This is a genomic window from Arenicella chitinivorans (genome assembly GCF_014651515.1).
GTDB classification, from domain to species: domain Bacteria; phylum Pseudomonadota; class Gammaproteobacteria; order Arenicellales; family Arenicellaceae; genus Arenicella; species Arenicella chitinivorans.
The window spans coordinates 173015-288357 of record NZ_BMXA01000002.1 but is presented as its reverse complement, the minus strand read 5'-3'; the positions used below and the strand labels follow the sequence as shown (position 1 = coordinate 288357).

The window sequence follows — 115343 nt, the reverse complement described above, 5'->3', positions numbered from 1 at the left end:
GTGGCGTCGGCAAATCCACGATCACCTGCAATCTGGCTGCTATCGCTGCGAGTCAGGGTAAGCATGTTTTGGTTGTTGATCTGGATCCGCAGGCGAATACCACGACCTACTTAGGCCACGACGGGAAAGACAATGTGGTCGGCATCGCCGAGTTCATGGAATCGACGATCTCGCGCAATTACCGTGATTTCACGTCCGATGACTATATCCGTAAGACTCAGTTTGAAAACTTATCGCTGATTTCCGCTAGCTATTCACTGGTCGACCTTGAAGCCAAGCTAGAAGCAAAACACAAGATTTACAAACTGCGTGATTTTCTCAACACACTGGATGACGAGTTCGACGAAATTTACATAGATACACCACCCGCCCTTAATTTCTTCACATTGTCCGCCCTGATTAGCGCTGATCGCTGCCTGTTGCCTTACGACTGCGATGTGTTCGCGCGCGATGCAATGCTGGATCTCATGGAGGAATTAGACGAAATTATCGAAGATCACAACCCGGAGCTGGAAATTGAAGGCGTAGTTGTCAATCAGTTTCAAGCCCGCGCCAAACTACCACAACAGGCGGTCGATGAGCTCAGCCAATCCAAGTTTAAGCTACTGGAGCCGTTTATCTCCTCATCCGTCAAGGTCAAAGAATCCCACGCCGCGCACACACCGTTGATCTACCTGGACCCGAAACATAAGGTCACACAAGAGTTTGTGGACCTGTACAATGCAATTAATCGCAAACGGCGCAACAAAACGATGCGCTAGTCGACGGTGTTACCCATGTCAGTAGCGTCTGGCAAGGTAGCGCCTTGGGTTAACTCCGCACAGCACTCCCATGCACGGTGACGGAGCTGTAGTTTATAACATCGCCTGCCGTAATTACTTTTCCCTGTACGTAGAGGAAAAGGCAAAGGGCGAGGACAATGCATAGGGGTACACATTATGTCTAGAGCGCTAGAGCGTAAAATGGCCGAGGCCGAAACCTACGAAGAGTGGAAAGAAGCCGCCATCGCTTACGATGAGCGTACCGGCTTGGAACGCTGGAAACAAAGCGAAAAAAGTCGCCGATATGATTACGCGGCTATCCGGCGGCGTCTGGACATCTTGCAGGTTATGCGGCGTGCTAACGACAACCACGGCCTACTCTTTACCCTGAACGAAGGTATTCACGGCAACCTAGGGGGCATGGGACGGTCCTCTCTATATCGCAAAGCTAAATTTGGCACCAAGCAACTCGTTGTTGACTACACAGAGGAAGTTGCCTCCGCACTCAAGCATCTGGCTAAACCGAATATCAAAGGCGTGACACTCAGAGAGAAAATCGACTTTTTCCATCGAGCACACTTATGTTTTGGCCAGTCTGCTCTGATGTTTTCCGGCTCAGGTACCTTTTTGTTTTTCCATGTCGGCGTACTGAAAGCCCTTTGGGAAGAGCACTTAATTCCAGATGTGATTTCGGGCTCCAGCGGTGGCGCCTTGATTGCCGCGGTAGCCGGCACACGAAAACCCGAGCAACTCGGAGAGATTTTTGAACCGGCTTTTCTCGAATTCGAAGAAGACATCAAAGCCATTCTGCGTAACCTTTCACCGGGTAAAAAGCGCAATCTGCGTAAAAATGATTTAATCAAAATCATCGAAAAAATCATTCCTGATGTGACCTTTGAAGAGGCATATCAAATCTCGGGGTTAAAAATTAACATCTCGGTGGCACCGCACGAGCGGCATCAAAAGTCGCGCCTGCTGAACGCGATTGCGTCACCCAATGTGATGCTCCGTGAAGCAGTACTCGCATCCTGCTGTATTCCCGGCGTGTTTCCACCCGTGTCACTAGCGGCGCGCGATGTGAAAGGCAATCGCGTGCCGTATTTGCCGTCGCGTAAATGGGTCGATGGTTCCCTGTCCGACGATTTACCGATGAAACGATTGGCGCGCCTTTACGGCGTAAACCACTTTATTGTGAGCCAAACCAATCCACTGGCGCTGCCATTTTTGAGCGCCGAGAAAGGTGACAAAGGCGTCGTTTCCACCATCAGCGAAACCGCGTTAAAAACCATGAAAGACTGGGGGCTTGCGGCATCGCACCTGATTCAGCGACCACTGAGCAGCGAATCGTATTTGAGCAAGCTGATTAATGGTTATATCTCCGTGGTGTCGCAAACGTATACCGGCGACATCAACTTATTGCCGTCCAAACGATTCTTGAGTCCCACTGAAATTCTGACCGCCCACACGGCGGAAGAAGTATTGGAACTCATCAACGATGGCCAACGCGCCACCTGGCCAAAAATTGAGCGAATCCGTATCCAAACCCACATCAGCCGCACGCTTAATCACTTGATCGAAGAACTCGACGAGCGCGTCATCAATGGTGGTCGACGTGCTGCACATCCTCGTCGGCAAGTCACCAATAAGAAATTTGAGTTAGTCGCGAGCAAAAAATCGGCCAACTAACGGCTAATCTGGGTTCCCCTTCAAGCTAGTTTTAAAACAGCTTGAAGGGAGAATGTAGGGTCGTTTACGCGTGTTTACAAAAGGGCACGTTTGCTAGCGAGAGGGGTTATCTAGACCGAAAAACGGTGCGCATAAACTGCTTCCGTTTGACAAACTAACTCTGCGGGCGCTTGGTGAATCAGTGCATCGTTCTCCAAGGCCGCGGCCATAAACAGGATAAAGCCAATACGCCGAGTCAAAATGCTCTGCAGGATTGGATCACCAACGTGCACACGCCACGGACATCACACCCACCTGCAAGTGTCGGCTCGATCATGTATTGCGCTAACCATGCTGGAGGCACCATCAATGCACACTTTCTTCATTCTGATTTCTCGGGGTCGAGCGGCAATAGCGGTGCGCAACCTGCGGCTAATTGATCCTGAGGACGTGGGCGACAATAGAGCGTGATCGGTGTTTGGTGACTGACAAATTGGCGATACGCCTTGGTTAGGTCTATCTTGCTAACGTGATTTGCGGCGGTTCCAAAGTAAACCTGATGTTCAAGGATAATGTCATTCAAAATCTCGGCTGTACAACCTTCCAGCGGCGGATCTATATGGGGATTTGATTCGGGTTCGATTCGCAAGGGAATAAACAAGTGACCATGATCCGTCAAGACACGATTTTCCTGTTCTCTCGACAGCTGAGCAATGCCCTTGCCCAGACCATATTGATCGCTGCCCCGATATTTGAACGACGGGCATCGAATATTAATCGGGATCGTGTTGATACCATAATCAGCGCAAGCGGCCACGCCATCAAGGCGATTACCATAGTCGACTTTGATGTCAGCCAACTTGATCGGATCCAACAACGTGTAATCGAAAAAAATCGGCACCACCTCATCATCTTCGTACAGTGAAAAATGGTCTTGTGAAAGCACGCCAAGCGTTATCGGCTTGCCCGGTTTGAAAGTCTTAGGCACGGGCGGTGACGCGACGTAATATTTACTGATAAAAAACTCGTCCTTACCGTCCGTCTGCCAACCATATGGAACTGACTTTAAAGTTCTTTGGTTCCATGCCATCTCCGTATTAATTTGGGTATTGTTGCACGCTAATAACTGCACAGATTGAGGCAGTGATTGGTAATCGGCTGGTGCCGAGCCGGTAAAAACTAGAATTGCAGAATCATGCTTGGCTGCACAGCCAGCCAAGAAGAGTCCAAAAACCACACTCATAAAACGCATCATACTCCCTCCATTGTCCATGTATCCAAGCATAATTGAGTAGCTCGAAGACAAATCGAATCCTTACTTGTAGCGAAAGCCGAAGCGAACTACTCGGGTTCTACATAGTCTACCTTGAATTCAAAACCGGTCCCACTGTTCTCACGGGTGCTTACAAACCAAAGTAATGCAGGATGCCCGCCTTTCACCAACAGCGGCGGCGGAAGTTCACGTCCGCTCAATTTCAACAGTAAGTTGCGCTGTTCCGTGGTCTGACCGGCAAATAGGTGAATGATGTCATGATGCAGTTCCGTGTCGAGCTTGGTGAATGTGATCTGCGCGTTTTCACCTTCAGGCGGAACCACCAGCCACTGACAATCACTCAAATGCGCATAGTCACTGCCTACGCTGCCATCAGTGTACACGCCTTCAGCTTCGATGCGCTGAAGCCCCTGGCAATAGCGTTTAGAGAGTTGAACCAACTTGAACGCATAGCGCATACCAAAGCGAAAATCTTTGCGACCTTTGGCTTGTAACTTGATCTGAATAGCGTGACTGGAAAACTCCAACTCATGCGGCAGCGCATCGGCTTTGCCTTGCCATAAGTGTTCACCGTCTAACGAGGAGATCGTCACGTGCACAGACTTATTCTTGCCTTCGAAGAAGGGCTTGAGCACAACACCAGAATATGCGCCTTCAGGCTGTATTCGCCAATTCAGCTCAGCTTTGCGTGCCTTACCTTTGGTAAATAGCAGCACGCCTTCTGGGTTGCTAAACGTGTGGTTGAGCGGCAACCCTGCTTTAACACAATTTATTGCCGCCGAAATATTCAACGCACCAGCACCAAACTGGCCAGGAAAAAGTGGATTCAGCTTGTCGACAGCATACGACGTCATACTCAGGCATGATTCTATCTCGAGCTTACTGACTGCTGGGCGTGCCAGTTTCATCAATGCCACCGCAGCCGAGACACGTGCGGTGGCTATCGAGGTGCCTCGGTCTCGGCGAACGCCGTTATTACTGGCCACGTCCGCCGACTCCGTCTCTGCGCCCATGGCTGTTAGGTCCGCCTCCTCACCTAGGTTTCCGTCAATCGAAATACCCCTTTCATCAACACCAGTCACCGCGAATACCTGACTGTGTGCAGCTGGGTAAATCTGTCCGTCCTGATAGTAATTGCCCATCGCAGCCACCACGAATGCGTGACTATCAGCAATACCTGCTAACGCGCTTTTGGCTTGATCGTCGACAAGACCACCACTCCAACTCAAGTTCACCACGTTTGCGCCGCTTTTGAGCGCATAGTCCAACGCTCGGTAGCCATCTTCGACGGTGTCGCGGATAGACGCATCAGACACGGCTTTAACAAACATCAGTTTAATGGGGTAATCATCTCGCTCACCCAGTTGATCTCGAATTATCTCGGCGATTACCCCGGCAATAAAGGTACCGTGATGCAATTCCGACTGCCGATCGACAGCGGGCAATACGGTCCCATCCATATCGGAGACGTCCCAGCCGACGAGATCATCCACCACACCGTTTGCGTCATCATCGAGCCTGTTATTGGGGACTTCCCCCGGGTTTCGCCACACCATGCCTTGGAGCAGACGGTGGTTATGATTAAAGCCGTCGTCGACGATGGCAATGACAATAGGCAAATCTGAAAACGTCGATGCGCTCGTCACACCATGAGGAATCACGGCGGCAACTATGCTTGTCACCGCCACCCAAAAAGCAGATTTCATTTTGCGTTTGAAGAGACCTTGCCGTCGCGTGCTACTGAACCGGAAGCGCCAAGTTTATTGTTTCAGCTCCGCCTTTTTGCCCTGCGGAAATAGTGGTTAAACCTGGTCCCGACCCTGCACCGATTGGCGATCTACCTCGCAAATCAGGCAGTGCAAATGTAGTTCGTCCATCGCCCCCATATGTCGTCCCGATTAGGGAAAACAATGCGGTATTCTGGGCTACTGGCAACAATTGCCCATGGCAAAACGCCCAACCTCTCGGTGCAAAGTTACCCCCAAACATCACGATTTCGGCTATGTAAGCGTCAGCACCACTTCTGGAAGGGAAAACACCTAGCGTGGCGATAATGTAGTTCACGCCAAGCCAAGGGTCACGAATATTCACTGCCGAGGAAGTTCTTGCAGTCAAACCCGATGGATTAAATGCAATCACCTTTTGGGCAGGCAGATTGGCGTCCGGGGTTGTAATTTGAATTCTGGATCCAGCTGAGTAGACGATACCACTCAAGGTCTTCTCATTCGGATTGGCTGCATCAGGAATCGTTTCAAAGATTGTCGTTTCGTCTACGCTAATAATCGTACCGTCTGCACCATCGGCCCCTGCCGGCCCTTGAATACCTTGCGGTCCAATTGCACCCGGATCCCCTTTGTCACCCTTATCACCTTTGAGGCCAGTGTCACCGGTATCGCCTTTGTCACCCTTGTCGCCTTTGAGGCCAGTGTCACCGGTATCGCCTTTGTCACCCTTATCGCCTTTGAGGCCGGTGTCGCCGGTATCGCCTTTGTCACCCTTGTCGCCTTTGGGGCCGGTGTCACCGGTATCGCCTTTATCACCCTTATCGCCTTTGAGGCCGGTGTCACCGGTATCGCCTTTGTCACCCTTATCGCCTTTGAGGCCGGTGTCACCGATATCGCCTTTATCACCCTTGTCGCCTTTGAGGCCTTGAATGCCTTGCGCGCCGGTCGCGCCGGAAGCCGCAACGAGATTCCAATACTCAGTGTCGGGGGGCATATTCGCAAGGCTGGACGTGTGAGACTTGACCGCGATATAACTGCTGCCACCTTCTTCGATCACTTCCGCTTTGGAATAATTAGTATCGACCTGCCAACTCCCGCGCCAAGTAGATTCCTCTCCCATCAAGGGCACTACTACTACTTTGTTTCCATATTGAGACTGTGCGTTCACTGACGCACTGACCAACCCAATCAGCACTATTAGACAAAAACGTAATTTATTCATTGACCCATTCCTTTTTCTATATATTCATCAGTCAATGAAATGTTAACATAAATTAATGGCCTGCCTGCTTTTAACCCCCCAAAAAAACATCAACGAGCCGAAACACAATGAATAATTCAAAAAGACGTTCACTCGCAACCGCGCTGATCAGCGGTGCAGCGCTGCCTTTGTGGCACAAACCGTTGGTCAACGCCATTGTTGTACCCGCTCACGCACAGACTTCAACGACCGCGGTCAGCAACATCATTGCGGCCTCACTGGATGGAGACAACCCCTTTTCTCGCTTTGTTTTGATTGTTGATGACAACGACAATGTGTTGGCAAATTGCGGAGAGAGTGGTGGCACCGCATCAGCGGAGAATCTACCCGCAGGAACTTATCGTGTGTTTGCCGACAGTGACGGCGCGCAATCCCATGTCGTCGATGTCACGGCGGGCGACACATCGCTACGCGTGACTGTGCCGACCTCCACCGGTGACTGTGATTTTCTGGTCGCTACGGTCGAGTTACCGAGCGGCACGATCATGCCAGCCAACGGCGAACAAATTACCAGCAGTTGGCGTTGTAGCACGAATCAAGGCACCAACTGCCAGTAACACTCCGCCGCCCAGCGGTAACTCTTTCAAGCCAACCTATATTGTGCTTGAAAGAGCACACTCATCGTCGCGTCGCTGATTCAGTTCGCTTCGGCTTCCTGCTTCGCTTTTTCGACCCGATACTCGCCGACCAGGCGCTCAAAGTGCGAGCCACAAACGTTGTTTGCTGCTTTCACCTTCTTTCTTGAGCACATGGTTGGCAAATCTTCGGAACACCATTTTCGACTGGAATCAGTGCGTTCGATAGAACGCTCTTCAGAAATCCCAGCGCATTTCACATGCACGGTCCAGATCGTTTCGCCATCTAGTTCGCTTTTGACTTCCCTAGAAATTGATCGGACTTCGGCAGCATGTACCCCTGGCACCAGTAAGAAAATAACAAACGACAAAATAATTCGATGTATACGCATCACATTTCCCCCGCATAGGTTAAGTCTGCGCCCGAGGCCCATGCCACGGGCATTCGATCGACACTGACTAGAAGTCAACCGATAGCTCTAAACCGTACGTCCGTGGCAAGCCATAGGTGCGTACATAGGAGCCCGTCAGGTCACGAATATCGGACACGTTGGTCTGATAACGTTGGTCCGTGAGATTATTCACGAATAACGCCACTGACCAGGTCTCAGCGGGACTGATATAAGCGATTCGACCGCTCACGAGTGTGTAAGCCTCCTGTGCCACGAATGGATTGTTGTCTGTTGAGAAGAACAAATCATCCTTGTAAGCAAACCCGGCTTGCGCGGTCACGTAACCGCCAAAACTCAGAGGGTACTCATAGTTTACGTAACCGCTCACCGAGGTGTCCGGCGTTTGAGTCAGCTTGTTACCCGAATAGTCTTGCCCTGTGGTCTCATCAATGAAGTTTTCTAATTCACTGCTGATGAATGCGGCATTCAGATTCGCCGTTAAGCCTTGAGCCAATACAGCGGAAAAATCCAGTTCCACGCCGGTGGAATTCGCGTTACTCGCATTATCCAGAACTAAGATCGGTGTGCTTCCGCTATTTACCAAAGTGAAAACCTGAAGGTCTTTAAAGTCGTTGTAGAACAAAGACGCATTCAGACGCATTTTAGAATTAAAAAAGTCTGCTTTCATACCAACTTCATACGCCGTCACAAACTCTGGATCGAATGGTTGGATCTGGCGATCAGCAATTGCGGGGTCAATATTCAAAAAGCCGCCATTGAAGCCACCGCTCTTGAACCCGGATGCCACTGACGCGTAATAAAGTGTGCCGCCGTCAGGTCGGTATTCCGCGCCCAAGCGATATGAGAACTCAGTCGCACTGGTCTCCAGGTCATCGAATCGGTATACATCGATCGCGTTTGGTCCGAACGTTTCGGGTTCCTCAAGCTGCCCCAGCGCGTCGAATTGACGTTGCTCATCGGTGATGCGACCGCCAACAGTAACTGACCACTCGTCATTGACGATGTAATTTGCCTGCCCGTACACCGCGGTGGTTTGTAGGTCCTGCACGTTGTAAGAACGGGCGAATAAAACCGGAATCCCGTTAACCTCGCCGTTCGGATCGGCCAGACCGCCGGTCGTCGAACGTAACGATCGGAAGAGATCCAAAGTTTGATCTTGAACGATTTCTTCATCGAGATAAAACACGCCGGCAAGCCAATCAAACGCATCAGTGGCACCAGTTACACGAAATTCCTGACTGAAGGTCTTTGACGCAACGCCGTAATCAATATGCAACATGCTTGCTGGCGCACCATCCGACTCTTCCGGCAAGGTGCGTTCCAAATCATCGTAGGATGTGACTGACGTAAAGGTGATGTCATCACTCAGGTCATAATCGACCTCGATGTAGCCACCTATCGAATCCAAGTTGATGCGTCCGATACCATTGTAATTGCCGTCCAGCTCATTTTCTGGTGCGCGATATCCCAACACATCAACACATTCATTGTTGGCGATCCTTTGGTCACTGCAGGTTGCGCCCGTCACCGGGTCCAATGTACCCAACGGACTAAAACTACTGTTTGGCGAATCGACTTTAGCGCCATGCACATTAACCAGAATGCGTGTGTCTTCGTTTGGCTCAATGGAGAACAAAGCGCGGTACGCCGTATTGTCGCTGCCATTGACGGTTGAACCGTCAATTAGATTTTTGCCATAACCATCGGAGTCTGTTTTCGCCACCGCGACGCGGGCGCTGACATTCTTTGATAATGCCCCAGAAGCCGCGGCTTCGATCACGGAACGACCGCGATTACTAAAGCGCCACTTACCTGAAACCTGAGTTTCTTTAGTTGGCTTTTTGGTAATAAACTTTACAGCGCCACCCGTGGTGTTGCGTCCATAAATGGTGCCCTGTGGACCCTTCAGAACCTCAACGCGCTCAGCATCGAATAGTTGAAAAGGACTGAGTGCCGGAGAGCTCACGTACACTTCATCTGAATACAAGCCGACCGGCCCTGCATTGTTGGTGTTTAAATCATTAAGACCGGCACCGCGCAGAAATAAAAGCAGTTGACTCCCTTCTCCGCTGGAGTTACCAATCTCCAACCCTGGAACAAATTGACCAAGCTCACCCGACTGCGTTACTCCCAGAGCGTTCATTTCCTCATCGGAAAAGGCGGCAATCGCAATCGGAATATCCTGAATACTTTCAGATTTCTTTTGGGCGGTTACAATTAACTCTTCAAGAAAGAGTTCTTCTGACTCAACGTAGATCTCTTCTGATTCTACGGAATTTTCCTGAGCGAAAGAGTATGCCCCTGAAAACGCAGCGGTTGATACCGCCACAGCTAGCGCACTGCGCCTATAAAACGTCGTGTTTCCCATTTTTACCCCACACACTGTCTATTAAAAGCGCGCGGAGTCTATCAAATAAATATGCGGGATTCCTTGCTGAGGACACCAAAACAGCGGATTTTGTGCTATGTCAGAAATAAAAATAGGGAATATCACCCGATATCCCAAACAACTGTAAATTATGATGAGACACGCCCGACCATACGCTCAAATATGCATGCTGCCTTGGTCTCGCGCGTGAGTACATTTTACGGTGTAACAAGCACTGGCGAGACAGATTTACGCGACTCAGCGGATGAGGGGTTGAGCGCGACGGTACATATCAAGCAGTACTAGCACACCGGATTGAGCGAGGACAAGCTGATAGGTGAAGCGCTATACCTGGTGAGCTAGCAAAGCCTGCATTAGGAAGAACGGTTGAGCCAATTTAAATATACAAAATACAACTCCACGCATACGGCTAACCCGATCACTATGGTGGCCGCCCAATACAAGTAGACCAGCGCGCCTACTCGTGCGTTGTAGCCAGCCCACAGTAGCGCGCTAAGAATAAGCAAGAAGAACCCCATCACCACAAGAAACTCTACGGGTGTGTGTTTTCGGGACGGCAGTATCCGTGATGAGAACTTGTTTAACTCACACCCAACGAGTACGAGCGATTAGACCTTCTCCTTTTAATCCGCATCAACGACTTGCTCCACAAGATTTACAGCGTGACTTTTAAACGGATATCGATGCGCATCAAGCACCTGCTTAACAATGAATTCTGCAATCAACTTAGTTCCGGTGGAATTGAAGTGACAACATGCATCAGCATAGACCATGCCCGGCTCGCTATCCATAATCCCCAATCCGCTAGCAAAGTGCACACCGTGCTGCTCGAAGTCATCGATTCGCGCAGCCAGCCGCGGATAGCCTTCAATGGCATTGGCGCTGTAGTTATGTGAATGATCAATCGCCACGTTTGATTCCTCTGGTCCAAAGACGCGGTTACCAAAGTATTGATTAGGTTGCAAAATATGAACGTACTTGATGTTATTGGCCGTCGCAACCTTATGCATCAAAATCGACGCGTCCCGCCAATAGTCCGCTGCCTTCTCCAAGGCCTGATCTCGGGTCAGCGGCTCAAGGCTTGGATTAAGGTACACCACGGAGTCTTCCGACGGTCGAGAGGGTATCGATTGGTACGCAACAATGCTCTCGTTCAGTGTACGATATGCCCGTTTTCGCAGTGTGGTAGCCCAGAGCCAACTGCACGCAAGTTTACTCTGATTAGCAGACTCAGCCATCCGATTGATCTTGCGTTTTAAGCGACTTATGTCGGCCAATGCTTCGATTTTTTCGGAGCTTAATTCTGACTGATTCAGAATATCCATCATTTCGAGCATATGCCCGGCACTTGGCATCGTGATTGACAGGCCTTGTCGACTATTCTTCTCCGACAGCACGATTTCGTTAAACCCATCCAAATTAATCACCGTGTCAAACTGCTGCCCGATGGATAAAAAATAGGTCAACAGTTGCAACTGCTGTGGTTGTTTGTATCCGCCTTGTGCAAACGTTAAAACAACAATTTCCTTGTCTTTGAATCTTTCATCGGCCTTCAGGCCGCGAATGATGTCAGCTCGGCTTTTAACAAAGATTTGTTGTGCCACAGAACCGCCGAATATACCAATAACGTACTCGTTGGGAGCGGACTTTACATAGGGGTAATCGACACCGGCCGAATGGAAGCCAAAATTATTGTACTTACGATTCCCAAAACGTGCACCCGGAGGGTAATTCAGATAACCAAAGTACGGGTGCAAATACTTTTTTAACGCGACCCTGCCTTGCACTACCTCCGGCAAAAGCTCTACTTGTGGTGGATGCTGGTAGAAGTTGGCACCGTACTGGATTCGGTAAATAGAAAAGGCTGTGAGTTCGAGCAACACGAACAGCACCGCCACATTAATCAAGGCGACTTTGAGCCAATAGATGACGTTATGCAAAATTCAACACACTCAAACTAGACAGCAACCTACTGCTTTTCGCGGATACAAAGATAATAGGCCCATCCGATGAGTACGAGCTGAAGCGGGCCGCGAATCAACAGATAGGCTGGCCCAGACTGATGCCCTCCTAGCCCGACGCCATTCATCGCGGCATAGATGTTGGCCGGAAAAAACAGCACAAAGACAGCAAGCGCAAGCATGGCGGCTGTTGTCTGAAAGCGGGGAATAAATAAGCCAATACCGATGATTAGCTCAAGCATGCCGGTCAGGTAAATCAGGAGCTCACGTGCGGGAACCCAGGCAGGCAACATATCGACCATACCTTGGGTTTTCACGAAATGTCCTAGGGCAAAAAACAAAAACGCGATGCCCAACCCCCAGCAAGCAGAACGCCGCACTGATGTTGGTCGACCCGTCGCTTTCGAATACATAAATTCGATCGCCATTGGGCTAATCAACAGAGCAAGGATAATAATCACATTCGTCATGTCGTCGCTCCTTAAAAATTAATGGTCTGCCACGGTATTTGGCCTGACTTACTCGCCGTTCATAAGTCAGCATACCAGAATAAGCCCAGCCTTTATTTTACGATCTCTTGTGTCGCGCTGTGAATACACTTCGCTTGCTCTCCCAAGCGCAAATTGGCACCGAGGTAGGCCGCGAAAACCTTGACCTATTTGACCGCTACTCATATCGGACAGACCGTAACGTGTAACGCCCCTAACATTGTTGAAGGCCAAATCTCAGTTGAGTGACTTGGATTCCAGCAACCGTCGTAACGGTTCCGGCAGTATGCTGTGTGCTGCCCGAGTAATCGCCTCTTCATTCTTCTGCCACACCACCCCTAAATAAATAACACCTAAGCCAATCACGCTTAAGGCCACCGGAAACAACCAACTGTCTTTAAACACGTCGGATGCGAGGTATCCCAGGTAAAAACAACATCCAAGCGCACCACACACCACGAACACTTTGCGCACGAGCACCACCCCGACGCCAATTAGACCGAGATTGATACAAAAGTATCCGAATTTAGCCAGCTCACTATCCGAGTGTTGTAGGGATAAGCCGCCCCAGAATGCCAATACACCAACGATATAGAGCCAAAAAGCATAGTCAGCCTTTCGATGTGCACGGATGTCTACCCAGATTGCAAGCGCGATGAGGAGTACGCCTGACACCATCGACACCAATTTGCGGATTTCCCAGGTCTGATATTCACCAGTAATAATGACCGACAGATCCATACTCATATACCAAAGCGTGATTGCTATCGGCATCACCATAAACGGATATTGGTACTTCCTCGCGAGAATAAGCCCCACTGCCAAAGTGCCTAGTTCCATATACAACCAATGCCATTTCACATAGCGATGGTAGTCACGATATACCGTCTCGTCTGGCCATACGCCCAACCATTGCTGTAGGCCATAAATCGCTAGCGGCGTCAGACTCACAACAAAGGTCGCGCAAATACCCGCAGGAATAATCAAGCTCTTACGACTGAACGAGTTAACCAACTGGATGCCTACCGCCCCGTAGAGCAACGAAATCGACACAATACCGGCACCACCAAACGCTTCCCAACCCAAATTCATGAACAACGTCATGGCACCGATCGCAATCAAACCGCCCAAGTAATAAAGAACATGGGTAAAGGTGAACGCCGGCTTATGCTCTGATCGAGAACGTAAAAATGCATACAAGGCATCCGCTTGCTCCGAAGAGAGGATTCTCTCAGCCACCGCTGCAGTTAAGGTTTGTTTTGAAATGTCCATGCATACCCTGCCTTGAGTATTGAAATTATAGTGCGCCTAATCGCCGCAATGAAAAGCAAGTAGACTCAGCGCCATATTTATCCTTCAAGGCCGACTCATTGAATTGGCATCGGACTCCATGGTCTCAAGCGTCCTAATATATTCATCGTAGATGGCCTTCATAGTATCGTAAGTCTTGTCACCGTTACCATAAAAGTGAGGACCACGATATCGAATAGGCTGTACTGGGCAGGTTACCGGCTTAAACGAGATCGGGTTGCGATACTCTAAATGCATCGTTAACACTGCCTCATCCGGATAGTATCCCAGCACATCGACGTCAGCCACGCTGCCATCCGCTAAAATGGTCTGCTCGGATACTAAGAAGCCAGCCAATCTACCTGACGCGAGCGCTGCTTCTATGCGTTTTGGAAAATGAACAACTTGCCGGCTTTTTGTCGGTTTCCAATAGCGTGCGACATCGGCTGTGTTGACGTAGATGAGAGGCAACGGCTCGGCCACAGCACACGTATTCTTGACTTGACTCGCAGCGCACGAGACGAGCATCAGTGTGAGTAAACTGATGGTGAGTAATCGCATCCAACACATAAGGCCCTCGCTGAATTGGCTTATCGAACGTTGTTGTGTGGGATCAATTGATGCCGCATGACTCACGGAGGTCACCATAAAGAGAGAGACCACGAGCTTGTATTTGGTAGTAGGTTTGCTGCTGGAGTACGATTATTTTAGGCAGCATAGCACTCTCTGATGTCGCAGCGATGTCAAAACTATGGTCTGGCGTGCCGCAACTCGCCGACACACTGGCTCTCTTAGACTACCGTAATCCGGTCTCAAAATAGGACGCCAAATGGCACGCTGACCAAAGAATCGTTAAACAACGCTGATCACTGTTTACGCCACCTTGTCGAACAAGGGTGTCAAAAGCGCCAGCTCATTAGAATCAACGCCGCTCAACATCGCCTTGGCCGCTTCTGTATAGGTGAGCTTGGCATTGTCATACGTTTCCAGACCGACCTCGGTCAAATGCACCAGACTCACACGGGCATCGCGCGCGTTCTTCTGCTTCTCCACCAAGTGCAGTTTTTCCAGTGGATTCAGCAAACGCGTCACGCCCGACGCACTCAGGTTCACAGCATGCGCTAGGCCCACTCGGTTTAACGTATTGCCTGGCGCCTCGGCAAGCTCATGCAGTACATAAAACTCGCTTAGACTGACGCCATGAATCGAGAGCGACAGACCAAGACGCTTACTAACGCGCCCGTACAGTGAATTGAGCGACATCATAAAATTTAACGCGGATTGAGACATTTAATTTTCTCGCAATATATAGTTGATTACTCAACTATATATCAAGCACTAGTCACGCGCAATAAAAAAAGTGGTGCACCCTGAAAGCACACCACTTCTATTTTCGCCTCAGCAGTACTGACTATTTTTTCTTGCCACGCAGGCGCTGACTAATTTCTTCTACCTTCTCAGCAGCTTCACGAAGTCGTTCTGGGATGTCTACGAAGGAAGACAAACCACCACCGAAACGCTCTTTGAACTCTTCAACACGATCCTCAAGTGACTCCCGACCCTTGCTAACGCTGGTTTCCAACTCGCCCTGCATGGACTGCCCACGTTGCACCAAGTCGGCAAACACCTTTTGACCTTCAGCATTGATCTCTTCGTACTTGTCTTGCACATCTTCATAGCGCTCTGACAATTCCTCATAAGCACGTGAATAGGCACCTAGACCTGCCAACCAGATATTCTTTGCCATCGCTTCAGCTTTGTCGCCACTCAAGCCAGAGAGGTTATCTTTCAACATGGCTTGCAGTTGCTCGATGCGGTTCTCGACTTTTTTAGCTTCAGCCTTGGTGGCTTTGTTCGCAGTTTTCTTGGCCGCAGTGGCTTTTTTAGTTGCCGCCTTTTTCACTGACTCAGCTTTCTTGCTTACTTTCTTAGTCGCTTTCTTGCTTGCAGTCGTGGCTTTCTTAGTGACCTTTTTGGTCGCTTTCTTAGCCGCGGTTTTTGCACTTGCAGCCTTCTTGCTCACCTTTTTAGTTACTTTCTTAGTCACCTTTTTGGCGGCCTTTTTGGCTACTTTTTTGGTTTCAGCTGCTTTCTCAGCAACTTGCTCTACAGCGTTTTTGTCGTCTGCCATATTTGTTCACCTGAATGTGTGCCGATCATGTCAACCATGCACGGTTCGTGTTTTAGATGGCAAGAAGTTTAACGTTGCAAGTTAGAAACTGCGCCCTAATTAGAATCCAAATTCTAATCGTGTAAAGCGCTGTCAGGCGGGCAAATGCTCATCCAAAACCTTGTTCATTTCACGCTCGAGCTGTGGCGCTAATGCGCGTGTCATAAAGCCGAGTTTTACGTTCACGGTCAACTCACCAGCACGTGGTTCAACCGTGGCATCCACGCCGGCTGTATGGCGATAGCGATAGTTTTCCCCATCGGGTTTATAGCTGCCGCCGAACTTAGCCGTCAGCTTATCCAGCAGTTTCTCTGCCAGGGCAGAACATTGTTCTGCATTTAGGTCGAGTTCGCGTTTTACGTGAATATTACTCATGGGGTCTCAGTCTTCAAGGAAAGGTAAAAAATGTAAGTACAGGTGCTCTTCAATGCTGGTTTGCGTTTTCTTGGTGGTAATCAAATCATCGTAACTACCATAACTGATCAAGGTATATAGCAGGTTGTCAGCCAACATCTCGGAAGCGCTGGACGAATCGGCCACCTGGGCCTTGTCCATAATCAGCTTCACTAAACTGCTTAGAGTCTGATACAGCAGACTCAAGAGTTTGGCGATGGCATCGCGCAGTGAAACATAGCGTTTATGTATCCCACGCAAATCCTGACTGATGAAACGAAATTGTTGGAGTATGTCAGATACCACCGTCAGCCCGGCCAGCGTTTCTTTAGGGTTGCCACGTGCCTGTGCAGTAATCTGCTGCAAAGCCACCAATACTCGAGCGTGAAACTGGGCGTACAACTCCTCGACAACTTGTTCCTTGCCCTTAAAGTGATAGTAGAGGTTGCCGGGACTGATATTCATTTCATGCGCCAGATCCACACTGGTCACAACACTTTCGCCGCGCTCATTGAGTAGCACCAGCGCGACATCCAGAATCAGGTCTCGTGTTCGCATTTTCGCCATGCGAAGAGTGTATGTCGAAACCGTTGTGTTTCACAATACAATTACATAATGCAACGTGGGATATAACGACCGCAACAGCGCAAAAAAAAAGGTCCGTCGGAATCGACGAACCTTCTTAAAAAGCCGGTCTTGAGACCCGCCTAGGAGGAATGAATCCGAGATTATGCGGATTTCTTAAGGTCTTTACTCAGCGAATCCAGCTTGGCTGATAAGTCCTGTAAACGTGCAGGAATATCTACCTTTGCACTCAAACCGACCAACTTGCCCTTCGCTTCTTCAATTTTGTCTTCAACCGTTGAACGGCCTTCTTTCAAACGCGCTTCCGCCTGATCTTGAACTTTCTCACCACGCGCAACGAGGTCTTCAACCAAGTCTTGTCCGTCGTTGTTCAACTTGGTGTAGCGTGATTGCAGCTCATCGCCCAGGGCGTTATACCGACCAACAACTTCTTCATACGTTTTTCCGGCTGCGCCCAAACCCGCGAACCAAACCTGCTTGGCCACATGCTGTGCTTTCTGTACGTTGGCGTTCACTTTAGCCAAAACGCCTTCCGCAGCCGTTTCAACAGCGTCTTCTACCGCATCCACGACATCTTCAACTGCGTCAACAGCTTCTTTCATTTCAACTTTCGCTTTTGCAGATGCTTTTTTTACTTTAGCGGTGCTGGTTTTCGCAGCACTGGTCTTCTTAGTTGCCATAACTGGCCTCCAAAATTCAAATCGGGTTTATGTCAATGCCATGCATAATACGATCGGATTTTAGAATCCGCGCCCTAATTAGAATTCCTTTTCTAAATAGTCACCGTCTAAAACGGAAACCTCAACCGAGGAGCACGTCTTTGGCGCGATTGATTTGTTTAGCCAAGGCGGGCGAGCCACCACGGTCTGGGTGCATTTTCTGCATTAATGATTTGTGTGCTGCTTTGACTTCCGCCACAGGCGCATTTTCGTCAACACCGAGTATTTCCGCGGCTTGCGAGCGTGTCATACTTGTGCTTACTGAGTTGGGCCCGTCTGAGTCAGTTGCATCCGCTCCGACCATAAACCGTTTGAAGATCGGCACGTACGGAGCAAACTGTATGGCACGCGCAGCAATCGCCAGCAGACCCGCCATTATTCCGAGAACCCAATGTGCACGACCCGCTACGACCAGTGCCAAGACCACACCCAGACTACCGTAGACAGCCCATTTTTTATACAGCGGGCGACGTGCGTCAGTCGGCACAGATTGCCACCGTTTATAAGCGTAAATGAGCGCTGCTACCAGCGCAATGACAAGTAAAGATCTCAGCACGGACCGAATGTGGTTATTGAGCGATACAGGTTATAATAGAGATATTCGACCAACTTTAACACCGATGTCTATGCCGAACCCCATAATCGCAGGTCTGTGCGACTTTATTGCCGCATCACCGACGCCGTTTCACGCCACCCAAAACCTCAAGATCATGTTTGCCGACGCTGGCTTTGACGTGCTCAATGAAGGGGATAACTGGGATATAAAGCCAAACAGCGCCTACGTGGTGACGCGCAACGATTCCTCGATAATTGCTTTTCGCACCGGCAAAGACTGGATGCAAGGCATGCAAATGGTTGGCGCGCACACAGACAGCCCTTGCCTGCGTATCAAACCCAACCCTGACGTCAAAACACACGGTTATGCACAGCTCGGTGTCGAAGTGTATGGCGGTGTGTTGCTGCACCCGTGGCTAGACCGCGACCTCTCGATAGCAGGTCGAGTCAGCGGCACAGATAAACACGGCAATGTGGTTAGCAAATTGATCGATTTCAAGCGTCCCGTGGCTGTTATCCCAAATCTCGCAATTCACCTTGATCGTGAAGCCAACAGCTCACGTGTCATCAACCCCCAGACGCATCTGCCACTGATTTTGTCGCAGCAGCCAGAGCAAAGTTTTGATGACCTACTGCTGGCTGAGTGCGGCGAGTCTATGGCGAATGTACTCGAGTACGAGCTTTCATGCTACGACACCCAAGCGCCTTCCGTGGTTGGTTTGAATAACGAATTTATTTGCGCGGCACGCCTAGACAACCTACTCAGCACCTACATCGGGGCACGCGCGCTTCTGGACAGCCAATCAGATCAAGCCGCCCTATTTATCTCCAATGACCACGAAGAAGTCGGCTCGTCATCTGCCAGCGGTGCGCATGGCCCGTTTTTGAAATCAGTATTGGAACGCTTAACTCATAGCGCAGTGCAATTGACACAACTTATTAGTCGCTCGTCACTACTATCGTGTGACAATGCACACGGTATTCACCCTAACTACGCGGACAAACACGACAAAAACCATGGCCCGATTCTGAACGCCGGTCCAGTGATCAAGATAAATAACAACCAACGCTATGCTACCACCAGCGTCAGCTCTGCCAAGTTTCAGAAACGCTGTCAGGCAGCCGGGGTTCCGCTACAGAAATTCGTGGTGCGCAGCGATATGGCCTGCGGCAGCACCATCGGCCCCATTACCGCGACCGAGCTTGGTATCGAAACCTTAGACGTTGGTGCACCACAATGGGCGATGCATTCAATTCGCGAAACCGCGGGCACCAAAGATTGTGAGTATTTGTATCAAGCTGCCTGCGCATTTATCAGCTAACGCAGCCAAAACAACGTGCGCATCGATTTACGGTAGAATGGTGCGCACACCCGATTAAAAACCTGCTGGGAGGCGATAACGCGTCATGCAAGAAACCCTGATCGACCAAGGATTGAACCTTATGCTTTACGGCATGGGCACGGTGTTTGTTTTTTTGACTATTCTAGTTTTTGCTACTGTCTTGATGTCGCGCATTGTGACGCGCTTTAGTGACGATGACGTAGACTTGCCAACACCGCAATCGGCCGCCATCAGCCTCGACACCACGATTCCTGAAAATCATCGCCGCGCCATCGAAAAAGCGATCGCGCTGTACCGCCAACGCTAATTACCCGTCCGCGTCACCACATTATGCAAACTAAATCTGGTTCACAAAAACTCGGCATTACCGAAGTCGTCTTCCGAGACGCACATCAAAGCCTGCTCGCAACCCGTATGCGAATCGACGACATGCTGCCAGTCGCCGCAGAACTCGATAAAATCGGGTTTTGGTCGATGGAGTCTTGGGGCGGCGCGACCTTTGATGCTTGCATACGCTATCTTGGGGAAGACCCTTGGGACCGTATTCGTGAAATCAAAAAAGCCATGCCCAACACGCCACAGCAAATGCTGTTTCGCGGGCAAAATATACTTGGGTACCGTCATTACGCTGACGACGTGGTCACCAAATTCGTCGAACGATGTGCGGTCAATGGCATTGACGTATTCCGCGTGTTTGACGCCATGAACGATATGCGCAACATGACCACAGCGCTGAAAGCTGTGAATCAAGTTGGTAAACACGCACAAGGCACGCTCAGTTATACCGTCAGCCCGGTACACAATACACAACTTTGGTTGGACCTGGCTAAGCAACTGGAAGACGCCGGTGCGGATTCGATATGCATCAAAGATATGGCGGGTCTACTCAAGCCGTATGTTGGCTTTGAGCTGGTCACCGAACTCAAGAAGTGCGTGGATATTCCGATTCAGTTGCACGCGCATGCTACAACGGGACTCAGTACCACCACCATCACCAAATGCGTCGAAGCTGGAATTGACACCGTCGACACGTCGATTTCATCGATGTCGATGACCTATGGGCACTCCGCCACCGAGTCAGTGGTCTCGATTTTTGAAGGCAGCGAACGTGATACCGGCCTAGATATCGCGAAGCTGGAGAACATTGCCAGCTATTTTCGCACCGTGCGTAGAAAGTACGCTCAGTTTGAGGGGTCACTGCGCGGCGTCGACTCGCGCATTCTGGTCGCCCAAGTACCGGGCGGCATGCTAACTAATATGGAAAGCCAACTTAAACAACAAGGCGCTGAAGATCAGCTTGATGCTGTGTTGGCAGAGATTCCTCGCGTGCGCGAAGACCTCGGTTTCATTCCCTTGGTCACACCAACGTCGCAAATTGTTGGTACACAAGCGGTCATTAATGTGCTGATGGGTGAACGCTACAAAAACATTGCGAAGGAAACCGCTGGCGTCCTGCGTGGCGAGTATGGTGCCACACCGGCGCCGGTCAATGCTGAACTACAACAACGTGTGCTCGATGATGGCGAGCAAGCGATCACTTGCCGCCCTGCGGACTTACTGTCAGACGAGTTGGATAAGCTCACACAAGAATTCGACGGCCTGGTTAAACAACATGCATTACGCACCAAACCCCAATCAGATTATGTGGACGATGTATTGACCTACGCGTTGTTTCCACAAGTGGGACTGAAATTCCTGCAAAACCGCGATAACCCATCGGCCTTCGAACCTGCTCCTGGCAGTGAAATCACAAAATCAAAAGCCATCGTCACCAGCGAAGACGGGCAAGAAATTTACACCGTGGACGTGGACGGGACTGCATACACCGTCACGGTTAGCGCCGGCGGTGATCTATCTGGCATCGCGCCTGTAGGTCAAGCGCAAACCACACCGAACAAAAGCGAATCAGTCACGGCGACACCGGCAACAAAGTCAGAACCGGTGACTGCGCCACTGGCAGGCAACGTGATCACCATCCCGGTCAAACCGGGCGACACAGTCACAGCAGGCCAAACCATCATCGTGCTGGAAGCGATGAAAATGGAAACCAATATTTCAGCACCGCGTGATGGACAGATCGCTGAAGTCGCCGTCAAATCCGGTGACACCGTGGCGGTTGGTGACACGCTACTCACACTCGCGTAGGGCTGCCGCATGGAACAGTTAAATAATCTCTGGCTCAGCTCCGGCGTAGCGCAGGTACAAGGCGGCCAACTGGTGATGTTATTGGTTGGTCTCGGGCTGCTTTTTCTAGCCATTCGCAAAGGCTTTGAACCGCTACTGCTGGTCCCCATCGGGTTCGGCACGCTGCTCGCAAACATTCCCGGCGCGGGCTTTGAGTTGGCCCCAGTCTTTGACGCCGCTGGTAATCTGGAAAGCCCCGGCGGCTTACTGTATTACATTTACCACGCAGGCATTGAAACCGGCCTGTTTCCGTTGCTCATTTTCATGGGGGTTGGCGCGATGACCGATTTCGGTCCGCTCCTGGCCAATCCACGCACCTTATTGCTTGGTGCGGCGGCGCAAGTTGGTATTTTTACCACCGTGCTCGGTGCAGTGACGTTGGGGCATTTCGGCATCATGGATTTTTCGATTCGAGACGCCGCCTCAATTGGCATTATCGGTGGCGCAGACGGGCCGACCGCAATCTTCGTAACCAGCAAACTGTCACCGGAATTACTCGGTGCCGTCGCGGTCGCGGCCTACTCGTATATGGCGCTGGTGCCGATCATTCAACCACCGATCATGCGCGCACTGACCACCTCCGCAGAACGCGAAATCAAGATGGAGCAACTGCGGCCAGTTGGTAAGCTTGAGAAAATCGTGTTTCCGCTAACCTTGTTGGTACTGGTCGCATTTTTGCTGCCCGACGCCGCTCCGCTGCTCGGCATGTTCTGTTTTGGAAACTTGATGCGCGAGTGTGGTGTGGTAAACCGGCTCAGTGACACCACTCAAAACGCACTCATCAATGTGGTCACGATCTTCCTCGGCTTAGGTGTCGGCTCAAAGATGAGCGCCGAAAAATTCCTCAATCTTGAAACACTCGGGATACTGGGACTAGGCGCCGTGGCATTCTGCATTGGCACAGCCGCCGGCGTATTAATGGCCAAACTCATGAATCGCTTTTCGCAACAGAAAATCAACCCGTTGATTGGCGCTGCTGGCGTATCCGCGGTGCCAATGGCAGCGCGTGTTGCCAATAAGGTTGGACTGGAAGCGAATCCACAAAACTTTTTGCTCATGCACGCCATGGGGCCCAATGTAGCTGGTGTCATTGGCTCCGCAGTTGCTGCGGGCGTAATGATCAGCCTGGTATCGGGAATGTAACGATGATTTTTAAACTTGATGACACCCAACCCGAAATTGCCGACACCTGCTTTGTTGCGCCTTCGGCATCGTTAATTGGGGCGGTTAAAATGGCAGCCAACGCCAGCGTTTGGTTCAACTGCGTGCTTCGCGCTGATAATGAACCCATTGTGATCGGTGAAAACAGTAATGTGCAGGACGGCTCAGTACTGCATGTTGACCCTGGCTACCCCATTGAGATTGCCGCCAATGTCACCATTGGTCACAAAGTTATGTTGCACGGATGTGTTATTGGCGAAGGCACCTTGATCGGCATGAACGCCGTGGTCCTGAATGGGGCACGCATTGGACGAAATTGCCTGATTGGTGCGAATGCGCTGGTGACTGAAAACATGGAAATACCAGACGGCTCGATGGTGCTGGGTTCTCCTGCTAAGGTGGTTAAAACCTTAGATGAAAAACTGCAGGTACGGCTAGCTGAAGGTGCCAAACACTATGTTGATAACGGCGCACGTTATCGAACAGGTTTAGTGCGGATTGACGACTAGACCTGCGTTAGACTCAAAAAAAGCTGTGTGCCAACCGAGCAATACTCGCCTGAACACACAGCCTTGTGCTGTTTGGATAAACCGGCCTTAACTGACCAGCTTCCAAGTCCCGTCGGCTTGGCGACACGCCTTGCCTTGCATAATTTCCGTTTGACCGTCGATTTCGACCGTCTGACGAAAATCACGGCACGGCATATTACCTTCATAGTACGTGCGTGTTGGAGTCACCGAATGCGCCTTACCATCGGGATCATTCCAATACGTGGTCTGACCAACTTTATTACTCTCAAGAGCCTGATTGTGTTTCTTCACAAATGCCGTTGAAGCAAAGTAACCTGCGGCACCACAAGCGGCAGTCCAACCATCACGACTACCGTGACCTTTGAACAGCTTGTTACAAACCACCGCACCTAGAATCCCGCCACCAAGCGGAATCACATTTTCTTTATTGAACACATTGGGATCAGGTCCGACTGTGCCATTCTGGTTCACGGCACAGGCAGATAAACCCGCCACCATCAGTGCTATCGTTGCCGATGCTAAAGTACGTTTCATAAGTAACCCTACATTAGTTTTAGAGTGAGTCGATACGCGCAGGATTTCACACTTGGTGTTCACAGAGTGTAAAGTAACAACGATTTAATCCAGCGACTGTGCGTTAACTCTACGCACTCAAACGCATCGCATTAATATTTTCAGCACGCGCTAACGCGTTCAAAATCGCAATGAATGTGGCACCAAGAATGTCTCGGCTTCGACCGACGCCACAAACACGCTGCGCATTGACACTGACTTGCACATAAGCAATGGCTTCCGATGCATCATCGTGCCCAAGCGTATGCTCATCGTACTCAATAATCACAATGTCGTGTTGAGTATGTCGATTCAAACCACTCACGAATGCCTCCAACACTCCACGCCCCTCGCCTTGGATTGGGTGCTCCGCGTGATTTGCGACCAGAACCGCCTGCATTGCATCGAGGCCTGACTCCCGATTCACTTGGTAACTCTTTAACGCAATGGCGTTGTCTGGCTCGATATACGTTTTTTCGAATAGCGACACGATCTGATCGGCAGTAACTTCGGACTCGCAGTCTTCGGCAAAGACCTGCACCACTGGACTGAAATCCACCTGCAACCAGCGCGGCATCTTGATGGCGTGCTCTTGCTCCAGAACATAAGCCACACCGCCCTTGCCAGACTGTGAATTAATTCGAATGACTTGTTGGTAGTTACGCCCTAGATCGCGTGGATCAATCGGCAAGTAGGCGACTTCCCAGGTTTCGCCTTCCTGATATTGCGCCAGGCATTTGTTAATTGCGTCCTGATGACTGCCGGAAAATGCCGCGAACACCAGTTCGCCCGCGTAAGGATGACGTGGATGCACCTTCAACTGCGTGCATTTTTCAACCACATTAATAATGCGATCCATATGTGAAAAATCCAACTCTGGATCAACGCCTGCGCTATACATATTCATACCCATAGTCACAATATCCATATTACCGGTTCGCTCGCCATTACCCAGCAAGGTGCCTTCAACACGATCCGCCCCAGCCAGCACGCCCAACTCAGAGGCCGCAACGCCACAACCTCGATCATTATGCGTGTGCAGACTGACAATCACCGAATCACGTCGCGATACTTGCTCGCAAAACCACTCAATCTGATCGGCATACACATTCGGCGTGGCGACCTCCACCGTGGCGGGCAAATTGATGATGCATTTTTTATCTGACGTCGGCTGCCAAACATCAATCACCGCATTACAAACTTCGACCGCATAATCCACTTCGGTACCGGTAAAACTCTCCGGTGAATATTGAAACTGCCAGTCGGTTTCAGGCTGCCGCGCCGCCCCTTCTCCCACCCAGGTCGCGCCGTCGACGGCAATTTGTTTGATTTGTTCACGCGACATTTTAAATACCTGCTCACGCTGCACAGTGGAGGTGGAGTTATAAACATGCACAATCGCACGCGACGCACCTTTAAGCGATTCATAGGTTCGTTCGATCAAGGGTTTTCGCGCCTGGGTCAGTACCTGAATCGTGACGTCGTCTGGAATGCGTTGTTCGGTAATCAATTTACGCACGAAATCAAAATCAGTTTGAGACGCAGCAGGAAAACCAATCTCGATTTGCTTGAACCCGACATCCACCAGCATCTCAAACATCTCTAACTTCTGCTCGGGCGACATCGGCTCAATCAAGGCTTGATTCCCATCGCGCAGATCCACACTGCACCATTGTGGCGCGGCTTCGATCACACGATTCGGCCAGCGGCGGTCGGGCTTGTGAATCGGTTGAATGGGTGTGTATTTGCGGTGGTCGAAACGGCTCATGTCTATACTTTGAAATCGGTGTTTGCAGTCAAGACTGAATTATACGAAAGTCGTGTTAGCGCTTTTGACTATTCTAGAAATTAAAGCGACAATAATTAGACATAAACACTACGTTTTTATGATTTGATAGATTTTATGGCTAAAATTGACAACATAGATAGACACATTCTTCGAGAATTGCAACAGAACGCGCGCATGAGCAACCTGGAACTTGCGGAACGCGTCAACCTGTCGGCAACCCCCTGTGCGCGGCGCGTCAAGCAGCTAGAAGACGCTGGCATTATCAAACAGCATATCACCGTGCTGGATGCCGAAAAACTGGGATTAAATCTAACCGCGATGATCAGCGTGACCATGGATCGACACACGGCAGATCGTTTCGAAAAATTTGAACACGCTGCTGCGGCCTTACCTGAGGTCATGGAATGCTATGTGGTCACGGGGCAAGATTCGGATTTTTTAATCAAAGTTCTGGTACGAGATATGCGACACTATGAAGAGTTTCTGCTACGTCGACTTACCAAGCTCGATGGTGTCAGCGGTGTTCACACTAGCTTCGTGTTACGCCAGCCCATCAATAAATGTGTATTGCCGCTGCAGACATCTGCTTAAAACAACACTAATAATACGTACGGGTCGACCACGTAGCCGCCCGACATAACCACGAAATTCCCCTATGAAACTACTCTCTCGAAGTCTGCTGCTAATTGCTGCGCTGATCCTGCTTCTGCTGGTCGGACTGTATGCAACCGGGCATGGCTACATCATCACCAGCCTTCAGCGTACTTATATGGCAGGGCATGTAACTGCCAACATCAATGACCATCCTGAGTTTGCCACGCGGGTCATTACCACCGCCAACCCATCCGAATTGAGCCAACACCCAGATTACAATAAAGCACCACTGCCACCGGAGTTCGTCGAACAGTTAATCGCGTACGACTCTGCCGCATTTCTGGTGCTCAAAGATGGCCAAGTCTTGCACGAAACCTATTTCGATGGGTATTCAAATCGCAGCAAGACTAACTCGTTTTCAATGGCGAAAACGGTGACCACTCTGATGCTGGGTATCGCTATCGAGGAAGGTCATGTCAAAGGGCTGGATCAACCCATCACGGACTTTCTGCCAGAATTCAAATCCGACCCCTTAGGCAGCAGAGCCACCATCGGTCAGCTCTCCGCCATGGATTCGGGCTATGAATGGGATGAGCACTACTATTCGCCCTTCAGTCCAACGGTCGAATTGTTGTATGGCGACGATATTCGGAGTTTTCTACTCAATGGGAAATTCACCTCCGAACCCGGCAGTTACTGGTACTACTCCAGCGCATCCACCGAGCTGATGGGTATCTTCCTGCTACGCGCATTACAGCAGGCTGGTGCGGCTGAGACCTTAAGTCAGTACCTCAGCGAGAAACTGTGGCAGCCGATGCAGATGAACGATGACGCCTTGTGGCATCTGGATGACAACGGTATGGAGTTGGTGTTCTGCTGTCTCAATACCAATGCGCGCAACTACTCACGATTAGGCCAATTGATGTTGAACCAAGGACGATGGAATGCACAACAACTGGTGCCCGCCGATTTCATTCAACAAATGATTCAACCTGGACTGGTTGAGCACTACGGGCTATCGACCTGGCTGGGTATGCACAAGAACCCCGGCTACTACTGGTTTAGCGGTCACCTGGGGCAACACATTGTGGTGATCCCGGAGCACAATATGGTTGTCGTACGGCTCGGCGAGCGAACCGACCCTGCCCGCGACCACGTAAAGGACACGGTTCCGGAATATGTGTCGGTCGGATTGAGCCTGATTGACTAGCCAGTGGCAACGCCCCCCCCTGGGTGCCGATTAAGCGGCACCCGGTGGCGTCACTAGCCCCAGAAACACCACCACACCAATAAAAGTCAGCATTACACCAATAATTTTGCGTCGGTTTAGTTCTTCCTTGAGGAACAACCAGGCCATCACAATTATAAACATGTTGGCGGTCTCATTGAGGACTGAAGCCACGGAGGCATCGGTATACTTAAAACCGCCGAGCCAGAACAACATCGCGAAGTACGTACCAAGCACAGCAGCCACGACAATCCATAACCACGGATGTTGTTCTTGGGTCACAACCCGCCAAGTGGATTGAATCTGTCCGCGTAGTACGATGTACAACACCATCCCCACGATCCCAGCCAGTAAGCGCAAACTGACCATCCAAAAGAAACCGCTGTTATCCAGAATCGGCTTCATCGCGACCACGCCGGCCGCCGTCAGAAACACCGAACTGGAAGCCAACGCTACGCCCACCACCAGTTGCTCCCGATCCACTGCCTGATATCGTCGCTGGTATACCGCGATCAGAATACCCAACAGCACCAACAAAAAGCCCAGCCACTGCCATAAGGCCAAGGATTCACCAAGAAACAAAATCGATAAGATCACCACGAAAGGGCTGTACAAACTAGCAACAATCGCGGTTCGCCCAGCCCCTAAATGTCGCAGAGCCTGCAAATAAAAGGTATCGGCGATCGCGATCCCCCCGTACCCACTGGCCACCAGAATCAACCATTGCTCGCCACTTAAACTGGGCAGAGTCAAACCTTCCACCACCAATGCCGTGGGGATCAATAAGCCCAGACCGATCAGGTTCTTAACCAGATTCAGCGTGTTGGCACTCATGCTGTCGCCAACGTATTTATACAACACCACCGCGCTCGCCCACATGAGCGCACAGGCAATTGCAAACACTTCACCAATACCCATTAGCTTCTCACTTTCGCATCAGAATAACGCCACACTTTTGGCTTGAATAAAGACCGACTTTCCCGGTTGCAAAGCAAGTCTACTGGCCGACAAACTGGTAATCCGCGCGACCACGGGTACTGCGGTCGCCGGATTTTCGCCCGCCAGCACACGCACCAGTGTGAGCGCTGGCGACAAAGCCACCATAGAGTCCACTACCGCCGGAAACACGTTCAAAATACTTGAGCCAGTTTGTTGTTCGAGCGTAATACTGACATCGCGTGCTGCAATTCTAAGTCGCACTTCAGCGCCAACCGGCAACGCTCTCTGCAACAGGCTGACTCGCCCAATCGGCGAATCCAAATAACTCAAACCGAACGCGTTATCGTGCGCAATGACGCAGGCTTGCACGACCGATTCGGCCGACTCGGCCTGCGCTAATGGCGTATCCAAACGTGTCAGCATGGCCGCTGTGTCACCGTGATACGCGATTGCACCGCGTGCCATGACAACCAGATAATCTGCTAATTGCGCAATCTCATCCAGCGAATGCGTCACATAGACAATGGGCACATCAAAGTGCCGAGACAGCTGCTCCAAGTACGGTAATAGCGTTTGCTTCGCCGCTTGATCCAATGCTGCGAGTGGTTCGTCCATCAAGAGAATATCTGGCACACCACACAAAGCGCGCGCGATCGCGACTCGTTGCCGCTCACCGCCGGACAAATTGGTGATTGGCCGATCTAACAGCGACTCCAGACCCAAGTGTGCGACCACGTCGTTTAGCGCGAAACGCGCCGACGGCCGCGACGCTCGTGACGCGGCAAACTTCAAATTACCCCGCACATTCAGGTGCGGAAACAAGTCACTGTGCTGTGACACCAACAAGGCACCTCTGCGATGCGCAGGCACAAAGGTGTCTGCGCCCTGCCAGATAGTGGACTGAAAACGAACGCGATTAGCGGACGCCCGGTCCAAGCCAGCAATCGTCCTTAACACGCTGGTTTTACCACAACCCGAAGGTCCATAGAATGCGTTGACGCCGCTAGCCGCCAAGCTAAGCTCTAATTGCAAGGCAAAGTCACCGCGATGCATATCCAACTTCAGCTCTAAACTCACCAGCGTAGCACCGAATAGCGTTTGTGTGTCGCGTACACACCAACAAGCAACACAAATGACAAACACAATAACGTCCCTGCGAGTGCATGCGCGTTTTCGAACTGTAATGTATCAACGTGCTCATACATGGCAACCGATGCGACTTGCGTTTCGCCGGGCAAATTACCCCCGATCATCAACACCACGCCGAATTCACCCAGGGTATGCGCGAAACCTAATACCATTGCCGCGACCAAACCGGGCCGTGCCAACGGCAACACCAAGTTAAAAAAACGGTCAATCGGACTGGCTCGCAAGGTCGCTGCTGCATCGATTAGATCGGACTTGATCGCACTGAATGCAGTTTGCAAAGGCTGCACCACAAATGGCAGCGAATACAACACCGAACCGATCACCAGCCCGCTAAACGAAAACGCCAGTTGTGACCCGGTAATGTGCTGATACCAGCGACCCAACCATGCATTCGGGCTGAACGCAATCAGCAGATAAAAGCCAAGTACCGTCGGCGGCAGCACGAGCGGTAAAGCCACCAGTGCTTCGACAAGGAATCGACCGCGCCACTGCGTACGCGCCAACCACCAGGCCAATGGCAACCCCAACATCATTAATATCAACGTGCTGAGCGCGGCCAGCTTGAGTGTGAGTATCAGTGCGGTTATGTCGGAATCAGAGAGCATCACGGCGTATCGTATCCATGTTCACGGATCAGCTCCAGCGCTTTCTCGCTCTGCAAATAACGCCAAAACGCACGGCCGACGTGCGTCTCTTTTAACAAGACTGCCTGTTGCTCAATCGGCGCGTGCAAAGATCCCGGAACCAGCCAGTAAGACGTTGGAGGCTGTGATAACACCTGCGCGTAGGCTACCAACCCGAGTTGCGCATTACCGGAATAGACAAACTGATAAGCCTGGGCCACATTCTCGCCGTACACGCGTTTCACGCTTACCGCTGGATCCAAGCGTATCAAAGCCCGTTGAGCTGCCAGTCCATACGGTGCCAGTTTGGGATTCGCCAGCGCCACCGTAGCACCGTCACTGTGAGATATGGTTTCAGGACCGGGCGATACTGCCTGTGGTTGCCATAAGGCCAACCGCCCCAAAGCGTAGGTAAATCGCGTCCCGGGTATGGTCAGACCCTGCTGCTCCAACAAGGCAGGGCGTTCAACGTCGGCAGCCAACACAAGATCAACCGAGAGACCGTGTTGGATTTGCAGCGCATGCTTTCCAGTCGAACCACTAATTAATGTCACAGGGTATCCGAATTCAGCCTCGAAGTTGGCAGCCAGCTGCGTTGCCACACCCATGAAGTTACTGGCTACCGCCACGCGAAGTGGGTCTGCCTGCGCAACGCCCCCCCCCGAGACAAGCAACACCGACCCGAGCAATAAGCAACGCGTTAGCGTGCCCGACATCGGCACAAGTCTAGCCCAAAAACTCATCAAGACTCCCAGTCATCCACCTCATCCTCAGTGTCCTGACCTTGACGCTGTTGATGACGCCCTTTGAATTTGAGTTTTCCAGCGCGCTTACCTCTAGCAAACTTACCGTAGTAGACCATCTCGTCGTCTTTATAAATGGAGCCAACGCCGTGCGGCTGGTCGTTCTCGAACTCGCCAACATAACGCAGTCCATCTGCAGTCTGAATTAGCTCGCCATTGCCGTCTCGCAATCCACGTTTGAATTCGCCTATAAAGATACTGCCATCGGGGTATGTTTGCTTGCCGTCACCGTGCGGCAACCCTTCAATAAGTTGACCGACATAGACTTCGCCAGTGGCCAGCGTGCGTGTGCCTTCGCCCGTGATATCCCCAAGCAAGAACTGCCCAGCGTACTGCGTTCCGTCTCGTAATATCAATACGCCATCGCCATGCATTTTTCCGTCTTTGACTTGACCTTTGTAACGATTTCCATTGACCCACTCGAGCTCGCCTCGGCCGGTAATCGCGTGTTGTTCGAAGGTGCCGGCATACACATCTCCGCTAAGCCAAGTGTATCGCCCTTGGCCATGCGGCACACCGTCGTCGAACGCACCAACATAGCGATCACCATTAGGAAATTTCACTTCACCTTGCCCTTGAAGTTTGCCATCCACAAAATAGCCCTTAGCCAGCTTCCCATCGGGCCACGTCATAGTCCCCTCTCCCGTCTGACGCCCGGAATCAAACACACCTTCATAGGTTACGCCAGTGGAGAGTCGAATCAATCCCTGCCCATGAAATCGTCCAGCAACGATCTCGCCAATGTATTCAGTGCCGTCGTGAAATTTAAAGCGACCTCGGCCGTGCGGTTGATTATCACGAAAGTCCCCTTGGTAGCGATCGCCGTTTTCAAAGACCAAAAGCCCTTCTTGCTGAAGCACGCCATCCACAAACTCGCCCTCGAGATAGTAGCCCGCCGGGCTGTGTAACGTGCCACGCCCGGTTAACTGCCAGCCCGAAAATTGCCCCTCAAACCACTCACCGGATGGCCGGTAAAATATGCCTTTGCCCTTCGGCACGCCATCCTCAACCTGACCAACATAGCGCCCGGAAGCGCGTAAATCAATCGTGCCTTCGCCTTGGCGAAGGCCATCAACAAAGGAACCGGAATACACAAATTCATCGCATTCGAGTTCACCTTCGCCGGTTGGCACACCGGCCACTAAATCGCCGCGATACCATCCGCAATCCCACTCCAACTCCGCAGCCTTGCCGGACTCAGCCACACCACCTAACGCCATACTGATCAGCAACAAGGTTTGTGTGACAATGCGCATGGGGTTTAACCTCGGATCAAAGTACCAACGCCTTTGTCGGTGAGCACTTCAAGCAACAAGGCGTGATCGACGCGGCCATCAATAATGTGAGAGGTTTTTACCCCACAAAGCACCGCATCCAATGCACAATCTACTTTGGGTAACATGCCGCCCTGAATTGTGCCATCGGCCTTTAGACCAGCAATTTGTGTCGCTGACAAACCCGTCAGCAATTTACCCTCTTTGTCCAGCACACCAACTGTGTTCGTCATCAACACCAGTTTTTCCGCCTGTAATTTACTCGCCAGCGCACCGGCAACGGAATCCGCATTGATGTTATATGTTGCGCCATCACTGCCAGCGCCGATTGGCGCAATGACCGGAATAAAGCGCTCCGCCTCCAGCGTCTCAACTAGAGAGGTACTAATGCTATCCACCTCGCCGACGTGACCATAATCCACATCGGGCTTCCCCGAGCTAATTTTACGCGCGCGGATCATATCGCCATCTTTGCCGCTCAGACCGACGGCTTTACCGCCCTGCGCGTTGATCAAACGCACGATATCTTTATTGACCAAACCACCGAGCACCATTTCAACCACATCCATTGTTTCGGCATCCGTGACGCGCAGCCCGTCCACGAACTCAGTGGTCTTCCCAACACGCTCCAGCGTGCCGCTAATCTGTGGCCCACCACCATGCACCACAACCGGATTCATGCCAACGGCTTTCATCATGACGACATCGCGTGCAAAACTCTCTTTTAGAGCTTCATCGATCATGGCGTTGCCGCCGTACTTAATCACGATGGTCTTGCCATGGAAGCGCTGGATATAAGGCAAGGCCTCAATTAATATTTTGGCGGTCTGCTGTGTAGTCTCGGACATACTGGTCAATCGGGTTACTCACCGGGTGAGTCATATTGAGTGTGGCTTTGAGTATACCACCGGCCTGCCGCAGCCGGTCTCATTGAATGCGTTTTGGCGACGGCGTAAAACCTGGAGTTTTTTTACGACTTCAGCAGGATTTGCACGTCATCGACGTATATAGTATTAAGGTCATGACATTTAGGCGACACAGAGTGTCGGAAAATAGCTATCATACTCGCCGATGACATTGCACCCGTCACCGGCAAAGCGCATCACTGATCAGAAATAGATACTTGAAATTCGACATTTTTCCCAAACTTAAAGTACATATTCACCGCGATGCGAAATAGCGTGAGATTTTTGTTCAATTTTTGAATCCAATTCGTAACTATTACCATCTTATCTAGACGACAAACACACATGAGGCCGGATTAAGCCAGGCCAGAAAACTGATGAGAAATAGAACCAACCTCACCTCACCCGTGTCCAACCTGCCTCAGCCATCCACGCTTACCCCATTACGCGTTGCGGGCATTGCCGCCATGTTGTTACTCGGTGGTTGCGCGACCAACTTGGATAAGCTGCCCAGTGAACCGAAGGTCGAGGTTCCACAAGCTTGGCAGACCACACAGGCACAAAAGCAGACGCCCGCCGCAACCGCGGAGGAATCACAAGCGCTTGAACCAACCATCACTGAAGAATCCGTGCAAAGTGGTTGGCTCAGCCAGTTCGACGACCCCGAGCTAGAAACCTATGTGCAGACTGCATTACAAAACAACCCAGACCTGTGGAGCTCCGCAGCGCAATTAAAGTCTGCGATTGAACAAGTCACGGTGACCGGTGCCAGTCTGTGGCCAAACGTACAAGCCGGCGTCCAAAGCACACGCCGAGATACTGAAACGGACGGGATCACCACCGAAGTGCGCACCGTCAGTGGCACACTCGACATCGCTTGGGAAGCCGACGTATGGGGCAAACTCACGCAACGCAAGAAAGCCACGGCACTGTCAGCGCAGGCCCAGGCTGAGCTGTACAACGCCGCCGAGTTGTCGCTGGTCGCCAATGTGACCCGCGCTTGGTTCAATTTGATGACCAACAAACTCCAATTGGATCTGGCTGAACAACGCCTTGAAAGTTTTCAAAACACCGCCAAACTAATTGAAGAGAATTACGAGCGCGGATTACGTTCAGCACTGGACGTCTATTTGAGTCGCACCGACGTACAACGTCAAATCGCAGATTTGTCTGACTCAAAATTTAACTACATCAGCTCTCTACGCGCATTCAAGACGCTACTTGGAGAGTATCCGACTTTGTCGATGAGCTTCGATGCCAAGTTACCAGCCCTGACCGACCCGATTCCAGCCGGTCTACCCGCGGAGCTTTTAACACGCCGCCCAGACATCAAAGCCAGCCAGTTTCAATACGAATCACAGGTTGCCAACGCCAAAGCGGCCAACCGTGATCGCTACCCAAGCATTAATTTCACCGGTTCTATTGGAGACAGCCGCGATAGTTTCAATCAGTTGTTTGAGAACAATAATCTAGTTACGACTCTGGTCGCCGGCATCGCGCAGCCGGTCTTCCAAGCCGGCGCCCTAAAATCGCGTGAAGAACAGGCTTACTATCAAGCTGAACAGGCCTACGCTAATTTGGTGAAAACCACCTTGAATGCGTTTGAAGAAGTCGAGAACTCTCTGTCACGCGAGTCCATCTTGCGCCGTCAACACACCGCGATTAAAGAAGCCGTGCGACTGGCGCAAGGCGGTCTTGACCTGGCGCTGGATCGATACCAAACGGGAATCGAAAACTACACCACCGTATTGCAGTCACAACGTAGTTTGTTTGACTCGATGCGCACCGAAATCAATATTCGCAACGCCTTACTGCAAAACCGTATCGGTATTCATCTCGCGCTGGGTGGTGACTTTGCGACTGAAGAAAGTCGCAGTGAAAATCAATTGCTTCCAGGCCCGATTGCCGCGCAGACGACAAGCGACCTGGTAGAGGAACCTGAATCCGCCTCCAAAACCGAGTAACTCTACAATGTCGACAAACTTGAAGGGTTTGCTCAAGGCGACGGTGGCAAGCACATGATAATGACTAATGAGCAGTGATCTAGAGCACCCTTCGAGCAACTCGTTCGACACCCAATACGACAGCAATAACCGAAAATCAGCCTTCAAATCCGCCCTCTCAGTGATACCGCGCAAAGCGCGGATTGTGCTTTCTATTGTCGGTGTCACCATCGCGGTCATCACGTTACTGGTTCTGTCACAGCCAGAGGCCAAGAAGCGGCCAATCCCTGAGACAACGGTAAAAGTGGATGTCATCCAAGTTGCCCCATCGGATTACCCGATCGTGGTCAATACCAGTGGCACGATTCAAGCCGACACGCGCGGCAATCTGGTATCACAGATACGCGGAGAAATTGTCTCCGTTTCCGATAATTTTAAAACCGGCGGTACCTTTAGCAAGGGTGATGTCCTGATTGAGGTCGATCAACGCGATTACCAGGCTGCACTCAGTCAAGCCGCCGCCGCGGTATCACAAGCACAGGCGACTTTTCGACAAGAGCAAGCGAATGCCAAACAAGCAATTCGCGACTGGGAACGACTCGGAAACACCGGCACACCGCCAGAATTGGTCGCACGTAAGCCGCAACTCAGCGCCGCGCGTGCGCAGTTAGCGTCAGCCGAAGCCAATCTGGAAACCGCCAAACTCAATTTGGAACGGACTCGCATCAAAGCGCCATACACGGGACGCGTCATTCGCCGCGATGCCGTACTCGGGCAATACTTGAGTGTTGGTACCGTGGTCGCAGAAATCTTTGCAACTGATCGAGTTGAAGCACGTTTACCACTGAGTCAGGATGAATTCGCGCAGCTGGGACTGGATAATTTATCCAACCCCAATGCGGACCCGTTCAACGTCACTTTGTCTTCTGAGGTCGGCGGCACTCGTTACACCTGGGACGCGCTCGTGACACGCACCGACAGTACCTTTGATCTAAACACGCGGCAAATCGATATTATCGCCAGCGTGATTGACCCGTTTAACACCACCGGTAACAAACCGCCATTGCGGATCGGTCAATTTGTGAATGCGCGCATTCAAGGGCGCACCGTCGAAAACGCGTTTGTGATTCCCAATAAAGCGCTGCGCGAGGGGTCGTACGTATTCGCTGCGGATAACCTCAAGTTGGTTCGTGTTCCGGTAAAAGTTTTATGGCAAGACGACCAAAACGCGTTAATTGAGTCTGGCTTAGAAGCAGGTCGCCTAGTAGTGACAACGTCATTGAACAGCACCTTGGCCGGCGCCAAAGTCAAGCTGTCAGACCCCGGTCTGGCGCAGCCCAATAGTGCGCCGGAGCAACCGGAGAGCCAACCGGCAGAAACCGCGCCGGTAACGACTGAATCTGCAGATGAGAACGTCGCACCGCTCGAACCGACCGCAGACGCCGGTGAAAGCAATGGCGACAGCGCGACCGAGGCCGTTTCCACGGCAGAGAGCACGAGCGCAGACAATTAAGCCATGTGCTCCGAAACAGCGTGATTAATCGCGAGGTGTGACAAATGATTGAATGGTTCGCACGAAACCCAGTGGCAGCCAACTTATTAATGATTGGCATTATCATTGCGGGCTGTGCATCCGCCATACGATCGATACCGATGGAGGTCTTTCCATCCTTTGAATCCGACCGTATCACGGTACGGACCGCCTTCCGTGGTGCCACACCCAAATCAGTCGAAGACGGTATCACCACACGCGTCGAGCAGGCAATTTATGACCTTGAAGGCGTCGGTAAAATCTATGGCCAGTCTTCCGAGGGAAGTTCGCAGGTTATCGCTGAGGTCAATGCCGGGTTTGATAAGCGCAAGGTCTTGAACGATATTAAGCTTCGAGTAGATGCTCTCAACACATTGCCGACCGCCGCTGAAAAACCCGTGGTTTCGATTAATCAGCGCAATTCTGGCGTGATCTTCGTAGCGGTCATTGGCGACCCAGCATACGAGATCGACGCCAAACAACTGCGTGGTGCAGCAGACCAAGTACGCAACGATCTGCTCACCAACCCCGTCATTACCACGGTGGAGTTCGATGGCACTGCGAACTACGAAATCAGCGTGGAAGTTCCGCCTGAAGTGCTGGACAAATATGGCTTAACCCTGGCGCAGGTCGGACAGAAAATTCGCGAAGGCTCGGCCGATATCTCGGCCGGAAATATTCAGTCTCGTAGTGGCGACGTACTGGTACGCGCTGCCGGACAAGCGTACGATGCCGACGCCTTTGCACAAATTCCGATTTTGACTGACGGCGAAGGTCGACCGATTCGACTCGGCGATATCGCTCAGATTGATGACGGCTTTGAAGAAACGCCGCTGATCACAGAGTTCAACGGGCGCCCAGTTGTCATGCTTGAGGTTATCCGCATTGGGGACCAAAGCGCAATTGAAGTTGCAGACGCGGTACACAGCTACCTTGCCAGCGCCGACGAAAAACTACCGGCAGGTATCAGTCTGGAATTTTGGGATGACGACGCCGTACTCATCAAAGCACGCCTTTCTACCTTGGTAAGCAGTGGCATCCAAGGTGGGATTCTGGTGCTGATTTTATTGTCCCTGTTTCTACGCCCTGCCGTGGCTTTTTGGGTGTTTCTCGGCGTACCAGTAAGCTTTATGGGGGCTTTAATTTTTATGCCCTTCGTCGGCGGCACCTTTAACCTGGTTAGCCTGTTCGCCTTTATCACCGTGCTCGGGATCGTGGTCGATGATGCCATCGTGACGGGAGAAAACATTTATCGGCGAATGCGTGATGGCGAAGACTCACTAACCGCAGCCATTACGGGCACCAAGCAGATTGCATTACCCGTGACCTTTGGCATTCTGACCACCGTAGTGGCTTTTTCGCCGCTGGCGGATTTGGGCAATAACCGACAGGGGTTTCTTGCCGCGCAGATACCCATGGTGGTTATTCCAGTTCTGTTAATGTCATTGATCGAGTCCAAGTTAGTGTTGCCCGCGCACTTGAGCCATATCAAACCACGAGATGAGTCACAAGCATCAGGTTGGCTGGCACGTACTCAGATGCGCATTTCGCGCGGACTGGAAAACGCCATTGACCGGTACTACCAACCGTTCTTACAACGTTGCGTGAGCAACAAAGCCATCACCGTTGCCCTATTGCTCGCAGTGTCCACCGTGGTGATTGCTTACGCGCAACTCGGCCATATTCGGTTTACGCTATGGCCACGAGTGCAGTCCGAGGAAATTCGCTTTTCGCTGGAGATGCCCGACACCACTGCGTTTGCCACCACGCATCGACACATTCAGAATATCACTCGGGAGGTACAAGCTCTGCAGGAGAAATACCGCGACCCAGAAAGTGGCGTCTCCATTATTCGACACGTTTTTTCCACCAGCGGCAGTGCTGGGCGCGTGAATAAACCGTCAGTCGGTCGAGTTAGCGTAGAGATTATACCGCCGCCAGAGCGCCATATCGATATCACGGCCTCGGAGCTGGGTCGTGAAGTGCGGGCTGCCATCGGTGAAATCCCTGGCATGCAAAAATTCAGTGTGCGCGCTGAAACTGGCGGTGGCGTTAGTCCGATCGATATTGAATTGTCGAGCCCAGATTTCAATCGCGCAGGCGCGGTAATCGAATTACTGCGTGAGAAGCTTCGCGAGTTTCCTCCAATCTACGATATTCAGGACAATTATTTTGGCGGTAAAGAAGAGCTTAATATTGAACTCAAGCCAGCAGCCTATGCGCTGGGCCTAAGCCTAGCTGACGTGGCCGAACAGGTGCGCAACGGTGTTTTTGGCTTTCAGGCACAACGTATTCAGAAAGGCCGAAATGATATTCGTGTGATGGTTCGCTATCCACTGGCGTATCGCTCAGCGATCGAAGATTTAAAGCAATTGCCGATCCGCGTAGCCAACAGCGCAACGAAAATTCCATTGGCAGATATTGCAGACTTGAGCACTGGGTCGAGCCCAACCACTTTGTATCGTCTAAATCGCAAAGGTATTTTGAACGTACGCGCAGACGTAGATAAAGACATCGCCGACATGGGCGCAATCATGCGCGAGCTCGAATCCTTTATGCAGGAGGTCCAGCAGAGTTATCCGGACGTATCCTACCAGTTCAAAGGCGAAGCGGAAGAACAAGCAGAGTCCAATGCCGGATTGGCCTCTGGCACTGTTATTGTGCTCATTGCGATCTACGCATTATTGGCGATTCCGTTTAAATCGTACGGTCAGCCGTTTATTGTGATGTCGGTCATTCCTTTTGGCATTGTTGGCGCAATTTTAGGCCACATGCTGCTGCAACGTGACCTGAGCTTTCTGAGCATTGTTGGCATGCTGGCGCTGGCAGGTGTGGTAGTGAATGACAGTCTGGTTTTGGTCGATACCATTAATCAGCGGCGTAAAGAGGGCATGTCTGTGTTGGACGCGGTATTGAGTGCCGGTGCAATTCGCTTCCGCCCGGTGCTCCTGACGTCGCTCACAACCTTCGCGGGCCTCACGCCTTTATTGCTGGACTTCAGCACGCAAGCAGAGTTTTTAAAGCAGATGGCGATCTCACTCGGGTTTGGCATTCTATTCGCCACTTTCGTCACACTGATTATTGTGCCAATCAATTACATTTTGGCCTACCAGTTCAAACACAGCATGCTGAACTTTTGGCATGGCGATAACACGCATCGCGAGCTAATGCTGCGCGAGACTTACGGGAGTAACTCATGATTCAATGGTTTGCTAGAAACCACGTTGCAGCCAATCTGTTGATGATTGGCATCGTGATTATGGGCATCATGGCGTTGTCACGCGATATCGCGCTGGAATTGTTGCCTGATTTTCAGCTCGACACGATCACCATTACCACCGTGCTACCCGGGGGAAACCCAAAGTCCATTGAAGAAACCATCACCACCCGCATTGAAGAAGCCATTTCTGACATCGAAGGTATCGAGAAAATCACCTCTCGCTCGGCCGAAGCAATGTCCATGGTGTTCGCTCAGATCGAAGGAGGTTACGACGACCAGGAAATTCTGAGCGACGTTAAAATCCGCGTGGACGCGCTGTCCACCTTACCGCAGGATGCGGAACGCCCGATCATTCAGATCGCAGATGTCCCGATTCAGGTCATCGGGCTGGCAGTCTATGGCTCAGAGCTGACCTACGATGAGCTTTATCAAACAGCGTCCGACGCACGTGAAGCACTGTTGCGGGTCGACGGCGTGACCCAAGTCGGCCAATTGCAGGCCCCACCGCGCGAGATCCACATTGAGGTGGCACCGCACACTCTGGAGCAGTACAACCTGACCTTAGCTGACATCGGTCAAGCGATTCAGCGAAACTCCGTGGATATCTCAGCAGGCAACCTGAAAACGCGAGACGGTGACATCTTGGTTCGAAGTAATGGCCAGGCCTATCAAGCGGCAGAATTCCGACGAATTCCGGTGACCAACTCTGGTGATCGCGTAGTGTACCTAGAAGACATCGCCCGCGTGGTTGATGGCTATCAACTGGTGCAAGTGGAGACCCAGTACAATGGCGAAGATGCGATTACCTTCGAGGCCTATCGCGTCGGCAAGCAGAGCACCATCGACATTTCGGAACGCGTCAAACAATTCATCACCGAGTATCAACCAAACCTGCCCACTGGTGCCAAACTCGGCACCTATGGCGAGACTGCCAAAGTCGTTGAAAGTCGATTATCAACGCTGATCAAAAGTGCCTGGCAAGGTGGCGTGCTGGTGATGATTCTATTGGCCCTGTTTTTACGCCCTGCTGTGGCGCTTTGGGTTGGCATCGGGATCCCGGTATGTTTTCTCGGCGCCTTTGCAATGATGCCCATATTGGGACTGTCGCTCAATATGCTGACCATGTTTGCGTTTCTGATTGTACTGGGAATCGTGGTAGACGACGCGATTGTCACTGGCGAGAACATATACCGGCACATGCGCGCTGGAATGCCGCCTGACCAGGCTGCCGTGTTTGGTACTAAGGAGGTCGCAGTGCCTGTGACGTTCGGTGTGGTGACAACCATGATTGCCTTTGCTCCACTGTTGGCAGTGGAAGGCGCTTTGTCGACTTTCGCAAAGCAAATCCCCTTGGTTGTGATCCCCGTATTGGCCTTTTCGCTGATTGAATCCAAGCTTATCCTCCCTGCCCATATGAGCACGATTAAGGCGCGTGATGAGAATCAGATTAATTGGCTCGGACGGACGCAACAGAATTTTTCACGCGGTTTTGAAAACGCCATTATTCGCATCTACCGGCCGTTTTTGAATAGCTGCGTGTTCAATAAGACGATTACCGTGGTCAGTGCGGTTTGTATCTTTTTCGTAGTCATCGTGTTAATTAGCACCGGCTGGGTTCGCTTTGCTTTTGCCCCGGAATTTGTCGACGACGCCATCTATGTCCGCTTGACAATGCCGAGTACCACCGGCTATGACACGACCAAAGAGCATATACACCACATTGTGAAGCAGGCGAATGAGCTATCAGAGGAATACGTCAATCCCGAGACCGGTGAATCCTTGTTCAAATACGTTATCTCGGTTTCTGGGCTGACTTTAGATGGTGGCACTGGCGCGCCTTCTTTCGGCACCAACAAAGGCATCGTGATCATTGAAGTCGAAACGAGTGAGAATCGCCCTGAGGACTTTTCAATCACCGAAGTACAAGAAAGACTTCGACAACGCGTTGGCGACATTCCCGGTGCCGAGCAATTCAGCTTATCCTCCACCTTTGGTGATTTTGGTCGACCCATTTCCGTGGCGATTTATGGCAATGATGATGAACGCCTTGCGCTGCGAGTCGATGAGATTCGCGAATACCTGAAACAATATCCCGGTGTGTATGACCTTCAGGACAACTTTTCTTCTGGTAAGGAAGAAGTCCAAATTGAGCTCACGCCGTTAGCCGATTCCTTGGGCTTGTCGCTGTCTGCAATCTCGTCACAAGTGCGGCAAGCGGTGTTTGGTTTTGAAGCACAACGCATTCAACGTGGCCAGGATGAGCTTAAGGTCATGGTTCGCTATCCTCTGGAATATCGTTCATCGATGAATGATGTGGAAAACATGCCGATCAGCGTCGGCAACAGCGACCGTACGATTCCATTGTCACAACTGGCCGAGCTGCACCCGAGCACTAGCCCCTCAGCAGTTTATCGTGACCGCCAGCGACGTACAGTCACGGTCAGCGCCAATCTAGATAAGTCGAATTATGATGTGGAAATCATCCGTCGTGACTTGACCGAATTTCTAGACCAAATGTTCGCCCAAGAGCCAAGCTTGAGTTACAGCATGGATGGCGAGGCTGAGAATCAACGTGAAACCAATGCGAGCTTCGCGCTGGGCTTCATGTTGGTCATTATCATGATTTACGCATTACTGGCGATTCCATTTAAATCGTTTTCACAGCCGTTTATCGTGATGTCGATCATCCCGCTGGCCATCGTCGGTGCGATTATCGGTCACATCATAATGGGGCTGCCCTTCTCAATGCTCAGTATCATGGGCGTGTTGGCACTCACCGGGATCGTGGTCAACGACAGCCTAGTCCTAGTTGATTACATTAATCAGCAGCGTGCCAAAGGGGTTCACATAATGGAGGCAGTTCTAACCGCAGGTGAGGTTCGGTTTCGACCGGTAATGCTGACGTCGCTCACTACCTTCGTTGGGTTATTACCCCTCATGGTCACCAGCGACACCCAATCTCAAGCGCTGGTGCCGATGGCGGTGTCGTTAGGCTTTGGCATTTTATTTGCCACCTTGATCACATTGGTCGTGATTCCAGTTAACTACCTGATTTTCCACCGCATCGGACTGTGGTGGAATGACCAACCTAGTGATATTTCGCGTCATGCGGTCGCCGGGCTTCCGTCCAGCTGATCAGGACGGACTCTTAGGTCAAAGACGGCCGCCGCCTAGAGAGGCTGGGCGTTGCCTATACGTGTTTTAGCAAGTCCAGCAAGCTCACTGTTGGCACGAAGATCTTGCTGATGGTCTGCTGTTTGACAGACTCAAAATGGCCACTTAAGGTGGCCACAATCGGCACACCGTCCGCCACACAATTCAGCGAACCTTGCGTTTTTCCGACCACAATAGCTTCGACATCGAGGTCGTTTACGGCAGTATCGACCGAACCGGAGAACACCAGTTTACCGGTGCAGCGCGTATCATCATCCTGTAAGGAGAAGTGCGGTCCAGTGGTCGCTTCAAAGTTCTGATCCGAACGCAATCTACCTGTGGCCACGAACTGACCATCGGTGACAGTGACACTGTTGCCGTGGATAATGACATTACTGTCGAGCACTTTTTTAGATACCGCGTCAGATTCGAACTGCGACGCGGCTTGCCAATTCCCAACATAGATACCGTCCAAGTCGGGCAATGAATGCGCTCCACCGGTGCGACCATCCAGACAGGCTGACAGCAGCATCAAAGGCATCAGCGCGGGCAGCACTTTATTTTTGAAAGCCATAATATTTATACAAAAATTAGGTTGGTGCTTTGTCCTAAAGCACCGCACGCCTTGTTTAGCAAACCGTGCACATTGAGTCAGTTGACGATAACCGGATTACATGCAATAGCAGCCACTCGGCCTCGTCTTTGGAATGGCGCAAGTATACTGACTATGGCGTTTCGATCCAGTGACTACGAACAATATTTAATCCGATTCAATCTCAGCGCCGACCTTACGCTTTAACAAACCATAGAATGCCTGCTCTGCGGTTCGACGCCCGGCAATCACCTCGTGCACATCGTGCGCAATAGGCATCTCGACACCGTAGCGTGCGGCCAGTTTAACCACCGTCGGTGCACTTTTGACGCCTTCAGCCACCATCACCATGTCGTTAATAATGTCCTCAATATGCCGTCCTTTACCCAGCTCCACACCAACATGGTGGTTCCGGCTTTGCGCACTGATGCATGTGGCCAACATATCGCCCATGCCGGTCAGGCCAGAAAATGTTTCTGCGCGCCCGCCCATCGCCACGCCTAAACGCGTGATCTCAGCAAGCCCACGTGTGATGAGCGCAGAACGGGTATTGTCGCCAGCACCCAAGCCGATTCCCATACCAACCGCGATGGCGATGATATTTTTCAGCACGCCACCTAACTCACAGCCAATAACATCATCATTGGTATAGACCCGGAACAAACCACTGTTGAAGATCTTCTGCAGCTCTTGCACGATGATATCATCCACCATCGCAATGACGCTGGCTGCTGCCTGCCCCGCCATGATCTCACGCGCTAGATTTGGTCCGGTCAATACACCAACCGGATGGCCGGGCAATTCACCCTGAATCACCTCAGTCATTCTTAAATCAGTGCCACTTTCCAACCCTTTGGTAAGACTAATGATCGGAATCCAAGGGCGTACAAAAGGGCGCAATTGTTTTAATACGTCGCGGAACGAATTCGAAGGCACGCCCATGACCAGCACGTCGGCCACAGAGACAACGGCGCGTAAGTCAGTATGTGCCACCAAGTTCGATGGCAATACCGCGTCGGGTAAGTACTTCTTATTCGTATGACGTTTATTGATTTCAGTGACGGTTTCTTTGCTCCGAGCCCATAACGAGACATCGGTATTTTTCGCGATCAACGACGCGACAGCGGTTCCCCAAGAACCACCACCAATCAAACCAACTTTGAGTTTACTCACCGTCGAGTCTCCTTAATCCAGATCATTCGGCATGGCTAATGCTCTTATTCTTTCAATTCGATGCGCACGAATGCGCAACTCTTTACTGATTTGTTTACGTTGCTCTTTTAGGGCCTCACCACCAGGCGCTACCAAGCCGTAACTGTCGAGTAGTTTAAACCCATTTTTAAATAAAATTTCGCCGATTGATGCTTTGCTGGAAATACGTCGCTGCATATAGGCCTGACGACCATACCGAAACGCCGCAGACAGCAGCGCTTTTTCATCCAAAGTCTCGTGTGCGTCAAGCCGACTGAATACATCCGCCACGATCCGGTATGCTTCCAGGTACGGCTTTAAACAACAGTGTGCAACCAAAGGGCGCATGGTGCGCAATAAGTTAGCAATAAAATCGGTCTCCTCGATACGGGCTTCCCAGTCCGGCTCAAAATGCGCCAATTCGGCTCGAATGCCAGCTTGAAATTGCTCCGTTGGTGCATAGAAAAACTCAAACTTGAACATGTCTTTGAGGTAGTTTGCCTCGCGCCAAAAAGCCGCCAGCTTGTTATCAGGTTGATTTAGGGCTTCCAGCAAGCTCATCTCCGCAATCGCCTTGGACACAAAGTGGTGCACAATGGTATTGCGGTAATAACTTGCCATTACCTGTTGGTCGTTGGCCACGGCATAGACGGTCTCGGGCCCTTCATCATAACGGTTGATCAAGCCGGAGCTGACCATATTGTCGATCAGCTCAAGCATGCGTTGCTGGTTATCGTCGTCGAAATCGCTGGTGAATTTGATGTCGCGCGAATATGACCAAGCGCGTAGCGCCTCCATATCGTCCTGCATTTCCTCTATGGTCTGCGCTCTCGGTGCTGCACCGAGCAAAGACATCGACATCAAGGCGGTGAGCGTAATGGGCGTCACCCGATTGACTTCAACGCCAACCTGAAACGCCGTGCGCTGCAATGCCAAAGGGTCTTTGTTATAGGCCGCTTTATTGACGATAACGGGGTCGCCGAAATCCACGTAGATACGACCTAAAGGTTGGCGCATACGCCGCAGATATGAAATAAACCAGCTCAGCGACTCAGGGCGTTTAATCCCCCCGGCCTGTTCTGCGGCATAGTCCTTAACGTCGTTATTCATGTCGTAGTTGATGGCCACAGGGATGATATGCAGGTCATCGGCATCCGAGTCTTGCATGGCCTCCATCACATATTTCAACATACCGTATTTGGGCGGCATAAGCTTTCCGACGCGAGATCGTGTACCCTCAAATGACCAGGTCAGCGGGAAGCGCTTCTCCAATAGGTATGCCAGGTAGCTACGCAACACCAACTTGTACAGCGGGTTGTCTTGGAACGAACGTCGAATAAAGATCGCTCCTGAACGGCGAGCCAAAAAACCAACACCAGCAAATGCCATGTTGATACCACCCATGATATGCGGTGGTGGAAAATCGTTTTCAAATAGGACAGACTGCATCGTCACGCCATCCATATGCGTTTTATGAGTCCATAGCAACGCCGTCGGATGCTCGCGAACGATGGTGCGATAGGTTTCCAGCTTCTCCAGATCGATCACCAGCTTGTTTTCATAGCCGAGTGAAATAATCCACCGATTAAAAGACGCGGCAACGTCTTGCCAGAAGTTATGCGGTAAGGCCACCAGCTCTTTGAAATAGGTCAGCGCCTTTTGTCGCAGCGCCTGTTCTGACTCCCCGGTCGACGTGGCAATCGCCTGAATACCGACTTTGTAGCGGTCACTTGCGCGTACCTGCTTGGATACTTGGCGAGGTACTTTGTAGCGCGTACCGCGTAAACGTCGTTCGGCCACCTCAAGTGCCAGACTGGCCTGCTCGGCAACGTAGTCCGCCAAGTTTTCATTGACGCTGGCTATTTCTCGTCGTGCAGCATAGCGAGCATTCAGATCTGCCAGCGTCGCAGGCTTGCCCATAATGCAAAACGCACGCGAAGGATCGTCGTCGAGTATCTTTTGTGCCCGCCGTAACCCCGGCCTACGAGGGTTACCGCGCAGCAAATCACGCCAACGCGGCCCGTGATTGCTGTTGTCGAGCATGGTTTTCCAAACCACACGCACAGGCACGACTAAGGTTTCGTCACTGACCTGCAAGGCCATATTCAAACCCTCAGTCGGAATATTTTCCGGGTCGCTCACAATCGGTACCACACAATGACTCACCGTACCGGCATAGCCTATCTGTGATTTAGTATTACTGAGCCACTCTAACAGCAGCTGTTCTTCGACCGCATGTGCCGCATCGATTACAAACAGAACTTGCTCGGCCTTGATTTTTTGCCAGGGATTGCTACTCATGCATCGACCCGACTATGGTTCCAGTGTGCGTGCAGACACCTTCACTGCGGGTCGCTTTTTACGCCGGCGTCGCGGCGCAGGGTTAGCGGATGCGATTGCGGTAGTCGCACCAACATCGAGTCCATTGGTAACCGCCGCACTCTGCTCAACGTCGCTTACTTTGGTCTGCCTTGTTGAACCTTTAAGCGAGGTTTTCTTACGCGTTGTTTTTGACCTTGGCTGCGATTCATTGATAGGACCAGTGCTGGTCGTCAATGCCTCATCGGCAGTGCGCTGAGCATTTAATTCCAGTGCACGCTGCCGTGCCTGTGCGCGCAATTTAGCAGCGCGCTCCGCAGCCTGCATAGACTCTTTACGGTCTGGTTGAAAGCGCATCTGATCCAGCTCGACCAAGAACATATCGCGTACTTGTTCGACGTGCTGATTCATAGTACTGGCCTTCCAGCGACGGGTATCAACCGGCGGCAGCACCGTCACCTTGACCGTGGCAGCACGAAACACATACTGCCCACGTGGTGCCACGTCAATGGCGTTGTGAATCACGATTGGCACTATCGGCACACCGGCCTGCATGGCCAGGTGGAACGCGCCTTTCTTAAAGCGTCCAAGGTTGGTTGAAGTAGATCGAGTCCCCTCGGGTGCGATGCATACTGACCGGCCCTCTTTTTGCAGCACATCCACCAGTGGTTTCATGGCGTCACGCGCGGACTTCGAATTCTCGCGATCGATCAGCACCGTGCCACCAAGTTGCATAAGCTTACCGAGGACCGGGACATCACCGATTTCTTTTTTACCGACGCCCGCCAAGTCACGGCGCAGCAAGGTCGGTAGAATGATCACGTCCGCCTGACTTTGATGGTTAAACACAAACACGCATGGCCGATTCGACCAGGCATGCTCTTCGCCGGTGACATCCAGTTCAATTCCGGTCAACGCGCATGCTGTATCGGCAAATAACGACGTCGAAAAATTGCGCGTCTTGTTCATCGAACCCGTCAATGCGTAGATCGGGATTCCAGCCGCAAACGACGTAATCATGCTCATCTGGGTGGCAAAGGTACGTGCGTAGTCAAAAATTGAGGCACTGCCACGACTGTTGAAATCTTGCACTGGCCAACCACGTCCACTGGCGATACGGCGCAGCCGCTTATTCGGGTTTAGCGGGCGCGGACGACCGACAAATTCAAGTAACTGGATGTCTTCATCACTGTCGCTGTAAAAGAAACTTTGACGAATATCCACACCATGTGAATCAATCAATTTTTCAGCCGCATCAACTTTGCCCATGCCATAGCACGTTGGCTTAATGACCGCGCCAGTAAACTTACCATTAATCACTTCTAGATGCGTGCAAAACACATTGTCTATACCAAGCTCTTTCGCTGCCGGCATGACCTGGTACGGCGTCGCAGCAGAAATCAATGCAACCGTATGGCCTTTGCGCAAATGCGCCTCGATGAGGGCCCGAGACTCTGGATAGATAAGTTTTGCAATATGATTCTTATACAGACTGTCGGCGAAGGCTAGGTACTCCGCTTCGTCAATCCCCGATAAATACTGTGACGCCACCGCCATTAACCCTGAGAAACCCATATTTCCCAGTCCAAAATCAGACATTACACGCACCAGTTCCAGCAGCTGCTTGGGCGTCACATCACCACGCTTGATTTGCTCGCGCAAATACGTAAACGCGGAATAGCCATAGATAACTGTTCCATCAAAATCAAAGAAAGCCCCGATGTGAGGTCCTTCCGGCGCTGCATCTACTTCTTTGGTAACTTTGCTATAGAGATTCATGCATGCCCTCAAGGCACGTTGGTAGCGTTTTAATTTGACGTTGATCCAATACTACCGCAACCCAGCGTATTTACAAGAACGACCGTGTGCGGTATTTGGCCCACGTCCCTTCAGAGTTCGCAAGCGGTCCGCATTTTGGAGTAAGATTGAGGTCTGACCATCATCAACCGATCACTACTCATGCAACAGCTCTCCGCGCAAGACGCTCAGTTCTTATACATGGAGACCAACAAGAGTTTGTCTCAAGTCACCTCGGTGGCCATTTTCGACCCGTCTACGGCACCGAGCGGCACGGTACGTTTCAAAGAAATTATTGAACACGTACGCAGCCGTTTACACACGTCGCCGATATACAAGCGTCGTATCTACCATGTGCCGCTGGAACTCGACTACCCATACTGGGTCGATGATGAGCACTTCGATATTGAGTATCACATTCGTCATGGCCGCCTGCCTCACCCTGCTGACTGGCGCCAACTGTGCATTCACTTAGCACGCTTTCATTCTCGCCCTCTGGATATGCAGCGCGCGCCCTGGGAGATGTACGTCATCGAGGGAATCGATAACGTGCCCGGCATCCCGAGCGGAGCGTATGCGGTGGCAACTAAAATTCACCATGCAGCCGCGGATGGTATGGCAATCGTCAACTTTTTTGGCGGCCTGATGGACATCGACCAAAAAGGCACGCCGGTGATGCCGGTTAAACAGCGGGTCAACTCGAATCGCTATGAGAAACCAACCCCGTTTCAGATGTCGGCGCGCGGCTTAATCAACTACGTGCGCTCACCAATGCAAGTGGCAAATTCGTTTATGCGTTATGCGCCAGGCATTGTGCAGCAAGTCAAACGCCAGATCACTGAGAAGCAGCAGGAAGCCAAAACCACGGTACCAATCACACGCTTTAATCTCGAGACATCGCCGCATCGTGTGTTTGATTCGACGTCTTTTTCATTGGAAGAATTTAAGCCACTGCGGGGACTGGTCAAAGGCTGTACGATCAATGACATGGTATTGGCAATCTGTTCGGGCGCGTTGCGCAAGTACCTTGGTCATCATAAAGAACTGCCTTCAGAGTCCCTGCGAGCTTTCGTGCCAGTGAATGTGCGTGCTTCGAAAGGGAGTCTGTCAGAGACTGACCATCCCGGGAATAACATCAGCACCATGTCGCCCTTATTGCGCACAGATATCGCTGACCCAGTCGAGCGACTGGCGGCGATTCATGCGGAAACCCGAGAACAGAAAGCCGCTCGCAAAGGCATTTCAGCCCGTTTAATGACCGACGTTACTCGCCATATTCCGGCCAGTACGCAATTACTCGCAGCGCGCTTGATGATGCGCTCTGAAATGGCTGGTCGAATGACCAATGTGTGCATTTCGAATGTACCTGGACCGCAAGTTCCGGTGTATATGAATGGCGCAAAACTGGTTCATCAAATGGGACTCGGTCCGCTAGCCGACCGCATGGGATTGTTTATCGCCGTGACCAGCTATGACGGACGGATGTCATTCAGCGCGACCTCCTGCCGACGCACCATGCCGGACGTCGACTTTTTTATGCAGTGCATTCGTGAAAGTTTCTCAGACTTAAGTGCCGCCGCAGTCCAAGCAATGGACACCAAAGCGGACAACACACCGACCAAGAAAGTCAGTCAAAAGGTTAGCAGCAAAAAGCGTGTTTCCAAAAAAACCACGTCGAGCAAGAAAAAATCCACTAAGAAGGCAAGCAAACGTGCTGCCAAAAAATAAGTTCCACGAGGATATCTCTTTTATGACATTCAACACTCCCTCTTCAACAAAGGCGCTGCTCGTCTCACTGATAGCAGCCTATACACTGACGGCATGCAAACCGGCTGAACAGGCCGAAATACCGACCCCGGCAGCCGACACCAGCACCGAGGCAATAAGCCCTGCTGAAAATTTGAACACGGCCGATGCAATTGACGCAGCAGCGACACAAATCGACGACGCTGGCTTTATGCAGCATGTACGTGTCTTGGCCTCGGACGAGTTTGAAGGGCGAGCGCCCTCGACGCCAGGCGGCGAAAAAACCGTCTCCTATCTGGAAAATCAATTCGCTGAGTTGGGACTCGAACCCGCTTTTCAATTGAATGGCAAACCCAGCTATCGGCAAGCAGTGGATTTAATGGAACTGACCGTCACCAACGCGCCTACACTCACTCTGACTCACGCAGATGGCTCAGAGCAAACCTTGGCTTATCAACAAGACTCGGTCGTGTTCAGCTCGCGTACTGGTAACAAACAAGCGTTAGATTCATCCTCACTGGTTTTTGTGGGCTACGGCATTGTGGCGCCGGAATATGGCTGGAACGACTATGCGGGGCTCGACATGACCGGAAAAACGGCCGTAATCCTGGTCAATGATCCGGGTTATCGAACACCTGAAGGTGAACTCTTTAAAGGCCGCGCCATGACCTACTACGGACGCTGGACGTATAAATACGAGGAAGCCGCGCGCCAAGGCGCCGCCGGTGCGATTATCATTCATGAAGATGGCGCCGCAGGTTACCCTTGGGAAGTCGTCAGTGGCAGTTGGTCGGGCGCACAATACTATCTGTTAACCGAAGATGGCAATCAAAACAATCTCGCAGTCGAAGCCTGGATCACCGAACCAGCAGCAAAAAGGTTATTTACCAGCAATGGCTTGGATTACAAGGCGATGGTAAGCGCGGCGACGCAACCAGGTTTCCAACCGGTCGAGTTAAAATCCACCGCGTCATCGACACTCGAGTTAACGAGTCGTCAATCAAAATCATACAACGTCGGCGCCGTTATTCAAGGTCGCAGCAACGCTGACGAAGCCTTTATCTACACCGCGCATTGGGACCATCTTGGCAAGAAATCGGTACCGGAAGGCGCGGATGCAATCTTCAACGGCGCACAAGACAATGCTACCGGTACCGCAGCGTTACTGGAGTTGGCACAAGCCTTCAAAGCACTGCCGCAGGCGCCAGAACGTTCGATTATTTTTGTTGCTGTCACGGCGGAAGAGTCGGGGCTACTAGGCTCCAAGCATTACGCTGAAAACCCAGCATTCCCAATGCATAAAACCGTGGCGGGCATCAATGTGGACGGCATGTCGACGATCGGTGCGACGGACGACATCGTGGTGGTTGGCTATGGCAATTCAGAAATGGATGACTACTTACGTCGTGTGTCCGCCACACAGAACCGTACGGTCGTCCCCGAGCCCACGCCAGAGAAGGGTTATTTTTATCGCTCAGACCATTTTAATCTGGCCAAGAAAGGTGTACCGATGTTGTACGCAGAAGCGGGCCTGCAGATTCGCGGTAAACCAACGGAGTATGGCCAACAAGAGTCCGATCGCTATTTAGCCGAGCGCTACCACAAAGCGGCGGATGAGATTCATCCGGAATGGGACAATGGCGGCATCCTGCAGGACTTGTACGCTCATTTTGTGATTGGCGTTCAAATCAGCGATAGTGATGCGCAACCACAATGGACCGAAGGCAACGAATTTAAAGCCATTCGCGAAGCCAGCTTAGCAACAAACTAATCAACTGAGAATTGGTTTGAAGTCTATTCTGAAGTTTCTGGCCACCCTGGCGATGCTGCTGGGCGTGGCCACTGCCTCCTTGTATTTTATCTACCCCGGCGTAATGCTGGAGGGTTTGCACTTTGTTACCGCGCGAGCCGCCGGGTTGGAGCCGAGATCGGTGCAGGTGAATGATACGACAATGCATTATTATGAAGGCGGCCCCAATAATAAACACACACTGATCCTGTTACATGATCTGGGTGACGACAAAAATGCCTTTGTCACTGCCGTACGTCCATTGACCTTGGACTATCGCGTTATCTTGCCAGACTTACCAGCCCATGGTGCCAACGAGTTCAAAGCGGGTAACAACTATTCACTGCTAGGGCAACAACGCCAACTAGCACAGTTTTTAGGTGCCATCACAGCCAACCGCTTCGTGATTGGCGGACACGGCTTAGGTGGCCACTTGGCGAGTTATTTTGCCCAACAAGCGCCGCACAAAATCGAGGGCCTGATCCTGCTCAACAGTAACGGGCTGCAACTCACAAAAGCAACGCCATACGAGCTATACCCATTACAAGTCGACGCTGCATACTTTGCGAGCATGTACCAGTCACGGTACAGAAATCCGCCACAATATCCGCAGCCGGTAATGCAGCACAAAGCCAACCTACTCAATCAACGAATTCCATTTTTGAATCAACAAATTACACAACTCAATCAAAGTGAACCTTTCTCGCTTGATTTAACTTCCGTGTCAGCGCCCACGCTGCTGTTATGGGGCAATCACCAACCACAGCAAACCGCAGAAATTCGTGATGCGGTGCAAGCGGCGCTACCCGATGCGGCGTTTATCCTTATCGAGCATGTTGGCCAGGCACCTCAATTGGAAGCCCCTGAATTGGTCGGTAAAGCAATGGCAGACTTCCTGTCTTCGGTGTACGGCGAAACCAAGTAATCCAGATTAAGCAGTGCCGCTGCTCCCAGATCATAGAGAGACATCTATCACACTCCGTGGCATGACCACCTTGCTTCGTCAGCTATGCAGGGCAATACTAAATTGTTGACAGACACCAACTCTTTTCCTAACTTCTTAACGCAATGCCTTTTAGACAGTGGGCAAAGTTAGTCCTCGTCATCGAGTATCGCTTTGCGTTCGCGGTCGTAATCCTCGTAACTACGACTGGCTTCGCGCATACAACCGTCGTAATCAGACTCCGGCAAATGCGCACACTCCATCTGCTTACCTGCCTGCACGGCATCATAGGTTCCTTTATGGGAGCATGCTGCAAACAAGAACGCAAAGATCACTAACAATACAATTTTCATAATCCAGTTACCGGTGATAATAGTCTGCGTGAACGAACAGGGTCAGCATGCCAGTTTACCTGACTCAACCACGCAAAAATTACGTGGTATTCATTTACACTCCAACGGCGCGGCCGGGTTCCAAACCCACAGCACTCAATCGCCGTAATCGTATTTCTTACCGCATGTGACAACGTGGTTATAGTTGTTAGTCATGCACTGGTAAAAACCAGCTGTGTTGCCTGTCGCACTTTGGCACTCAGACACACTGATTTGGGTTTTTATTTGACGCAGCTTGGTGCTGGCCTCGCGGTACTGCGCTTCCGCCAAGTAACCCGTTTTATAGTTACGTTCGCCAACCGACAACATGGTGTCGATCGAGTCATGAGCATTGCGCACTGAGCGACCACAATCCACACTCTCGGCGTCACCGTTATCGCGCAATATTTCCCGAGCCATAACGTCAGCAAACTCCGCCACCTCACCATCGATTTTTTTCGTCTCAGCGGGCTTCTGATTCACTTGGCTTTTGATCCGAGTTTTTTCAGTGCCATTACCCGCCGTCGCAGGTCGCGGCCCATAATGCGTTTTTCCATTATCATCAACCCATTTATATACTTCAGCACTCAGCGTCGGCGCCACTACCGTCGTGGCCACAACCATTAGACCAACAAACAAAATACGTTTCACAACATTCTCTCCATTTTCCTTGGTTACTACCTTAGTTACTAATTGATTCGTGTGCTCAGTGACCTCGATCGCCAATAGTTTACAACAACAGCAAGCCCCAGTCGCAACACTATTCCACGCTGATGTCAGTGCCTTGATGCACCGTGAGTTGCGGGAAAGGAATGCCCCAGCCTTCCTCATTACAGACTCTCAGGCACGCCTGCTGAATGTAACGCCCAATACGGTAATAATGTTTCGCCGCCGCCACACCAACAAACACAATAATTCGATAGTCGAGTGAAGACGCACCAGCTGCTTGGAATTCGACCTTAACCTCAATCTGGTTGGTGCCGATATTTGCTTGTTCGAGATGCGCCAGAACACCGGCTTGAAACTTATCTGGAACCACATCCAATGCAATTGATTGGTGCGCATAATCAATACCAAAAACACTGACTAGGCGGATACGTTTGGACTTTGAGACATTCACAAAGCCAGCAGCAAAATACACTTCAGTGGGGATCAGCTTGCTGGTTAGCTGCGCGCTTTGCAACTCCACCGTCACGGGCCCTTGATGCGTGACCTCATACAAGCGATTGGCGTCATCAAGCACCCAGTCGCCGATGGAGCTTGGGAACCAACGATGATCTCCTAACGGCTGCGATGTCAGAGACTTGAGGTCTGACAACGGGAGACGCAAGGTACCGCGAATTTCCGGGTTGGTGAGCTTGGAATAAAAATTAATGGTGGCCACGCGCCATGGCACGCCCTTGATCAATACGCGCTCCTGCTCCCTGACGCGTCCGATGTTTAGCAGTATCCGGCTTTCCTCTAAAAATTGAGGCAGCATATTTTTCAGGCCAATGGCGAGTGCAAACAGCAACACCGACATCAATGCCAATAACAACACATCACCACGCACGAAAAACACAACCATAACCGACGCAAAAATCAGCACAAACATGAGCAGTCGCTGCGTATATGCCAAGATACGATAGGTGGTTCGTCGCGCGCGTTTTGGGTCGTTTCTACTCCGAGAACTGAAAATGTTTCCCAGCACACGGAACACCAAAACGATGAGCACCACAAAACCGAACGCAATCAATAGTGTCAATCCGCGCTGTCTTGCGAAGCTCTTGAACCCCTCGGCAAAGGCTTGGTACCAACTGGATTGCTCGCGCACCAAATTTTGCAACTCGAGTTCAGCCAGTTCCTTACTGCGCGTGGCTTCGGCTTTCAGTTTCTCCCATTTATCACGCACCAGCGATAACTCACTGGCCACACGCTTGGAGTGTTTTTCACCATCAAACTTATCCAAGCTCCGCAGCGCATCTTCGGCCGTGCTGATTGTGATTCGTTGCTCTTCAATCGCGCGCCTCACGTTCTCAATCTTCCTTGGTTTCTCGGTTAGACCACGCAGGTTTTCAAGCAACGGCTTGAGCACCAAGGTCAACTCCTCCTGCCAGTCCTTCGGCTCCTCGACAAGGCTGAAGAGACTCAGGTTCACACCACCAATGGCCAACTGTTCGAAACTGTTTTTTAAGTCCGCGATGCGACGCCGCTGTTCAGCCACCGCCGCTTCCAATTCCGGCGTCCAGTCGTTGCGCTTTGCCGTAGTCAGCAACTGCCCCAGAGACTTGGTTTCGTCTCGAATGAGTTGCTCCAGTTCTGCTAGCCTCTCGCCAGTACTTAGCAAATACTGATGCTCCTGCTCTGCCGCGATTTCCTCGGCAGAGCGCTCGACCTGAATCTCCAATTCGTCGGTCACCACATCGTCGTTGCCCTCAGCGGTTTCCGCTTCGATGGTTTGTGTGTAGCCATTCGCGCTCATGGCCACCATGACCGTGAAGACGAATAAGAACCTGGCAATAGTGTAAAAATTCATAGTATCGATGTGTCAATTCAGTCAACGTGAGGGTCGCGAGCGATCCATTCCAGTTGCCATATCCACCGCCTCCAGCAGATCGTTTTTGTACAACCAATAACACCGCCCACTCGCGTCAATTATGACACGATCTTGACCTCAACCTTGGCTAAAAGACAGCGAGCATCACCTTAGGAGTGCCGGAACAGTGGCTGAGATCAACCGTCCAAGACAACGATCATTACTTTTTGGACTAAAGTCTACTTGAGCAGTATCTGGCGGAAGGACTATGCTGGTTTTGACAGTCAGGAACGCAATACTTCAACCGAGTACACGTTGCGTCCGGATGATGGAGCAACGCATGGTAACGGTTTGGTGCCATGCCACAACAGTCTTTCGACTTCTATTCGGGGGGATAGGATCATGCTGTACATCGAAAGGAGTATCGAGCTGTGGCCGCAGGACACAGAAGGATTCCACACACAAGAGGAGCAGTGCTCTGGTATCTACGCAGAACTGCCCCGTCGAATAGCACATTTACATTTGCTCGCAGAAGTACCACACCAAACAATCACACGCTGTGCCAGAGTGACCTTATTGGCAACGTCGAGTGGTTTTTAGTTCCCAGTACAACAACACGAACTATAGGGATATTACATGACATCGACAGTATTAAATTTTCAGGCCGAAACACACCTTCCAACCGAGTTCGGCACCTTCCGGTTTCGGATCTACAAAAACCATCTGGCACAGGAAGTTGTGGCCATGATCAGTCCGCTACTAGATCAAGACAGCGCAGTGCCAGTTCGCTTGCACTCTGCTTGCTTTACCGCAGAAGTTATGGGCTCGCTTAAATGCGACTGCAAGCAACAACTCGATTTCGCGCTAGCCCATATTGCGCAACACACAGGCATTGTTATTTATCTGCCACAGGAAGGGCGAGGGATTGGCCTGAGCAACAAGATCAAAGCCTATGCGTTGCAAGAATCTGGCTCAAATACCATCGAGGCGAACAGCCTGCTAGGGTTGCCCGTAGATGATCGTAGCTACGAAGACGCGATTGCTATTTTGCAGGAACTCGGTGTGCAAAAAATAAAGCTGATTACCAATAATCCTGACAAACTGACGGCATTGCGCACAGCTGGATTTTCGGTCGAATCGCGGATTCCAGTGCCTACGGTGAGCAATGCGCACTCGGTCGGATACTTGGAAACCAAACGCGAGCAAATGGGACATCTATTGACCGACGCCGATCTGTATCATGCAGACCAAACCCAGCATCCTAGTAACGAACGCCCTTATGTGCACCTAAATTTTGCCATGGATGCGCGCGGACGCATGCACCAAGCAGATGGGCAGGCATGCGATTTATCGTGCGAATCGGACTGGAAACGCGTGCATGAATTACGCGAACGTTACGCGGCCGTCGTTGTCGGTGCCCGGACTTGGACCTTAGACCAACCTCAGTTAACGGCGCGCGCCAGTCGGCTCGGTCGCCGGCCACAACGCCAGCCAGACCGCGTGATATTTGCTGGGCGTACGCCTTGTCGAGTCGTACCTGATGCGCGCCGCAGTTTTGTGGTCGGCGTAGCCGAGAGTCCTCGTACCAATTGCATTCGTATCAAAGCCTCCAACCGCGAACTCGAATCGCCTTTAAACGCACTCTATCAACAAGGGGTCACCAGCATGCTGGTCGAAGGCGGGCTGACCTTGCTGCAATCGTTCATACGGCAAAACATGGTCGATCAGATGACGATTTATGTGCGCACGCAGTCAGCCGATGCGGCGCAAGCGATGCTGTCTGACCAGTTTCCAGGTCTACCTACTGAGACAATGCAGGCATCGCCATTAGGTCAGGGGGTTCTGCTGAGCTATCTACCCGAACACCGATATCAGACCGAGGCCCAGACCGCACGGTCTGTGGCGTCTGCAGCCGGTGCGGTGTAAGACATGGCCGCGCAACTAACAAAACGATCGCCGCAACAAAAGATCGCGTATGGCTTGTGGTTGGATGACCGTGCGCCGGACAATGTATCGCACCCAGTGCCATTGCGTGATTTGACTCTGTCTTGGCTGCGCTTTGGCTACCAAGGCGAAGTAATCGAATCACCGCAGATCGACCAGATTCTGCAACGTGCTCTGACCAATGGCTACGACGCGTGTGTCGTTTTCTCACCGGGCGTCATTATTAATGAAGTCTGGAAACTACCACATTGGGGCTGTGCCGACTTTCATCAATGCGTACACACCTATTTCGACCAAAGTGACGCGCTAATTTGCGCCAATACGCGGCAGACCAACGGACGCACAGAGCTTGACACGGCGTGTCTTTTGTTTGATTTACAACACTATGCTGAGCTTTTGCGCACAGCCCCGAATACCAAGGTGACGTCAGCGTGGATCATGCAACTCGACCCATCTCAGATTCCGCCATTGCCCGACGAGCTAGTGACGAAATTTGTGAACGTCGCGCGCCCATCAAAACCCCACGCTAACGCATTCTTTCGCAGTCTCGACACACAATTACAACGCGGTCGTAACGGCGTTTTCCTGTGGAATATCGAAGCCTATGATGACGTTGCGCCGCAACAGCCAGACTCACCACCGGTCTCACACTTGCTGTGTGTTGCTGCCGGTTTCAAGCCCCTGATGTTGCTCGCTCGACGTGGCTTTGATAGACACACCAAAGTTACTTTTTTTGACTACAGTCAACGCGCACTCGAAATTCGCCAACGCATGATCCGAGACTGGGATGGTCGAGATTATCCAGCTTTCTGTCGCCAGGTGGTGTCCGAATACCCCGGCACAGACACCTTTTACCAGCTCTGGGACGGGCTGAACGTTGAACAAATTGACTGGCGAGATGTGGATGCCTTATGGCAGGCCGAGCTTCAACACTGGGGCGGCGCTGAGCGTTTCGCCGAGCTCTGGAATGCGCATCGACAACTGGATATTGAATTTATTCACTGCGATGTCGTACACGACCCATCACCGGTGATTGCGCGCCTCAACGACGATTCAGGTGTCATTCTATGGTGGAGCAATGCTTTTTTCACCATCAGCAGCAATTGGCTACTCAGCATTCCGCAGCGCCGTGCTCGATTCCAACATTGGATCAGCACCATTGCAAACCACGCGCCCCGCAGCACCTTGTTTGGTGCGGACCACAATAATGCGCCGGTCAACAACATTTCAGCCGCAGAACACTGCCAGCAAATAGCACACACGGTCGACACACAGCTATCTGACGAACTCAAACCGTATGCCAAGTCGGTATACAACCTGCGCTTTTAACCAAATACGGAAATACCACTATGCTTAACTCGCACACATCAGACAGTCTCGCTACACAGTTCTCCACGGACGACACTTTCACACGCCACCGTGGCCCAGTCACGTGTGCCTGTCACGTACCCGACAGCGCCTGGGTTATCACATCTGCGTATGACGGCGCGGTGGCCTTGTTTGATACCGTCTCGCACGCAGTTGAGTTACTTGGCTACCATGCACATCTAGTGAATCGGGTCAGCGTCAACCAAAGCGGCACCCTAGCTGCATCCTGTTCCTCCGATTTCACCATCGCTATCTGGGACCTGACAAACCGCCGTTTGCGCCGAACGCTCAAAGGTCATAGTGACGACGTGGAGGATTTCATCTTCATCAATGACCATCTCGGAGCCTCCGTATCGCGTGATTGGCGCGTACTGCTTTGGAATCTGGATACCGGTGCGGTCGAACACGTATTTCTCGGTCACGAACAGGATGCGCTATCGATCACATACCTCGATGGCAAGCTCTACACTTCCGGTGATGATATGACACTGCGCATCTGGGATCTCAAACAGCGTAAACTTGAGAAAACTTTGGGACCGTTCGACACCGAAGCGGACACTTGCGCAATCGACCCACTCAACCGACGCGCGGTTTTAGGATGCGACGACGGCGTAGTACGAATATTTAACATCGACAGCGGCGAACTCACCCATGAGATCAAGGCGCATGATGCCGGTATCAAAAAAGTCGCCTGCTCCCCAGACAACGGTGATATTTTGTCGGCCGCATATGATCAGCGCATTGTCATTTGGGATGCTGAGACCCTACAAAATAAAGTCGAACTTACACCGCATCCCGGCACTTGGGAACGTTCTTTCAATTGGTCGACACAAGGCGAGTCTGTGTATGCTGGCACATTCGATGGCACGGTGGTGCGCTGGAATGCCCGTTCTGGCGCTCGTCTAGACGAGTACGGTCAAGGTGCCGAGGACGAGTTACACCCTGGTAATGCCTGCTTTAACGACGTGGCTCTGCTACCACAACACTTGGTTGCCACGGTCTCGGACGATGGCCTTATCCGTGTCGGTCGACTGACACGTCAAGAACAAATATGGACCCATACGCATGTTCCCGAGTCAGGGCGAGTCCTGATGAATGCGATCACCACGACCCAATCTCAACAGTCAGGTGCATTTGATATTCTCACGGGAACGCATGACCAATCGATCCAGCGTTACGGAGTGCGTTCCGGCCGGATTCAACAAATTTTCTCGACCAACCTCAACCAAGGGCCGATCAACTGCATTCGGGTCGCGGATCAGCCGAATTACAATCGGGATTTGTTTGTGGCCTGTTACACCGGCGCCATCGTACATACCAACGCCGATGGTCAGATCCAAGGTGATATCCACGTACACGACAATGCAGTTAAAGCGCTGGCATTGCATCCGAGGCAGGCGATCGGTGTGAGCTGCAGTGCCGACGGCAAGCTGGCGGCTTGGCAGTTCGACGGCGAACAAATCGCAGACTACCCCGGTCATCTGGCAATCATTGATGATGTGGCGATCTCACCCAATGGTGAATTAGTCGCCAGCGCCGGACGTGACTTTACCGTCAAAATCCACGGTTTGTTTGAAGGGAATTTGCGCCAAAATATCGGCTTGGGTCGACGCTCTCCCAAGGCGCTGGAATTTCTTAACGATCACGTGGTAATCGTAACCAATTACTGGGGCGAGCTACTACGCGTGGACCTACGCACCGAAGAGGTTTTGTGTCGACGCATCGCACAAAACGGCATCAGCGGGATCGCCATTCACGACGGTGAGGTCACCGTATCTTCATACGACGGTGCGATCTACTTAGTCGACGGTGAAACGCTGCGAACCCTGAACAGCCTGCGCAGTATGCAACAACGACTCAACAGTCCGGCGTTCGAATAATCGTCATGCGCCGCTTCGTGATCCTGGCCACACCTCGCTCCGGTAGCAACCTGCTGTGCACACTGATGCACTCGCACCCGGACGTGCTGTGCCATCACGAGCTGTTTAATCCGTCGGGCATATTCACTGCGCTGCCATTGCGAGACGATCCGCAATTCGACCTCGGCAGCCTGTTGGCGCGCGATGCAGACCCAGCGGCATTTCTTGAAGCAGTGTGGAGGCACAATCTTGGGTATCACTGGCTCGGTTTTAAGATCACCGACCCACAACAACCAGCTCTGCGTAAGCAGCTATGCCAAGACCCGACGATTCACAAAATCGTCCTACGCCGTCGCAGCGCCCTCAAGGCTTACTTGTCCCGTTTAATTGCTGAACACACGGGCCGTTGGGAAGACTACCGCACCACTGAGACAGCCACCACGCCAATTCAAGTGCACGTCGATTACGCTCGACTGCGCGCCGCCGTGACCCACAACCAGAAATTCTATCAAGGCCTCGAAACTCAGCTTGCTGGCCCCGTGACACGTCTAGCTTACGAAGACCTACTCAAATCGACAACCCAACAAACGCTATTACATGAATTGGGCTTAAGACCCAAACCGTTACACGCGGCAAGTCGTCAGCAAAATCCGTTTCCTGCGCATGCCATGGTTAGCAACCTCACAACCCTAGTCGATCAACTCAAACATGACCAGGACGATCTGAATCTACTCAACGAACTCAACCCGCCACCCGCATATCAATAACCCGAAAGACAACTCACCAGGAGCATCAAAATGAACTCAGCATATCAATCAACCAGATACCAGTACCGTTGGCTGACCGCAGCTTGGCTGCTAACGACAATCATCTGGACAGGCAATGCAGTCGCTCAATCCAACTTTGTAAAGGCTGCACGTTTGCCCAGCGACGTACAGCCAAGCTGTACCGCAGATATCTCGCCATGGTTTGCGGGCGATGAAGTAACGCCCAACGGCTGGGTGAAACCCGCCAACAGCTTAGCGCCAATTTTTGCCGACTTTAAGAACAACACGCGCTGTGACTTTTATAAATGGGGCGCACAAATGTTTTTGTGGCTGACCTCCGGTGAAGGTGTGCATCATGTATTTAATACCTCGCCTGGTTTCTACAATATCTCTGTGGAAGAAGATGGTAAACGTGAGTTTTTGCCCGGCGGACTATTGCGACTAGGCGTTCGTAAAGCCAAGACCGATGAGCAGATCGAACTTGGTCAAGCTGGCGGTTTTGACGTCCTCGTGTCGCAAACCGGTTCCCTGGTGTACTACGGCCTGCATGTGAATGATGTGTTTGCGCTGTATACCACCGGCAAAAAAATGGGCGCGTTCAACGACAGACTACGTTGGTTATCAGGCCAGGAAGATCCGGCTTGTCTGGCGCAGTACGAAAGTTGTGCGTCGAAGGATAATGTTTTTTGTAGCAAACAATTGGAACATTGCACGCATAACAATTTTCCAGCCACCAAAGATCAACTCGACGTAGTCTCAGAGTTTGCCGACAGCTATGGCTACCCATTGGGTTACGACAAAATTGCGCTGGCATTAGAACTAAAAACGTCTTGGATTGAGCTGGACCAGATCATCGATCCGCAACGAAAAGCGACTTACGTCACCGAACGCGCAGTAGTGCCAGTATTCGATCGAGCGCCTATCAACACCAAGACTAAGAAGCAACAATGGCCCATCGTCGGCACCAAAGAAACCACGCTGGCGCTGGTCGGTATGCACGTGGTTGGCACCGTCAATGGCCACCCGGAAATGATCTGGTCGACCTTTGAACACGTCAGCAATGCGCCAGATGCAGCGTATGAATACCTGACCGCCACGGGTAAGGGCACCCAGGCTTATGACGCTTCTGGCACCTGGAATTTTATGCAGGAGGACGGCGCCGAACCCACGGCAATCACCGCCAATGCAAGGGTCTCAGCCTATGAGAAAAGTGACAATTACCCTGACCCAGAATGCCAACGAGTCAGTAAAGACGATACCAACACGGAATGCATCGTCAATATCGCCGGACAAGAAATCGGCACGATCGATGTTCTTCGTGTCGACCCCTGGGGTAATGATCAATCGTTGACCGGCGCTTTGGCGAATAACACCGATCTCGCGTCGATCAATGTCTCGGTGCTATCACAGCTGGAGCTCGGAGATGTGCGCGGAAATTACATCCAGACTGGCGGCGTATGGACCTCAGAAGGTCAGATTCCCAAGGACGGCAAGAGTACTGACCTGCGCGGTTCTCTAAAGCTTGCGAATACCACGATGGAAACGTTCTTTCAGTTTCCTCCCATATGTAAAGATGACTTTACTCCGCTGAACTGCTTTGGGTGCCATGGTGCCGAGAATGCCACCGAGGCCGTGGAAATCAGCCATATATTTGATGCGCTGCAACCGCTGCCTAAGAAGTAGCCACGAGGCCTAGCCATGACAACGAATAAGCTCCCCAATTTAACTGGACAATGGATCGACTTGGTGCCTTTGGTTGGCCCTGTGCAACTGCCGTTACGTCCGCAACAAATGATCGACTCTTACGTCACGATATGGCAGAAAGGCGATCGACTTTGGGCTGGTGACGGATTCGGTACAGTCACGGCCGACGGTGTAGTCACCATGTACGACCAACAGGCGCAGTACGAAAATGGCGAGATTGTCTGGCCTGGCGACCACGGTTTGAATGCGTATATTCGAACCGTGGACCTGGCTGGCGTATGGCAGGACCAATTCCAGCAATTGCACACCCTGGCGCAACGCAACTCGCCAGTGGAAATGACGCAGGCCGAGTCGGTCCTGGGTGCCAAACTTGTTGGTACTCTGACCGGACATACGCTGAGCTGTGTGCACAAGGAAACGCATTCCGTCAAAACCGCAGCCGTCAGTCGAGATGGGTACCTGCTGCACTGGTCCGATGGCGACATCTGGCGGCGACATCTACACCTAGAGGGCGACTGGATATCCATTAAAAACAAAGCCCGTGAAGTCATTCATTGCCATAACTTGGAAGTCGACATCGGTGGTGTGCCGGGCACGATAAACCCCGAAATCTGGTACGTGAACGCCAAAGACAAACCGTTTCCAGACAACAAAACCAAAGGCGGCATCGACCTCGATTCAACCGCCATACACTGGTCAGACTATATTGGTTGGCAACGTGTATTTCCACTCGAAGGAAGTTGGGTCAACATGGCCGGTGTCCGACACAAAATCAGTCACCAAACGATTAAAAATCCCACTGAGTATCGGCGCTTTACATGGGAGTTCGATACCGCGCTCGGCACCGGCGCCTTGATTCGAAATTGGGTTGAAATACGGACCGGTGAACAAACCATGCAGGGTCAGCTTGATTACGACAGCCAGCGAATTCATTGGTCCAACGGCGATACTTGGCGCAAGGAGGAGCCATCAGACGCCACGCAATAACCACCTGCCACCCGTGTGAATAACCACTTTTATCGCGTGCAAACGCACAACAACGAGGAACGAACATGAAATCAATCATAGACCAACAGGTACGGCGAACCATGCTCAGCATGGCAGCCTCTTTCACACTGTTGTCTGCACCGGCCTATGCGGCTGACGACAACGGGCGACCCATCACCCTGGCGGACCTTACCGCCAACGGGCCCCAGATCGCCACCGAGTTCACTGGTGACAAACTGGACCATGCGGCACTGGCAAACTTCGCTTGGCGCGAATTTATTGCACTTAATTCGCCAGCCGGTGCACTCCCAGCCAATCGCGGGAAACCGGATCCAACGAAAAGTTTTGTGACTTCCGGCAACCCAAATTTTTACGCCAGCGGTAAACAAACAGGACAAATCGGTACTAATCTGCTGGTCTGGGAGACGTTTGCACATCGCACCGAACTGTTCCCGCATTACAGCACACCACCGAGTCCAACCTTACCATTCGCAAAGAGCCCTAATTATGTGTTTGCGCCAGCATCTGAGTCAGGTTCAAAGGTACCGTCTTTTGGCGACGGTGTGCTCCAGTTGTACAACAACTTAGATGAGTCCTCACAAATCGGTCAGAACATTATTTTCTTCCCCAAAAATCCGCCGAACCGATCAACCAATCCTTACGACGATACGCAGTTATTGTTTGAAGCTAAAGTCAATCAGATTGAATACGACTATGGGCAGAGCTTGAATGCAAACTCTTCGACCAATCTTCCAACCAATTCCGTCGAAGTCAAAGCCGCATGGCGCATGATCACACCCGGTGTGGATGCATCGCGTTACCATACTGCCGAGGCGGTGTACTACACCGGCACCGAAGAAGCGCCGGTGGCCAATAACGGCACGTTTGGCCTGGTCGGTCTACACATCATTCAGAAGACTGAAAACTACCCGACCTTTATCTTCGCCACCTTCGAGCATAAGGACAATCTAGTACTGCCCAACGGCAAGCCAACGGGTTTGTATTACATTACCGACTACACGTCATTGGGCTATGATCCAGCCACCGGCTCATCCCCAGTTGCCGTGATCAACAACGGGTCCGGTACCTTAGTAACTGAAAATCTCCCAGTAGCGAATGCGAATCTACCGGTTGGCGACGGGTTACCAGCAGGGCATGCGGGGCCAATTACCGTCACCCAACCTCCGACAATCACCACGGCAGTTACCTCGGTGAACCAAAATGTACATGGTTTAATGGCGAACTCGCCGCAGTTTAAGGACTCCGTCTGGCAGTACTATCATCTAAAAGGTGTGCAGGCGATTCCGGTCAATGAACAAGATCCGAGTCAGCCGCCTAGTGCAGCAACACTGGATTATTACCTGGCCAACAATGTCATCGAGAGCAGCCAGCCCGGCGTACAACTGTTCAAGGGCGGGGTCATTGGTCCGGGGGATGGCAGTGCGGCACTCACAGCTACGGACTTTATCAACAACCGAGCCACCGACAGCTTCCCATTCCCGAGCAGTAAGCCAACGGAGCAACCGTACTGTGGGGACTTTGAGGATGGCGTCGACTGGCCGGCTTCCGGTCAAACCATTGCGGTCCCTCGCGGCTACACTGCGTCGAGCTATCAACCTAAACCGGGCGTCGACGGTGCTTTATTTGCGGGTCCATACCAATGGGGCGGCACACGCTGTGGTGGTACGTGCACCAATCATGGTGGTGATGACCCAGTATGCTATATCAGCGCCAATGCGACCAATGTCACTATCTCTGCCTCGGAGTCAGTCACCATGGGCGGCTGCATGGGCTGTCACGGACAGGCGCAGCAAGCTGGTGTGGACTTCAGTTTTCTGTTCTTTTCCAAAGGTGGCACCGGATTCAACGCAGACACACTGGGAGAAGCCTCTCCAGCAGCACTCATCAAGCGTGCTCAAAACTATTTGAAAGTTAATCAAGTCAACGCGGGCAGCGAGTAACGCCCGTTAGAGCAAACCAGGCTTGACCTGGTTTGCTTCTTTCTCGGATCAATCTTGATGAAGCAACAACAATGGACCATCGGTTTAGTTGGCGGCGCAACGCCGCTGTCCCTAGAACCGGCACCGAACAATCCGATTATCACCGCCGAAATGGTGACCGATGTGGCAGCCGAGTTTGTGGCTGATCCGTTTTTAACACGAGCGAACGGACAGTGGTATTTGTTTTTTGAAACACAACCGAGCGCAGTTACCAGCGGGTCGCCCCCGCCACCGGGCGTGATCGGTGTGGCACAGAGCACTGACCTCACGGCTTGGAAATACTTGGGTACCGTATTAGCAGAACCATGGCACCTATCCTACCCTTATGTCTTCGAATTGAATGATATTCATTACATGATTCCCGAAACACTGGGGGCGAACTGTGTGCGTTTGTATGAGAGCCAGGCGTTTCCGTTCAACTGGCAGCCGGTCGCCGACCTGGTCGCGGGGCAGCATGCTGATCCAAGCCTGTTTTACGTGGATCAAACATGGTGGCTGTTTACCTGCCCAAAGCCAGCCGAGCACAATGAACTAGCGCTGTATTTCGCTTCAGACTTAGTCGGCCCCTGGAAACCCCACCCAATGAATCCCCTCCTATCTGACGATGCGCACAATGCCCGTCCAGCTGGTCGCGTTTTAACCTGGCAAGGCCGCTTATTTCGATTCGCGCAGGATTGCTGGCCACGCTACGGCACACAGGTGCGCATGTTCGAGATACTGGAGATCACCACCGATAATTACCGTGAGCAAGAGGTGCCACAAAGCCCTATTTTAACGCCCAGTGGAAACGGCTGGAACGGGCGAAATATGCACCATATCGATCTCCACTGCGTCGATGCAAATCACTGGATCGCTTGCGTTGACGGTTACTTTGCCGACGACAATCTAGACGCATGAAAATACTGTTATTACAAAGCTCTGTTTACTACCCGTCGCTCGGCGGCGGCAATAAAGCCAATCGTTACCTACTGGAAGCATTGGCGGCGCGTGGTCACCAATGCGTGTCAATCGCAAAATCGCTCGATTCACAACGGATATCCGATACGCGCAGCGAAGTCGAGGTGCTTTCTGATCGGGGAATCCGGTTTAACGAAACAAACCCTTATATTCGAGCCTACACCTTAAATTCGGTGTTGGTGCAGACCGTCCAGACGCACCATTCATCTGGACGCCTCGCCCGCGTTATTACTGACCAGCACACCACACTGGCACCGGATGTAATCCTGGTGTCAGACGATAAGTCTGGCGAGCTGTTGGAGATCGCCCTCACCTTAAACGCAGATCGAACCGTGTTGCTTCTGCATACCAACTTACATTTGCCATTTGGTGCAGAGGCAACCCATGCCGACGCAGACCGTGCCGCCGTTTATGCTCGCTGTAGACACCGACTCAGTGCCACCCGTTACACCCAAGAGTACCTGCGTCAGGAAGGTGCCTTGGCCTCAGAATTTATTCCATTTCCGGTGTTCGGGTCGGGTTCATTTAGCAACATTGCAGACCCACATCGAAAAACGGTGGGCCTCATCAACCCTTGCGATGTTAAAGGCTTATCGATATTTCTCGCATTGGCCGAACGCTTCCCAGAGCTTGAGTTTGTCGCCGTTCCAACTTGGGGCGCATCACAGGACAATCTCGCACGCATCTCCGCCTTGCCCAATACCCGAGTTGTCGCTCCAGAGGACGAGATCAACCACATTTTGACTCAACTCTCGGTATTGCTGGTGCCCTCGCTGATTGCCGAAACGTTCGGTTATGTAACGGTTGAAGCCATGCTGCGTGGTATCCCGGTGTTAGCCAGTGATTACGGTGGCCTACGCGATGCCAAGCTCGGTGTTCCCCATCTTATCCCGATTAGCCCGGCCACACACGCCGACGGACGACACCACATTCCCCGCCAAAACATTGAACCTTGGGCCACGGCGTTGGCGTCGTTGATGCGCAACGCGAATGCGTACGAGACCTGCTCACGGCAGTCACATCAGGCTGCTCACGCTTATATTAAACAGATTGACGTGCAGCGCTTTGAACACTATTTTCAAGAGATTGCAGCATGAAAACACGCGCAACCAATTCACCTTTTGCGGTCGTTGTGTTTCCCGAAGAAGCAGGCCTTCTGCTCACTGGCGCATTTAACGCTCAGGGAATTCGCTGCATCGAAATTGCCAGTCGAACTGGTGACCCGGCCGATCAAAGCCATTTTCAAGCCGCCTTGTCGCAATTGGGCGTTGAGCTTGCTAATCAACACTTACTCTGTGTTGTTCCAGGTTCGGAACGCGGCGTGCCATTAGCTGATCGCTTGGCCGCACATTACGCTGTGTTCGCGAACCGAACGGAACACCAAGCCGCTCGCTACCGTAAATCGGTCTTGGCGAAGACAGCTCGTGAAGCTGGCCTCACGGTTCCCTGGCAACGTGCGATCAGCGAACAGCAGGATCTACTCACGCTTAAGCCTGATCTAAACTGGCCACTGGTTTTAAAACCGGATGCCAGTATGGGGTCTGAGGGCGTGACGTGTTGCGACTCGTTTGCGGAACTCCAACAAACCTTCGACACATTACACCGGCAAACCAATCGACTCGGGCGAAACAACCAAACCTGCGTGATACAAACGTATCTTGACGGCACTGAATATGCGATAGACTCCATGAGTTTCGATGGTCAACACAAAATTGTCGCGCTGTGGCAATACGTCAAGTCAACTGCGCATATTCTCGGCAGCGCCCCGTTCACCAGCAAAAGACTTTTGCCAGCCAGTGGCGAACTCCAGTCAGTATTGGCGAGCTACACAGGGCGGCTACTTGACGCGAGTGGCGTCCGCTATGGCCCGGCACACACCGAGCTCGTGGTTGAAAAAACGCACCCAATGAAGCCAACATTGATGGAGATGGGCGCGCGGCTGCACGGCGGTCAGGCCGCAATGCGTCTCAGCAACTGGTGCATCGGGCATTCACAGGTTGATGCGTGTGTCGCTGCCTACACGCAACCAGCGCAGTTTCTGACCACGTTGGCAACGCCATACAAATTACGCCAACATGGCGAAATCGTGCTACTGATCTGCCCACATAGCCAACTGCGTGTGAGTCGTGTTAATGCAGCGATGTTAAGCGATCTGGCATCCGTGCGCCATTTGGACATCGACTATACTCCCAGCCGCAAACCACATCAGATCATCGGCATGCTGATCCTTGCGCACCGAGATGCCAACCAAATAAAGAACGACTTAGCCCAAATTCGCGCGCTAGAAGATAATGGACTTTATCTTCCAGTCGCCAGCGTGGCGTAATCAAACCCACCGATTTTGACATGGTGTGTCGACCAGGATCGTTTGTACGACTCGTCACCACGCAAAAAGTCATACGCGATCAAGCGCTCTCGACACACAGTTTTAAACTGGTAGTCCAATAACAGTTTCCCGGGGGACAATGTCGCAATCGACGCGTCGAATCCACCATTCCAAATAGCCAGACTGTGTCGACCCTGCACAGTTAGATGCAAGCCCACCGTGGTGGATCTCTGTTTGATCACAAAAGCACGCAGCAAACCGCGGGTAAACAAGCCTGGTAGTAGCGCCCGACAAAACGCTTGTGGTTCAGCACGTGAGAACAGCTTGTCTGGGAAGCGCTGCAAGTGCAGTCTTAGAAAAAGTTCAGGTAACTGCTCAGGGGCAAGCTGATCCGGTCGTGACTCCCCAACGCGAACGTCTGATCGTTCGGCTCGACGTTGTGCACGGCGTAAATTGTACCGAAAGTTGCTACTGCGCGTAGCCAAAAATGCGTCGTACCCTGCACTCAAATCCGCGTACCAACACTCTTGCTGTGCGAGGTTTCTGGTAATCGCCTTGCCCATTAAACGCGTGACCACGGCGTTTTGCCTTAAACCGGCGAGGTGCAACCTGCGCGTCTCCGACGCCGAAATACCCGCGCCCGAGGTTAGTATGGTGTCTAACAATTGGCGAGCGAGATCAAGCGAATCCGCCGGCACAATAAAGTCTTGGTAGTCAGCCAGATCGCTGGCCAGACGTAAGTGTTCAGTTCCAGCGTCCCAAACTAGAGGTGCAATCCCACAAACCTCGCCTTGCTGGCTCAGCACGAGTACGCGTGGCGAGACATCCACAAAGCAAGTAATGGCGGCCATATACCACGCATGTGAACTGAACACTGGGTGACATTCCGAGCGTGCCAATAGCGCCTGCCAAACCGCGTCGAGCGACGCGACCTCATCCACCGAAGTAACTAAGCGCAGTGTCGGCTCCGCATGGATTTCAGCCTTCAATGGCGCGCTATTCACAGGCTGCTCATTCAGTGTCAATTTCTTGATTTAAAAACCAGACAAAGTCCGAAGGAATTGCCTCTGCTTCGCCTTTTGGTTTAATTTTTAGCTTCGCACCGGCATGGCAATTTATACAATTGGCGCTGCCCTGCTCATAGCCTTCCATTGTTGAGTTGGCCATCGGCAGTGGCGTCGGCCCGCTACTAGAACCTTTGATTTTGTACTGCGGCAAGGTGTTTTCCGCCACATAATCGGTATTCAAACTGCAGGTGGATTGAATGTTCGCGTTCCATTGCGTGCCAATCAATTGATAGTACTGCCAAACTGACGCCGGATTGATCGCTTTCAGCAAAGTTTGGTATGCCTGGTTGACCGGCGGTGCTGAAGTCTCTAAGGCATTTGCACGGCACAGGCGACTCGGCACGCCGCGTTGATCCAAATGAAATTTGTTATCACCAGCATTGCCAGGTGGCGCAGTGTTACAGGCGGTCGGACCATCGTTAGAAAAATAGCTGAATTCACCTGTAACCTGACTCGGGCAGGTTGGAGTGTTCAAGGCTGACGGGGCGGTAAAAAACGTGTTCTGGTCACGACACTCCGGCACATTATCAATGTGCTCGAACGAACTCCAGATCCACTGTGGCTGTTGCACGGTTTTGTGTACTACATGGAGTCCTACTAACCCAACTGTCTCCAACTCACATGCGTCCTTCCCATCACTGCGGTATCTGGCTGGTGTAAATACCATTGCCGGCACCGCATGATAACGGCTCGTGTCATCCTCAGAGGACAATGGTTTCCATGCCGCTTTGAGCATCACAGCGCCCTCTTCGCCGGTGCGATTGTCGCCACATGAAAAGCTCACTATCGAAGCAGCTTCTTGTCCTGCCGTGGTGTACAACGCATTTTCGACGACGGTGTCAAACATGGGTTTATTGATGCGAATTTCATAGCGTGTAAAGTGACCCGACTGATCGACTAACGGCCCTGTATTAAACGCTTCTTCGAAGAAGTCTTGGGACTTAGTCACATTCACCAACACCTTCATGCCCGGTTTGTAATTTGCATTCAAACGACACTGCGCTGGCACGAACTGCTCACCCCATACCGGTGTTTCACCTGCCGCCAGATCAAAAATATCAGCCGTAGCGCTCCAGCGATCCCAAACCACTTCGTGATCGCCGGTTGGCGTTGCACCAATAATGGATTGATAATTTGGCGTGCCTGCTTGCGTCGTCGGCCAATTCAGTGCCACAAAAGATTGCCAGGAAAACGTGTCCATATCACGTTGGCGGTTTTCTTGGGTCAACGAAACGTCCGGGGGAAGGTTCGGCCCGACCACGATGCTCTGGTAGTCTAGGGGCGCGGATGTTGCTGGGGGCTGCGCTAACACGTCAATCACATGTAGCGCACTTAAGACACCAAACCACATGAGCAATTGCTCTCGCGTTTTACTACGTGTTATTCGACTTCGATACCCTGTCACTTAATTCCCCTGCTGATAGCAATTGTTCGTATCTCTACGCATTCGAACCGCGCGGTTTCTATCCCACGCCATACCAGCAATCATAGCAAGGCGTGCCCGGTCCACTAAATAATGAAAATGGACTAGGTACGCCTTGCTGGTTTGACCCGCCATGTCCGGTGGCGAGTCAGAGGTTCCAATTTACGGGCAAACGTCGCCGCTTACATCCACGACTGATGTAGAACCGGCATGCGTGCCTTGGAAGCCAAACGTCACGGCCTGACCAGGTTGAATTACCTCATTCCAGTCCAAATTGCTCGCATTATAGGGTCCCGAACCGGTTCCGCTAAACACGCTATTCCACGCGCTCGTGACTGCGGAGCCATCCGTATAACTCCAGTTAACGGTCCAACCGTTGATCGCCGACGTACCGTTATTTTCAATTGTTATCTCAGCCACGAAGCCGCTGTTCCACTGGTTAGAAATGCTATAACTACAGGTCACATCACCACCGCCAGTGCTGTCTTCCGATACCGTCACGGTCTTGGTGATCGCATCACTTAATTCACCGTCACTCACCGTCAAGGTCACTTGATACGAGCCCGCTGCCCCGAAGGTGTGAACCGGTCCGGCGGCGGTTGAACTCGAACCATCACCAAAGTCCCAGGCGTAGGTCAACGCAGACGGGCCATTATCTGGGTCTGACGATAGTCCACCGGCAAAGCTTACCGCCAGCTCATTGGCCGCGAATGTGAAATCGGCAATAGGTGCCTGATTCAAGGTGCCACCATCCGACTCGGTCACGGTGATGCCGACAGACGCAGGGCTTGAAAGCGCACCGTCATTGTCCCGCACGGTAAAACTGAACGCATCAGCGCCAACAAATCCTGAGTTTGGCGTATAGGTTAGGTTCGCGCCCGTACCCGTGAGACTACCGTTATTCGGATTGCTATAGATGGCATAGGAATCAATCGTGCCATCCGAGTCTGACCCACTCAGTGTGATCGAGACGCTGCTATTCTCCTCGACAGTCACCGACTGCGCATCCGCCGTAGGCGCTTGGTTTTCTGTGCCGCCGCCGCTAAAGCTAACATCGATACAGCCATGAAACCGCTCGAAGGTATAGTAATTTCGTCCCCACTCACCGTAAATCACATGTCGGCCGGACCGGTTAGGCAACTGGCACGAAGTACGAAAGCGAGTTGCACCTTTATCCGGAACCACATCTGGATTGGCATTGGGGTCGCTGTCGTCATACAGTTCTTTACAGAATGGCGTTGCTTCAAAATCATCCCACGTCAGTGGTACGCCAACCTGATATTGAAAACCAGGCTTGGTAATGTAGTAAACAAACTCTTCGGTATCATCAAAGTGTGGTCCCCAAGAAATATCCCACACAATGTCAAAATTACCGGCACTTACGGGTGTGGTTGGCCAATTTAGCGGTAAATCCCACGGTGTGGTATTGCCATTATTGTAATTGTCCCAGGTTTCGCTATCGAAACCGCATACGTTTCCAGGCAGTGGGGTCACGCCTTGTCGGCCGACATCATGAGTTAATACACTCATAAATTGATACCCGCCATTTTGATCCTGAGCGAAAGCGTCGACACACACCGGGTTGGTGGCATTATCTGGGCGCTGATCAGTCGGCATACCACAGGTGGCATTTCGCGATGGCGGCTCGACCATCAGACCATGGCCGTAGGAAGCCGTGCTAAAAGCCATCAGTGAAGAGGCAGCAATAAGATTGACTATCGCTGTGCGTTTGACTGTTTGATGCTTCATTGATTTTCTCCATGTAGGTGGATTATTTAGTAGTCCCGCGAATGCGGGTTCAACAACGATAACCGTCTTGCAAGCATTGCCACCGGCAGCAACAAACGCATTCGCATCAGCCCCTCTTTTAGGCTGTCGGCGGGAACCCATCAAAAAAGTAATCGTTTACATCTCGAAAGACTCTCCGCCGTGAGCATGTAGTGTGAATGAAATTCCACCAGAGTTAGGGTGGCGCACTCGGGCTCAATGCGAATGGTCAACTGAGATTGGGGGAAGCACGACCGCGAAAAAAAACATGTCTGCCAGGGTGCATGTCTATGCGGTTGAGCATAGACATCTCGGCTAAGAGACGTTACTGGCAGTACAGCATCTGCCTAAGTCATCGTCCCCCCGAGTCAAATACTAGACAATGATCCACCTAAAAGCAACTGTGCCACCGGTACCATATTGGAACAGAGCCTATCCACAGACGATAACTGTGCTTAGTTGCGCGCTTGCAGTAATACGCAACTCAATCCGATCAATGCTAGATTTGTGGTTACGGGGTTGAATGCATCAAACAATACCGCCGGAATTTGCACCGCAACAAATATCAGTAAGGCCACCAACATCGCAATATTCAGCGCGATCAGCGTCACTTGCCGATAAAAAATAATTAGCAAGATACCGAAGACCACTTCGCCGACACCGGCTAAGCGAGTTATGAGTAATGAGGTGTCTGGATCAAGCCCCAAGGTTGCCGTCATGGCGCGTTCAATCGGAGCAACGGTAATTAACTTAGGGGCCAGCCCATGGTAAATCCAACTGCCACCGAGTATGAAGCGGGCGATTTGAACGGAGTCGAAAGCTATCTGCTGCATGATCGCCACACCGTCACGTCGACTGGTTCACATCGCGCACCTGAATTCCGACTTGAACCAGCGCACCGACTACCGCATCTATCGGCACGCCGCTTTGCCTACCAAGGCGATAGCGCGTGCCGTCTGAGCAAACAACACAGTACGACGACTTAACTTTACCACTTCTCTTGATTCGCGTTCGTTTCTCGACGTGATCTATCTCGTCTATGGCCAAAGTGAAACACTCACCGAGATAATCCGGAACCATCCATTGCAATTGCACGTTCGTGACTTGCACATCAAATTCACCGCCACGAACAATCTGTAACACGCCGGTGAAAAGCATCAGCAACCCCGGTAGCAGAGCGATCACCAACAGTACCAAATAGAGCACTTCTACCGGTCCTTTCGCGGGCACATGCCAAATTAAGATCAAAAAAGAGATACAAATAGCCACGATCACCAAACCGATGAACCCAATCTTGCCCCCCTTACTGCGTGCTGATTCGGAAAATCGATACATGTTATTACACCTGTTTTGAGTCGGGACACAAGGATTCACACCGCGATCCAGCGTAAGTCCGAGATGCAAGCTTCGCATACTAACGACTTTATTGGTACTGGATGACTAGGTGAGAAGTTATCCGCTGTCAGCATCGAGCAAACGACGCTGATACACAAACCCATGAAGCGCATCACCACGATGCATATGGGCGTTTGGCTGGCTCTGCACCCAGTCAAATTGATTCTTACGTAAAACCCGTTCCGACGCGCGATTGTTCGACATCACAATAGCCGACAATGTTTGCAATCCTGAATTACGTGCCGTTTCGACCAAAAAAGCAACGCACGCTGAGGCCACGCCACTGCCAGCAGCACGCTCAGAAACGCGATAACCAATCTCCGCATAGTGATCATCGACGATGCGTTTAAGGTTCGCACGCGCGATGATGTGGTGTTCTTTTATGGCGACATAGAATTGGCGTCCGCGCTCACCAGACTGTGCAAGTGCTGACTGGATGTGCGCCTGAACCCCAGCCTCTGTGTAGAAGCCCGCTGGCCTCGGCGCAATAAACTGCTCAAAGTAATCCCGGTTCTGGGATTCGAATTGCAACAAGAGCGCTACGTGTTCTTGCGAAAGCGCTTCAAACTGCATGGCAATATCGTGATTGTCAACACTCACTCAAGTGCGGTCAAAGAAACTCTGCAAAAGACGCTTTACTTTATCGACTGCTGCCAGCGCTTGCGCCTTCGGTGTGCGGTACGTTCTGTTTTCTCGCTGGCTAACCGCATCCACGTCAAAGGCATGACCAACACCCTCTAGCACGTGATGTTGAACGCCAACACCCGACTTCGAAATCCAGTCATAGGATTGCCCACATAAGCTCGAATCAACCACCGAATCGTTAGCCACATCAATCGCTAACACGATCGGCTTGTGTTGCCAGCCGGACTTATCTGTCTGTGACGCCACGCCACAATATGGGTAAAACAAAACCACCTGACGGATACTGGCTAGGTCCGCAGTAAACTCGGCCGATACGCCGTGCGGCAGCTCACCTTTCTGGTCAAACGCATACGCGTCCATTATGCTCCATGCACCGTGTGACCAACCCATCAGTACGATATCTTGTTTTGCGGTCCAAGTTTGCTGATTGGCCCAGGTGATCGCCGCAAGCACGTCACCCGCACGCTGCGCACCCAGCAACTCTCTGCCACGACACACCTTTGCCTGGGCCCGTTCGGGTGAGATTCCACGCCCGGCATAGCTGTCCACATAAACCGCGGCATACCCCATATTCTGAAATGTCTCCCCCCAGTATTGTTGTTGTTCCGGGTCTTTGCCACAGCCATGGAACATCAGAATTGTTTTAAACGGCCCGTCGCCGTCTGGACGATAAACAGTCAAGTGCGGCGTAATAAGCGCACTAATAGCGCTTGGTGTGGCGGCAGGCACGAGCCAGCCATTCAGCACACTGGCAAAGTACAAACCTGCAGCCAGTACCGCAGAGCTGATAAATAAAAAAATACGTTTTAGCCAACTCACAGCAGTCTCACTTAGGATTCTTTGGGCGTGAGTTCAGCGTCGATACGTTTTGCCTGCTGGTAAGCCTCTCGAGCGCGTAACCGTTCAGCATAGGCCACAAAACTGGCCTTTTCGGGCAACGTCTTAAACATCACGCCCCAGTCGACTTGGGCACCAAGATACACGTCCGCCATCGTAAACTGCTCCCCGCACACGTACTCACGCGAAGTTAAGAACTGATCGAGTACATCGACCACTAAATCGTAATTACCGTAGCCCGCCATCACTTGCTGGTCCTGTTTCACATCGAACCCCAAGTTTTTATTGATGATCGCAGCTTCTAACGGGCCCGCCGCAAAAAACAACCAGCGATAATAGTCGGCGCGAGCACGGGTGTCCGGTGCCAATTTCGCATCCGGAAACATATCTGCAAGGTATGTGCAAATAGCCGCGCACTCGGTAACCACGTGACTATCATGTTTAATCGCCGGCACCTTGCCCATTGGATTAATGGTTCGATACTCGTCTGACTTCATATCTGCCCCATAGTTGACCAGTACCTGCTCGTATTCAACTCCGACTTCTTGTAACGCCCAGCGAACAATCTGCCCGCGAGACATTGGGTTAGTGTAAAAAATCAGTTGACTCATGCTGGGTCTCCATAAGTTGCGTGGTGTAGGGGTCGGCAATTTCTAGTTATAAACAGATCGTCACAAGCTTACCGCTATTTACGGGGATGACAAAACAACTTGCTGTGTGGATTTGAGCGGTAGTGTCACACAGATCGCCCATATCATCTTTGTCACTGTCTGCCTGACTCGGATTTGGTACGGCAGGGCAATTATCAATGATATCGAGTATACCGTCCCGATCAACATCGGATGGCGTTGCGAACGGTGCAAGTCCAGCGGCTTGATTTTGCGTGATTTGCGCCCGGTTCAGTGCGGCGCAATAAATTGCAACTAAGTAAAACTCACCCAGCCAAGGGCGATCGCCACTAGCTTCATTTCCCAAAATCAAATCAAAACCGGTATCCCAATTATCGAACTCGCCGAGCACGGAAGCCACGACTCGCGGCACGCCATTCACATAGATCGAGGCAGCGCCATCGACACTGCGGGTATACACCGTATGATTTAAATTCGAAGTAACTGTCGAAGCAGGCGTTTCTACCGATGGCGTGCCATTTGCATCGGTCGCGGTCGTCCGCAGCCGCATTTCATAGACGTCAGTATCCTGACCGAAAGTAAAATTTCGTGTCGTGGTGCTGCCAGAAAGCGAAATCATCCGCACTGGTCCAGGTCCAGACTGGGCTAGGTTGTCGGTCCGGGTCCAAGCTTCCACGGTCAGCTCATCGCTGGCTTTGCATGAATTCACCAGTCGGCTGGGATCAGTGTTCCGCAAGACACTGGCTGATACGAGATCCAATCCCCCGCCAGGCAGCCACGCCACAGTGGCCGGATTTTCAACCGTTAAATCGAGTGGCACACCGGTACTCGACACGTCAGCCACGGTGACAGAACCCTCTCCATCTTGGAAGGTGTATAGCACTTGGACACCGCTGTTTACTCGTCCGGGACGAATGATCGCAATGCGCACTTCGTCTACGCCACTATCCACGCCGTCGCTAATTTCTAAGCGAAACCGGTAGACGCCGTACTCAGTCGGCGTAAAGTAGGCGATCTCTTCGGTCGCATCCTGAATCAGGACCGATGGGCCGGCCAGTTGTGTCCACTGTTCGCCGGTAAGAAAATCGTCATTCCCATCCGGATCAAACGACGCACTCCCATCCAGGTTGATCGTTTGCCCGAGATACCCGACCTTATTGGGACCCGCGTTCACGTTCGGTGGCTGATTTTCGCTGCTATCACCGATCACAAATACGGCAGACACCTCACTACTATTATTCAAGTTAGCTTTGTACGCTCGCGCCCGGACAACTTGGCTTTCAGTAAGCTCAAAGGGCGCTGTATACAGTGTGGATGCCGGTGTTGGTGCGGTGTTGTCCAAGGTATACCGGATCTCGGCATCAGTAGTCGGCGTACTCATGGAAACCGACACTGGATCAAGTGACACCGCCCCATTGGGTAAAATCACTGGGCTAGCAACGGTTTCGAGTGCGGTGTACTGAACACGCCGAATTTGGCCACTGCTGGTCGCATAAGTTGTGAGCATATAGTACAGATCTCCACTCGAATGAAAGCGCCCAATAACCGGTTTCACTGCAATCCCATTACTGCCGCTGACGCCCAACCCGGTAGCGAAGGTGGTTACCGTCGGATCGGTATTAGATAAGATGGTGTTAATGCGCCCAGTTGGCGTATTGTTTCCGCCCCAAAGCACGGCGAAGTAGCGACCATGGTATTCTGCTGGAAAACCACCCAAACCGGCTTCTGGCATCCACGCACCGCCAGTGATCAACTCACCGCCAGCATCGGCGGCAGTAGCCCACGGTGCCATTGCGGTTCCGATACCCGAGCCCTCATGCTGATAATTTGCGCCTGCCACTAATTCATAGACCCGGTCTTTATTGCTGCCCCGCGCTTCATTGAGATACAAGACACCTGTATCTGGATGGCGCGAGATGCTGTAAGGATTACGCAAACCTAGCGCGTAGATCGCGCGATAATCGCCGGTTGTTTGACTGTAAAAAGGGTTGTCGTTAGGTACACTGCCATCGTGGTTGATGCGCAATACCTTACCGGTAAAAGTCGTCAAGCTCTGGACCGGGTCACCTGCGAATTCGCCTTCCCAACCATCCCCAGTCGTGATGTACAGAGCGCCATCACTACCAAACTCAAGCGCACCACCGTTGTGACTACCAGAGGACGCGGTGTCATTGAACGGCAAATCCAACAACAAAACTTCACCTGCTAATGCAAGGTCGGGATTCTCTGCACTGGCCTGAATTCGCACGACTCGATTATGCAGACTGCTATCAGCCATGTAAAACGCATAGACAAACCCATTGCTAGCGAAGTTGGGATCAAATGCAATATCGCGCAATCCACCTGAGCGGCGCGCCTCCGGTTGTCCGTTGGTACCACGTGGCGTGTTGAAATTGTAGAATGGCTCGCTGTTGAGCGTCCAAGTGTCGTTAGTGGCGTTGTACTTGGCAACCCGCAGTCGGCCAGTAATCCGTTCGCTGATGAAAAGGCGGCCATCGGGCGAAAAAGCAAAACCATCTGGGTCTTGCAAGTTTTCTATTACTGTTTGGTCGGAAAAGTTGGCCGGTAAGGTAAAGGCAAAGGCTGATCCGCTGGTGCTGAGCAGCAGGATTAATAGCGTCTTAGCGGCTCGCCCAAGGGTGCGTTCGCAGTACCGTGACGCGAGCCAATTGAGCAAACCAGATTGAGATAGGCACATAGTAGTTCTCCATATTCCCTACCTCAATCCATCATAGGCTAGTCGCGAATGGGGCTCAAGCCGATTCCGACTCGTACTTCGCCATATCGCGAGCAGCCAGCATAAAATGAATCGCCGCCCACACACACACCACAGGCACCACGTACAGTACTGCGTAACGCAGTGACTCTGCGCCCATAGTCGGTTGGAGTAAGTCACTCACGAAGCCGACCATGGTGGGACCACACCCAAGACCGATAATGTTGAGTACTAAAAAGAACAAGGCAGATGAGGTTGCGCGCATCCGCGGCTCCACCGCGCCATGAAAAATCGCCAGCGAGGCACCGAGATAGCCTGTCAGAAAGAAGGCCGGGAACAGGTTTGCAATTAATGCAACCGTTCGATTTTCAGTACTGAACACGATCACGATAGGAATAATAGCGAGGAAAATCGCCATTGCCGGCAACCAGGTGTACCAGCGCTTATCACGCTTACCAAAGCGATCGCACATAACACCCCACAAGAATGTGCCGACTGCGCCAAACAGACCAACACTCACTGCCAGCCACCAACCCAGCTCTGCCGTGCCCATACCAAAGCTGCGTATAAAAAATGGGGGCGCCCAGTTGGTGATACTGTAGCCGGCAAATGCACTTAATCCAGCGGCGATACTGACATGAATCAGGTATTTTCGCGCCAAGATAAACGACAAGACGCGATTGAAGCTGGCAGGCTGTTGTTCCACGGTATTCTTTTCAGACCAACCGCGTATTGGCTCTTGCACGGTCCACCACACCAGCAACGCAATCGCCACACCAGGCAAGCCGACCACCATAAAAGCAACGCGCCAACCGAAGTACTCATTGATGATGCCACCGAACAATATGCCAAACATAATCCCGATATTGATACCCGCGGAATAAAACGACAACGCTGATGCACGTTTCTCCGGCGGATACATATCCGAAATCATCGAATGCGCTGGCGGGCTGCACCCTGCCTCGCCGACACCCACACCAATCCGCGCCAGCACCAGCTGCGTGTAGTTCACAACGAACCCGCTGATCGCGGTCATCACACTCCAAATCCCAATAGAGGCGGCAATGATGTTACGTCGGTTCGAACGTTCAGCTAAACGCGCGATCGGGATTCCCGCCAGTACATAAAAAATCGCAAATGCCAGACCCGTTAATAACCCCAGTTGTAAATCAGAGAGGTCGAGTTCAACCTTGATAGACTCCTGTAAAATGGTGAGCAATTGGCGGTCGATAAAGTTGACGGCGTACACTAACGTGAGCACCACCAATACATACGACCGATACTTCGGACTCTCATATTTATTCATTGGTCAATCATCTCCTTTGGATGTGGAAGTACGTGTTGTTATATTTTTTATCTGTCACGACCATTCGGAGAGGCGCTAACCTGGGGGGCAAGGGGGTTACCGAACGAGTGACTGCTTTGTTCGCAGAATGTACACTGTGCAAAAATATAGCTAGATTTGCAAACACAATGTCAAAGTTCACCGTTTTTTTAATACACGGTATTGGCGTCCATCGCGACCCAAGCTGGGCAGATCAGGCCATCGACTTGCTGCGTCAGGCCTGGCGTTCCAGTATCAACCTGGACACACCGATGGAGCAGCACATCGATGTGGTGCCCATCTGTTACGATCACGCTTTTGAAGATTATCTTGATGATTTCGCCGATCTGGGCACCGCAGTCCTGCGCGACACGCTACCATTGCCCACCGCGGACAAGCAGGCCTTAGCGGATACACTGACACAGTATCAGATAACGGAACGACATTTTCTCTGGGCGTATCTGGTCGATGTGGTGTTGTATAAAATGTCGATCGTACGCGAGCAGGTCAATGCGCTTGTGGCCAAGCAACTCTATGAACGAATCGCCCAAGGCAACACATCACACCAGTTTGGCGTCATTGCACATTCGCTGGGTACGCGCGTCATCAATGACACCCTACAGAATATCCGAACCGCCCAAGCACATGAAAGCAACTTCTATCAGCAAGGCTACCGTCTTAAGTTCTTACTGCAGATTTCTGACGTGACAGATCTTTTCAGCCTGCCTTGGCACCGCGATGCCTTTCCGCCCAAAGATGTATTCCCGCACCACACCTTTGACTATCTTCGCACCGTCACAAATTGTTTTGATCCCATTGCGCGCATGGTACCAACTCGGCTTAATCACTGGCCTGAAGGCTTGCGCGACCAGCAACATCTGGGGCGACCAGTATACAAAGACATCCTGCTGGAACACGTGCATGAGACGAACGTCCACGGCCTATGCCACTACATGCTACACCCTGAAATCACCGATGAGATCTTCGACCTGTGTGGCTTTGGCCGCCGACTGAACAATCGGCAACAGCGGCGCGACGGGTTTCCGCTACTCGGCCCAGAGGTCCAACCCGGACTGCGTACCGCCTTGTCTGACCTAATCGACCATTCACAACGGAACCATGATGATTCTTGGCAAACCTACATCAACCTGATTCTCAAATTCGGCGATGTCTCCATTCAACATGGCCACGTTCCACAGCATGAGCATGAGGTAATCGCATGAACCGCCTCTTATTGCTGGTAGTGTTGGCCTGGTCGAGTCCGCTCTACGCGTGCGACACCGGCGCCGCCGCACTCGACTTGCACCGGGCCGAAGCATTACTCAGCGACACTGTGCTGCAGTTGTCGAACACTCAATCCAAGCCTCTGAATCAAGCCGAGATCACCTGTGTGTTGAACAATAAGCAATCTCTGTATGCGGGGCTCGAGTCCGCACTTCCTGATATTCAAAGTTGGTTCGAAACCAGTCAACGCCCAGACCTCAGCACCCGTGACAAACGCGACTTGATCGAACAGATTAATCGCGCCGTTACTCGCGATGCCGGAACCGGCTTTGTGCAGCTGCCCAGTACCCAGAATGCGGTACTTTCGATTGATCTGTATCAACTGCTCGCCAGACATTGCACAGACGAACCAAACACAACTTGCGGCCAAGCCAGTGCCCTCTCGCAACACTTATGGCAACTCAGTGGCCAATTACGCGGAATTGCCTCCACCTTAAACCAAAAGGATGTGGCAGACAGCCTGACGTATCAAACCAAACTTGACCAGCAGTGGCGTGCATACAAAGATCAAACGATTAAATTGTGGCCACACGAAGTATTGCTCAATTCGCTCATATATCAACCGAAAGCCAGCGGGTTTTCCACGCCGCCCGCATACAAAATCATGACGTTAAGACCAGCGATCGGGCTAAGCTATTTATCTGAAGCAGACCATCGAATCCAACCAACCCTCAATGTCGATCTCTTAGGGGTCTACTGGTGGAAGTATCAGTTCTCCGACAGAGTATCTGCTACACCTGGACGTGGTATTGCGGCCAGCATGGTGTGGGATGGCAGCGATGTTGCTTACGGTCTGAGCTATCACGCCAGCCCACAATGGTCAGCGACCATTGCGCGCGGCGACGACAACGATGTGGTGGTATCCTTGAGTTTTCAACTGGCCTATTGGCTGTTCCGATAATTAATCCGATGACGATTCACACTCGGTACCAGAAAAATAGGCTAGTATCGACCGCAGAGTCGCATCGCGATGTTGTGCTAACCGCTCGCTCGACATCTTTACTGTATCAAGCATCGTTAAAGAACATGTACGTTTACCCTTTGGAGGAAAAATGAAACACCGTTTACTTAAAAGCCTGATGACCCTGTGTGCCGTCGGTCTGGCAACGCCGAGCTTTGCTGGCGAGAGCAACCTACAATCTATTCTCAATGCGCAACCGGATGAAGTAAAAGCGCGCTACGAATATCGTCATCCGTCTGAGACAATCCAGTTTTTCGGCATTAAGCCGGGCATGACTGTGGTTGAGGCACTGCCTGGTGGCGGTTGGTATAGCAAGATATTGCTACCAGTGCTTGGCCCTGAAGGTACGCTGGTCGGCGCAGATTACCAACAGGCGTTGTGGCCTAATTTCTCCTGGGCTAAACCGGAGATGATTGAGAAAAAGAAAACCTGGGTTACCGACTGGGTAGCCGATGCACAGGCTTGGCGAGATGACGACAGTGCTTCACTGGCCGCCTTCCAATTTGGTGCTTTACCTGAAACCATGCACGGGTCTGCCGACGCCGTTCTATTTATCCGTGCTTTGCACAATATGGCACGCTTCGAGGATAAAGGCGGTTTTATGAGCGGTGCGATGCAAGACGCGTACACGGCACTCAAGCCGGGCGGCATTGTTGGTATCGTACAACATGAAGCACGCGAAGACCGCCCAGACACCTGGGCTAACGGCGATGCAGGGTACCTGAAAAAGAGTTACATCAAAGCCAAAATGGCAAGCGTCGGCTTCGAGTTCGTCGCCGAGTCGACCATCAATGAAAACCCCAAAGACACCGCCGGTGAAGGCGACATCGTATGGCGCCTACCACCAAGCTTAAGTGGTTCTAAAGACGATGCGGAGAAACGTGCCGAGATGCAAGCCATCGGCGAGTCAAACCGCATGACGTTGTTGTTTAAGAAGCCAGCTAAGTAACGGTCGTATGCGTCGTTTCTTTCACTACACGGCTGCCTGGTTGGTAGCCGTGTTGGGTGGCAGCGTCACAAGTTCGGTATTTTCCAGTCATTTTGTGCTGTCTGAATTGCGAGCCATCGATATTCCGATCTCGTTTGCAACGCAGCTCAAAATGACCATTGACGATTTTGCGATCTTACAAACCTTGGGTATGGCGATAGGCGCTGCTTTTCTGATCGCGTTCATCATTGCCGCCGTATGCCATCGCTTTATCGGTGGCGCTGAACGACTCTGGTTTATGGTCGCAGGCATGAGTGCGGTGATCACGCTCTTACTGTTAATGAGCTGGCAATTACAACTGATGCCGATTGCAGGCGCACGCAGCAATCTTGGCTTGCTCATGCAGGGCGTCGCTGGCCTAGTTGGTGGCTGGCTATTCTGGCGTTTAAAACCGGGGCGTAATGCAGAAATACCATCATGAAAAAAACATTTAAACTAGGCTTCGCTTTGTTTTGCCTGTCACTAACGAGTACTCAACTCGCGGTGGCGGACTCTAACATCACCACCGTTGCCTCTGGACTCAAGTCGCCTTGGGCGATGGCGTTCACAACGCAAGGCGACATTCTGATTACCGAGCGCGCTGGCCGTATTCGCGTAGTTCGGGATGGTCAACTACAGCCAGACTCAATCGCCAATGTGCCCTCGGTGTATCACGCTGGGCAAGGTGGTTTGCTCGACATACAACTCGACCGCGAGTTTGCCAATAATCGCACGCTGTATCTGAGCTTGGCACACGGAGACGCCAAAGCAAATGCAACCCGGCTGGTAGCCGCTGAACTTGATCAGAACCAACTGACGAACGTGCGCGTGTTATTCACCAGCGCACCAACGCGCGCCACTCCACACCACTACGCTGGACGAATAGCGCAACTGCCTGACAACACACTGTTGCTTACCGTTGGCGATGGGTTCAATTATCGCGAACAGGCTCAGCGACTCGATTCACACTTGGGGAAAATCATCCGAGTGAACCGCGAGGGACAAGCCCCCAATGATAATCCGTTTATCGGTCAACCTGGGGCTAAACCCGAGATCTGGTCAATAGGACATCGAAACATGCAAGGGCTGACTCTCGTGGCGGATACTGTTTATGAGCACGAACATGGACCACAAGGTGGGGATGAGATCAATCGAATTGAGCCCGGGAAAAATTATGGCTGGCCAGTGATAACCCAAGGTATCGACTACAGCGGAGCACGAATCTCGCCCTTTACTGACTACCCGAATATGCAGCAACCGCTGCTAGACTGGACACCATCAATTGCGCCGTCTGGCATGGCCTATTCTGAGGGGCATCTCTATGTCACAGCCCTCGCCGAAGGCGCCATCCGCAAGATCAAAATTAACACCGATGGTCAGCTCGACGACCTCGGCATCGTTTATCCAGATCTGCGTGAACGCCTTCGCGATATTGCCGTCGGACCAGACGGATTTCTATACGTCCTCACCGATGGTCCCGAAGCTCGCTTACTCCGGCTCTCGCACCACTAGTCCTTTCCACATGCTTTATGACGCCACATCAGCTTGAGGTAACGGCGCCCTTGACCGGCACCGTGTTAGAAGTCCACGTCACATCCGGTCAGGCAGTCAATGCCGGCGACCTGCTAATACTATTAGAGTCTATGAAAGTGCACGTACGCGTTGACGCCGAACATGCTGCGGTCATCGACGCCGTCTACGCCGTGCCGGGCGCGGTTATTCAACGTGGCGATCCATTACTTAAATTAAGCGTACCTGGTACTCGCGCGCAGCAATCCACCACGCCCGAAGCCGTTTCTGATGCAGCACACACCAGCATCGCCGCGTTCCATAAACGCGTGGCTAAGTCGCTCGACTCACACCGCGCAGAGGCAGTAGAAAAACGCCACACTAAAGGCTACCGCAGTGCTCGAGAAAATCTAGCCGCTCTGTGTGACCCTGAAACCTTTCAGGAATATGGACAGTTTGCCGTTGCCGCACAGCGCGGGCGTCACGACTATGAAACACTAAAAACAACCACCGCCGCAGATGGCATCATCACCGGCATCGGACAAGTGAACGATCAAGCCACGGCGATCGTCGTCAATGACTATTCGGTGCTGGCTGGCACGCAAGGTTACTACCACCACCAGAAACTCGATCGGATATTATTGGTGGCGGAACAACAAAAACTACCCGTCATCATGTTTACCGAAGGTGGCGGCGGGCGACCCGGCGATACCGACATCACCACAGTGAATTCTGGTCTGCAGTGCGCCTCTTTCGGCAGTTGGGCTGGCCTGGCCGGACACGTTGCTCGAATCGCCGTTGCCAACGGTTATAACTTTGCCGGCAATGCGGCTTTGTTCGGTGCGGCGGACATTACCATCGCAACCCAAACGTCTTGGATTGGCATGGCCGGTCCGGCCATGATTGAAGGTGGCGGCCTCGGTAGCGTTACACCACAACAAATTGGACCGATTGAGGTTCAACAATCCAATGGCGTGGTCGATATTGTGGCCAAAGACGAGATCGACGCGGCTCGCATAGCTGTAAAGGCCCTCGCGTTTTTTCAGGGTACTAACAGTGTTTTCGAGGTAGCTGAGCAACACCGCCTTGCCAGCATCATGCCAGAAAACCGACGCCAAACTTACCAGGTGAGAGAGGTCGTTCAGACCGTCTGCGATGTCGACTCTTGGCTCGAGTTACGACCACACTACGGTGGTGCGATCATCACCGGCTTTGCGCGACTCAACGGGCAGCCAGTTGGCATTATGGCGAATGATTGCATGGTGCTCGGTGGCGCGATCGACGTCGCCGCCGGGGAAAAAGCGGCACGGTTTATGCAGCTGTGCGACCAATTCAGTATTCCGATAGTCTCATTTTGCGACACACCCGGCTTTATGGTTGGCCCAGAGCACGAAACCTTGGGTGCAGTGCGACGTTTGGCGGAACTTTTTCGCGTCGGCGCGCAATTGCGCACACCCTTTTATGCCGTGGTATTGCGTAAATGTTATGGCCTCGGCGCGCAAGCCATGCTGAGTGGTAGCACGCAACACCCGAACTACACCCTGGCCTGGCCCATGGCTGAATTTGGCCCGATGGGCCTGGAAGGCGCAGTAAAACTCGGATTCAGTAAACAACTTCAAGCCATCCACGATCCGCAAGAACGCGCAGCACTGTATGACAAACTGCTGGCCGAGCAATATGCACGTGGTCAGGCCAATGAAGTAGCCAGCGTATTAGAGATCGATGCCGTCATTGACCCGACGACGACACGAGACCACCTGCTTCGCTGCCTCGCACGGCAACCGCGCTAGAAGCGACTACATACCTCATTGAACGGTTTACGCCGTATATCCGGCACGGTCGCATCGACCTCAGGATAGCCTGCCACAATCAACATATACGGTTTCTCGTTCGCCGGACGGTCGAGAATTTGATTCAGGAATTTCATCGGACTCGGCGTGTGCGTCAAGGTGGCTAAACCTGAAAAATGCAAGGCAGAGATCAGCATGCCGGTAGCGATCCCCACGGATTCGGGCATATAGTAATTCTTTTGTTTGTTACCCTCGTCATCCACCGAGTTGCGCTGCAGAAAAACGGCGACTAAAAAAGGGGCCGTTTCCAGAAAGGGTTTATGCTCATCGGTGTCAAAAACCTTCAAATCATCTAACCAAGACTGAGGTGCTCGACCATGATAAAACTCATACTCTTCGATCTCCGCAGCGCGCCGAATTTCACGTTTCACCTTGGCATCCTGCACAATGACAAAATGCCACGGCTGCTTATTTGCCCCACTGGGTGCGGAAACTGCTGCGCGTACGGCATTTTCGATGATCTTTGGGTCGACCGCGCGTGCAGAAAAATCACGTACGGTGCGACGCCGCTGCAATGTGCTCATAAACGACTCTGATGTGGCCAACATCTCTTGCGCAGGCTTCTCAATAAACTCTAAAGGTTTTGACATACTGGTTTGGTTGATTAAATCTGGTATGGATCACCCAGTGCCGCGGCAATCTTTCTTGGCGCCTCAACGTTCAAACGACCGTGACCACACCGAATATTATCCAAAATGAGTAGATCACCCTGACGCCAGCGGAACAGAGTTGCGGCTCGCCATGCTACATCAATCAATTCCCGAGTTTCGGCACGACTGATGGGTGAACCGTCGCCCCATAATGTACGCATAAACACGTTCTTTTTGAAGTACTGGGCACGAATAAACGCACTCAGGCCGAAACGCTGCAAGACAGGAATGCGGTGCGCGAATTTAGAGAGATCATACGGCGCTGCCTCACCATTGTACAAGGTCAAGCTAATACACGGCTGACCACTGTTCGCATCGAGCATCACGCCCGGCATCTTAGCTCGGGTTATCAAACCACCATTAGGCTGCCATTCCCATTCCAGGCCCTGTTGACGACAAGCAGCTTCTGCCTGCTCACGCGTTTCAGCATGAAACGCGTCATACCAGGTTTTATACACGTTAAAAAACTTTGCTTTGCGTGTGCCGAAATAACGCTGATAAATCATTCCTAAACGTTCAACTTTGTCTCTGGTAGCAGGACTCAACATGTCCAGCATGGCAGCACAATTGAACACCGGTGTCTCGCCGTAGCGCGCCGGCTCAGTAATACAATAGAAGAATACCTTACCGGGCCGTTGTTTCAGGTAACACATCTCAGTGTGAAATGAAATTACGTACGAAGGCGGCGCTTCGGTCGAGGTGAAAAAATGCTCACTGAGTTTGCTGCGCGGACTGGCACCACCCAAATATTCGTCATCGAATGTCACTCCCCATGCAGCAAGTAACTGCTCGGCTTGGTAGGTATCCGCGATCGGTAGCCCACGCAAGAGCACTGCACCGGTTTCGGAATACAGCTGATCGATCTGCTCAATCAGAGAATCATCCGTTAGCAGTTGCTCGAATTGTGCATTCGCCTGATCAAGCTGCAGAACAGAAATAGACTTTCCACCGGCCGGATTATCCGCCAGATGGTCAGTAGCCAGCTCCTCAGAGCTGAGGGCACGTGCATGTAGCGCCAGCATCATTCCTTCTCCTAATTGTCATTATGTCTAACAAGACTATCAGCGAATTCAAAGCGCCGCAATCCGCTTTTTCTATCAGCTATTTCTCACAGAGTACTGGGGTCTAAACACCATTTGAGCTATATTCTCCTGCAACTGACGTCTGTCGACTATATTAGCGGTATCGATATGAGTATTGCCATCATGATTTTCCTGGCGCTGTTTGTGGCCGGGTCTTTAACTTATGCCTACGCATATCGCGGTCAGGCGCGCTGGAGTGGCTTTGGCGAATACGTTCGCAAAGGGTGGCCTTTGTTTACGCCGTTTAATTGTCTGCTGTATCTTTTCACCAAGCCGCGCGCACGTCCGGCCATTATGGATATGGCAAAATTCCCGGAGCTCAAAGCGCTACAGGAAAACTGGGAAGTCATTCGCAACGAGGCGATCGAGCTAATGGCCGTCGGCGGTTTTGACCAGATCAGCAACAAAGACTCCGCATCGTACTATGACATTGGCTTTCGCACATTCTACAAATATGGTTGGACCAAATTTTACCTAAACTGGTACGGCTATACGCATGAATCGGCCAAGCGCACCTGTCCTAAAACGCTGGAAATTCTGAGCCAGATTCCCGAAGTTAATGGCGCTATGTTTTCCGTATTACCTCCAGGCGGACAATTAACTCGCCACCTTGATCCGGTTGCCTGTTCCTTGCGTTACCACCTAGGTCTAGACACGCCCAACGACGATCGCTGCTACATCAGCATTGACGATACACCGTATTCTTGGCGCGATGGTGAACCACTCCTGTTTGACGTAACGTTTCTACACTTCGCGCACAATGATGCCGACAAACCACGTCTCATTCTGATGTGCGATGTTGACCGGCCGATGTCCTGGTTAGGCCATATATTGAATTGGCCTTATAAGCTCTTAATGAAGGCCACGGTGGTACCGAATACCGATGAGGACAAACGCGGGTTTGCCAATCGCACTTTTAGCACTTTGGTGCCGTTACTGGAGAAAGGTAAACGCTTGAAAGAGACCAACTTACCCGCCTATAAAGCACTCAAATACACCGTTAACGGCACCTTGATGTTGATCGTGGCGGCCTTGGTGTGGCTGGTCGTCGAGTTCTTTATCTGGCTTATCTAACGGAACAGCTTCCCTAGGCAGGCCGCACTAGTCGCCTTCGCTCTGCAAGCGATACTCTGCCGACCGAGCATGTGCGGTGAGTGACTCGCCACGCGCTAAGACGGACGCATGCTGACCGATTGACTGTGCGCCAGCCTGCGACACCTGAATGATGCTGGTACGCTTCTGAAAATCATACACGCCCAATGGCGAACTAAAGCGCGCAGTGCCAGCCGTTGGCAACACGTGATTTGGACCAGCGCAATAATCACCCAGTGACTCCGCGCTGTACGGCCCAATAAATATCGCTCCAGCATGGCTGATGTCCTGCGCCAGTTGCTCAGCATCCTGGGTAAAAATTTCCAGATGCTCCGCTGCAATCTGATCTGCAACTGACACCAGAGCATCACGCGAATCCGCAATAATCAGCGCGCCATTATTTTTTAATGACTGCTGAATTATGTCCGCACGCTCCATGGTCGGTAACAGCCGATTAATCGACTGCTGTACCCGCTCGGCGACCACGTCATCCATGGTCAGCAGAATGGACTGTGCAATCTCATCGTGCTCGGCCTGCGCAAACAAATCCATCGCTACCCAGTCAGGGTCCACGCTGTCATCAGCAATCACGAGTACTTCTGACGGACCCGCAATCATATCGATGCCGACCTTACCAAACACCTGCTTCTTAGCAGTTGCCACATAAATATTACCCGGGCCGGTGATTTTATCGACCGCCGGAATGGTCTCAGTGCCATAAGCGAGCGCAGCAATTGCCTGCGCGCCCCCAACTCGAAACACCCGATCAACACCGGACAACACAGCCGCTGCCAGCACCATGTCATTAAATTCACCATTAGGAGTCGGGGAAACCATGATCAACTCTTTGACACCGGCCACCTTGGCAGGCACCGCATTCATGATTACCGACGACGGGTAAGTCGCTTTGCCACCAGGCACATACAAACCGACGCGTTGCATGGGCGTCACTTTTTGGCCCAATATCGTGCCATCGGACTCGGCTATTTGCCAAGACTCCTGTTGCTGATGTTCGTGATACGCACGAACCCGAGCCACCGCATACTCCAGTGACTCACGCTGTTTAGATGGAATCGCATCCAGCGCTTGGTGCAAGCGAAATTGCGGCACTTCCAGCCCGCGCGCTTCGGCGTCAAACCCATCAAACTTCTTGGTGTAGATGTACAGTGCCGCATCACCTCGATGGCGTACGGTTGCGACCACCTCGGCCACCAACTCATCAACCCCGTTTTCACTCGGTTGATCGCGGTGTAGCAACTCCGTGAGTTGATTGTCAAATTGCGCGCTTTCGGTGTACAGTTTTTTCATTGACACATGCATGATAACGACCTCAACTAGGAATTCGATAAACTCAGCGTGTGCGGTGTAAGCTTGTCGACCAAAGTCCGAATAGTATCGTGTTGCACGCGCAACGATGCCGCGTTAGCAATCAGACGACAGGAGATATTTGCCACCAAATCCTTGGCCACCAGATTATTGGCTTTTAAGGTACTGCCGGTCTCCACTAAATCCACTATTTCGTCCGCCAACCCGACCAGCGGCGCAAGTTCCATAGCCCCATACAATTTGATAATTTCAGCCTGAATGCCTTTCGATTGGTAGTAGCGCTGAGCTGACTTCACATACTTGGTTGCCACTCGAATACGCTTATCGGAGCGAGAGTTGAAGTCGCGCTCGGCCGGCACCGCGGTCATCAAACGACATTTGGCGATACCCAGATCGAGTAATTCAGCAAGACCTTCGCCACCATGCTCCAACAAGCCATCTTTACCAACGACGCCAAGATCCGCCGCACCAAATTGCACGTAGGTTGGTACGTCGGTAGCGCGAATGATCACGCACTGAATATCGTCGACGTTAGTCGCAAAAATTAATTTGCGACTAACGAATGGATCATCCAATAACTGGATTCCAACCTGTTCTAACAAAGGAATGGTTTGTTTGAGAATCCGCCCTTTGGACAGTGCGATGGTAATCATGTTCCAACTCCGACTATTGGACTAGCGCCTGCAGACTCGGGTCCTTATCCCAGACATGGCCTGGAATTCGCCGAATATTGGCGCCCAAGCGTAACAATTTTTCTTCGATACTCTCATATCCACGATCAATATGATAAATGCGGTCTATGACAGTTGGCTTATCGGCCATGAGTCCGGCCAAAACCAGGCTCGCAGAGGCGCGAAGATCCGTCGCCATTACCGGTGCGCCGCGCAGTTTATTGCGCCCTTGGATAAATGCGGTATTGCCCTCTAGGTCGATGTCCGCACCCATGCGTTGCAGCTCTTGTACGTGCATAAACCGATTTTCGAAGATGGTTTCAACCACTTTGCTACTGCCCTTGGCTAGGGCATTCATAGTCACGAATTGCGCCTGCATATCCGTTGGGAACGCCGGATGCGGCGCAGTGTGAATGTCGACCGCTTTCGGCTGGTTGCCATGCATATTCAATTCAATGGCATCGCCGTCAATCGAAATATCAGCGCCCGCTTCGACTAACTTATCTAAAACGGCGTCCATATAGGTCGCCTCGGTCGCCCGCGCTTTCACTCGACCACGCGTCACCGCACCGGCAACAAGATAAGTTCCGGTTTCAATTCTATCCGGAATAACGCGGTGTTCTGCATCGTGCAGCGAATCCACACCATCAATCACTAATTCCGAGGTACCCGCGCCACTGACCTTCGCGCCCATGGCGTTCAAGCAGTTTGCTAAGTCAACAATCTCAGGTTCACGCGCGGCGTTTTCGATCACGGTGGTGCCTTGCGCCAGCGCCGCAGCCATCATTAAATTCTCGGTGCCGGTTACAGAGACCATATCCATAAAGATACGTGCGCCCTTCAGCCGTTTACAGGTTGCCTTAATATAGCCATCTTCGATCACCACCTTGGCGCCCATGGCTTCGAGACCTTTGATGTGCAGATTCACGGGGCGAGATCCAATGGCGCAGCCACCGGGTAACGACACCTCGGCATGTCCCAATCGAGCAACCAGCGGGCCCAATACCAAGATCGATGCGCGCATGGTTCTAACCAAGTCGTACGGTGCCCGTGACTGATTTAGACCACTCGCATCAGCGCAAATTTTCATGCGCTCATCGACTTCCATCTCGACCCCAAGATAACTGAGTAAGCTCATGGTGGTCGTAATGTCTTGCAGGTGCGGCACATTACTCAATGTAAGTTTGCCATCCACCAGTAGCGAGGAAATCAAGATCGGCAATGCGGCATTTTTAGCACCGGAGATCAGCACTTCGCCATCCAGCGGACCGTTACCCGTAACGATGAGTTTATCCATGTATCTTTTTAACTCTCAGCTTACGCGCTTAAGGCTTGCTTCAGCTCACCAGACTCATACATCTCAGTCATGATGTCACATCCGCCAACAAATTCACCGCGAACATAGAGCTGTGGAATCGTCGGCCAATTCGAAAAATCCTTAATGCCTTGACGGACGGCATCATTACTCAGCACGTCGACAGTAACGAATTCTGCACCCAGCGCGTTCAATATCTGTACAGCTCGGCCTGAAAAACCACATTGAGGAAAGCTCGCGTTGCCCTTCATAAACAATACGATTTCATTATTTGTGACCGTCTCTTTGATCTGGTCGTGCATTGATACTTGTTCTGTCATGTTTAATACCTCAAAAATAAAACTATTGCGCCTCAGATGGAGTCATTGTTTTCATCGACAAAGCGTGAACCTCTGCCTTCATTTTGTCACCCAGTGCTCCATAAACCAGTTGATGACGCTGGATTCGGCTTTTACCTTCAAATTCCGTAGCCACAATCACCGCCTCGAAATGATGACCGTCGCCATCCACTGTCACGTGTGCATTCTCGAAGCCCGCTTCGATCCAAGTTTTTAATTGCTCAGGTGTCACCATGGTGTGTTCACAATGTTGTTAAATACTCGGCGCAAGGATACCGGAAACCCTAAGCCGCAACCAGCAAGCTTATGCGGATTTCGTGCATTAAGCGTCGCGTAATTTGTATCCTCGCTGCAACAACACCAGACAAACGATCGTCAACACCAAAGCCGCCGCGGCCATGGCCAGAAAGCTGAATAGAACGGGTTGGTCAGACTGGCCAAAAAAGCCATAACGAAAACCGTCGATCATGTAGAAAAATGGGTTCCAATGCGACAGTGTGGCCCACATTTCGGGTAACGAGTTGATCGAATAAAAGACCCCACTCAAAAAGGTGAGAGGCACAATAAGGAAACTCTGAAACGCGGCGATCTGATCAAACTTTTCAGCCCACATGCCCGCTATCAGGCCAAGCGCACCGAGGGTATAACTGCCCAATACCGCAAATAACAAGATGATGAAGAAGTTATCAATTGGCACATGTGCGTACCAAACCGCCAAAATAAACACACCGACACCAACCGCCAACCCGCGCATTACCGCCGCGCCGATATAGGCCAAAAACATTTCAAGTGCCGAGAATGGGGGTAGTAGCACGAACACGATGCTGCCCATCACCTTGGACTGAATCATACTGGATGAGGTATTGGCAAAGGCATTTTGAATCACCGTCATCATCAACAGACCAGGTATTAGGAACTGGGTATAACTAACCCCGTCAAATACTTCGACTCGACCTTCCAGAACATGGCCAAACACCAAAAGATACAACCAGGCAGTCACTACTGGCGCCAGCACCGTCTGTAACCAGACTTTGACCCAGCGCAGCACTTCCTTTTTAAACAGGGTGTAACACGATAACCAATTCATCTCAATTGTCTCCCTGATTGCCGGTTAAACGCACAAACACATCTTCCAGCTTGTCGTTCACTACGCTCACGAAGTCAATTTTCATGGACGCGGCACGCAAGCGATCCAGAATATCCATCACGGAATCGACATCTCGCTTCAGGGTCATCTCGAGCACATTGCCCTCAAGCTTGGTGATACGGGCTTTAAACTCTTTGGGAATCGCGTCAATCGGGTGTGTTGCTCGGACATGCAAAGTTGACCCCAGGCCGCGCGCGAGTAGATCCTCTTTGCTCTCGAGCGCGATCATCTGCCCTTGATTAATAATGGCAATCCGGTCACACAATTCTTCCGCCTCTTCTAAATAATGCGTCGTGAGCACAATAGTGTGCCCTTCGCGATGCAGGCGACGCACGAAGCGCCACATGGACTGGCGCAATTCAACATCAACCCCGGCGGTTGGTTCGTCTAATACTAGCACCTGCGGCTTGTGCACTAACGCTTGCGCAATCAACACACGACGTTTCATACCGCCCGACAACTTCCGCATGTTGGTGTCAGCCTTATCCGCAAGATTAAGCTGATCTAACAGTTCATCAATCCATTGTCCGTTATTCCTAATACCGAAATAGCCGGACTGAAACTCCAACGTTTCGCGCACGGTAAAAAACGGGTCCATGACGATTTCCTGCGGCACCACGCCCAGATTCTGACGCGCGCGCCGATAATCTTTGACCACGTCAGCACCCATGATGCTTAACTGGCCTTGATCGACACGCAACAAGCCTGCCAACGCACTAATCAAGGTGGATTTCCCGGCACCATTGGGGCCAAGTAACCCAAAAAATTCACCTTGATAGATATCAAAGCTCACATTATCGAGTGCCTGCAGGCGACCATATCGCTTGCTAACACCATCAACTGTGATGGCTGTTTTCGGTGCGGTCACGTTATTCACCACTTCATTACTGCTGGAGTTAAAAACAACACGAGCCAACCACTGGTTGGCTCGCACACAAACGTTGCATTAAAAATACTTGGCGGGCGATTATGCTTTGTTTTTCGCCTTCAAATCCGCAATCAAACCGTCAATACCCTTTTGCTGCAATGTGGCAGCAAAACTGGCTTTGTAAGTGCGAATGACATTGATGCCGACAACTTCCAGATTGTAAGCTCGCCATTGAGTGTCGCCCTTATTGCTCATTGATAATACGATTGGGTATGAGGAACCGGTCGCTGAGATCAACGTCGCTTTAATTTTCACACGGTCTGCCCCGGGCGCCAGATCAACCGGCTCATAAATCACCTTTTCATCCCCCGTGGCACTCAATAATCCCGTCGCATAGCTTTGTAATAGAAAGGTCTTGAACTCTTTAATGAACGCCTTCTTTTGCGCTGCCGATGCAGACTTCGAAACTTCACGGCCTAAAATCAGGTCCGCCATGCGATCTACATTCAACGCAGGTACCAGCGTTTTATCCAACATGGCATACAAAGCCTTGTTATCCGCAGTGTACAACTCACGATTTTTCTGCAATTGGGAGACCATACGGTCAACTGTTTCCTTAACGACCACGTCCGGGGCTTTCATGGCGTGCGCCTGTCCCGCCAGCAGCAATAAAGAAAACATCACAAGTGTGTTACGACTCAGTGACAAAATAAATTTCATGCGTACAACTCCAAAAGTTGGGTAAGAATAGATTGCGCCTTACGATCAAGGCAATGAGTTCGGCATTTAAAATTAACGCGACCCAAGGTGTTCATTTCGTTCAGATGCCCAGCGAGATGCCAGGATACAATCCGAACCTCACGCAGCACTAAGCATACACAAATTTGCTGAACAGAAAATTAACCAATAGTTAGGGTCTAAACGGCAAAAATACAAGCCGTTTGGCGAAACTTATTCCCCACCCGTTTTCTTAGTCACTTTTTTACTGACTTTTTTGCGCGTTTTGCGCACCGGTTTCGGTGTCGGCGCAGCCGAGACAGGCGCTGGTGTGGTGTTTTTGGCTACCACCTCCATGGTCGCGTTCATCTTGAAGAACAGCATCACCATTTCCGCAATAACTCTTAGGGCGATTGACGAAAACAGCACAAAAATTACGGCCTCGAAAATCCCAAAGAATCCACCATGAAATAGCTTCTCAAGCCCAATCCAGATAACACACACCAGGCCGAGCCAGTATGCCGCTTGGACCAAAGACGGCGTGATCATTTCATCGAAAAACAAAAATTTTCGTGGCAGTGGCTCGTTCACAAATCCTTCAACTTTCTCTAACATTATTACGTCCTCTTAACGATTTACATACTCTTTATTATAGCGTGTGAGCATGAGGAAGAAATGACCGGTGCCCAACGCGTAAAGCATCCAACATCGGTCTCTACTTTGTTGCAATTTGTGACCGAAACCAACACACTACGCGCAACAAACTTCGCCCGAAAACCTTCCCAGTTCCGAGACCATTCTGCCTATGTCGATCGCATTAGCCATCATTTTTATTATTAGTGGCTTCTTTCTGTTAATGTGGAGTGCCGATTTACTGGTCGACAATGCGTCCGAGCTTGCCGGCCGGCTCGGCATTTCACCACTGCTGGTTGGCATTATTATTGTTGGTTTCGGCACGTCGGCGCCGGAACTGTTTGTGTCAGCCATGGCAGCCTTGGACGATAAAGGAAATTTGGCACTGGGCAATGCGCTCGGCTCCAATATCACCAATATTGGACTGGTGCTAGGTAGCGCGGCGCTGATTCGCGTATTACCAATCGCCTCAAGCACAGCTAAAGTCGATATTCCCATGGTTTTGGCCACGGGGTTGGTCGCTGTCCTGGTCGTTATTGACGGCACACTGTCACATATCGACGGCGCGTTATTGCTGGCGATCCTGATTGCGTATCTTGTTTGGTCCGCGCGCAGTTCCGGCGCTAGCCAGCATCCACAAATGACGGCCGAGGAATTGGTTGCGAGTGTGCATGAGCATGACGTACTGGCAGTGACACATCCAAAGGGGAAATCGACCCTTACTGCCTCGCTATACACCATTGCCAGTATCGTGCTGTTAATCCTAGCCTCTCGTATTCTTGTCTTAGGCGCCACCACCATTGCAGAATACTTTAACGTCAGCGAACTGATCATTGGGCTGACGATTGTGGCGATTGGAACTAGCCTACCGGAGCTGGCTGCTGCAGTGGCTGCCGCGCGCAAAGGCGTGCACGATATGATCATCGGCAACATTATCGGCTCCAATATCTTCAACACACTCGGAGTCCTGGGGCTTACCGGCGCTCTACGCAGCACCGCAATTGATACCAGCGCACTGTGGCGCGACTTCCCGATAATGTTGACCTTCACGGTTGTCATGATGCTGCTTGCGCTGTTTCGACGGCAAATCGGTCGGCTCGCCGGTGGATGTTTATTGGCTGCCTATATCGGATATGTCGCGTTTTTGGTCGTGGCTTCTGTTTGATCTTTCTTCAGTGCAGCGCTAGAGTAAATCGCTATGAAAAAATCATCATTTCTGGAGTCAGCCCGGCAAGTGCTGAGCATCGAATCGACGGCTGTTGCTGCGCAAATCGAGCACTTGGATCACACCTTTGAACAAGCTTGCGAATCAATTCTAGCTTGCGAAGGTCGCGTGGTGGTTACCGGCATGGGCAAATCCGGACACATCGCCAACAAGCTCGCTGCCACCTTGGCCAGCACTGGTACGCCAGCATTCTTCGTACATCCCGGCGAAGCCAGCCATGGTGACCTGGGAATGATTACTCCCAAAGATCTGGTATTGGCAATATCCAACTCTGGTGAAACCGGTGAGGTGCTCGCGATTCTTCCCATCATTAAGCGCATGGGTGTACCATTGATCGGCATGGCCAGTGCGCCAGAATCCACACTCGCAAGGCTTTCTGACGTGTATTTGAATGTGCCCGTTGCACAGGAAGCCTGCCCCATGAATCTAGCGCCAACGGCCAGCACCACCGCATCCTTGGCGATGGGCGATGCGTTGGCGATAGCTGTACTGAACGCGCGTGATTTTAATGAGCAGGATTTCGCGCGCTCACACCCGGGCGGATCTTTGGGTCGCCGCTTACTATTGTACGTTGAAGACATCATGCACAAAGGTGACGAGGTACCATTGGTGTCGGATACGGCCCTGTTGTCCGACGCGTTAGTGGAGATGTCAGGCAAAGGGCTCGGCATGACCGGCGTGATTGACGCGACAGACAAGCTGGTCGGCATCTATACTGACGGTGATTTACGCCGCACGCTGGCAAAACGACTCAGCATCGACACACCCATTAACGCTGTGATGACCTCCGCCCCCACCACCACCACGCCGAACACCTTGGCTGCCGAACTGGTGTCGGTAATGAAAACCAAGCGCATTAGTGGTGTCTTAGTAGTCGACAATGATACAGTGGTCGGCGCTGTCAACATGCAAGACCTTCTGCGCGCAGGTGTGTTATGAACCAACTTCCTAAACTCCCTTACGACGTTCCGGCCGACGTGACCGCGAAGGCTAAATTGATCAAGTTAGCCCTGTTCGACGTGGATGGCGTGCTGACCGACGGCAAGTTGCACTACAGCGCTGACGGGGAACAGGTTAAAGTATTTCACGCACTGGACGGCCACGGCCTGAAGATGCTGCAATTGGCAGGCATTGAAGTTGGGGTTATCTCGGCGCGCAATTCACAAGCGTTGCGCAAGCGTATGCAAGACCTTGGCGTGCGTCATTGCCACCTCGGCGTTAACGATAAACTGGCCGTGTTTGAACAGCTCAAACGCGACCTTAAATTCGATGACGCCGAGTGCGCTTTTACAGGTGATGACGTGATCGACCTGCCGGTTATGCAGCAATGTGGTTTAAAATTTTCGGTTCAGAACGGCCACTTCATCGTCCTGGCAATCGCAGATTGGGTTGCACCATTAACAGGTGGTCAGGGAGCTGTGCGCGCCATCTGTGATGTATTACTCTATAGCCAGAACGCATACCCTTTGGGCAAAACGGCCCAGCAATAGACCCCAAACCAGACACAAATTTTGAACCGTGAAACAAGCTGAGTCACTGCTCTATATTGCAATCCTAGGTCTCATTGGCCTATTTGGGATCTATTTGCAGACCGCCATGATGGAGGACGAGCCAGAGCTGCGAAATTACAAAGACCGGCATGACCCTGATTATTACATCGAGAATTTTATTGCGACTGGCCTAGACAAGAATGGCCAGCGACGGTTCCAGCTCAAAGCGGACCGGATGGCGCATTTTCCAGACGACGACACCGCCCTGCTGGATAACCCGCATGTGGTTGAATACGAAGTAGGCTTTGCACCACGGCATACCTACGCTGACTCCGGCTGGATGAATTCCACGGGCGATGAAATCTTAATGACCGGTAATGTGCGTGTGGTGGTCGAGGCAGATTCGCGTGGACCCGGCGGCACTATGAAGGCCAAACGCATGCGAATTATTTTGGATAAAACTAAGGAAGGTTATTATTAACTCTACTCTGGCCGCATCTAGAAGACGCCAAAATGGCTGTGCGCGATACACGTTCAGCCACCAGTCAGCTTGTATGCTATATTTTGCAGCCCATACAGTCCGCTTTAGACAGATTGAGAGCACGGCACAAGCACCCAACTGAGACACAACAAAACCACGATCGATGAAATTCACCACCAAACTGCTGTTGGCCCTTACCATACTGACCCTATCTGGTCAGGCTATGGCCTTGAAATCAGACCGAGACCAACCTGCTGATATTGAGGCCGACGATATTGAGTTTGACTTCAAAAAAGGCACTCGCACATACATCAACAATGTACTCGCTATCCAAGGCACTCTGCGCCTCAAAGCTGACAAGCTGATCGCTGAGTACGATGGTAGCGAACTGAAATCCGCGACCATGTGGGGCTCGTTGGCGCGCTTCAAACAGCGACCTGACGGCAAACAACATGATGTCGAAGGCTGGGCCAAGAAAATTGTTGTGGATCAGCGAGCGAATACCCTGACTCTGATCGGCAAAGCCGCATTAAAACAAGGTCCTCAGACTGCTCGTGGCGAAACAATCGTGTACAACATGGCTAACGACACCTTAAAGGTGCAAGGTGGCGCTCGACTCAAATCCACTGGCGCCGAAGGGCAAGACGGTAAACGCAGCATTAAAGATCCTTTTGCCACCAACCCAGACGGGCCGGCGCCACCGAAGCAGCGCAAGGTAACCAAGAAGAAAGCCGAAACCGCAAAGACAAGCGCAACCGATTCCGAAAACGCTGACGAAACCACGGATGAAGTCGACCAGAATGCGGATGTCGAAGACGCGCAACAAGATGAAGTGGAAGAACCAACACGTTCCGGCCGCTCGCGACTGATTATCAACCCGAAATAGCCCATGAGTATTCTGGAAACCAAAGACCTTTGTAAGAGCTACAAAGGCCTGCAGGTTGTTAAAAAAATTAACATCTCGGTCGAAAGCGGTCAGGTTGTTGGCTTATTGGGACCAAACGGGGCTGGCAAAACTACGAGCTTTTACATGGTGGTTGGCCTAGTCCGCAGCAACAGCGGTAAAATCCTATTGAATGGCCAGGACATCAGCCACCTACCGATGCACTCGCGCGCACGCCTGGGGATTGGCTACCTTCCGCAAGAGCCATCCATCTTTCGTAAATTGACGGTAGAAGAAAATATTTTAGCAGTACTTGAAACAGACAAAAGTCTCTCGCCTCAACAGCGCAGTCGCCGAGTCGAGCAGCTGCTGGAAGAATTCAATATCGGTCACAAACGCCACACATTGGGCATCTCTCTGTCCGGTGGCGAACGACGACGCGCGGAGATTGCCCGCGCGATCGCGCTCAAGCCTTACTTTATTTTGCTGGACGAACCGTTTGCCGGCATTGACCCAATCTCTGTTGGCGACATTCAACAAATCATCGATTATCTACGAAATACCGGTATCGGTATCATCATCACTGATCACAATGTCCGCGAGACATTGGATATATGTGACCACTCCTACATACTCACTGAGGGACGCGTGTTAACCGAAGGCACCGCTAAGCAGATCCTCAGTCACCAAGGGGTCCGCGATGTGTACCTCGGCTCAAAATTCAAAATCTAACGGCGCATCCACGATCTATAAACGACTAACAAACAATCCATCTCATTTAGTGCGCCGCGGAATTTCCAAAATTTGATGGCATAGTCACTTTGATGAGTCTAGAATTGATTGTCTCGGTATCCGAATCCGATAGGCCCTCGGGCCGGATTCACGCACCATTCGCATAGTGAAATTTGGTTGTAGATGAAACAATCCCTTAATCTCAAGCTCTCTCAGCAATTAACTCTAACGCCACAGCTGAAACAAAGCCTGAAGTTATTGCAACTCCCCGCTTTAGAACTTGAGCAAGAAGTCCAGCAAGCCTTGGATTCGAACCCGTTGCTGGAGCGCGTCGAGTCTGAACAAACCGACCTGAATGGCGGCGATGAGACCCTTATAAACCAACCAAATGCCGACACGGAGTCGCGGGCGACTGACACAGGAACAACGGACGCCACCTCAGAGCTGGCTGACGATAACGGCAACTGGCAGGAGACATTTGAGTCGCATCGTGTCAGTAATGTTAGCACTGGTAGCGGTGGAACGGACACAGAGTTCACGCAGTTTGTGTCCAAGCAGGAATCGCTGTTCGAGCACTTGGACTGGCAAATTCAAATGACCACCTTGAGCGCCAAGGACAAGCAAATTGCGAATGCCCTACTGCGTTGTTTAGACGATGAAGGTTACCTGAATGCCGAGCTGGCTGAGGTCACCACAATGATCGATGCCGATGTCGACGAAGATGAGGTGCACGCAGTATTGAGTTTAATCAAAACACTTGAGCCAATCGGTGTTGGCGCGCGCAATCTGAACGAACGATTAAACATTTTGCTCGACCAGTTACCGCCAGACACGGGAGGCCTTGAGCTGGCTAAGCAGATCGTGTCGGAACACCTTGATCTGGTAGGCACGCGCAATCTGGCGAAATTAAAGAAGTCACTTAACGTGTCAGAGCGCGCGCTATCCGAAAGCCTGAACCTAATCACGCACTTAAATCCCCGCATTGGTGGCGAATTCAAAAGCGACAATCAGAATTACATCATTCCGGACGTTCACATCAAGAAAGTCAACGGTGTTTGGCGGGCCCATCTAAATCCTGACAACCAGGTTAAGTTACGCCTGAACCAAACCTATTCCGATATGCTGAAGCGGGATATCGATAAAGAAGGCAGCGAGTTTATTCAGCAAAACCTGTTAGAAGCCAAGATGTTCATTAAAGGGCTAATGAGCCGGTATGACACCTTACTCCTGGTGGCGGAAGCAATTATTGAACGTCAACAAGCCTTCTTTGAACAGGGTGATCAAGCCATGCAACCCATGGTGTTGCAAGACATCGCCGAACAGCTCGAAATGCACGAATCCACGATCTCTCGCGCCACGGCAGGTAAGTACCTGCTGTCACCGAGGGGCGTATTTGAATTGAAGTACTTTTTTTCCAGTGCACTCAACTCGACTGATGGCACTGCATCCAGTTCTACTGCTATTCGCTCATTGATTCGTAAGATGGTTGATGCTGAATCCAAAGCAAAGCCGTTAAGCGACAGCAAAATTGCCAAAGAACTGGAGCAACAGGGGCACATTGTTGCGAGGCGCACCGTCGCAAAGTATCGCGAAAGCATGCAAATCGCACCATCAAGTCAACGTAAATCATTGGTCTAATACGATGCTGTAATAATTATCGTCTTGAAACCAAGAGAATTGGGCGCAATAGCAGTAGTAGAGCGTTCAAAGTCCGAAGGACAGTACGTTCAGCAATGTGCATCACAAGAACGACGGGAATGCGAAAAAATCTCGTCAATAGAACAGGAGAATCATATGCAGTTAACTATCTCAGGGCACCAAATTGATTTAACCGACTCAATGAAGCATTACATCGGCGAAAAGATGGAACGCATTGAACGGCACTTCGATCATCTCAACAGTATTGATGTGGTGCTTCACGTCGAAAAGATTCACCACAAAGCCGAGGCTACGGTGAACGCCAAAGGAGTGACCCTTCATGCGCACGCGGACTCCGATAATATGTACGCGACCATCGACGATCTGACAGATAAACTGGATTCACAGGTTCGAAAACACAAAGAAAAGATTACCAATCATCACCGTAATGGCGGCGCGCTAAAGGATCAGGATTTTGATACCGGCGGTCTCGAATAGATTGCGCTAAAAACAGGCAATCACTAAAATCCACCAACATTGCGAGCGAGTTGATCGGTCGCTGAGGTGGATTTTTTATATTCATTCCATCCTACCCCAAAACCTTTTACACTGTTGGCTCGCCGCTAACAGCGTTTTCGTCACTATTTCCAAACACAATTCCACTGCACGCAACACGCTTTTTCATCATGACCACATCCAATTTCCTGTTTCAAACCCTGGACGCCGAACTGATCGTGGTGCATGCCGACATCGGCAGCCGAAAAAAGCTACTTGAAGAAATGGCACGTCTATTGACTATTCCGTTAAATCGCGATGTTGACCTTGAGGAAGATGGGGAACTCACGAAAGAGAAAGACATCTACCTACAGCTTTGGGAACGTGAAAAACTCGGCAATACCGGTATCGGCAATGGAGTCGCGTTGCCGCACTCGCGTTGTCCGCAGGCAAACAAGGCCATCGTCGCCATTATTACCCTCAAAAGCGCAGTGGACTATGACAGCTTGGATCGAGAACCGGTCAATGTTGCCTTTGGTCTCTTAGTGCCCACGGAGGCCACACAGGATCACTTAAATTTGTTAGCGGACATCGCACGCATGATGTCGGACAATCAACATAAAGCCGACGTTGCTGATGCCGTGTCGGCACAGGATATAATTCAGCTGATTGGAGACTGGTCATAACACCAACACATCGATGAGCGCCCCGAAATTCTTCATCATTAGCGGAACATCCGGTTCCGGAAAGTCCATCGCACTTCAAGTGCTGGAAGATCTCGGCTTTTATTGCATTGACAATTTACCCGCGTCGCTAGTACCAGAAATGGCAGCACGCGTACTCGGAAACAACACCACCCATCATAACTGCGCGGTCAGCATTGACTCACGCAACCAGGATTTTATCGGCGATCTGAAAAACAGCTTCGACACGCTCGCGTCTTTTCATGTGGAGACCCGGGTTATCTTTCTCGATGCCGACGACAACACACTGTTAAAACGCTACAGCGAGACACGACGCAAGCATCCGTTATCAGATGAAAACACCTCCTTGCTCGAGGCCATTCATAAAGAACGCGAGCTGCTGGATTACCTTTACAGCATCGCCGACCGTCGTATTAATACGTCGACCACCACTCCACATGAGCTGCGTACCATTATTCGTGATGAAAGTGTCCAAGATGATGGACGCGCTGTTACGTTGTTGTTCGAATCGTTTGGTTTTAAGTACGGCAACCCAACCGATGTTGATTTTATGTTCGACGTGCGTTGCTTACCAAACCCGCATTGGCAGCCCGAATTGCGACCGCTGACTGGACTGGATCAACCCGTTGCAGACTTCCTATCTGCACAGGATCTAACGCACGCCATGCTGCAACAGATTAGAGATTTCGTTGCCTACTGGCTGCCACATTTTATCGCCGATAATCGCAACTACATTACCATCGGAATCGGTTGCACCGGCGGCCAGCACCGATCGGTGTATTTGGTGAATCAACTCTGGCAACACTTCTCACAAAACAAAACCCTGCATACCCTAGCACGACATCGGGAGTTACGACATACAACACATGCTTGAACAACCAATCGAAATCATAAATAAATTAGGCCTGCATGCACGTGCCGCCGCCAAACTCGTCAGTACAGCAAGTCGCTTCGGTAGTCGCGTAGAGATTCAGTTTGCGGGCCAGACCGCTGACGCCAAGAGCATTATGGCCGTTATGATGCTGGCAGCATCACAAGGCAGTCAGATTGTCATCCGCACCGACGGCGATGATGAACGGGCCGCGATGGACGCGGTGACCGGATTAATCAACAACTATTTCGATGAGGAAGAATAAACCATGCTCAGTTTGATTGGCTCAGGCATTGGACGCGGTATCGCGATCGGCAAAGCCTATGTGCTGAAGTCGACCGATATTGAGCCACCCTTCCTGCGCATCAAACCAGACAAAGTCGAGATTGAGGTCGAACGGTTCCTGCAGGCTGTGGTGGACGCAGAACAGGAGTACCAAGCGCTGCTCAATAATCTCGACACCAGCGCCCCCAAAGAAAGCGCCGCATTTATCAATGCGCACATGCTAATGCTACGGGACCCGCTGCTAATCAACGAATCGATTCAGATCATGCGCAGTGAGTTAGTGAACGCGGAATACGCACTGCAAACTCAGTCCAATAATCTCATTAAAGTGTTCGAGCAAATGGAAGACACCTATTTGCGCGAAAAGAAAGTTGACGTAAAGCACATCACCGACCGACTACTCCGCCACTTAATGGGCATTGTGTCGCATACGCTAGACGAATTTAATACCGAAGATCTGAGTGGCAAGATCATCGTTGGCAAAGACCTGACGCCGGCAGAAACCATGTTTGTGCGCGGCCGCAAGATCGTCGCATTTGTCACCGACCTTGGTAGTCAAATATCACATACGGCCATCGTGGCTCGCAGCCTCAAGTTACCTGCAGTCGTCGGCCTGCACGGCAGCAGTAAATACATTCTGGAAGATGATCTTTTGATCGTGGATGGTTTACGCGGTATTGTGCTGATCAACCCAAGTGATCAGGTACTCAAAGAATACCGCGGAAAAGCACGCCGTCTACGAGAGCGTGAAAAACAACTGAGCACGCTTATCCGACGCCGGACTAAGACCTTGGACGATGAACGGGTGCATCTCATGGCAAACATCGAAACCGCCAAAGAGCTGCGTGAGGTTAAACGTGTTAATGCCGAGGGCATTGGCTTGTATCGCACCGAATATCTGTTTATGAATCGTGACACCGCACCAACGGAAAACGAACAGTTTCGCGACTACAAGAAAATTGTCACTCGTGTCGAGCGGCCCGTTGTTATTCGCACCTTAGATGTCGGTGGGGATAAACAGCTCGGTTTCGGCTACCCAAATAAGAGTTCCAGCGAATCACCGTTGGGGTTGCGCGCAATCCGTCTGTGCTTAAATCACATTGATTTGTTTAAACCGCAATTGCGGGCCATTTTACGTGCGTCGGCCTATGGGAAAATATCCATCCTGATCCCAATGGTGAGCAACGTCGATGAAATCAATCAGGTACTGACCATTATTAAGCACACCAAAGCTGAACTTAAGGCTGAAGGGATCGCCTTTGATCGTCGCATCAAGATCGGCGGTATGATCGAAGTACCAGCGGCTGCGATTATGGCAGATGTATTCGCACAGAAACTGGATTTTCTTTCCATCGGCACGAATGATCTGATTCAATATACGCTGGCAATCGATCGCGTGGATGACGCGGTTAATTATCTTTACGACCCTACGCACCCGGCAGTCCTACAACTCATTAAAATGGTTATCCGGGCCGGTGAAAAAGCCGGTATCCCGGTGTCTCTGTGCGGCGAAATGGCCGGTAATGACCGGTATACACGTTTGCTTCTCGGACTTGGGCTGCGCCGATTCAGTATGGACGCCACGTATCTACTCAACGTGAAACAACAGATCATGTCGGTGGACACCACCAAATTAAGGTACCTAGTTGGCAAAGTCATTAATGCTGACAGCACCATCGAAGCACGCGATTACCTGAGTAAGCTCAATACGCTATAGACGCCCTGACTAACACCGGTCTCGGTGTTTTCGAAGTGTAATGCGCGGGCACACACACCTCGGTATAATGCAGGTATTCCCAATCCATGGAGAAACATCGCCGCCCCTGTGTCAGCGGTAAAATCAAGCGTGCAATCACCTAATCCCCCTATCAGCAATGTTGACGAACTATTAGCCGCCGATAACGTGACGGCAATTGTAGCCTTGTTTGCCGATGCGCATCCGGCCGACATTGCGGATGCGCTCGAACGCTTAACGCCGCTAAAACGACCACAGGCCTGGACACACATTCCAGAGGATATCAAAGGTGAGGTGTTAGCTGAGCTTAGCGAAGGAGTTTTCAAAAATCTAGCGCATGAATTAGATAAAGGCGAGTTGATTGACGCCATCAAGGTTCTGGATATTGATGATATTGCAGACCTAATCCCCGACATGCCAGAGGCCTTGCTTGCGGATGTTTTATTCGCGGTAGATGTTGAAACCCGAAACAACCTAGGCGAGGTACTGTCTTATCCAGAAGACAGTGCCGGTGGCTTAATGAACTTCGATGCCATTTCGGTACGCGATAATGTTTCGCTGGATGTGGTGCTGCACTACCTCCGCTTAAAAACATCGCTACCTGACAATACCGATTCAATCTTTCTGGTGGACCGCAATAAACGTCTCACGGGCATCCTTCCAGTCAACATCCTGCTTACGGCGCCAGGTGGTGATCAGGCAATCAAGTATGCGGTCGAATCACCGGTCAGTTTTCAGTGTTTGGATAGCGAACTGGATGTTGCCAAAGCCTTTGCCGACTATAACCTAGTCTCAGCGCCGGTAGTCGACGATGTTGGCCGCCTGTTGGGACGCATCACCATCGACGACGTGGTGGATGTGATCCGTGACCAGGCAGAACATGACATTATGGCCGCCGCGGGTCTGCGTGAAGAAGAAGATATCTTCGCACCCGTCGCTCGCACCTCACGCAGTCGAACCATCTGGCTGGCAGTGAATTTGGTAACGGCTCTGCTTGGCTCATGGGTGATTGGGCAATTTGAAGGTTCAATCCAAAAGTTGGTCGCGTTGGCGGTGCTCATGCCGATCGTGGCTAGCATGGGTGGCAACGCTGGGACGCAGACATTAACTGTCGTGATCCGAGGCATGAGCCTTGGTACCATCTCAAGGGGCAATGTGTTCAACGTGTTGAAAAAAGAGGCCTTAGTTGGCATTCTGAATGGCATCATCTGGGCAGTAGTGATCGCGTTGATCGCGGCACTGTGGTACCAGGATGTGCATTTAGGGCTGGTGATCGCAGCCGCCATGGTCGCCAACCTGTTCATGGGTGCAATCGCAGGTGTCTGTATCCCCATTTTTTTGGAAAAAATGAATATTGATCCGGCACTGGCTGGTGGTGTTGCCCTCACCACGGTCACCGATGTAGTCGGCTATTTCTCTGTTTTGGGTTTAGCAACCCTACTGTTGCTCTAAAACGCCGCTTTTTTTTCAAACGCGATTCAGCCTGCTCAGCGGTGGTGGATTTCTATAAACCGATCTTTGACGTGTTCTGGCTCGCCAATCATCGCGCTCCCTACTTGTACCCAAGCATGGCTTGCAAACTGTTGTTCGCGTTTATTCACGCCAAGTTTGAGACACGCTGGAATACCCATAGTTTGCAGCATATCGAGTAACACGATCGACTTGGGTAAACACGCCAGAGGCAACCAATGCAAGCGCGCCGCCAAGCGCACCGACTCATGCACCTGACTCGCGGTCTTAATTGCATCCGAGCCCACTTCTGCATCAACCGTGTCAGTCAAATCCAATTTGGTGTTCAACCAAGCACCTTGCTTTAATTTAATGCACCACCAAACGCCCCATAATCGCCAATACGCCGACCACATCCAGCACTTTTGGCGTCTGCTAAGTGATTGAAATTTAGCAATTTTCACGAATTTAAACCACCTTTTTAGCGAGTACGACAGCGGCGCGCGGCGTTCACAGCAACTGTGAATAGAGTTGGCTACGCTTGAGAATCAGGTAAACTATAGACTATGAACGCTCTGAACTCCATTTCATCCAGTCGAATCTGGCAACGCCACGGTACATTAATCGCTTGGGTGTTCGGGGCCTTATGCTTAGTCCTAGTTGCCACCAGCGTTGCCTGGGACGCCTACCAGCAACATACGGTTCGCATACAAAATTATACGCCACAGAAAATTGCCCCGCTGCAACGAACGGCACGTGCAACGTATCAAGCCCAGACAATTGTGCGCGCTAACTTATTCGGCTCAGAGGTCGTGAAGGTCAAAGAAAAACCCATCGTTAAGACAACATTGAATCTCAAATTGCAGGGAATTCTCTGGGATAGTAGTGGCGGAATGGCACGCGCCATCATCACGTCCGGCAACAAAAAAGCCGAGCTGTATGCGGTCGGCGAAAAAATTAAAGGCGCAGGTGCCTCGATCAAAGAAATTCGAAATTCAGAGGTATTACTTGATCGTGCTGGTGCAACTGAGAGCCTAGCTTTGGTAGTCAAAAAAGCCGAAGAACTGGAGCCGTTTCTAGTACAACAAGCCTCTTATGTCGATCGCGGCAGCGTTCCATCACGGTTTCAATCAAGCACTGGCGGTAGTGAGACCTTGAACCAGGTTCGTCGCAAACCACAATCGAATAATGGCGCACCGAGAAAAGTACGGCGACCAAATTTCAGTGGATTGGATAAAGCACTGCGCAAGATGGGTGAAATATAAGTTAGCTTGCTCTGCGTGCCCATTGGCGTAGACCGATCACACCTAATAACGCCAACATTACATACACGAACCAGTTCCCAAATCGCAGGAACCAAGTAGTCCCAGTTTGTGGTTGGACATACTGCACCAAGGTCGCTGGGGCAAACTGCCCACTGATCGACTCAATTCGGCCCCGATAATCAATAAACGCAGACGGACCTGAGTTGGCACTGCGTACCATCGGCCGTGCCAGCTCCCTCGCCCGCATTTGCGCCATCTGTAAACGCTGATGCGGCGCAAACGAGTCACCGAACCAGGCATCTTCACTGATATTCACCAATACCGTGGCGGCCCCCAGCGACTGGCGATACTCATTCGCGAAGGCATCCTCATAACAAATCGATAGACCGACCTTGATCTGGTCACCACAACTTAACGCCTGATCACCCTGCCACGCTGAAAAATCGGACATGGGCAGGTTAAGGTAATCGAGCACCCATTGAAACAGAAAGCGCAAAGGCAAATATTCACCAAACGGTACCAAGTGCCGCTTGCGATAAACCTGTAACGGTTCGGTCTGCCCACAGGTAAAAAAAGCGGCATTATAACTCTCGTCAAAATTAGAAGGTTCGGTCAACAAGCTCGGGGTATCGATTACACCAGCCAAAACAGCGGTGCCTTGCGGCACCAAGGACTCCCAAAATCCCAAATCCAGATACTGCAAGTGCATCGGAATCGCAGTTTCAGGCAACACGACTAAATCGACCTTCTGCTGATCCTTTAACGCACGCAAGACTGAACGATAATTATCAATTACTGCGCGTCGATAATCCGGCTCCCATTTTTCATCAATCGATACATTTGCCTGAATCACGCCGACTTTCAACGCATATGGGCTCGGCTCACTCCAGTCAACCATGTTCACAAGCCAAGACGCAAAAACAATCATGGGCAAAACGAGCATGGCTGACCGCGAGCGATAAAGTAAACTGGCTGCCAAAGCAGCCGCCAGTGCAGCCACCAAAAAACTGACCAAATAGATCCCGCCGATCGGTGCCCACGCCGCCAACCAGGTATCCACTACTGTGTACCCAATATCCAGCCAGGGAAAACCCGTCAGCACCCAGCTCTTTAGCCACTCAAACACAATCCAGATTACTGGCAAGACCAAGAAGCGATACCAAGACCGAGCTGGGAAAAGTCGAGCAACCAGATACGACATCACCGCGATAAAACCAGCTAACAGACTGGCGAAGCCGAGCACAGCGATACTGCCCATCCAGAGGGGCATCCCGCCGAAAGTAGATAGAGAAACATAGACCCAGGACACACCTGCACCATAGAGTCCCAACCCAAACCCATAACCTCGCCAAGCAGCGGCGCCCGCAGAGACTGGCAATAAAAGTAGAAAAAACGCCGCGAGTGAGAGCGGCGCGACGAACCAAAATTTAAACGGTGCGAAAGCGAGTACCAGCGCAGCACCGCTCATCACACTCAGCAGGAATCCCTTCCAACCCTGAATCAAATTCACACTAAAGACCTCTAGGGCAGGTTATGCACCTTCTTTTATAGAACGAAACAACTCTTTTTCGCGCGCGAACCGAGCTTGAATTGCCTGCTTTTGCTCATCCAAGTGCTTGAGTTCTGCTTCGGACTCTTCGATCTTCGCTTTGGCTTGATCGATCTCGCCTTGCGTTCGAGCCGCCGGTGAGCCATTTTGACTAGCTTTCTTCTTAGTTAATCGCTCAACCTTGTCCTTCATACCTTTTAGATAAACTTTATGTACCGCGATACTGCTGTCCACGGAGTAGATCTGGTTATCCAACTGGCGATCAATATCTGCTTCAGTTTGGTAGATACTCAACAAGCGCTCACGCTCCGCCTTTTCATCCGCGACCCGCTGCTCTTCCGCTCGCTCTTTCGCCAACGAAGCTTCTTCTGCCGCCAACTCCTCCGCGGTTTTAGGTGCTTCATCCTCAGAGCTTATAAAGCCACGGCTATTCAAGGTTGTTACCTTGGATCGCTCACATTCGTCAACGGCGGTATCTCCGTAATGCCAGTTTCCATCGGCATCCTGACACTTTTTGATCGCATGCGATGTGGCTGGCAACAGCAAGATCAGCATCAAACCGCCGAGCACTGCAATGGGGGATTTGCGGTTGCCAAGGCGCTTAGTTGGGACAATTTCGTTCATGTGCAACTCCTAGTGTTTATTGGGTTGGCGAAAAACCAGAAACAAGCCTAATAATAACATAGGCAAGCTTAACACTTGCCCCATGGTAACCCAGTCAAATAATAGATAATTTAGATGTTCGTCAGGAACACGCACGAACTCGACAAGGATACGGGACACCGCATAGCCGATCAAAAATAACCCCGACAGCATGCCTGCATGACGCGGTTTACGCGCGACCAACCAAATCACCACCCAAAGCAGCAAACCTTCTAAAAATGCCTCATACAACATCGAAGGGTGGCGTGATTTAGGACCACCGTTGCTAAAAACCATACCCCAAGGCACGGTGGTCACCTTGCCCCAGAGTTCCTGGTTAATAAAATTCCCCATACGTCCAAAAAAGAGTCCCAAGGGGGCTACCGGTGCAACAAAATCACCAATGGCTAGAAATCCAATTTTGGATTTGCGACTGTAGACATAAGCCACCGCGATAACACCCAGTAAGCCACCGTGAAATGACATGCCTCCCTGATGTATGAAGAATACTTCCAACAGGTTATGTAAGTAATAATCGGGCTTATAAAACAGTACATACCCTAGTCGGCCACCGATGACAGCACCTAACACACCATAGAAAATCAGATCCGAAATTCGATCCGGGCTCCAACCTGATTCACGGTAGCGCGGATAGTGGCTGAGACGGTAGTGCAACAAAATATATACGCTGGCGAACGCGCATAAGTACATAATTCCGTACCAATGCACCGACAAGGGGCCGATACTGAACGCAACTGGATCAAAATTGGGATGCACTAACATGGGCTTGACTTGGGTAACTACAATGCACCAAACGCATCAGCGTAACGCTGTGCGAACTGGTCAGAGGTAAAATCGTGACTTTGTGTTCCATGGTGCTCTATCTTGATCGCACCGCAAACTGAACCTAGCTGTGCGCAGGTTTTCCAGTCTTTGCCTAAAGTCAGCCCGTACAGCACGCCAGCACGGTAGGCATCGCCGCAACCGGTTGGGTCAACTGCCTGACTGATTGCCGCCGCCGGCACATGGAACACGTCACCCTGCGTGTATACTTCTGACCCTTCAGCGCCGCGTGTAATCACAAAGGCATCCAGTTGCGCAGCGATCTCTGCGCAACTCAGACCCGTGCGATCCAACAGCAACTCACTCTCATAGTCATTGACCACGGCGTACGTGGCCTGCGAAATAAATGTTCGCAGCTGTTCACCATCAAAGCGCGGTAACTGTTGACCTGGATCAAAGATAAACGGAATCGCCTGCTCAGCAAACTCTTTGGCATGCTGGATCATGGCATCTGCGCCATCAGGACTGATAATCCCAAACGCCACATTCTGCGCATCAGCAACATGATTCTGGTGCGCGTCATTC

General features: G+C 51.5%; 103 protein-coding genes and 1 pseudogene (2 of these 104 running past the window's edge). 48 read left to right on the top strand and 56 right to left on the bottom strand.

Translation table 11 applies throughout. The features are described from left to right. Positions 1-761: the 3' portion of a ParA family protein gene (locus IE055_RS06470; protein WP_189399207.1), read on the top strand. 28 nt of this gene lie to the left of the window's left edge; only the last 761 of its 789 coding nucleotides appear in the window; its start codon lies off the left edge, out of view; the stop codon is at positions 759-761. Between the two features lie 177 nt (positions 762-938). Continuing rightward, positions 939-2447, top strand: a complete 1509-nt coding sequence (locus tag IE055_RS06465; protein ID WP_189399206.1) for a DUF3336 domain-containing protein — start codon at positions 939-941, stop codon at positions 2445-2447. Positions 2448-2808: 361 nt separating this feature from the next. Here IE055_RS06465 and IE055_RS06460 read toward each other — a convergent pair whose 3' ends face one another. The 3 genes and pseudogenes from IE055_RS06460 to IE055_RS18070 all read right to left on the bottom strand — a co-directional run. Then, on the bottom strand, positions 2809-3678 hold the full coding sequence (locus tag IE055_RS06460) for a hypothetical protein (protein ID WP_189399205.1): 870 nt from the start codon (positions 3676-3678) through the stop codon (positions 2809-2811). 89 nt (positions 3679-3767) lie between these two features. Next, positions 3768-5405 carry a S8 family serine peptidase gene (locus tag IE055_RS06455; protein ID WP_189399204.1) on the bottom strand — a complete coding sequence of 546 codons (1638 nt, stop codon included), beginning with the start codon at positions 5403-5405 and terminating at the stop codon, positions 3768-3770. Positions 5406-5451: 46 nt separating this feature from the next. Beyond that, positions 5452-5688, bottom strand: a pseudogene (locus IE055_RS18070) (phage tail protein); the annotation flags it as partial. Positions 5689-6752: 1064 nt separating this feature from the next. Here IE055_RS18070 and IE055_RS06440 point away from each other — a divergent pair. Further along, complete coding sequence (locus IE055_RS06440) at positions 6753-7241, top strand: hypothetical protein (RefSeq protein WP_189399203.1); 489 nt, start codon at positions 6753-6755, stop codon at positions 7239-7241. An 80-nt stretch (positions 7242-7321) separates the two neighbouring features. Here the strand turns inward: IE055_RS06440 and IE055_RS06435 are convergent, their stop codons facing one another. From IE055_RS06435 to IE055_RS06380, 12 genes are all read right to left on the bottom strand, one after another. After that, entirely contained in the window at positions 7322-7651 is a 330-nt protein-coding gene (locus IE055_RS06435; RefSeq protein ID WP_189399202.1) for a hypothetical protein, read from the bottom strand. A gap of 67 nt (positions 7652-7718) precedes the next feature. Further along, positions 7719-10040 carry a TonB-dependent receptor gene (locus IE055_RS06430; protein WP_229794173.1) on the bottom strand — a complete coding sequence of 774 codons (2322 nt, stop codon included), beginning with the start codon at positions 10038-10040 and terminating at the stop codon, positions 7719-7721. 644 nt (positions 10041-10684) lie between these two features. Continuing rightward, on the bottom strand, positions 10685-12001 hold the full coding sequence (locus tag IE055_RS06425; protein ID WP_189399200.1) for a hypothetical protein: 1317 nt from the start codon (positions 11999-12001) through the stop codon (positions 10685-10687). A gap of 29 nt (positions 12002-12030) precedes the next feature. Further along, positions 12031-12492, bottom strand: a complete 462-nt coding sequence (locus IE055_RS06420) for a DoxX family protein (RefSeq protein ID WP_189399199.1) — start codon at positions 12490-12492, stop codon at positions 12031-12033. Between the two features lie 255 nt (positions 12493-12747). Continuing rightward, positions 12748-13782: a DUF2157 domain-containing protein gene (locus IE055_RS06415; RefSeq protein ID WP_189399198.1), complete on the bottom strand. Its 1035-nt coding sequence runs from the start codon at positions 13780-13782 to the stop codon at positions 12748-12750. Positions 13783-13866: 84 nt separating this feature from the next. After that, positions 13867-14370 carry a hypothetical protein gene (locus IE055_RS06410; protein ID WP_189399197.1) on the bottom strand — a complete coding sequence of 168 codons (504 nt, stop codon included), beginning with the start codon at positions 14368-14370 and terminating at the stop codon, positions 13867-13869. 303 nt (positions 14371-14673) lie between these two features. Further along, positions 14674-15090 carry a MarR family winged helix-turn-helix transcriptional regulator gene (locus IE055_RS06405; protein ID WP_189399196.1) on the bottom strand — a complete coding sequence of 139 codons (417 nt, stop codon included), beginning with the start codon at positions 15088-15090 and terminating at the stop codon, positions 14674-14676. 121 nt (positions 15091-15211) lie between these two features. Continuing rightward, the gene (locus tag IE055_RS06400) at positions 15212-15931 is read right to left on the bottom strand and encodes a phasin family protein (protein ID WP_189399195.1); all 720 of its coding nucleotides are present in this window, start codon (positions 15929-15931) and stop codon (positions 15212-15214) included. Between the two features lie 132 nt (positions 15932-16063). Then, positions 16064-16345, bottom strand: coding sequence for a polyhydroxyalkanoic acid system family protein (locus tag IE055_RS06395; protein WP_189399194.1), 282 nt, complete (start codon positions 16343-16345; stop codon positions 16064-16066). Positions 16346-16351: 6 nt separating this feature from the next. Continuing rightward, the gene (locus tag IE055_RS06390) at positions 16352-16930 is read right to left on the bottom strand and encodes a TetR/AcrR family transcriptional regulator (RefSeq protein ID WP_189399193.1); all 579 of its coding nucleotides are present in this window, start codon (positions 16928-16930) and stop codon (positions 16352-16354) included. Between the two features lie 161 nt (positions 16931-17091). Continuing rightward, complete coding sequence (locus IE055_RS06385) at positions 17092-17628, bottom strand: hypothetical protein (protein ID WP_189399192.1); 537 nt, start codon at positions 17626-17628, stop codon at positions 17092-17094. A 121-nt stretch (positions 17629-17749) separates the two neighbouring features. Beyond that, positions 17750-18223, bottom strand: coding sequence for a DnaJ domain-containing protein (locus tag IE055_RS06380; RefSeq protein ID WP_189399191.1), 474 nt, complete (start codon positions 18221-18223; stop codon positions 17750-17752). Positions 18224-18293: 70 nt separating this feature from the next. On the opposite strand from IE055_RS06380, the gene IE055_RS06375 reads away from it, so the two are divergent. From IE055_RS06375 to IE055_RS06355, 5 genes are all read left to right on the top strand, one after another. Further along, the gene (locus IE055_RS06375) at positions 18294-19544 is read left to right on the top strand and encodes a M18 family aminopeptidase (protein ID WP_189399190.1); all 1251 of its coding nucleotides are present in this window, start codon (positions 18294-18296) and stop codon (positions 19542-19544) included. 85 nt (positions 19545-19629) lie between these two features. Continuing rightward, positions 19630-19872 (top strand): OadG family protein, encoded by a 243-nt coding sequence (locus IE055_RS06370; RefSeq protein ID WP_189399189.1) that lies wholly within the window; start codon positions 19630-19632, stop codon positions 19870-19872. Between the two features lie 23 nt (positions 19873-19895). Next, positions 19896-21710, top strand: coding sequence for a sodium-extruding oxaloacetate decarboxylase subunit alpha (gene oadA, locus IE055_RS06365; RefSeq protein WP_189399188.1), 1815 nt, complete (start codon positions 19896-19898; stop codon positions 21708-21710). A gap of 9 nt (positions 21711-21719) precedes the next feature. Beyond that, on the top strand, positions 21720-22892 hold the full coding sequence (locus IE055_RS06360; protein ID WP_189399187.1) for a sodium ion-translocating decarboxylase subunit beta: 1173 nt from the start codon (positions 21720-21722) through the stop codon (positions 22890-22892). 2 nt (positions 22893-22894) lie between these two features. Then, positions 22895-23419: a gamma carbonic anhydrase family protein gene (locus IE055_RS06355; RefSeq protein ID WP_189399186.1), complete on the top strand. Its 525-nt coding sequence runs from the start codon at positions 22895-22897 to the stop codon at positions 23417-23419. 87 nt (positions 23420-23506) lie between these two features. On the opposite strand, the gene IE055_RS06350 is transcribed toward IE055_RS06355, so the two are convergent. Next, positions 23507-23974: an RT0821/Lpp0805 family surface protein gene (locus IE055_RS06350; RefSeq protein WP_189399185.1), complete on the bottom strand. Its 468-nt coding sequence runs from the start codon at positions 23972-23974 to the stop codon at positions 23507-23509. Between the two features lie 109 nt (positions 23975-24083). Beyond that, on the bottom strand, positions 24084-25760 hold the full coding sequence (leuA, locus tag IE055_RS06345) for a 2-isopropylmalate synthase (RefSeq protein WP_189399184.1): 1677 nt from the start codon (positions 25758-25760) through the stop codon (positions 24084-24086). A gap of 135 nt (positions 25761-25895) precedes the next feature. Here leuA and IE055_RS06340 point away from each other — a divergent pair, with 135 nt between their 5' ends. Both IE055_RS06340 and IE055_RS06335 read left to right on the top strand, forming a co-directional pair. Beyond that, positions 25896-26372 (top strand): Lrp/AsnC family transcriptional regulator, encoded by a 477-nt coding sequence (locus tag IE055_RS06340; protein WP_189399183.1) that lies wholly within the window; start codon positions 25896-25898, stop codon positions 26370-26372. 64 nt (positions 26373-26436) lie between these two features. Beyond that, positions 26437-27585 (top strand): serine hydrolase domain-containing protein, encoded by a 1149-nt coding sequence (locus IE055_RS06335; RefSeq protein WP_189399182.1) that lies wholly within the window; start codon positions 26437-26439, stop codon positions 27583-27585. 30 nt (positions 27586-27615) lie between these two features. On the opposite strand, the gene IE055_RS06330 is transcribed toward IE055_RS06335, so the two are convergent. Genes IE055_RS06330 through argB form a run of 6 tightly spaced genes read right to left on the bottom strand, consistent with a single transcriptional unit; the run spans position 27616 to position 33239 of the window. Further along, positions 27616-28521, bottom strand: coding sequence for a DMT family transporter (locus IE055_RS06330; RefSeq protein WP_189399181.1), 906 nt, complete (start codon positions 28519-28521; stop codon positions 27616-27618). 18 nt (positions 28522-28539) lie between these two features. Beyond that, a complete protein-coding gene (modC, locus tag IE055_RS06325) occupies positions 28540-29619 on the bottom strand; it encodes a molybdenum ABC transporter ATP-binding protein (RefSeq protein WP_189399180.1) in 1080 nt (359 codons plus the stop codon). Next, positions 29616-30296, bottom strand: coding sequence for a molybdate ABC transporter permease subunit (modB, locus tag IE055_RS06320; RefSeq protein WP_189399179.1), 681 nt, complete (start codon positions 30294-30296; stop codon positions 29616-29618). The genes modC and modB overlap by 4 nt, the downstream gene beginning before the upstream one ends. After that, positions 30296-31057 (bottom strand): molybdate ABC transporter substrate-binding protein, encoded by a 762-nt coding sequence (gene modA / locus IE055_RS06315; RefSeq protein WP_229794172.1) that lies wholly within the window; start codon positions 31055-31057, stop codon positions 30296-30298. The genes modB and modA overlap by 1 nt, the downstream gene beginning before the upstream one ends. Further along, a complete protein-coding gene (locus IE055_RS06310) occupies positions 31057-32373 on the bottom strand; it encodes a hypothetical protein (protein ID WP_189399178.1) in 1317 nt (438 codons plus the stop codon). Before IE055_RS06310 ends, modA begins: the two co-directional genes overlap by 1 nt. Positions 32374-32378: 5 nt before the next feature. Continuing rightward, complete coding sequence (argB, locus tag IE055_RS06305; RefSeq protein ID WP_189399177.1) at positions 32379-33239, bottom strand: acetylglutamate kinase; 861 nt, start codon at positions 33237-33239, stop codon at positions 32379-32381. A 434-nt stretch (positions 33240-33673) separates the two neighbouring features. Between argB and IE055_RS06300 the strand changes: the two genes are divergently transcribed. The 4 genes from IE055_RS06300 (at position 33674) to IE055_RS06285 (ending at position 43125) form a co-directional block, all read left to right on the top strand. Then, positions 33674-35260 carry a TolC family protein gene (locus IE055_RS06300; RefSeq protein WP_189399176.1) on the top strand — a complete coding sequence of 529 codons (1587 nt, stop codon included), beginning with the start codon at positions 33674-33676 and terminating at the stop codon, positions 35258-35260. A 67-nt stretch (positions 35261-35327) separates the two neighbouring features. Then, a complete protein-coding gene (locus tag IE055_RS06295; RefSeq protein WP_189399175.1) occupies positions 35328-36752 on the top strand; it encodes an efflux RND transporter periplasmic adaptor subunit in 1425 nt (474 codons plus the stop codon). Positions 36753-36796: 44 nt separating this feature from the next. Continuing rightward, on the top strand, positions 36797-39970 hold the full coding sequence (locus IE055_RS06290) for an efflux RND transporter permease subunit (RefSeq protein ID WP_189399174.1): 3174 nt from the start codon (positions 36797-36799) through the stop codon (positions 39968-39970). Further along, positions 39967-43125 (top strand): efflux RND transporter permease subunit, encoded by a 3159-nt coding sequence (locus IE055_RS06285; RefSeq protein WP_189399173.1) that lies wholly within the window; start codon positions 39967-39969, stop codon positions 43123-43125. Before IE055_RS06290 ends, IE055_RS06285 begins: the two co-directional genes overlap by 4 nt. A gap of 55 nt (positions 43126-43180) precedes the next feature. Here the strand turns inward: IE055_RS06285 and IE055_RS06280 are convergent, their stop codons facing one another. The 4 genes from IE055_RS06280 to IE055_RS06265 form a co-directional block, all read right to left on the bottom strand. Further along, positions 43181-43717, bottom strand: coding sequence for a hypothetical protein (locus tag IE055_RS06280; protein WP_189399172.1), 537 nt, complete (start codon positions 43715-43717; stop codon positions 43181-43183). Between the two features lie 186 nt (positions 43718-43903). Then, the gene (locus IE055_RS06275) at positions 43904-44908 is read right to left on the bottom strand and encodes an NAD(P)H-dependent glycerol-3-phosphate dehydrogenase (RefSeq protein ID WP_189399171.1); all 1005 of its coding nucleotides are present in this window, start codon (positions 44906-44908) and stop codon (positions 43904-43906) included. A 12-nt stretch (positions 44909-44920) separates the two neighbouring features. Then, complete coding sequence (locus IE055_RS06270) at positions 44921-47227, bottom strand: glycerol-3-phosphate 1-O-acyltransferase (RefSeq protein WP_189399170.1); 2307 nt, start codon at positions 47225-47227, stop codon at positions 44921-44923. A gap of 12 nt (positions 47228-47239) precedes the next feature. Beyond that, positions 47240-49024 carry an HAD-IB family hydrolase gene (locus IE055_RS06265; protein WP_189399169.1) on the bottom strand — a complete coding sequence of 595 codons (1785 nt, stop codon included), beginning with the start codon at positions 49022-49024 and terminating at the stop codon, positions 47240-47242. A gap of 180 nt (positions 49025-49204) precedes the next feature. On the opposite strand from IE055_RS06265, the gene IE055_RS06260 reads away from it, so the two are divergent. From IE055_RS06260 to IE055_RS06250, 3 genes are read left to right on the top strand one after another with little or no spacing between them, the layout of a single operon-like run. Next, complete coding sequence (locus IE055_RS06260; RefSeq protein ID WP_189399168.1) at positions 49205-50770, top strand: WS/DGAT/MGAT family O-acyltransferase; 1566 nt, start codon at positions 49205-49207, stop codon at positions 50768-50770. 22 nt (positions 50771-50792) lie between these two features. Further along, positions 50793-52559 (top strand): M28 family metallopeptidase, encoded by a 1767-nt coding sequence (locus IE055_RS06255; RefSeq protein WP_189399167.1) that lies wholly within the window; start codon positions 50793-50795, stop codon positions 52557-52559. 16 nt (positions 52560-52575) lie between these two features. After that, positions 52576-53502 (top strand): alpha/beta fold hydrolase, encoded by a 927-nt coding sequence (locus IE055_RS06250; protein WP_189399166.1) that lies wholly within the window; start codon positions 52576-52578, stop codon positions 53500-53502. Between the two features lie 167 nt (positions 53503-53669). On the opposite strand, the gene IE055_RS06245 is transcribed toward IE055_RS06250, so the two are convergent. The 3 genes from IE055_RS06245 to IE055_RS06235 form a co-directional block, all read right to left on the bottom strand. Next, complete coding sequence (locus tag IE055_RS06245; RefSeq protein ID WP_189399165.1) at positions 53670-53873, bottom strand: hypothetical protein; 204 nt, start codon at positions 53871-53873, stop codon at positions 53670-53672. Between the two features lie 135 nt (positions 53874-54008). Continuing rightward, positions 54009-54542, bottom strand: a complete 534-nt coding sequence (locus IE055_RS06240) for a DUF4124 domain-containing protein (protein ID WP_189399164.1) — start codon at positions 54540-54542, stop codon at positions 54009-54011. A 109-nt stretch (positions 54543-54651) separates the two neighbouring features. Continuing rightward, positions 54652-56406 (bottom strand): flotillin family protein, encoded by a 1755-nt coding sequence (locus IE055_RS06235; RefSeq protein WP_189399163.1) that lies wholly within the window; start codon positions 56404-56406, stop codon positions 54652-54654. A 636-nt stretch (positions 56407-57042) separates the two neighbouring features. On the opposite strand from IE055_RS06235, the gene ribA reads away from it, so the two are divergent. The 10 genes from ribA (at position 57043) to IE055_RS06185 (ending at position 70318) form a co-directional block, all read left to right on the top strand. Next, positions 57043-58332: a GTP cyclohydrolase II RibA gene (ribA, locus tag IE055_RS06230; RefSeq protein ID WP_189399162.1), complete on the top strand. Its 1290-nt coding sequence runs from the start codon at positions 57043-57045 to the stop codon at positions 58330-58332. A gap of 3 nt (positions 58333-58335) precedes the next feature. Continuing rightward, entirely contained in the window at positions 58336-59679 is a 1344-nt protein-coding gene (locus tag IE055_RS06225; protein ID WP_189399161.1) for a hypothetical protein, read from the top strand. Between the two features lie 20 nt (positions 59680-59699). Then, positions 59700-61598, top strand: a complete 1899-nt coding sequence (locus IE055_RS06220; protein WP_189399160.1) for a WD40 repeat domain-containing protein — start codon at positions 59700-59702, stop codon at positions 61596-61598. A 65-nt stretch (positions 61599-61663) separates the two neighbouring features. Then, complete coding sequence (locus IE055_RS06215) at positions 61664-62344, top strand: hypothetical protein (protein WP_229794171.1); 681 nt, start codon at positions 61664-61666, stop codon at positions 62342-62344. Between the two features lie 30 nt (positions 62345-62374). Beyond that, entirely contained in the window at positions 62375-64027 is a 1653-nt protein-coding gene (locus tag IE055_RS06210; protein ID WP_189399158.1) for a hypothetical protein, read from the top strand. 15 nt (positions 64028-64042) lie between these two features. Next, positions 64043-65035 carry a hypothetical protein gene (locus IE055_RS06205; protein WP_189399157.1) on the top strand — a complete coding sequence of 331 codons (993 nt, stop codon included), beginning with the start codon at positions 64043-64045 and terminating at the stop codon, positions 65033-65035. A gap of 65 nt (positions 65036-65100) precedes the next feature. Continuing rightward, positions 65101-66996, top strand: a complete 1896-nt coding sequence (locus IE055_RS06200; RefSeq protein WP_189400351.1) for a hypothetical protein — start codon at positions 65101-65103, stop codon at positions 66994-66996. A 57-nt stretch (positions 66997-67053) separates the two neighbouring features. Next, positions 67054-67932 carry a glucosamine inositolphosphorylceramide transferase family protein gene (locus IE055_RS06195; RefSeq protein WP_189399156.1) on the top strand — a complete coding sequence of 293 codons (879 nt, stop codon included), beginning with the start codon at positions 67054-67056 and terminating at the stop codon, positions 67930-67932. Next, a complete protein-coding gene (locus tag IE055_RS06190; protein WP_189399155.1) occupies positions 67929-69089 on the top strand; it encodes a glycosyltransferase family 4 protein in 1161 nt (386 codons plus the stop codon). The genes IE055_RS06195 and IE055_RS06190 overlap by 4 nt, the downstream gene beginning before the upstream one ends. Beyond that, positions 69086-70318, top strand: a complete 1233-nt coding sequence (locus IE055_RS06185) for an ATP-grasp domain-containing protein (protein WP_189399154.1) — start codon at positions 69086-69088, stop codon at positions 70316-70318. Before IE055_RS06190 ends, IE055_RS06185 begins: the two co-directional genes overlap by 4 nt. Here IE055_RS06185 and IE055_RS06180 read toward each other — a convergent pair. The 10 genes from IE055_RS06180 to IE055_RS06135 all read right to left on the bottom strand — a co-directional run bounded on the left by IE055_RS06180 (position 70291) and on the right by IE055_RS06135 (position 82103). Next, entirely contained in the window at positions 70291-71322 is a 1032-nt protein-coding gene (locus IE055_RS06180) for a GNAT family N-acetyltransferase (RefSeq protein WP_189399153.1), read from the bottom strand. The two genes, IE055_RS06185 and IE055_RS06180, sit on opposite strands and share 28 nt — an antisense overlap. A 7-nt stretch (positions 71323-71329) precedes the next feature. Beyond that, the gene (locus IE055_RS06175) at positions 71330-72736 is read right to left on the bottom strand and encodes a hypothetical protein (RefSeq protein WP_189399152.1); all 1407 of its coding nucleotides are present in this window, start codon (positions 72734-72736) and stop codon (positions 71330-71332) included. A 234-nt stretch (positions 72737-72970) separates the two neighbouring features. Further along, complete coding sequence (locus IE055_RS06170; protein WP_189399151.1) at positions 72971-74557, bottom strand: lytic polysaccharide monooxygenase; 1587 nt, start codon at positions 74555-74557, stop codon at positions 72971-72973. A gap of 473 nt (positions 74558-75030) precedes the next feature. Continuing rightward, positions 75031-75408: a DoxX-like family protein gene (locus IE055_RS06165; protein ID WP_189399150.1), complete on the bottom strand. Its 378-nt coding sequence runs from the start codon at positions 75406-75408 to the stop codon at positions 75031-75033. Between the two features lie 13 nt (positions 75409-75421). Continuing rightward, positions 75422-75910, bottom strand: a complete 489-nt coding sequence (locus IE055_RS06160) for a hypothetical protein (protein WP_189399149.1) — start codon at positions 75908-75910, stop codon at positions 75422-75424. 117 nt (positions 75911-76027) lie between these two features. Continuing rightward, positions 76028-76570: a GNAT family N-acetyltransferase gene (locus tag IE055_RS06155; RefSeq protein ID WP_229794170.1), complete on the bottom strand. Its 543-nt coding sequence runs from the start codon at positions 76568-76570 to the stop codon at positions 76028-76030. Next, a complete protein-coding gene (locus IE055_RS06150) occupies positions 76571-77434 on the bottom strand; it encodes a dienelactone hydrolase family protein (protein ID WP_189399147.1) in 864 nt (287 codons plus the stop codon). An 11-nt stretch (positions 77435-77445) separates the two neighbouring features. Beyond that, positions 77446-78063, bottom strand: a complete 618-nt coding sequence (locus IE055_RS06145) for a glutathione S-transferase family protein (RefSeq protein ID WP_189399146.1) — start codon at positions 78061-78063, stop codon at positions 77446-77448. A gap of 46 nt (positions 78064-78109) precedes the next feature. Next, complete coding sequence (locus IE055_RS06140) at positions 78110-80779, bottom strand: PQQ-dependent sugar dehydrogenase (RefSeq protein ID WP_189399145.1); 2670 nt, start codon at positions 80777-80779, stop codon at positions 78110-78112. A 55-nt stretch (positions 80780-80834) separates the two neighbouring features. Beyond that, the gene (locus IE055_RS06135) at positions 80835-82103 is read right to left on the bottom strand and encodes a spinster family MFS transporter (RefSeq protein WP_189399144.1); all 1269 of its coding nucleotides are present in this window, start codon (positions 82101-82103) and stop codon (positions 80835-80837) included. A gap of 167 nt (positions 82104-82270) precedes the next feature. Here IE055_RS06135 and IE055_RS06130 point away from each other — a divergent pair, with 167 nt between their 5' ends. The 6 genes from IE055_RS06130 (at position 82271) to IE055_RS06105 (ending at position 88632) form a co-directional block, all read left to right on the top strand. Further along, positions 82271-83344 carry a hypothetical protein gene (locus IE055_RS06130; RefSeq protein ID WP_189399143.1) on the top strand — a complete coding sequence of 358 codons (1074 nt, stop codon included), beginning with the start codon at positions 82271-82273 and terminating at the stop codon, positions 83342-83344. Further along, the gene (locus tag IE055_RS06125; protein WP_189399142.1) at positions 83341-84306 is read left to right on the top strand and encodes a hypothetical protein; all 966 of its coding nucleotides are present in this window, start codon (positions 83341-83343) and stop codon (positions 84304-84306) included. The genes IE055_RS06130 and IE055_RS06125 overlap by 4 nt, the downstream gene beginning before the upstream one ends. A gap of 151 nt (positions 84307-84457) precedes the next feature. Beyond that, positions 84458-85315, top strand: coding sequence for a class I SAM-dependent methyltransferase (locus tag IE055_RS06120; protein WP_189399141.1), 858 nt, complete (start codon positions 84458-84460; stop codon positions 85313-85315). 7 nt (positions 85316-85322) lie between these two features. Next, positions 85323-85775 (top strand): hypothetical protein, encoded by a 453-nt coding sequence (locus IE055_RS06115; RefSeq protein WP_189399140.1) that lies wholly within the window; start codon positions 85323-85325, stop codon positions 85773-85775. Then, positions 85772-86845 (top strand): PQQ-dependent sugar dehydrogenase, encoded by a 1074-nt coding sequence (locus IE055_RS06110; protein ID WP_189399139.1) that lies wholly within the window; start codon positions 85772-85774, stop codon positions 86843-86845. The genes IE055_RS06115 and IE055_RS06110 overlap by 4 nt, the downstream gene beginning before the upstream one ends. A gap of 17 nt (positions 86846-86862) precedes the next feature. Continuing rightward, entirely contained in the window at positions 86863-88632 is a 1770-nt protein-coding gene (locus IE055_RS06105) for a carboxyl transferase domain-containing protein (RefSeq protein ID WP_229794169.1), read from the top strand. On the opposite strand, the gene IE055_RS06100 is transcribed toward IE055_RS06105, so the two are convergent. Both IE055_RS06100 and IE055_RS06095 read right to left on the bottom strand, forming a co-directional pair. Next, the gene (locus IE055_RS06100) at positions 88629-89282 is read right to left on the bottom strand and encodes a nitroreductase family protein (RefSeq protein ID WP_189399138.1); all 654 of its coding nucleotides are present in this window, start codon (positions 89280-89282) and stop codon (positions 88629-88631) included. The two genes, IE055_RS06105 and IE055_RS06100, sit on opposite strands and share 4 nt — an antisense overlap. A 14-nt stretch (positions 89283-89296) precedes the next feature. Then, positions 89297-90364 carry a TauD/TfdA family dioxygenase gene (locus IE055_RS06095; RefSeq protein ID WP_189399137.1) on the bottom strand — a complete coding sequence of 356 codons (1068 nt, stop codon included), beginning with the start codon at positions 90362-90364 and terminating at the stop codon, positions 89297-89299. A 114-nt stretch (positions 90365-90478) separates the two neighbouring features. Between IE055_RS06095 and IE055_RS06090 the strand changes: the two genes are divergently transcribed. Then, positions 90479-91498 carry an aspartyl/asparaginyl beta-hydroxylase domain-containing protein gene (locus IE055_RS06090; protein ID WP_189399136.1) on the top strand — a complete coding sequence of 340 codons (1020 nt, stop codon included), beginning with the start codon at positions 90479-90481 and terminating at the stop codon, positions 91496-91498. 27 nt (positions 91499-91525) lie between these two features. Here the strand turns inward: IE055_RS06090 and hisD are convergent, their stop codons facing one another. The 9 genes from hisD to IE055_RS06045 form a co-directional block, all read right to left on the bottom strand. Continuing rightward, positions 91526-92824 (bottom strand): histidinol dehydrogenase, encoded by a 1299-nt coding sequence (gene hisD, locus IE055_RS06085; protein ID WP_229794168.1) that lies wholly within the window; start codon positions 92822-92824, stop codon positions 91526-91528. Positions 92825-92850: 26 nt separating this feature from the next. Then, positions 92851-93495, bottom strand: a complete 645-nt coding sequence (gene hisG, locus IE055_RS06080) for an ATP phosphoribosyltransferase (RefSeq protein WP_189399134.1) — start codon at positions 93493-93495, stop codon at positions 92851-92853. A gap of 13 nt (positions 93496-93508) precedes the next feature. Then, positions 93509-94810 (bottom strand): UDP-N-acetylglucosamine 1-carboxyvinyltransferase, encoded by a 1302-nt coding sequence (gene murA, locus IE055_RS06075; protein ID WP_189399133.1) that lies wholly within the window; start codon positions 94808-94810, stop codon positions 93509-93511. 20 nt (positions 94811-94830) lie between these two features. Next, positions 94831-95148: a Grx4 family monothiol glutaredoxin gene (grxD, locus tag IE055_RS06070; protein ID WP_189399132.1), complete on the bottom strand. Its 318-nt coding sequence runs from the start codon at positions 95146-95148 to the stop codon at positions 94831-94833. A gap of 22 nt (positions 95149-95170) precedes the next feature. Then, complete coding sequence (locus IE055_RS06065) at positions 95171-95401, bottom strand: BolA family protein (RefSeq protein WP_189399131.1); 231 nt, start codon at positions 95399-95401, stop codon at positions 95171-95173. Positions 95402-95488: 87 nt separating this feature from the next. Continuing rightward, the gene (locus IE055_RS06060) at positions 95489-96253 is read right to left on the bottom strand and encodes an ABC transporter permease (protein ID WP_189399130.1); all 765 of its coding nucleotides are present in this window, start codon (positions 96251-96253) and stop codon (positions 95489-95491) included. Position 96254: 1 nt separating this feature from the next. After that, positions 96255-97181 carry an ABC transporter ATP-binding protein gene (locus tag IE055_RS06055; protein WP_229794167.1) on the bottom strand — a complete coding sequence of 309 codons (927 nt, stop codon included), beginning with the start codon at positions 97179-97181 and terminating at the stop codon, positions 96255-96257. A 99-nt stretch (positions 97182-97280) separates the two neighbouring features. Next, the gene (locus IE055_RS06050) at positions 97281-97901 is read right to left on the bottom strand and encodes an MlaC/ttg2D family ABC transporter substrate-binding protein (protein ID WP_189399129.1); all 621 of its coding nucleotides are present in this window, start codon (positions 97899-97901) and stop codon (positions 97281-97283) included. 231 nt (positions 97902-98132) lie between these two features. Then, on the bottom strand, positions 98133-98513 hold the full coding sequence (locus IE055_RS06045; protein WP_189399128.1) for a DUF4282 domain-containing protein: 381 nt from the start codon (positions 98511-98513) through the stop codon (positions 98133-98135). A 190-nt stretch (positions 98514-98703) separates the two neighbouring features. Between IE055_RS06045 and IE055_RS06040 the strand changes: the two genes are divergently transcribed. The 13 genes from IE055_RS06040 (at position 98704) to mgtE (ending at position 110522) form a co-directional block, all read left to right on the top strand. Continuing rightward, positions 98704-99696 carry a calcium/sodium antiporter gene (locus IE055_RS06040; protein WP_189399127.1) on the top strand — a complete coding sequence of 331 codons (993 nt, stop codon included), beginning with the start codon at positions 98704-98706 and terminating at the stop codon, positions 99694-99696. A gap of 33 nt (positions 99697-99729) precedes the next feature. Beyond that, entirely contained in the window at positions 99730-100695 is a 966-nt protein-coding gene (locus IE055_RS06035; protein ID WP_189399126.1) for a KpsF/GutQ family sugar-phosphate isomerase, read from the top strand. Then, a complete protein-coding gene (locus tag IE055_RS06030; RefSeq protein ID WP_189399125.1) occupies positions 100692-101246 on the top strand; it encodes a KdsC family phosphatase in 555 nt (184 codons plus the stop codon). Before IE055_RS06035 ends, IE055_RS06030 begins: the two co-directional genes overlap by 4 nt. A 28-nt stretch (positions 101247-101274) precedes the next feature. Continuing rightward, positions 101275-101727 carry an LPS export ABC transporter periplasmic protein LptC gene (gene lptC, locus IE055_RS06025; protein ID WP_189399124.1) on the top strand — a complete coding sequence of 151 codons (453 nt, stop codon included), beginning with the start codon at positions 101275-101277 and terminating at the stop codon, positions 101725-101727. A gap of 163 nt (positions 101728-101890) precedes the next feature. Further along, complete coding sequence (lptA, locus tag IE055_RS06020; protein WP_189399123.1) at positions 101891-102613, top strand: lipopolysaccharide transport periplasmic protein LptA; 723 nt, start codon at positions 101891-101893, stop codon at positions 102611-102613. Positions 102614-102616: 3 nt separating this feature from the next. Further along, positions 102617-103342 carry an LPS export ABC transporter ATP-binding protein gene (lptB, locus tag IE055_RS06015; RefSeq protein ID WP_189399122.1) on the top strand — a complete coding sequence of 242 codons (726 nt, stop codon included), beginning with the start codon at positions 102617-102619 and terminating at the stop codon, positions 103340-103342. Between the two features lie 183 nt (positions 103343-103525). Further along, on the top strand, positions 103526-104980 hold the full coding sequence (locus tag IE055_RS06010; RefSeq protein WP_189399121.1) for an RNA polymerase factor sigma-54: 1455 nt from the start codon (positions 103526-103528) through the stop codon (positions 104978-104980). A 156-nt stretch (positions 104981-105136) separates the two neighbouring features. Next, positions 105137-105478: a ribosome hibernation-promoting factor, HPF/YfiA family gene (gene hpf, locus IE055_RS06005; protein ID WP_189399120.1), complete on the top strand. Its 342-nt coding sequence runs from the start codon at positions 105137-105139 to the stop codon at positions 105476-105478. 188 nt (positions 105479-105666) lie between these two features. Next, the gene (locus tag IE055_RS06000; RefSeq protein ID WP_189399119.1) at positions 105667-106161 is read left to right on the top strand and encodes a PTS sugar transporter subunit IIA; all 495 of its coding nucleotides are present in this window, start codon (positions 105667-105669) and stop codon (positions 106159-106161) included. A 13-nt stretch (positions 106162-106174) separates the two neighbouring features. Then, the gene (gene rapZ / locus IE055_RS05995) at positions 106175-107053 is read left to right on the top strand and encodes an RNase adapter RapZ (protein WP_189399118.1); all 879 of its coding nucleotides are present in this window, start codon (positions 106175-106177) and stop codon (positions 107051-107053) included. Further along, the gene (locus tag IE055_RS05990; protein WP_189399117.1) at positions 107046-107315 is read left to right on the top strand and encodes an HPr family phosphocarrier protein; all 270 of its coding nucleotides are present in this window, start codon (positions 107046-107048) and stop codon (positions 107313-107315) included. Before rapZ ends, IE055_RS05990 begins: the two co-directional genes overlap by 8 nt. A 3-nt stretch (positions 107316-107318) precedes the next feature. Next, complete coding sequence (gene ptsP, locus IE055_RS05985; RefSeq protein WP_189399116.1) at positions 107319-109052, top strand: phosphoenolpyruvate--protein phosphotransferase; 1734 nt, start codon at positions 107319-107321, stop codon at positions 109050-109052. 129 nt (positions 109053-109181) lie between these two features. Further along, positions 109182-110522, top strand: coding sequence for a magnesium transporter (gene mgtE, locus IE055_RS05980; RefSeq protein WP_189399115.1), 1341 nt, complete (start codon positions 109182-109184; stop codon positions 110520-110522). A 35-nt stretch (positions 110523-110557) separates the two neighbouring features. Here mgtE and IE055_RS05975 read toward each other — a convergent pair whose 3' ends face one another. Then, the gene (locus IE055_RS05975; protein WP_189399114.1) at positions 110558-110983 is read right to left on the bottom strand and encodes a lasso peptide biosynthesis B2 protein; all 426 of its coding nucleotides are present in this window, start codon (positions 110981-110983) and stop codon (positions 110558-110560) included. 102 nt (positions 110984-111085) lie between these two features. Here IE055_RS05975 and IE055_RS05970 point away from each other — a divergent pair, with 102 nt between their 5' ends. Next, positions 111086-111784: a type II secretion system protein N gene (locus IE055_RS05970; RefSeq protein WP_189399113.1), complete on the top strand. Its 699-nt coding sequence runs from the start codon at positions 111086-111088 to the stop codon at positions 111782-111784. Position 111785: 1 nt separating this feature from the next. Here IE055_RS05970 and lnt read toward each other — a convergent pair whose 3' ends face one another. The 4 genes in view from lnt to IE055_RS05950 are tightly spaced (at most 21 nt apart) and all read right to left on the bottom strand, a layout consistent with a single transcriptional unit that may run on beyond the window. Beyond that, a complete protein-coding gene (gene lnt / locus IE055_RS05965; RefSeq protein WP_189399112.1) occupies positions 111786-113294 on the bottom strand; it encodes an apolipoprotein N-acyltransferase in 1509 nt (502 codons plus the stop codon). A 21-nt stretch (positions 113295-113315) separates the two neighbouring features. Continuing rightward, positions 113316-113957 carry a DUF4124 domain-containing protein gene (locus IE055_RS05960; protein ID WP_189399111.1) on the bottom strand — a complete coding sequence of 214 codons (642 nt, stop codon included), beginning with the start codon at positions 113955-113957 and terminating at the stop codon, positions 113316-113318. 9 nt (positions 113958-113966) lie between these two features. Then, the gene (gene lgt / locus IE055_RS05955) at positions 113967-114758 is read right to left on the bottom strand and encodes a prolipoprotein diacylglyceryl transferase (RefSeq protein ID WP_189399110.1); all 792 of its coding nucleotides are present in this window, start codon (positions 114756-114758) and stop codon (positions 113967-113969) included. 17 nt (positions 114759-114775) lie between these two features. Beyond that, on the bottom strand, positions 114776-115343 hold the 3' portion of the coding sequence (locus IE055_RS05950) for a carbohydrate kinase family protein (protein WP_189399109.1). Its footprint extends 362 nt past the window's final position; 568 of the gene's 930 nt are visible here — the last part of the coding sequence; the start codon falls outside the window, past its right edge — the gene reads right to left on this strand; the stop codon is at positions 114776-114778.

Coding starts and splice junctions, on each gene's coding strand:
- IE055_RS06465 (WP_189399206.1), top strand. CDS start 939: ATGTCTAGAGCGCTAGAGCGTAAAATGGCCGAGGCCGAAACCTACGAA.
- IE055_RS06460 (WP_189399205.1), bottom strand. CDS start 3,678: ATGCGTTTTATGAGTGTGGTTTTTGGACTCTTCTTGGCTGGCTGTGCA.
- IE055_RS06455 (WP_189399204.1), bottom strand. CDS start 5,405: ATGAAATCTGCTTTTTGGGTGGCGGTGACAAGCATAGTTGCCGCCGTG.
- IE055_RS06440 (WP_189399203.1), top strand. CDS start 6,753: ATGAATAATTCAAAAAGACGTTCACTCGCAACCGCGCTGATCAGCGGT.
- IE055_RS06435 (WP_189399202.1), bottom strand. CDS start 7,651: ATGCGTATACATCGAATTATTTTGTCGTTTGTTATTTTCTTACTGGTG.
- IE055_RS06430 (WP_229794173.1), bottom strand. CDS start 10,040: ATGGGAAACACGACGTTTTATAGGCGCAGTGCGCTAGCTGTGGCGGTA.
- IE055_RS06420 (WP_189399199.1), bottom strand. CDS start 12,492: ATGACGAATGTGATTATTATCCTTGCTCTGTTGATTAGCCCAATGGCG.
- IE055_RS06415 (WP_189399198.1), bottom strand. CDS start 13,782: ATGGACATTTCAAAACAAACCTTAACTGCAGCGGTGGCTGAGAGAATC.
- IE055_RS06410 (WP_189399197.1), bottom strand. CDS start 14,370: ATGTGTTGGATGCGATTACTCACCATCAGTTTACTCACACTGATGCTC.
- IE055_RS06405 (WP_189399196.1), bottom strand. CDS start 15,090: ATGTCTCAATCCGCGTTAAATTTTATGATGTCGCTCAATTCACTGTAC.
- IE055_RS06400 (WP_189399195.1), bottom strand. CDS start 15,931: ATGGCAGACGACAAAAACGCTGTAGAGCAAGTTGCTGAGAAAGCAGCT.
- IE055_RS06395 (WP_189399194.1), bottom strand. CDS start 16,345: ATGAGTAATATTCACGTAAAACGCGAACTCGACCTAAATGCAGAACAA.
- IE055_RS06390 (WP_189399193.1), bottom strand. CDS start 16,930: ATGGCGAAAATGCGAACACGAGACCTGATTCTGGATGTCGCGCTGGTG.
- IE055_RS06385 (WP_189399192.1), bottom strand. CDS start 17,628: ATGGCAACTAAGAAGACCAGTGCTGCGAAAACCAGCACCGCTAAAGTA.
- IE055_RS06375 (WP_189399190.1), top strand. CDS start 18,294: ATGCCGAACCCCATAATCGCAGGTCTGTGCGACTTTATTGCCGCATCA.
- IE055_RS06370 (WP_189399189.1), top strand. CDS start 19,630: ATGCAAGAAACCCTGATCGACCAAGGATTGAACCTTATGCTTTACGGC.
- oadA (WP_189399188.1), top strand. CDS start 19,896: ATGCAAACTAAATCTGGTTCACAAAAACTCGGCATTACCGAAGTCGTC.
- IE055_RS06360 (WP_189399187.1), top strand. CDS start 21,720: ATGGAACAGTTAAATAATCTCTGGCTCAGCTCCGGCGTAGCGCAGGTA.
- IE055_RS06355 (WP_189399186.1), top strand. CDS start 22,895: ATGATTTTTAAACTTGATGACACCCAACCCGAAATTGCCGACACCTGC.
- IE055_RS06350 (WP_189399185.1), bottom strand. CDS start 23,974: ATGAAACGTACTTTAGCATCGGCAACGATAGCACTGATGGTGGCGGGT.
- leuA (WP_189399184.1), bottom strand. CDS start 25,760: ATGAGCCGTTTCGACCACCGCAAATACACACCCATTCAACCGATTCAC.
- IE055_RS06340 (WP_189399183.1), top strand. CDS start 25,896: ATGGCTAAAATTGACAACATAGATAGACACATTCTTCGAGAATTGCAA.
- IE055_RS06335 (WP_189399182.1), top strand. CDS start 26,437: ATGAAACTACTCTCTCGAAGTCTGCTGCTAATTGCTGCGCTGATCCTG.
- IE055_RS06330 (WP_189399181.1), bottom strand. CDS start 28,521: ATGGGTATTGGTGAAGTGTTTGCAATTGCCTGTGCGCTCATGTGGGCG.
- modB (WP_189399179.1), bottom strand. CDS start 30,296: ATGCTCTCTGATTCCGACATAACCGCACTGATACTCACACTCAAGCTG.
- modA (WP_229794172.1), bottom strand. CDS start 31,057: ATGAGTTTTTGGGCTAGACTTGTGCCGATGTCGGGCACGCTAACGCGT.
- IE055_RS06310 (WP_189399178.1), bottom strand. CDS start 32,373: ATGCGCATTGTCACACAAACCTTGTTGCTGATCAGTATGGCGTTAGGT.
- argB (WP_189399177.1), bottom strand. CDS start 33,239: ATGTCCGAGACTACACAGCAGACCGCCAAAATATTAATTGAGGCCTTG.
- IE055_RS06300 (WP_189399176.1), top strand. CDS start 33,674: ATGAGAAATAGAACCAACCTCACCTCACCCGTGTCCAACCTGCCTCAG.
- IE055_RS06295 (WP_189399175.1), top strand. CDS start 35,328: ATGAGCAGTGATCTAGAGCACCCTTCGAGCAACTCGTTCGACACCCAA.
- IE055_RS06290 (WP_189399174.1), top strand. CDS start 36,797: ATGATTGAATGGTTCGCACGAAACCCAGTGGCAGCCAACTTATTAATG.
- IE055_RS06285 (WP_189399173.1), top strand. CDS start 39,967: ATGATTCAATGGTTTGCTAGAAACCACGTTGCAGCCAATCTGTTGATG.
- IE055_RS06280 (WP_189399172.1), bottom strand. CDS start 43,717: ATGGCTTTCAAAAATAAAGTGCTGCCCGCGCTGATGCCTTTGATGCTG.
- IE055_RS06270 (WP_189399170.1), bottom strand. CDS start 47,227: ATGAGTAGCAATCCCTGGCAAAAAATCAAGGCCGAGCAAGTTCTGTTT.
- IE055_RS06265 (WP_189399169.1), bottom strand. CDS start 49,024: ATGAATCTCTATAGCAAAGTTACCAAAGAAGTAGATGCAGCGCCGGAA.
- IE055_RS06260 (WP_189399168.1), top strand. CDS start 49,205: ATGCAACAGCTCTCCGCGCAAGACGCTCAGTTCTTATACATGGAGACC.
- IE055_RS06255 (WP_189399167.1), top strand. CDS start 50,793: ATGACATTCAACACTCCCTCTTCAACAAAGGCGCTGCTCGTCTCACTG.
- IE055_RS06245 (WP_189399165.1), bottom strand. CDS start 53,873: ATGAAAATTGTATTGTTAGTGATCTTTGCGTTCTTGTTTGCAGCATGC.
- IE055_RS06235 (WP_189399163.1), bottom strand. CDS start 56,406: ATGAATTTTTACACTATTGCCAGGTTCTTATTCGTCTTCACGGTCATG.
- ribA (WP_189399162.1), top strand. CDS start 57,043: ATGACATCGACAGTATTAAATTTTCAGGCCGAAACACACCTTCCAACC.
- IE055_RS06225 (WP_189399161.1), top strand. CDS start 58,336: ATGGCCGCGCAACTAACAAAACGATCGCCGCAACAAAAGATCGCGTAT.
- IE055_RS06220 (WP_189399160.1), top strand. CDS start 59,700: ATGCTTAACTCGCACACATCAGACAGTCTCGCTACACAGTTCTCCACG.
- IE055_RS06215 (WP_229794171.1), top strand. CDS start 61,664: ATGCACTCGCACCCGGACGTGCTGTGCCATCACGAGCTGTTTAATCCG.
- IE055_RS06210 (WP_189399158.1), top strand. CDS start 62,375: ATGAACTCAGCATATCAATCAACCAGATACCAGTACCGTTGGCTGACC.
- IE055_RS06205 (WP_189399157.1), top strand. CDS start 64,043: ATGACAACGAATAAGCTCCCCAATTTAACTGGACAATGGATCGACTTG.
- IE055_RS06200 (WP_189400351.1), top strand. CDS start 65,101: ATGAAATCAATCATAGACCAACAGGTACGGCGAACCATGCTCAGCATG.
- IE055_RS06195 (WP_189399156.1), top strand. CDS start 67,054: ATGAAGCAACAACAATGGACCATCGGTTTAGTTGGCGGCGCAACGCCG.
- IE055_RS06190 (WP_189399155.1), top strand. CDS start 67,929: ATGAAAATACTGTTATTACAAAGCTCTGTTTACTACCCGTCGCTCGGC.
- IE055_RS06185 (WP_189399154.1), top strand. CDS start 69,086: ATGAAAACACGCGCAACCAATTCACCTTTTGCGGTCGTTGTGTTTCCC.
- IE055_RS06175 (WP_189399152.1), bottom strand. CDS start 72,736: ATGTGGTTTGGTGTCTTAAGTGCGCTACATGTGATTGACGTGTTAGCG.
- IE055_RS06170 (WP_189399151.1), bottom strand. CDS start 74,557: ATGAAGCATCAAACAGTCAAACGCACAGCGATAGTCAATCTTATTGCT.
- IE055_RS06165 (WP_189399150.1), bottom strand. CDS start 75,408: ATGCAGCAGATAGCTTTCGACTCCGTTCAAATCGCCCGCTTCATACTC.
- IE055_RS06160 (WP_189399149.1), bottom strand. CDS start 75,910: ATGTATCGATTTTCCGAATCAGCACGCAGTAAGGGGGGCAAGATTGGG.
- IE055_RS06145 (WP_189399146.1), bottom strand. CDS start 78,063: ATGAGTCAACTGATTTTTTACACTAACCCAATGTCTCGCGGGCAGATT.
- IE055_RS06140 (WP_189399145.1), bottom strand. CDS start 80,779: ATGTGCCTATCTCAATCTGGTTTGCTCAATTGGCTCGCGTCACGGTAC.
- IE055_RS06135 (WP_189399144.1), bottom strand. CDS start 82,103: ATGAATAAATATGAGAGTCCGAAGTATCGGTCGTATGTATTGGTGGTG.
- IE055_RS06130 (WP_189399143.1), top strand. CDS start 82,271: ATGTCAAAGTTCACCGTTTTTTTAATACACGGTATTGGCGTCCATCGC.
- IE055_RS06125 (WP_189399142.1), top strand. CDS start 83,341: ATGAACCGCCTCTTATTGCTGGTAGTGTTGGCCTGGTCGAGTCCGCTC.
- IE055_RS06120 (WP_189399141.1), top strand. CDS start 84,458: ATGAAACACCGTTTACTTAAAAGCCTGATGACCCTGTGTGCCGTCGGT.
- IE055_RS06115 (WP_189399140.1), top strand. CDS start 85,323: ATGCGTCGTTTCTTTCACTACACGGCTGCCTGGTTGGTAGCCGTGTTG.
- IE055_RS06110 (WP_189399139.1), top strand. CDS start 85,772: ATGAAAAAAACATTTAAACTAGGCTTCGCTTTGTTTTGCCTGTCACTA.
- IE055_RS06105 (WP_229794169.1), top strand. CDS start 86,863: ATGACGCCACATCAGCTTGAGGTAACGGCGCCCTTGACCGGCACCGTG.
- IE055_RS06100 (WP_189399138.1), bottom strand. CDS start 89,282: ATGTCAAAACCTTTAGAGTTTATTGAGAAGCCTGCGCAAGAGATGTTG.
- IE055_RS06095 (WP_189399137.1), bottom strand. CDS start 90,364: ATGCTGGCGCTACATGCACGTGCCCTCAGCTCTGAGGAGCTGGCTACT.
- hisD (WP_229794168.1), bottom strand. CDS start 92,824: ATGAAAAAACTGTACACCGAAAGCGCGCAATTTGACAATCAACTCACG.
- hisG (WP_189399134.1), bottom strand. CDS start 93,495: ATGATTACCATCGCACTGTCCAAAGGGCGGATTCTCAAACAAACCATT.
- murA (WP_189399133.1), bottom strand. CDS start 94,810: ATGGATAAACTCATCGTTACGGGTAACGGTCCGCTGGATGGCGAAGTG.
- grxD (WP_189399132.1), bottom strand. CDS start 95,148: ATGACAGAACAAGTATCAATGCACGACCAGATCAAAGAGACGGTCACA.
- IE055_RS06065 (WP_189399131.1), bottom strand. CDS start 95,401: ATGGTGACACCTGAGCAATTAAAAACTTGGATCGAAGCGGGCTTCGAG.
- IE055_RS06060 (WP_189399130.1), bottom strand. CDS start 96,253: ATGAATTGGTTATCGTGTTACACCCTGTTTAAAAAGGAAGTGCTGCGC.
- IE055_RS06050 (WP_189399129.1), bottom strand. CDS start 97,901: ATGAAATTTATTTTGTCACTGAGTCGTAACACACTTGTGATGTTTTCT.
- IE055_RS06045 (WP_189399128.1), bottom strand. CDS start 98,513: ATGTTAGAGAAAGTTGAAGGATTTGTGAACGAGCCACTGCCACGAAAA.
- IE055_RS06040 (WP_189399127.1), top strand. CDS start 98,704: ATGTCGATCGCATTAGCCATCATTTTTATTATTAGTGGCTTCTTTCTG.
- IE055_RS06035 (WP_189399126.1), top strand. CDS start 99,730: ATGAAAAAATCATCATTTCTGGAGTCAGCCCGGCAAGTGCTGAGCATC.
- IE055_RS06030 (WP_189399125.1), top strand. CDS start 100,692: ATGAACCAACTTCCTAAACTCCCTTACGACGTTCCGGCCGACGTGACC.
- lptA (WP_189399123.1), top strand. CDS start 101,891: ATGAAATTCACCACCAAACTGCTGTTGGCCCTTACCATACTGACCCTA.
- lptB (WP_189399122.1), top strand. CDS start 102,617: ATGAGTATTCTGGAAACCAAAGACCTTTGTAAGAGCTACAAAGGCCTG.
- IE055_RS06010 (WP_189399121.1), top strand. CDS start 103,526: ATGAAACAATCCCTTAATCTCAAGCTCTCTCAGCAATTAACTCTAACG.
- hpf (WP_189399120.1), top strand. CDS start 105,137: ATGCAGTTAACTATCTCAGGGCACCAAATTGATTTAACCGACTCAATG.
- IE055_RS06000 (WP_189399119.1), top strand. CDS start 105,667: ATGACCACATCCAATTTCCTGTTTCAAACCCTGGACGCCGAACTGATC.
- rapZ (WP_189399118.1), top strand. CDS start 106,175: ATGAGCGCCCCGAAATTCTTCATCATTAGCGGAACATCCGGTTCCGGA.
- IE055_RS05990 (WP_189399117.1), top strand. CDS start 107,046: ATGCTTGAACAACCAATCGAAATCATAAATAAATTAGGCCTGCATGCA.
- ptsP (WP_189399116.1), top strand. CDS start 107,319: ATGCTCAGTTTGATTGGCTCAGGCATTGGACGCGGTATCGCGATCGGC.
- IE055_RS05970 (WP_189399113.1), top strand. CDS start 111,086: ATGAACGCTCTGAACTCCATTTCATCCAGTCGAATCTGGCAACGCCAC.
- IE055_RS05960 (WP_189399111.1), bottom strand. CDS start 113,957: ATGAACGAAATTGTCCCAACTAAGCGCCTTGGCAACCGCAAATCCCCC.
- lgt (WP_189399110.1), bottom strand. CDS start 114,758: ATGTTAGTGCATCCCAATTTTGATCCAGTTGCGTTCAGTATCGGCCCC.